Source organism: Candidatus Filomicrobium marinum (assembly GCF_000981545.1).
Taxonomy (GTDB): Bacteria; Pseudomonadota; Alphaproteobacteria; order Rhizobiales; family Hyphomicrobiaceae; genus Filomicrobium; species Filomicrobium insigne.
This window is the reverse complement of sequence record NZ_LN829119.1, coordinates 966412-1080486: the sequence shown is the minus strand read 5'-3', so window position 1 is coordinate 1080486 and position 114075 is coordinate 966412. Positions and strand designations below refer to the sequence as shown.

Genomic DNA, 114075 nt, shown 5'->3' with positions numbered 1-114075 from the left:
TGGGGCGATCAGGATCCATAAGACCACTCCGGCTGCCCAGCGTGCGGCCAATAAAATCCTTACGGTCCGACATCATGCGCCCCAGACCTAGATCGTATGCTGTGGTCGTGCCGTTCATTTCTGCCGCGCCGAGATGGCCTTTCTCAATGCGCATGACGCCCATGGCTTCGGTGCCATAGGCGGTTCCGTCGAACTCTTCGGTGGCCGTCATGAGCCGACGGATGAGGGCATCGCCGTATCGGCTTGGCACTGCGATCTCGTAAGCGCGCTCGCCGGAAAACGAGAGTCTAAACAAACGCGCCTTGAGGCCTCCGCAAATGGCCACCTCGCCCGCAGCCATGTAAGGGAACGCGGCATCGGAAATATCGAATTCGGAATCGACAATCTTACGCAGCAGGTCACGAGACTTTGGGCCCGCCATAGAGAACTGGGCCCACTGGTCAGTAACGGGTGCTAGCTGAACATCCAAGTCCGGCCACAGGCACTGACGGCAGAACTCAAGATGCTGAAGAACCTTGGCCGCGTTGCCTGTTGTCGTGGTCATAAGGAAGTGATGCTCGCCCAACCGCGCGGTGGTGCCATCATCCAGAACCATACCGTCTTCGCGCAGCATGACGCCGTAGCGCGCTCGGCCCACAGCGAGCGAGCCCCAGCTATTGATGTAGACGCTCTCCAAAAACTTTATGGCGTCGCGTCCCTGGACATCGATTTTGCCGAGCGTCGAGACATCACAGATGCCAACGGCGTTTCGCGTGGTGTCCACTTCACGAAAGACCGTTTCCTGCCAGTCTCTTTCTCCGGGTCTCGGAAAGTACTGGGGGCGCAGCCATAGGCCAGCCTGCGTGAAGACAGCACCTTGTTCGCGCGCCCATTGGTAGGACGGCGGCAGACGCTCCGGCTTAAAATCCCGACCTCGATGCGCGCCGCCCAAAGCTCCTATTGCGACAGGCGTATAGGGTGGACGCGCCGTCGTCGTGCCGACCGCCGGTATGGTGCTCTCAGTCAATGCCGCCATGATTGCCAGAGCGTTTACGTTGGACGTCTTACCCTGGTCCGTCCCCATGCCGAGGGTGGTGTATCGCTTGAGGTGTTCGACCGCCGCGAAGCCTTCCCGATGCGCCAACACGACATCGTCTGTTGTGACGTCATGCTGAAAATCAACGAAGGCTTTGCCCTTCGTTTCAGGCACGCGCCATAGCGGTGCAATGCTCGAGGCTTCGGGTGTCGTGGAATAGGATCGTGCTTCAACGGCGGGACGTCCGGCTTCATGGGCCGCTTCGATTCCGAGTTGCGCGCCAGAAGCGAGCGCTTCGGCCAAGGTGAGCAATCCGTTCGCCGCGCCTGCGACGGCCATTCCCGGCGGCAACGCGCTCGGTACGAACGCGGCTATCGTTTCGTTCCAATGCGGACGCGCGTTGAGATGTGTTGCCAGTTGGAGATTGGGATTCCACCCCCCTGACATGGCGATCAGATCGCAAGGCAGGTTGCGAATTTCGCCGTCGGCCGTTCTCACCGTTGCGCCGGTGATGTGGCGCGTGCCGGTGGTGGTCTCAACATGTCCACCGAGTATCGCGTCAACGCCGGCTTCGGAGAGTACCGCCAGAACGGCGGGAGACAGCTCTTTGCGCGAGTCGACATAGGCGACGACCTCCGCACCTGCGCGCTGAATGTCCGCAATCGTTGTGATCGCGTCATCGTTGTTGGCAAAAACAGCCGCACGGCGCCCTGGAACGACACCAAACCGGTTGATGTAGGTGCGCACGGCTCCTGCCAACATGACGCCGGGTCGGTCGTTTTCGCCGAACACCATTGGCCGCTCAGTAGCGCCGGATGCGAGGACGACACGCTTGGCAATGATCCGCCACAAACGTTGCCGAGGTTGGTGTTGCGGCGGGACCGGAAGATGATCGCTGACGCGCTCCAGCGCACCATAGGTTCGGCCATCGTAAACGCCGAAGACAGTGGTGCGGGTCAGCACCCGGACTTCGTTGGTCGAACGCAGCTTCTCTTGGGCGTGTTTCGCCCACACCGCTGACGGCATCTCGTCGATGGTGCGTTTTTCGGCCAGGCAGCGACCGCCGAGTTCGGGGTTTTCGTCTGCGATGATGACGCGCGCCCCCGCGCTCGCCGCAGACAAAGCTGCGGCCAGTCCAGCAGGGCCACCGCCGATCACGAGCACATCGCAATGCGCCGTGACCTTGTCGTAGCTGTCAGGGTCAGCCTCGCTCGCGGCGCGGCCCAAGCCTGCAGCACGCCGGATCACCGGCTCATATAGTTTCTCCCAAAACGCGGCCGGCCACATAAAGGTCTTGTAATAGAACCCAGCGGACAGGACCGAACCGGCGAGCTGGTTGATGGACAAGACGTCGAAAGCGAGCGACGGCCAACGGTTCTGGCTCGATGCCTCCAGGCCATCGTACAGCTCCACCGTCGTTGCCTTGGTGTTGGGTTCGCGTCGGTTGCCAGTCCGTAGCTCAACCAGTGCGTTCGGCTCCTCCGAACCGGCTGACAGAATTCCCCGCGGGCGATGATACTTGAACGAGCGGCCAACAAGCCGAACACCGTTCGCAAGCAATGCCGAGGCTAGCGTATCGCCAGGATGGCCTTCGTAGATGCGCCCGTCGAATGTGAAGGTAATTGTACGCGTGGTATCGATCGATCCCATGCCCGGGACGCGAAACGATTGCGACGCCTCCTTGCTTGCACCACGCTCCGACATCAGGACCGCTCCCCATCAGCGGCTGCCCCCTCGGGCGCACCGCCGTCAACCGCGCGGCACGTTGCATATATCTCGTGGGTTCGGGTATCGCGCTCAGCGACAATCCACGTGCGGCACCCCAGGCTGTGATACCAGAGTTCGCGGTGGAAACCGCTCGGGTTCGTGCGCTCGTAAACGTAGGCGATGAACTTCGCGGCAGCCTCCTCGTCCTGCGGGTCAGGCCGGCGAAGGTCAGCGTCACCGTAGTAAACAAACTCATCAAGGCTACGCTCCCCGCAGCAGGGGCAATTGATCCGCATGGCTGCGCCTTCCTCGTGAATTTCGCCTAGTGAAGATTTGGATAGGGGCCCATGCCCTTCTCATCGATGGCATGACCAGTGGCAAAGCGATCGAGCCGATAGCCGCGCGCAACGTCATGGGGTTCGTCACACGACAGGAGGTGGGCAAAACATAAACCGGCAGCAGGGGTTGCTTTGAACCCGCCATAGCACCAGCCGGCATTGAGATAGAGCCCCTCAACAGGCGTACGGTCGATGATCGGACTGCCATCCATCGACATGTCCACCAGACCGCCCCATTGCCGGAGCATGCGTACGCGACCGAGCCTGGGCATCAATGCCATGCCTCCTTCACACACGTCCTCCATGACAGGGAGATTTCCGCGTTGGGCGTAGCTATTGTAGCCATCGATATCGCCCCCGAAGACGAGGCCACCCTTGTCAGATTGGCTGATATAGAAGTGCCCAGCGCCGAACGTTACGACGCCACCTACGAACGGCTTGACCGCCTCGCTAACAAACGCCTGCAGCACATGACTTTCGATTGGCAGACGTAAACCTGCCATCGCTGCGACACGCGAAGAGCTTCCCGCAACGGAAACACCGATTTGGCGCGCGCCGATATAGCCGCGGCTGGTGTCGAGCCCCATCGCCCGGCCGCCGTCCACGCGAATACCGATGACTTCGCAGTTCTGAATGATGTCGACACCTAATCGATCGGCGGCACGTGCATAGCCCCATGCCACGGCGTCGTGGCGGACAGTTCCACCTCGGCGCTGCAGAAGCCCTCCGCGTATCGGGAAACGCGCGTTCTCAAAATCCAAGAAGGGCACGAGCCGACGTACTTTAGCGGCGTCCAGCAGTTCGGCGTCCACACCATGCAGCCGCATAGCGTTGCCCCGCCGCGCATACGCATCGCGTTGTGCATCAGAATGATAAAGGTTGAGCACACCGCGCTGGCTCACCATCGCGTTGTAGTTGATATCCTGCTCGAGCCCTTCCCAGAGCTTCATGGAGAGTTCGTAGAAGGGGACGTTACCGGGCAGCAAATAGTTCGAGCGGATGATCGTCGTATTACGGCCGACGTTCCCAGAGCCAATCCAGCCCTTTTCGACGACGGCAATGCGGCGTCTGCCGTACTGGCTCGCCAGATAGTACGCCGTTGCGAGACCATGTCCGCCACCGCCGACAATTACGACATCGTATGCAGGCTTGGGGGCAACGTCGCGCCAAACGGGCTTCCAACCGGTGTTTCCGCGCCAGGCCTGTCGTAGGATCGAAAAAATCGAATAGCGATCGTTCGTCGTCATCGGACGTCTCTTTATGACTGCGCGGTTGTGTGGAGCTTTCTTGAACTTCATATCCCCGCAAGCATTTGCGCGCGATATAAGCGTTACTTATAGTATGCGCATGGCTCCAAGACTTGGCACGCTACCGTTTGACTTGCGTTCACTCGAAATTTTCCTGGCTGTCTGTGAAACAGGCACGATGGCGGCGGCAGCGCGCGCGCTATCGCTCACACAGCCTGCGGTTTCTTTGGCTGTCGGCGATCTTGAAGAGCGTATGGGGCTGAAATTATTCGATCGCAGCGTCCGCCCCCTGGCGCTCACCTCTGCCGGTTCCGTGCTGCGCGACCGCGCAGTTATGCTCCTGACTGATGCCCGCGAGATCGCCCCGCTGTTAAACGAAGCGGTGAAAAAGCGATTGCCGCGGCTGAGGATCGGGCTGGTCGATTCGATATCGCGGGAACTCACTGGCGTTATTGCGGATACGCTGAGCAGCCGGGCCGATGATGTCTCAATCCTTTCAGGGCTCACAGCCGATCACAGCATCGCCCTTCTGACACGCCACCTCGATATTTTCTGCGGCGTCGATGATATGGAGGAGGTCGATGGTCTTGAGCGCTGGCCTTTGTTTACCGAGCCCTACATTCTCCTGATGCCACGAGGGGATCCTATCCCGAACACTCTCGCTGGCCTCGTTGAACTCGCGCAAACGCGTCCGCTCATTCGCTACAGCGGACGCTCGAAAACCGGCATTGAAATAGAACGGCATCTGCGGCGCCTCGGAATTCATCCGGCGCGCCATATCGAATTCGACGCTCCGTATGGCGTTTCCGCGCGTGTCGGCGCGGACGCAGGGTTTGCGATCACGACGCCTTTATGTCTGGCTGAGTCGGGCCTTGCGGCTTCAGTGCAGGCCGCGTCACTGCCCGGCCCCAAGTTCCAGAGGACGATCACCCTGATTGCGCGGCGCCGTGAGTTGGGACGAATCCCTCAGGACCTTGCCCTCAAGGCCAGAGCCACGCTTGCGACGAAGACCATTCCGCGTCTGAGCGCGCAGATGACGTGGCTCGCTGATCAGTTCCATACTTACGCTGAATAGCTTGCCAACTATCCCGCGGGATGCTGGTCAAACCGATCGGGTCGCGACATGTTCCAGGCCTCGCGGAATCTTGGATCGTCTGTTCCGTCCAATAGCTCGCCGTTCTTTAAGGTCGGGTACAGCTGGGAAAAGGTGATGTATTCCCGCTGTGAGACGCGCCGATAGAAATGATGGGCAGAGAGCTGCTGCGAGTGCGTCAACCCGGCTGCACCAACCAGCTCTGCCAAAGCCTTCACAGTTGCGTCCTGGAATCTGCGTACGCGTTCCGCTTTGTCCGGAACGACAACCGCGCGCCAACGTGCAGGATCCTGGCTCGTCACTCCGACCGGACACTTATCGGTATGGCACGCCTGAGCCTGGATACAGCCGACGGCAAACATGAATCCGCGCGCGGAATTGCACCAGTCGGCACCAAGCGACATCGCCCGCGCCATATCGAAGCCACTGATGATTTTACCGCTGGCCCCCAGTTTCACACGCTGGCGGAATCCGACACCGACAAGCGCGTTATGCGCAAAAGACAATCCATCGCGCAGCGGCATGCCGATGTGATCGACGAACTCCAATGGTGCGGCCCCGGTACCCCCTTCCTTTCCGTCGATAACAATGAAGTCGGGCGGCGCACCGGTTTCCAACATTGCTTTTACGAGCGCCAGAAACTCCCAGGGATGACCCAAGCATAGTTTTATCCCGACGGGCTTTCCACCTGAGAGGCGGCGAAGCTCAGCTAGGAAAAGCATCAGTTCGATCGGCGTTGAAAAGGCACTGTGGTACGCTGGCGAAATGCAATCAAACCCCATCGGGATTCCGCGAGCTTCGGAAATCTCTTCGCTGACTTTCGCTGCCGGGAGAACGCCGCCGTGGCCTGGCTTCGCGCCTTGGCTTAGCTTCACTTCAATCATTTTGATCTGATCAAGAGCGGCTGTATCGGCGAAACGCTCGGGGCAAAAATTACCGTGTTCGTCCCGGCATCCGAAGTATCCTGAGCCGATCTGCCAAACGAGATCGCCCTTATTCTCACAATGGTATCTGCTGACGGAGCCCTCGCCGGTGGTGTGCGCGAAATTTCCGAGTTCCGCACCTCGGTTCAGAGCGCGGATGGCATTGGGGCTGAGAGCGCCAAAGCTCATGCCCGAGATGTTCAGCACAGACGCCGAGTAAGGTTGAGCGCAATCAGGGCCGCCAACGAGCACGCGCAACGATTCCGCGCTAACGTCCTTGGGCACCATCGAATGCGTCAGCCATTCGTAACTGTCCTCGTACACGTTGTACTGGGTTCCGAAGGGGCGTTTGTCGAGCGCGCTCTTGGCGCGCTGGTAGACGATGGCGCGCTGATCGCGGCTGAAGGGTCGGCCGTCTTTCTCACCCTCGAAGAAGTACTGGCGCATCTCCGGCCGTATCTCTTCGAAAATGAAGCGCAGGTGCGCGAGAAGAGGATAGTTTCGCAAAATCGCGTGGCGCGTCTGGGTGATATCACGCAGTCCGATGAGCGAAAGAGCCGCAAAGCCCGCCAGAGGTACAATCAAAATTGCACGCCAATCCGCTGCGAAATACGCAAGAATGGCGAACAGGACGGACAAGAAGAGCGTTAAAGTGAGCGCGAGATATCGAGGAGCAAATGGTTGCAGAAGTAATTGCATGTGTTCAGCTCATAAAAATTTCAGGTCCTGAGTCCATGATCAGCGAGCACGTGCTCACGAGCGGATGTCCAACCCCTGTCTATCTCAACAACGACACCTATACCCGATGCCGCTTGTCAGGTTCGTGAAGCACTCCTCGATAACACCAGACGCGGGTGCGGACCTGACGTCCGTTAGCCACAACAGCTAGGCAATTTGAATGAGATTACCTGGGATTGTTGATGTCAGACTGGCGCATCGTGCGCGTGTTTCCCTTGAGGCTGTCGCGGCGGTGCGCGGCCTCACCCCGGCCGTCGTCATTACCGGCGGGTCGAAAGGTATAGGCCTCGCTCTGGCAAAGCGGTTTGCGAAAACCGGCAAGCCCGTGGCCATTGTGGCACGGGGCGCTGAAGCTCTGTCGTTGGCTGTCGACGAAATCGCAGCAGCAACCGGCCAACGGCCCCTTGCGATACCACTCGATATCACCGTTGAGGATTCAGGCGCTCAGATCGATAAAGCGCTCTTAGCGGCAGACCTATACCTCGACATTCTCGTCAACTGCGCTGGCATGGGCTTGTCGGGCCGGTTCGCAGAGCAAGAGACGGCGGATATCGAACGCCTCATTGCATTGAACATTTCAACCCTAACGCGCCTGACGCATCATGCGGTGGGTAGCATGTCACCTCGCGGGCGGGGTGGCATTATCAACGTCGCGTCTTTTGCAGGGTTCGTTCCGGGTCCTTATCAGGCGATGTACTACGCCAGCAAAGCGTTCGTCATTTCGCTCAGCCAATCGCTGGCGCAAGAGGAAGCCGGGACCGGTGTCCGCATCACGGCTGTAGCCCCCGGCCCGGTCGATACGGATTTTCATGCCGACATGGGAGCTGAGAACGCGCTCTACCGGCGGCTGCCCATGTCGATGTCGGCTGACGCCGTAGCAGCCAGTATCTATCGCGGTTACAGCATGGGGCATCGGCTTATCGTGCCAGGGCTACTCAACCGGGCGCTCGCGGCAGTGATCGGGGTGTTTCCTTATCCTGTCATTGCACCGGTCATGAGTTGGCTTTTGTGGCCCGGAGAAAGAGACGTCGAAAGCCCAACGGACAAACCGGATTCCAAGTGATTCACTTAACAAACGGGCTTTTCAGGCAATTTTTTTGGCCTTTTTCGCAAAACCGCAACGATTATTGGCGTAAACTGCCTCAGCACCATGAGTTAGGTATTGCGTATCGGGTGCCAACGTTGAGGTGCGTATGCTGCCGGGCTTCGTGGCCAGGGTGTCAATGCCGCTTCCCGTAAAGGGCCGCTCTTAAGCGGCCTTTTTTGGTTTTGGCATGGAGCCGCGCGAGTCGGATTGCCCTTATCAACGCGCATCTTGCCGAGGGTCCATGTCTCGGATTGCATCAGCAGCAGCGATCATTAGGGAATATTTCCCATATATGGTTGGGAATATTTCCCAACCCGCGCAGCGGCGATCAAGTTGAATTGCTTCATATATTCGATGTGCGTTACGACTGCTCTGGAGATGTTAAGCTTCGTTGAGCTCGTAGCTTCTCGTCCCCTCCGTCGGGATCAATTGGTTTGCAGAATCGGGCTCTTAAGCCGACAAGCGGTTGTTCGCTGACGCAATTCAGCGCTCGGTTAATTGCTCCAACTATGCCCAACTTCATAGGCATGAGGATGGGACACGGCACCCGCAAAGGATGTTTACGGTTATTGATGTGCTCTGAAATAGGCGGCATCTATGTTGCGCTCTACAGAACACTCGGGCTATCGATTAGTTGCGCTCGTTCCGGTCAGTCGGTTCGAATTACTTGCAAAAATCTATGTTCACCGGCGCCCGCGCCCAAGCGAGCCCACGAAGGGAGGATCAGAGTGAGCCACAAGCAGTTTCAATGTGACGTTCGTTCATTCCTGCGCAACGTCGCGGATTCGGGATCTTGGCGTCTTGCGTTCTTGAGCGCACTGGCCGCGTGCCTGACGGCCTTCGCACCACTTTCAACGATGGCACAGGACCAACAAGAGCCTGCGAAGGCCGCGCCCTCTACGGAAAACGGTCAAATTGAAGTTGAGCTCAACAAGCTCGAAACGATTGACACCGGCTGCCGTATCTACGTTGTGGTCAACAACAAATCGGATACCGAGTTCAAGACCTTGAAACTCGATCTCGTGTTGTTCCGCACGGACGGAATTGTCGACCAGAGGTTCTTTGTCGACCTTGCGCCACTGCGCAAAGAAAAGCGGATCGTAAAGCTGTTCGAACTCAGCAAAGTTGCATGCAACGACATTGGCAGCTTCCTCGTCAACGACGTCGTGGAATGCCGCAACACGACGGAAAGCGTCGACAACTGCCTATCGCGCATGTCGGTGTCCTCGCTCGCTAAAGCCAAACTCTCCAAGTAACGCGTCAAAGAGGATAAAGCAGGTGGGTGAAACTTCCGCGGCTGCTCACGATCTCTCAATAATCGGTTTGGTCCTGAACGCGGATATCGTCGTTCAGTCGGTCATGGCCGGTCTCGTCCTGGCCTCCATCGCTTGCTGGGCAATCATTTTCGAGAAAATCATCCGCATGTCGTCTGTGCGCCGCGCACGCCGGGAGCTCGAAGCCGCTGCGAAGGGCGAAGGCTTCACCGGACATGAGCGTAGCCGGATCGCACGGGCGATCCATGCTGCCGCTTATGCGGAAGCAACTGAGGGTGCTGCGCCGGATGAGAGCCAGAACGACCGTCGCGCACGCCTTGAGCGCGCGATGCGAACCGCGATGAGAAGTGAATTGAAGCGCATCGAAGGCGGTTTGCCGTTCCTCGCTACGATCGGCTCGGCTGCACCCTTCATCGGTCTGTTCGGCACGGTATGGGGCATCATGAACAGCTTCACCGCTATCGCCCAGCAAAAGGACACCAGCCTTGCTGTGGTGGCACCTGGCATTGCGGAGGCGCTATTTGCAACGGCGCTCGGTCTCGCTGCCGCTATTCCCGCCGTCATGGCCTATAACCAGTTCGCGGTGGGGCTTGGAGGCGCGTCGGAAAAACTAAGCATTTCGATCGCGGTTCTCGCCAAGAAAATGGCACGGCGTGGACAGAGACCCGGAGCGCGGGAGGAGGCTGCCTAATGGGAGCTTCAATCAACCCGATTTCTAACGACGATGATGAGGCTGCCTATCGGCCCCTCGCCGAGATCAACATAACGCCGATGGTCGACGTTATGCTCGTGTTGCTGATCATCTTCATGGTTGCTGCGCCACTGATGGTTGCCGGTGTTCCGGTTGAGCTGCCAAACACCTCGGCGGCTCGCTTGAGCCAGCCCAAAACTCCAATGATCGTCACCCTGGACGCGGAGGGAGCGCTCTATATCCGAGAGGATCCCGTCGCACCGGAACGACTTGTGAGCCAGCTCGAACAGCTCCGCGCGCAGGAAGGCGACACTGTCGTTTACGTTCGGGCGGACAAATCGCGCGCCTATGGGGATGTGATGCAGTTGCTCGGCCGCGTCGGAGAAAGCGGCTACCAACGCGTTTCATTGCTGTCTCAGCCATCGCCATCGACCGGTAGCCGCGTGCTGGATGCACCGGCGAGTGCACCCGGGAACGATGCCGCTACGCAGAATTGAGATTGATGTATGGGCGGATTGAGACTTGCAACGTGGGCAATTTCGTTGGCGCTGCATGCCGCCCTAGCATTGCCGTTCCTTACCTGGGCCGGCGGAGATCAATCTGCTTTTGAAGAAGGTGTCGGCGCCGATCTTTTAAAGATCGAGCAGGGGCTTGCCTTGGAAGGGGTTGCCCAAACCGGAATGGACGCTCAGAACGTCGAAGCGATCGAGGGGCAAACTGCGGTTGCATCGCAAGCGGTTCCCGAGACCATCGAAGAACTGAAGCCGGAAGAACCGCCACCAGATCAGCCCGAAGTCAAAGACGTTCCTGAGCTGACCGACGTCATCACCGCGAAGGCCGAACAGGTTGAGGAATCGGTCGTGACCGAAGAGGTGCGGCCAGAGCCCATTAAAGAAATCAAGCCTCAACAAATCGCGGCCGCGGCAAGTGTCGAAGAGATATCGGTCAAGGAGCTAAAGGCCGCCGCGCAGGCACAAGAAGGTGGGGATGCGAGCGCTCGCACTGCTTACCTCGGTAAGCTTCAAAGACACATCAGTGCGCACAAGGTCAATCCGCGTACAAATCGGCGCGGCACGGTGATCGTACGCTTTACAGTCTCTCCGACAGGGCAATTGCTGTCGCGCGAAATTACAAAAAGCTCTGGCTCCGAGCAGCTCGACAAAGCGGCCCTTGCAGCCCTCGATAAAGCTGCGCCGTTCCCGCCGTTTCCAAAGGGCGTCGTGAATCGGGAACTGGCCGTTTCCGTTCCCTTTCGATTCCTGACCCGATAATTTCTTCGTCTCTTGCGCGGAAATGTCGCTCGTGTACTGTCCACCGTGAATTAAAATTCATGATCCTCACGGAGGTCGTACGATGAATGAACTGCCCAAGGGTAAGGTCTTTTTCGGCGGTTGCCCCCACGATTGTCCCGATACCTGCGCGATGATCTACGAGGTCGTGAATGACCGTCTCGTCGATGTCCGCGGCAACAAGAGCCACCCGATGACGCGCGGCGGCCTCTGCGTCAAGCTTAAGGACTATCACGACCACCACTACAATCCCGATCGCGTGCTTCATCCCTTGCGCCGTACAGGACCAAAGGGCAGTGGCGCTTATGAGCAGATCTCATGGGACGAAGCGCTCAGTGAAATTAAATCTCGCTGGGACGATATCATTGCCAAGTACGGATCTCAGGCAATCCTGCCGTACAGCTATCTCGGCAACGAAGGGCTCGTCCAGGGACTTACATCAGGCGATGCGTTCTTCAATCGGCTGGGTAGCAGCGTTTGCGAGAAGACGTTTTGCGCCTCGGGATCATCCACGGCTTGGCTGCTCACCGTCGGGCCCACGGGCGGCGTAGATCCAGAAAGCTTTGTGCACGCCAAGTACATCGTCATCTGGGCGTGCAATTCGATCTCCACCAATCTGCATCACTGGCCCTTCGTTTTAGAAGCACAGAAGAAGGGTGCGAAGGTTGTCGTGATCGACGCCTATCGTTCGCGAACCGCCAAGGCCGCCGATTGGCATATCTGTCCCAAGCCAGGCACAGACGGCGCATTGGCCATGGGCATCATCAACGCGATGATTGAACAAGACCTCGTCGATCAAGACTGGGTGGACAAGTATACCGTCGGCTTTCCCGAGCTGAAGGATCGTGCGCGTGATTTCACGCCGGAGTATGTCGAGCGGATTACCGGTGTCAGCGCAGCCGACATCTCAACATTCGCGCGGGAATTCGCAACGGCGCAGCCTTCCGTCATTCGCATGGGGGTCGCTCTGGAACGTCATCACGGCGGGGGCCAAACCATCCGCGCCGTATGTGCTATTCCGGCGCTGGCCGGTTCATGGCGGCATCTCGGAGGCGGCCTGTTACAAATGCCGCTTTGGGAGTTCCCAATTCATTGGGATCGCGTATGCCGCCCGGACTGGATCAAGCCCGACACCCAGGTCATCAACAATCTACGGCTGGGGCGCGCACTGACCGGCGAGATGGATCTCGACACGCCGATCATGAGCTTCTTCTGCTACAACACCAATCCTGTGAGCCAAGCTCCTGAGACGAACAAGATCGTGCAAGGTCTTCAACGGGAAGATCTGTTCACGGTGGTCTCCGAACATTTCGTCACCGACACCGCAAAGTATGCCGACATTATTCTCCCTGCGACCATGGCGGGCGAACACGATGACATGATGTTTTCGTGGGGGCACTTCTATTTCACCCTCAATCAGAAAGCGATCGAACCGCGCGGCGAAGCCATTTCCAATTCGGAGTTGTTCCGTCGTTTAGCCAGGACCATGGGGTTCGATGGCGATGATCGTCTGCTGATGTCGGATGCCGAGCAGATCGAACATTTCATCGATTGGTCATCACCAGCGATGGCCGGCAAGGGCATGGATTACTTCCGCGAGCATGGCTACTTCCATCTCGCGGTCGGAACACCGGACGATCGCTTGCCACATGCCGAAGGCAATTTCCCCACGGAGTCTGGCAAGGTTCAATTTCTCGTCGAGGGCGCAAAAAACTTCGTCGCGCCGCCGTTCCGGCACATGTACACGGGCAGGCAAAGCGGGGAGGATGTCGATCCTTTGCCAGGTTTTGTCCCACCACGCGAGAGTGCGGACACAGCGCCCGATCTCGCGAAGCTTTATCCCCTCAACATCATCTCACCGAAGAGCCACGGGTTCCTCAATTCCTGCTACGCGAACGAAGAACACAAGATCAAAGGGCAGGGTGAGCAGTTCGTCATGATCAGCCCTTTGGATGCCGCCGCACGGCAGATCCGCGAAGGCGATCCTGTTCGCGTGTTCAACAAGCGCGGCGATTTCGAAGGATATGCTCGCGTGACCGATGACGTGCGCTCAGGCGTCGTCGTCGCGACGTTGGGTTATTGGCGCTCGCTGAACCGGTCCGACGGATCCGTGAACTCAATCTCTTCCGATGAGCACTGTGGGCTCGGAAACGCCCCGACATTCTCCGACAACCTCGTCGAGGTGGTTCGCGTCAACTGATTCGCATCGACGACAGCACCGGCAGACTTTGCTGCTTTTCCGGTGCTGTCGGCCGCTGCGGAAACGCGCCTTCTTGGCCGCAAGCCTCGCGCAAGCAAGTATAGGTGAAGCTATTCCTCAACGTGACTTTGCCTAACGACAGAAGGCCCGAAGCCAATGCCTACGGAAGGGTTAGTGGGTCCCTATCAGCTTGATCATGAAACCATCGACAGGTTCGTGGCGGAGTCGTCCTGTGGTGTGTTTGTCATCGGCAATAAGGGCCAGGACGGAAAATTCTATATCGACCGCGTTGGCCGATCCGATACGAATTTACGGCAGGGTCTCTACGATTGCATCGGGACCGACGGCGCATTCAAGTTCCGCACATTCAACGTCCCCAAAGATGCTTTCACGGTTGAATGCGACATCTTCCATGCGATCCATCCGCCGATGACGATCATGCATCCGGAACCGCCCACCGGCCAAAAGCTGCGCTGCCCCCATTGCCACGCATTGGACAACGCATAGCTCCGGAAACGAGTGCGCTCGTTGGGTGTGTGCTTCGGGTGGTGCTCAGCCGCGGCCTTCGTAAGGCATCGTCGTTGCCTTAATCGTCATAGAGAGGACGTTGGCGTCGAGCGGCAGATTCGCCATGAACAGGACGGCGTCGGCAACATGCTGGACGTCCATTCGGGCTTCAGGGCGTTTTTGGCCATCAGCTTGAAGTACGCCTTTGGCAAACGCTTCCGTCATCTCTGTCGCAGCATTTCCGATATCGATCTGCGAACACGCGATGTTGTGCTCGCGACCGTCCAGAGCAATCGATTTGGTGAGACCGCTAATGGCGTGTTTGGTTGCCGTATAAGGTGCGGTAAACGGCCGAGGCGTATGCGCTGAAATCGAGCCATTGTTGATGATGCGGCCGCCCTTCGGATCCTGTGACTTCATCAGCTGGATCGCTTCCTGGCAGCAGTAAAAGACGCCGGACAAATTGATATCGACGACTTTCCGCCATTGCTCGACCGTAAGTTCTTCCATTGGCACGGCGGGCGCGCCAACGCCTGCGTTGTTGAAGAGTACGTCCAACCTGCCAAAGGATTGATTCACACTCTTGAAGAGAGCCCGAACATCAAGCGGATCGGCTACATCCGTGGGGGCGATGAGCATCGTGTCTTCGGTTGCCTTCGCCATGGCCAACGTTTCTTCAAGAGGATCCTTTCGGCGTCCGGCGACTGCAACACGATAGCCCGCGTTATGAAGCGTGAGGGCGACGGCGCGCCCGATACCCGTACCAGCGCCCGTTACAACCGCAACCTTGCCCGCGTCAGCCATTGTCGTCTTCTCCCTCAATATCCAGTGTATGTTTTTGCGCCTGGATTATTTTGCACGAGACACGTACGCCTGAAGCGCGTGCTTCAGGCGTTGAAAGCCCAATGCAGAATATAGATATTTGCGAAATTCAGCGACGCTCTATCGCGTCGGAACCGGTGTTTCACCGCGGTAGTCGTAGAAGCCTCGCTTGGCCTTGCGGCCCACCCAACCAGCTTCGACGTATTTCACGAGCAGCGGACAGGGGCGATATTTCGAGTCCGCAAGACCTTCATAGAGCACCTGCATAACCGACAGACAGGTATCAAGACCGATGAAGTCAGCCAGTTCCAATGGACCCATCGGATGATTAGCGCCGAGCCGCATCGCCGTATCGATCGAGTCAACAGTACCGACACCTTCGTAGAGCGTGTAGATGGCCTCGTTGATCATCGGCAGGAGGATACGGTTGACAATGAAGGCCGGGAAATCTTCAGAAACCGCGATCGTCTTGCCAAGCGAATGAACGAACTTGCGGGACGTATCGAACGTGTCATCCTCGGTTGCGATACCCCGGATCAGTTCGACCAGCTCCATCAACGGAACCGGGTTCATAAAGTGCATGCCGATAAATCGTTCCGGCCGGTCCGTGATTGCGGCAAGACGCGTTATCGAAATTGAGGACGTATTGCTGGCGATGATGGCCGTGGGATTTATGGCGGGGCAAAGCGCGGCGAAAATCTTACGCTTTACGCTCTCATCCTCAGTTGCCGCCTCGATGACAAGTTCGCAGTCGTAGAGATCCGAAAGGCTCTCCGCAAACTCAATACGGCTCAGCGCCTGCTCTTTATCTTCCTCAGTAATTAGCCCTTTGCTGATTTGGCGATCCAGATTGTGCCCAATAATCGCATGGGCGTTATCAAAAGCGTCGCGTTTAATGTCGTTGATAAGAACGCCGTAACCGGCCAGCGCCGAGACGTGGGCAATGCCATTGCCCATCTGTCCGGCGCCGATGATCCCGACTCTGTTAATCAAAGAGTCTTTGGGTTTTTCTCCAGTTGTCACGGCCTGTGGTTTCATTCTCGATGTCACAGCGGCGTCCATGCTTACTAGTTCCTCGGCTCAAGACAGTCCGTGGCCAAACCCGCTCATCCAGCTACTTTTTTGAGCTCGGATTCGAGCTCGGGTAATGCTGTGAACAGATCTGCGACGAGACCGTAATCTGCGACCTGGAAGATCGGGGCCTCTTCGTCTTTGTTAATGGCGACGATAATCTTCGAGTCTTTCATACCCGCCAGATGCTGAATTGCTCCCGAAATACCGACGGCAATGTAAAGATCCGGCGCAACGACCTTGCCGGTTTGACCAACCTGCATGTCGTTGGGCACGAAACCAGCGTCGACAGCAGCGCGGCTGGCACCAACAGCAGCCCCCAGTTGATCAGCAACCGGCTCAATCAGCTTGCTGAAATTGTCGCCCGATTGCATGCCGCGCCCGCCGGAGATAACGATGCGTGCTGAGGCCAGCTCGGGACGATCTGATTTCGTTAGCTCCGCGCTCTCGAATGTTGAAAGCCCTACGGCAGCCGGCGCGTCGATCTTTTCGACGGCCGCCGAACCACCATCTCCGGCTGCGGCAAACGTCGATGTGCGAACGGTGATGACCTTCTTGGGGTCAGACGACTTCACGGTCTGGATCGCATTGCCAGCGTAAATCGGACGCTCAAACGTATCCGGCGCAAGGACCGCAGAAATTTCAGAAATCTGCATAACGTCAAGGCGAGCGGCCACGCGTGGCAACACATTTTTGCCTACGGCCGAGGCGGAAGACAGGAGCGCATTGTAGCCCGACATGAGGGGGACGATGAGCGCCGCCATTTCCTCGGCGAGTTGCGCCTTCAGATGCGGAGCTTCGGCAACCACCACCTTGCTGACGCCATCCAATTTCGCTGCCTGGTCGGCAACCGCTGCGCACCCCTCGCCGGCGACCAGCACGTGAACATCACTGCCCAGCGCCTTCGCAGCCGTAACCGTCTTGGCGGTCGCAGCATTCAGAGATGCATTGTCATGATCGGCAAGAACCAGAACCGCCATTACAGCACCCCCGCTTCGTTCTTAAGTTTTTCAACCAGTTCAGAGACGCTCGAAACCTTGACGCCAGCTGCGCGTGTCGCCGGTTCAGCGGTCTTCAGCACTTCCAAGCGAGGTGAGATATCTACGCCGAAATCTTCCGGCTTTTTTGTATCGAGCGGTTTCTTCTTCGCCTTCATGATGTTCGGCAGCGAAGGATAGCGGGGCTCATTGAGACGCAAGTCCGTGGTGATGACTGCCGGCGTCTTGAGACGCAGGGTTTCCAGCCCCCCATCAACTTCGCGGGTGACGGTGACTGCGCCGTCCGACAGCTCGACCTTGGAGGCGAACGTGGCCTGTCCCCAATCCAAGAGTGCTGCGAGCATCTGTCCAGTCTGATTGGAGTCATCATCGATGGCCTGCTTGCCCATGATCACCAGATCCGGGCTTTCGGCGTCCACGACTGATTTCAGGAGTTTGGCGACAGCCAATGGCTCCACAGCTTGGTCGGTTTCGATGAGAATCGCGCGGTCGGCGCCGATGGCGAGTGCCGTGCGTAGCACATCCTGGGACTTGGAAGGGCCGATGGACACAGCGATGACCTCGTTGGCCGAGCCGCGTTCCTTGAGACGCACGGCCTCTTCAACCGCGATCTCGTCGAAAGGATTCATCGACATCTTGACGTTGGCAAGTTCCACCCCGGAACCATCCGACTTAACACGGATCCGCACGTTGTAATCGACCACGCGCTTGACCGGCACAAGTATCTTCATGCGCCCGAACTGCTCCCCAATTTATTGCTATCCTTTGCAAATCTTCTTGCCCACTCACAGGGCGGCCTTTGAGTAAGCCGTAACCAGTGGGTCTCAATGCATATGACTCACGCCGATATTATCGACGACACTGCCCCCCATGCGTCCTTGACAAAGTGGCACGTTTCGCACATGCGAAAGCCAACCTAAAGGCTGCCCTGAAACTAGTCAATCGACACGATTCGCAAAGGTCTACCCCTCTTAAAATGGTGTCCCACGGACTGTCGTCCTCTTGGCACATTACTGCCGCGCAACGTCAAGCTGACGATCAAACAGCGGAACCCCTCGGCGTCGCAAAAAAAGGATGAGGACCGCCCCGCTCACGAGCCCCCCGATGTGGGCCCACCACGCCACCGGGCCGACGGCGGGCATCAGCACCATGACGATTTGGGTCACGATCCAGGCGCCAAGCACGAACTCAGCCGAGATCTGCAGCGGAATAACCTTGAAAGCCAGAACCCAAACGCGAACGCGCGGATGGAGCATCAAATAGGCTGCGATCACGCCGGCTACCGCGCCACTCGCGCCAATCAGCGGCACGCCGGCGCCATCCGTTCCTGAGACCATGGCCGCGTGGACCAACGCAGCGGCGACGCCGCAAGCGAGATAGAAAAACAAAAACTTCACATGACCGACCGCGTCTTCGACGTTGTCGCCGAAGACCCACAGAAACAACATGTTCCCCATGAGATGCCATATATCGGCGTGGAAGAACATGTAGGTGATAAGGGTTAGCGCTTCGGGCAGGTTGCTCGCGCGGACGCCATCTGGAGCCGGCGCGGACGTACCGGCCAGGAACAGCTCGTTCGGCACCACCGCGAATTCCGCGACGGCATAAGCATCAATGTTCACCGACGATAAAGCGAACACAATGACGTTTATGGCGATCAAACCAACCGTGACGACCTGAAAATGAATTGCCTTCAATGGGTTATCATCGGAAATAGGCACGAACACGTGGCTTGCTCCTTCCCAGGAATTACGAAGGCTTCCAGAGCCTAATCAGCGGTTCAGACCTGGAACCCACAAAATGTCGTCGCGCCCCTTATCGTTCACGTAGCGACCAGCCACGAAAAGAAAGTCCGACAGTCTATTGATATACTTTAGAGCTGCGTCACTCACGGGTTCGTCCGGAGAGGCCGCCAGGGTCACCATCAGACGCTCGGCGCGCCTGCAGACCGTTCGCGCAACGTGCAAGTAGGCCGATGCCGGCGAACCGCCAGGCAAAATGAAGGATTTGAGCGGGCTCAGCTCACCATTGAGCTGGTCAATTTCGCGTTCCAGACGCTCGACCTGAGCCGGTACGATGCGTAGCGGTTCGAATTTCAGATCCTTTCCGCGATCAGGTACGCAGAGGTCCGCTCCGAGATCGAACATGTCATTCTGGATACGTACCAGCATCGAGTCGATGTCAGATCCAGGTTCTAAATGCTGCCTGACAAGGCCGATAATCGCGTTCGTCTCGTCGACGGTCCCGTAAGCGGCGATGCGGGGATCGTCTTTGGCGACCCTGTCACCCGTACCAAGCCCCGTCGTTCCGGCGTCCCCGGTACGCGTATAGATCTTATTGAGTTTTACCATTGCCTACGCACCGCGCTTTCCACCCCTCTCGTAAAATTTGAAAGCTAACGTATTGGCGTCAGCGCGGCGGTCAAGCGACATACACGGAGATCAACGTCCCAGGAACAAAAATCCCGCAACCAGCATCAGTGCAATAAATTGCAAAATTACGCGCCAACGCATCAAATTCTGGCTCAGACGCGGGCTCTTTTGACGCAAAAGCGTATACAGGCCCGCGATCAACACAGCCAGAACAGCAAAGGTTGCCACGGTAATCAGGTGATAGAGGACCGGTTGCATAAATGAATTTCCTGGTCAGTAAGTCAGGCGCGGTGGTTGATGTTCGCGCTTGATTGGACAAGATAGGGGCGGCGGGGCCGGCTTTCTACGCGCCCGGTTCTTAAGCACCTTTGGCGTTTCGGCAACCCAATGTGCGCTTCTTTCTCCTGCGGCCTGCCAGCTGGGCGCCGCGCAATGTTGTAGCTGTCGGGCACAAACTGACTCCGCAGCAAGAGTTTGGCAATCGCCTCGCGCCACAATCGCCGCATTGTCGGTGCCTAAGGAAGCAGGCCGATTTCGTCGACGGTCTTTTGGGGACCGTTCGGATATATACAGAGGGCTCCCAGCTTGCGCGTCCCGCGCCAAAGATTACGCGTCAAGTTTGCTGCCGTGCCTGTGCTCTGCATTCTGGCTGGCTGTATTCCTGCGGTGTTGCCCGCAGCAGCGCAGTCGCGTGACGATGCGAAATCCAAACTTGATGCTCAAACCAAAGAGCTACAAAACAAGCTCGGGCGGCAGCAGGCCCTCGAGACTGATGTCGCTGCGATTGCCAAAGAGCGCGAACGCATTAATGCCCGGCTCCTCGAAACCGCCGATCTGATCAAGAAGAGCGAAGCTCGGATGACCGAGATTGAGGCGCGTTTGGACGAGCTCGGTGAACAGGAACGTGTGGTTCGCGGTTCGCTCAATCAACGCCGGGACAAGATTGCAAAACTATTGGCTGTCCTGCAGAGGATGGGGCGGAACCCTCCGCCGGTTATGATCACCAAGCGCGAGGATGCGCTGGCCATGGTGCGCAGCGCGATGCTGCTTGCATCTGCGTTCCCGGGGCTTCGCAGCCAAGCCCTCGAGCTCACGAACAAGCTTGACGAACTCGTGCGCGTCATGGCTGAGACGCGAAGTGAAGGCGAACACCTTAAGCTCGAAACGACGCGTCTTAACGATGCGCGAACGCGGCTTTCGGGGCTAATGGTCGAAAAGAAGTCGTCCCTGACGGAGCGACAAGCCGAACTAACTAAGGTCCGCCAAGCGACAGACGAAATTTCGAAGAATGTCGATAATCTGAGAGCGTTGATCGCACGGGCGGACCAAGCTGCCGTCCAATCGAATTCCCGCATAACTGCGCATAACGCCAAGGCGGAAGCCGCCGAGCGCTTGGCTGAAACGGGCAATTCAGGCGTAACGACCCTCACGCCAGATCAGCCCGAAAGTAGCGCATCATCCAGTAATGACGGGGTTAAAGTCGCTGTTTTGGCCCCATCGGCGGCCGGATTTGGCAGCGTGGATGCTGGCCGGATCGAACCGGCTATCCCCTTCCACCTTGCCAAGGGCCGCCTCCCGCGCCCAACCTCTGGTAAGCATGTTCTCTCTTTTGGCCAGCAGACCGAATATGGTGGAACATCCAAGGGATTAGTGTTTCAGACGCGTTTTTCGTCGCAGATCACATCTCCTTGTGATGGCTGGATTGTTTACGCTGGCGAGTTCAGAAGCTATGGCCAACTCTTGATAATCAACGCCGGCGGCGGATATCATGTGTTACTTGCTGGTCTATCACGGATTGATGTAGAGCCAGGACAATTTGTCCTGGCGGCAGAGCCGGTGGGAACGATGGGTGACGCCCCGCCTTCGGTACAGCGCGGCTCGGAAGACGCCAAACCCGTTCTATATGTCGAATTTCGCAAGGACGGACGGCCGATTGATCCGGACCCATGGTGGGTCAAGGATCCTGAAAAGGTGCAAGGATGATGCGCAAGACGGATTTCGCGTTCTGGACATTTCTTTTGATGACGGTGCTGGCCGGCGCAACAACCGTCTTGAACGTATCTCGAACTTACTCCGCAACTTCTCCAAATACCGAGCTTTACAAGCAGCTTGATCTGTTTGGCGATGTCTTGGAGCGAGTTCGTTCGGACTACGTCGAAAAGCCCGACGACACGAAGCTCATTGAATCTGCCATCAACGGCATGCTGAGCGCACTCGACCCGCACTCGGCCTATCTTTCGCGCAAGAACTTCCGTGATATGCAGGTGCAGACACGCGGAGAGTTTGGCGGCCTCGGGATCGAGGTGACGATGGAAAATCAGGTCGTCAAGGTGGTCGCCCCTATCGACGACACACCAGCCGCCAAAGCCGGTGTACAGGCCAATGACCTGATTACGCATCTCGATGATGAGCAGATCGTCGGGCTATCGCTTGAAGAAGCGGTGGAAAAGATGCGTGGTCCAGTGAACACGCCAATCAAGCTCACAGTGGTCCGCAAAGGCGTCGATGAGCCGATCGAGATCAAGATCGTGCGCGACGTCATCCGCATCAACGCTGTGAAGCCGCGCATCGAAGGCGATATCGCCTATGTGAAGGTCACCACCTTCAACGAACAGACGCACGTCAATCTGGTCAAATCGATCGAAGAGATGAAGAGCAAAATCGGCTCGAAGCTCAAGGGCTACATCATCGATCTTCGCAACAATCCCGGTGGTCTTCTGGATCAGGCGATTGCCGTTTCCGATGACTTCCTTGAGCGTGGCGCCATCGTTATTACGAAAGGCCGCAATAACGAGGAAACCCAGCGAAGCCAGGCCCGCCCCGGCGACGTGGCTGATGGCATGAAGATTATCGTGCTGATCAACGGCGGGTCCGCTTCCGCTTCGGAGATCGTGGCAGGTGCTCTTCAGGACCACGAGCGCGCGACCATTATCGGAACACGGTCATTCGGCAAGGGCTCCGTTCAGACGATTATTCCGCTTGGTGCCAATGGGGCGATCCGGTTGACGACGGCGCGGTACTACACGCCACGTAACCGCTCGATCCAGGCGAAGGGTATCGATCCGGATATCATCATCGAACAAGAGCTGCCGGAGGACCTGAAAGGCAAACTCGGGGTCAAACCGCGTGGCGAAGCGAGCCTTAGAGGGCATCTACGCAACGGCGATACAGAGGAAGAAATCTCAGGTTCATCGGCCTACGTTCCGCAAGAACCGGAGAAAGACACACAGCTCCAGTTCGCGCTCAACTATCTGCGTGGCAAAGTGACCGCACCACCGCCGAAGGCCGAACAGGCTGAGCAGAAAAAAGCCGAGACTCAGACGGACAGTAGCAAGTGATGCATCTTTGATCTCGCCTTGGGGTCATGTTCATGGGCGTCTGATAGATCAGGCGCCCATGAACTTTTTTGGGGTCGTTGGAATTTTAGAAATAGTCACAATCGAGACGTCCGACCGGTCGTTATCCAGATAGAGAGGGCACACACCGCCCATGGGCACCCACGAAAATCTCGCCTACCGGCCATGTGTCGGTCTCATGGTCATCAATCCCCAAAAGCTAGTGTGGATCGGCCGTCGCGCTACCACAAAAAAGGCGAACACGCCTGAGGGCAGCGGCTATTGGTGGCAGATGCCACAGGGTGGCATTGAAGCCGGGGAAGCTCCTGTTGAGGCCGCCCTTCGAGAACTGCAGGAAGAGACCGGCATCACCGGCTCAAATATCAATATTCTCGCTGAAACCACGGAGTGGCATTTCTACGATCTGCCAGAGGATCGGATTGGGAGAGCCTGGGGGGGCGGCTATCGCGGCCAGAAACAGAAGTGGTTTCTGATGCAATTTTCAGGCTTAGACACGCAAATCAATATAACGCCCGAGGATCCGCGCGCGATCGAGTTCGACGCGTGGCGTTGGGCGAACTCGAGTGAGCTGCTTGATCTGATCGTCCCATTCAAACGCGACGTTTACCGGGCCGTTCTTTCCGAGTTCGGCCCGATCATTGCGAACTAATCAGGTATTTGCCGGCTCACGCCTCGGCGTGCAGAGCTTTTAGCTCTTCGATGGCACGCCCAATGTGATTACGGGCTTCGTCATCATCAGCGCTTTCCAACGCCTTCTGTGCAGCGTCGAGTTCTTCCTGAATCTGGCGCGGATCGACTTCGTCGACGATGAACGCACGCTCGGCAAGGATGGTCAGGCTGTCGCCGGTAACATCGGCGAAGCCTGATTGCACGAAGATGCCCTTCTTGGCGTCGGGCGTTGTGACCTGGATCACGCCCGGCGCCAGAGTCGAAATGACTGGGGCATGATCTGGCAGCACCGTAAATTGTCCTTCAACGCCCGGCACGACCACCTGCTCGGCATCGCTCGACATGAGGACACGCTCGGGGCTTACCAGCTCAAACTTGAACGTTGCTGCCATTGATCTGCTTCCTAATCCGCCCTCTACGTTTCGGCGGTTATCGCGTTACAGGACTGGGTGTAGTTCTACTCTTCGTCACCCAATTCGTCGCTCTTAGCCTGTACTTCCTCGGCCGTTTGCAGCTGCGTACCGCAGAAGGGGCAGAAGAACACCGGATGGTCGACCATACCGGGGTCGTCGCTGTCTCCGTCGATCAAACCAACCGACATATAGAGAATGCCATCTTCAGCCAGCGTAATGAGCGGGTCGAAATCTTCGCCGCTCATTACTTCCTGAAGTTCTTCGCAGCAGGAGCCAAAGCCCGAATCGTCATTGCCTTCTTCACTCGTATCGATCGACATTCCGGATGCTTCCTCCAGCAAAAAAGGGCAATGCCCTGGTCGCCCTGTGCGACCTGCGATTCGATATTCTAAGCTGCTTCGGCGAGTTTTTCAGCCTTGGCGATGGCTTCTTCGATCGTTCCCACCATGTAGAAAGCCTGTTCAGGCAGATGGTCATAGTCGCCGTTGCAGAGACCCTTGAAAGCCTTGATCGTATCAGCCAAGTCAACGAGGACGCCCGGCGAACCGGTGAAGACTTCGGCGACGAAGAATGGCTGCGACAGGAACCGCTCGATCTTACGGGCACGCGCCACCGTGAGTTTGTCCTCTTCGGAGAGCTCGTCCATGCCGAGAATAGCAATGATGTCCTGGAGGGACTTGTAGCGCTGCAGAATTTCCTGCACGCGACGCGCCACCTCGTAGTGCTCCTCACCGATAATGCGCGGATCAAGCATACGCGACGTGGAGTCCAGCGGGTCCACGGCCGGATAGATGCCCTTTTCAGCGATGGCACGGGAAAGAACCGTCGTCGCGTCAAGGTGGGCAAACGAGGTTGCCGGCGCAGGGTCGGTCAAGTCGTCCGCAGGGACGTAAATGGCCTGAACCGACGTAATTGAGCCCTTCTGCGTCGTCGTGATGCGTTCCTGAAGAGTGCCCATGTCGGTTGCCAGCGTCGGCTGATAGCCCACGGCTGAAGGAATACGGCCGAGCAGAGCGGACACTTCCGAACCGGCCTGCGTGAAGCGGAAAATGTTGTCGACGAAGAAGAGAACGTCCTGTCCCTGGTCGCGGAAGTGTTCGGCAACCGTCAGACCAGACAGAGCGACGCGAGCGCGGGCACCTGGCGGCTCATTCATCTGGCCGTAAACGAGAGCGCACTTGGACCCAGCGGCAGAGCCGTTGTTTTCCTTCGGGTCGACGTTCACCTTGGATTCGATCATTTCGTGGTAGAGGTCGTTACCTTCACGGGTGCGCTCGCCAACGCCGGCGAACACGGAGTAACCGCCGTGTGCCTTAGCGACGTTGTTGATCAGTTCCATGATGAGAACGGTCTTGCCAACGCCGGCGCCGCCGAACAGGCCGATCTTGCCGCCCTTGGAGTACGGCGCCAGCAGGTCAACGACCTTGATGCCGGTGACCAAGATTTCCGATTCCGTTGACTGTTCAACGTAGGAGGGCGCCTGCGCGTGAATCGGGCGCAATTCGTCGCCTTTAATCTCGCCGGCTTCGTCCACGGGTTCACCGATCACATTCATAATGCGCCCTAGGGTCGCGTCGCCGACGGGCACTGCGATCGGGCGCCCCGTATCCTTCACGGGCTGACCGCGAACAAGTCCTTCCGTCGCGTCCATAGCAATGGTGCGCACGGTGTTTTCGCCGAGGTGCTGGGCGACTTCGAGAACCAGGCGGTTACCCTGGTTGTCGGTCTCAAGCGCGTTCAGAATTGCAGGGAGATCTCCGTCGAACTGCACGTCGACGACGGCGCCCGTTACCTGCCTGATGCGACCAACAGAAATTTCAGCCATGAACCGTTCCTCGTGTGCGTTTGTTCGATTAGAGCGCTTCGGCGCCCGAAATGATTTCGATCAGTTCTTTGGTGATCTGTGCCTGACGCTGGCGGTTGTACGTAATCGTCAGAGCGTCGATCATCTCTGTAGCGTTGCGTGTGGCGCTATCCATCGCCGACATACGTGCGCCTTGCTCAGAAGCCGCGTTCTCAAGAAGTCCACGGAAGATCTGCGTCGAGATATTGCGTTTCAGAAGATAATCCAGGATCGCGTCTTCTTCTGGCTCGTACTCGTAAACCGCGTCGCCCAAAGAAGATTTCTCGGATCCGTCGGTTTCGGGGATATGCGCGGGGATCAACTGCAGAGCCGTCGGCTGTTGTGAAATAACCGACTTGAACTCAGAGAAGAACATCGTTGCAACGTCGAACTCGCCGGCCTCAAACATCGCCATGACTTTGTCACCGATTTCGGCGGCCTTTTCGAAACCGACGAACTTCATGCCGCTCATGTCAATGCGTTCAATGATGTGCTGGCCGAAGTCGCGGCGCAGGTTTTCTGCGCCCTTGCGGCCTACCGCAATGATTTTGACCTGCTTGCCTTCACTCAGAAGCTTACGTGCATGCACGCGGACGAGCTTAGCAATGTTGGTGTTGAAACCGCCGCAAAGACCGCGACTCGCCGTCATCATAATGAGCAGATGTACGTCGCTCTTGCCTGTGCCTACGAGCAACGGTGATGCGCTGTTCGTATCTGTCACAGCGCGTGCAAGATTTGCCAGCACCGTGTCCATACGCACAGCGTAAGGCCGTGCGGCTTCGGCCGCCTCCTGCGCACGACGCAGCTTTGCGGCAGCGACCATCTGCATCGCTTTGGTGATTTTGCGCGTGGCCTTCACCGAATTGATGCGATTTCTGAGGTCTTTTAAGCTCGCCATTTCAGACGTTGTTCCCGTATCCGCTCCCGGCATACCGAACCGGGATTTTGCTTTTCGATGAGCCCCTTTCTAAGGGGCCCATCGGCTGGACTTCGCTTTAGACCGAGAAGTTCTTCGTGAAGCTGTCGAGAACGCCGATCAGCTCTTTCTCCGTGCTCTCCGATAGAGCTTTCTCCGACCGAATGGTCTCAAGAATGTTCTTATGATCGGTGCGCAGCGTCGTCAGAAGTTGCTGCTCATATTTGCCGATGGCGTTTACAGGCAAACCGTCCAGATAACCGCGGGTACCCGCGAAAATCACGCAGACCTGTTCTTCCATCTTCAACGGCGAGAACTGCGGCTGCTTGAGGAGCTCGGTGAGGCGGGCGCCGCGTGCAAGAAGTTTTTGCGTAGCGGCGTCGAGGTCGGAACCGAACTGAGCGAAGGCCGCCATTTCGCGGTACTGCGCCAGCTCACCCTTAATCTTACCGGCGACCTGCTTCATGGCCTTGGTCTGGGCCGCCGAACCAACGCGTGACACGGAGAGGCCGACGTTCACGGCGGGACGGATGCCCTGATAGAACAGGTCCGTTTCAAGGAAGATCTGGCCGTCGGTGATGGAGATCACGTTCGTTGGAATGTAGGCCGACACGTCGTTGGCCTGCGTTTCGATCACGGGGAGCGCAGTGAGAGACCCGGCACCATGATCATCACCCATCTTCGCGGCGCGCTCAAGCAGGCGCGAGTGGAGATAGAAGACGTCACCCGGATAAGCTTCACGTCCCGGAGGACGACGCAGCAGCAGGGACATCTGGCGATAAGCAACGGCCTGCTTGGAGAGGTCGTCGTACGCGATAACAGCGTGCATCGCGTTATCGCGGAAATATTCGCCCATCGCGCAGCCGGTGAACGGTGCGAGGTACTGCATCGGCGCCGGATCGGAAGCCGTTGCGGCCACGACGATGGAGTATTCGAGAGCGCCGCGCTCCTCGAGAATCTTGACGAACTGCGCAACGGTCGAACGCTTCTGTCCGACAGCAACGTATACGCAATAGAGCTTCGCGAACTCGTCATCGCCCTCGTTGAGGGGCTTCTGGTTCAGGAAGGTGTCAAGGATGATCGCGGTCTTGCCAGTCTGACGGTCACCAATGATGAGCTCGCGCTGACCACGGCCGACGGGGATCAGAGCGTCGACGGCCTTCAAGCCAGTCGCCATCGGCTCATGCACCGACTTACGCGGCAGAATACCCGGCGCCTTGACGTCCACACGACGACGCTCGGTCGCAACGATCGGGCCTTTGCCGTCGATCGGATTACCCAGAGCGTCAACGACGCGGCCGAGAAGACCCTTACCAACAGGAACCTCTACGATCGCCTGCGTGCGCTTAACGGTCTGGCCTTCTTTAATACTACGGTCGTCACCGAAGATCACGATACCGACGTTGTCGGCTTCGAGGTTCAGCGCCATGCCCTTCGTTCCGTCCTGGAACTCGACCATTTCGCCTGCCTGAACCTGATCGAGGCCGTAGACGCGGGCGATGCCGTCGCCGACGGAGAGAACCTGGCCGATCTCGGAGACCTCAGCCTCCTTGCCGAAGTTCTTGATCTGCTCTTTCAGGATCGAGGAGATCTCTGCGGCCCGGATTTCCATCGATAGACCTCTTGTCTTAGCGTTTCGGTTGCGCACCAAATCTGGTGCAGAGTTCTTTGTATAACTTGGGTCGCACAACGTCCCTTGCGGTCCAGCGTGCGGATTGTTCTGGTGTTTTAGCTCACTGCCTTGAGGCTCACCTTCATTGCGGTGAGCTTCGTGCGCAGTGAGGAGTCTATCATTTTGCTGCCGATCTTTACGATCAGTCCGCCGAGAATCGCCGGTTCAACTCGGGCGTCCAGTTTAACGTCCTTGCCGACCGCGTTCTTGAGCGTTTGCTTCAGCTCAGCCGTCAGTTCATCTGTCAATGCCTGGGCTGTCGTCACCTCAGCTGTGACCTCGCCGCGGCTCTCAGCAGCCAGCGCAGCGAAGATCTTAATCATCTGAGGCACCGCGAACAGCCGTCGATTGTGCGTAATGACCTGAAGGAAATTCTCTGTCAGACCCGAAATGCCCGCTTTTTCAAGTAGCGCAGATAAAGCGCGACTCTGATCTTCGGCGGCAAAGACCGGGCTCGCTACCAAGCGGCGCAGATCTTCACTTTCGGTGAGCAGAGACTCGAACGCCTTTAGATCGGCTTCGATCTGCTCTACGGAACCCTGTTCTTTTGCCAGTTCGAATAATGCACTGGCGTAACGGCCGGGCATACTGGCCGAATTAGTCTGATCTGTTGCCACGTCGATTGCTCTCGTTCGCACTGGGAGGACGAGTTTAAGGCGCGATCGGCGAAGTCCCGGGATACCGGTTCGCTACCCTTATGGTGGGATTATTTGGCCACAACAACGGTCACAGCCGACATTAGCCGGCGTCCCCGTCCGGGCGTCGAGGGGCTGTCTAACACGCAGTTCGCGCATCATCAACGGGGAGATGCGGTCACGAATGACGCAGTTGTGCTTTGCGTTGGTGCATACCCGCTTCCACCTTGGGGAGTTTTGGGTGCGTTGTGGCGAGCTGCGGCGCACTCGCGTGGAGAGCATTGTCGCCTTAAAAACATCCCATCATACGGTCCTACAAAACAGGCGTAGGCTATATTTAAATAGTGTTTTCATAAGGTTCTGCGGAGTTTTATGCGCATTTCATAGCGCGCTGCGTGCGTCTCACGGACGCTCATAAGAAGCTGTAAGGATCGATATCGACGCTCAGGCGGACGTCTCCTTTGATCGGCGGCATCCGCGACAACCAAGCGCGCAGATAATTTTGAATGTCGATGTCGCGACGGGCTTTCGCCAACAAACGCCACCGGTGCCGACCTCTGATTATGGCGATCGGCGCTTCGGTCGGGCCCAAAATGCGAATCTGCTCTGCCGGCGGAGCGCGATGTGCAATGTCTCGGGCAATCATTTCGGCTGCCTGCTTGTCGCGGCTGGAGACAATGAGCGCAGCCAATCGGCCGTAGGGGGGTAAAAGTCCCGCCTGCCGTTGCGCAATTTCCCTTTCAAGGAAGGCTTCACGATCGCCATGGATAATCGCGGCCATCACAGGATGGTCAGGCAGATGAGTTTGGATGAGGCCACGCCCGCGCGCAAAGGCGCGCCCAGCGCGACCAGTCACCTGATGGAGAAGCTGGAAGGTGCGCTCGCCGGCGCGGGGATCAGCGCCTTGTGCGAGGCCGAGATCGCCATCGACAATCCCTACAAGATTGAGGTCTGGGAAATGGTGGCCCTTCGCGACGAGCTGCGTACCGATGATGATATCGGCCTCGTGCCGCTCGATCCGTTCGATAACCCGGCGCATTTCGGTTAAGCCTGGGATGAGATCGGAGGAAAGTAATTCGATCCGGGCCTCCGGGAAGCGCTCTGCGACTTCTTCGGCCACGCGCTCCACACCCGGACCGCAAGCCGTGAGCTTGTCGGCTTCTCCGCAGCTTGGGCATTTCTCCGGTATCGGAAGAGAAAATCCGCAATGGTGGCAGTTCAGCTTCTTGCGAAAGCGATGCTCGACCAGCCACGCGGTGCACTGCGGGCATTCGAAGCGATGGCCGCATTTCTGGCACAACGTCAGGGGGGCGTAGCCGCGGCGATTTAGAAACAAAAGAGACTGCTGACCCCGCGCCAAGGTCTCAGTTATGCCCTCAACGAGCGGCGGAGCGAGCCAGCGGCCTTTTTCAGGGGGTTCCCGGCGCAGATCGATCGCCTCGATCTCAGGTAATTCAGTACCGGAAAATCGCCCTGGCAACACAACGTGATTATACCGCCCCGTCCGAGCGTTGACGTGGCTCTCAATGGAAGGCGTTGCAGATGCCAGCACAACGGAGAAGCGCCCAAGACTGGCGCGCACCACCGCCATGTCGCGGGCTTGGTAGTGAACGCGATCGTCCTGTTTGAAGCCTCCGTCGTGCTCTTCGTCGACGACAATGAGCCCAAGATCCGTGTAAGGCAGGAACAACGCCGATCGGGCGCCCACGACGACACGGGCTTCTCCCGTCGCCACCCCACGCCAGATGCGGCCCCGCTCGGGGCCTGATAACGCCGAGTGCCATTCCACCGGAGGGCAGCCGAAGCGATCCTGAAAACGGCCCATGAACTGGCTGGTCAGTGCGATTTCCGGAAGCATGATCAGCACTTGGCGCCCACGTTCCAGCGCGCGCGCCACCGCCTCGTAATAAACCTCTGTCTTACCCGAACCCGTGACACCATCGAGGAGGGTCACCGCGAACGTGCCACCGTCGACGGCCGCGCGTAGCGCCATGACGGCGCGTTCCTGATCTTCGCTCAACTCAATGGTGCGGTGATGGGGTTCTGGGATTGGACACCGCTTCTGTGGAATTGCCGCCTCGACAAGACAGCCGGCAGTGATCAGACCATCGACGACACCTGTTGTGCACGCCGCTTCCTGTGCCAACGAGGATTTAGCCCGGATCAGTCCGTCTGAAGCGATGTCGAGTACACGTTGGCGGGCAGGCGTCATCCGCGGAGGCATCGCTGCCCCTTCGACGATTGTGACGCCAAATCGCGGTTTCTGCGGTTCGAAGACCTCCCGCGCGCTCATCATCATGCGGACGACCATGCCGAGCGGCGCCAGCGTGTATCCGGCGATCCATTCGGCGAATCGGAGAGACAAAACAGGCAAAGGCGGCGCATCGAGCGTGCCCGTCACTGCCTTGAGTTTCGCAGGATCAATCGGTTTCGCCGGCGTACCACGTGGTTCGTCCCAGACGATCCCGATGCGCGATTGCGGCCCGAACGGCACAAGGACAAAACTGCCCGGCGGCGGAACGCCCTCGGGCGGCGCCAGGTAGTCGTATGTTTGATCCAATGCGACCGGGAGCAGCACAGGCACGCATTCGCCTTGCCGCGCCTTCACGTCGGGCTGTAGATCAAGAAGATTGGTCAATGCGGCGGCCTTCACCCGGGTTGATCTTGAGCGTTATAGCTCTCGATTTTTTGCCAGTAAGGCCCAACATGGGGCTTTAGCGGCAGCGCTGGCAGGTTAAGCGCGATCGTTAGCTTTGCGCGCGACTCGACTTTGGCGCTCAGCGCATATTTGAGCTACAGAGAAATCCAAGAACTCAAACTAGCCTAGGCTTCGCCATTGGGCGAACCGATGGCAGGGGGAAGATCATGAAATTCTTCGTGGATACTGCCGATCTCAATGAAATCAAAGAACTCGCTGCGACGGGCCTGCTTGATGGCGTGACGACTAATCCGTCGCTCATCGCCAAAGCGGGCGGCGACTTCAAGACAACAATCCGCGAGATCTGCGCCATTGTCCCAGGCCCCGTTTCCGCCGAGGTCGCCGCGACGGATTACGATGGGATGCTGGCAGAAGGCCGAGAACTGGCAAAGATCGCCAAGAACGTTACCATTAAGGTTCCCCTGACACTGGACGGTCTCAAAGCCTGTCGGGCTTTGACCTCTGAAGGTACCCTCGTCAACGTTACTCTGTGCTTTTCAGCCAACCAGGCGCTACTGGCAGCCAAGGCCGGGGCGACATTCGTCTCTCCGTTCATTGGACGGCTCGATGACATTGGCCTCGATGGCATGGCGCTGATCCGTGAGATCCGGCAGATCTATGACAATTACCAGAACTTCTCGACGGATATTCTGGCGGCGTCCATCCGCACGGTGAACCACGTGAAAGAAGCCGCGCTCATCGGCGCCGATGTGGCTACGGTTCCACCGGCCACCCTCAAGGCTCTGGTCAAACATCCCCTGACCGACAAGGGATTGGAACAGTTTCTTGCGGACTGGGCGAAGACAGGACAAACGATCGTTTAGCCCTCCGATCTCGGCCCCACGCTTTAAACGACTAGCCACTCGGTGCACATCATCGCCCAATCGCCCGGAAGGAAACTCTGGGCGTTGGCGATGTAGGCTGGGCCCATTTCCGCCAACAACTCGGGCTTGTCGGCGAGCCTTTCAACGACGACCCAACGGTTCCACTCCAGCGTGAGGCTCCACATCGGTTCTCCGATGTTGGCGTTGGGAAGGCGGCAATGAAACGTGGGCCGCGGCCTGACGAGACCCGGGGCCAACCGCGCACGTACACGCTTTTCGTCAAGCCACATGAAGAGCGGGAGCAAATCGAGCTCTCGGTTCCGGGTCGGATTATAGTCAATGTAGTCGTCGATGAGATTCGCAGTGTCAGGCCAATAATCGGGATCGAGCACCTTGTAGGCATAGGCCGCGGGAAACGGATCGACGAACGAAAGGAGCCGGCGGGCAAATGCAATCGACATAATGCTCCGCAGCCAGTTGGAGAGCAGGATGTCCGCCTTCAACACACTTAGGATCCAGTGCGGATCGCGGGTCGCGATCTCCGGATTGAACTGGGCGCCGAACGCGTGCAGCAGATTATCGTTCGTTCCCTGCGCGCCTTCCTCCCGCAGCGCCTTGAGGAGGTTTTCAAGTTCCACTAGCTCGTCGAACGCGACCGGCGGACAAACCACCTCGTAAGGAACCACAAGAGAACTGAGATCCCCATACAGTGTCCGCATGGAATCGCGGAAGCCGTCCACGATGGCGGCAAATCCGGTTCCTTGATAGACGCTATCTCCCGGTTGGCGGTGCGCGTATTGGCTGTCGAGTTCGACAACGAAGCGACCAAACTTAGAATTCTCAATGCGATAGCGATGGGCGTCGTCACGCTCGACTTTGCCGCCGTAGAGGCCTGAAACACGCGTGGCAACCTTAGCGGCGGCTACGGCTGCAAATTCGAGCTCTACGCCGACGCGGCGTCCTTTTCCTTCGTAATTCAGTTTGCGGGGTGGCAATCTTAACTTTGTAGCGGCAGGTTTCATTGCTCCGACTTGGTTAACGTCGCGATATGGGGCTTCAAAGACGCGGGCGAATCTGATCGTTCTGGCAGAGTCCGCAGTGAGCCGCGCGATTTTACGCTAGGGAGTCTAACGCAGACGGAGGGCTTTTGGTTGTGTCTGGCGACGATGAGTTGTCGCGGCTAGCCGAAGACTGGCTCGAAAGCCTCAGCAATGAGCGCGGGGCTTCAGCGCATACGCTTGCCGCTTACCGTCGTGATCTCGAACAATTCGAACGCTACTTGGCTGGCCGCCTAGGGCGATCACCTGAGCTTGTCGATATCAATCAGCTGACCGCACAAATCGTGCGGGGTTTCATGGCTGCGCGGCGGCGCCAAGGTCTTGGTTCGCGGTCGTTGTCACGGACGATGTCGGCGTTGCGCACTTTCTTCAAATGGCTGGAAGGACGGGAGATCGCGAAGAATCGCGCCGTTCTGCAAGTAGCCATGCCCAAGGTCGGTCATGGCGTGCCCAAACCGCTGACCGTGGAAAAGGCAGGTGCCGTTGTCGACCTCGGAGCCGGTGCTGAAGTCGATTGGGTTCTGGCGCGCGACGCGGCTGTATTGTTACTGTTGTACGGTGCCGGATTACGCATAGGAGAAGCGTTATCGCTGACACGACAGGACGCGCCGGTCAAAGGTCGAGACAGTTTGCGGATCGTCGGGAAGGGCGGCAAGGAACGGCTTGTGCCGATCCTCGAAGTTATTCAAAGTGCTGTCGAACGCTATTTGGAACTGGTGCCTTACAAACTGCCGCCTGATAGTGCCCTATTTGTCGGCGCGAAGGGTGGGCCGCTTTCGCCCCGCATCATCCAGCTTACTGTCAAACGTCTGCGGGAAAGTTTGGGCTTACCTGACACGGCGACACCGCATGCTTTGCGCCATTCCTTCGCGACGCACCTCCTATCTGCAGGCGCCGATCTCCGCCAAATCCAGGAACTGCTCGGGCATGCCTCGCTTTCGACGACGCAAATTTATACCGAAGTCGACCGTGACCGCCTGCTCGCAGTTTATGACGCCGCGCATCCTCGCGCCTGATTTTCCGTTGAATCCCTTAGTCTTCCCAGGCCCCCTTCCGTTGTCCGTCCAGCTTATTCTGTCGTACGGGTGCGATATCTCGTTGCATAGGTAACTTCTGGCGGTTGATCTGCGTTAAAACCCACGCCATAGGGGGGCTGGTTCTCATTTGGGCCCACCTGAAAACCAATTTTTGCTTGTCGTTGCCAGTTAGGGAGTTCCATTGCCATGCCGGCTGTCCGGTTGTTTGCTTTATTGCGCGCGCGCAGCGCTCTTACGCGTGCTGCTGCCGGAGCGCTCGCCGCCATAGGGCTCGTGTTCAACCTCTCCGCATTCGATGCCTCCGCCGCTCTCGCTAACGACAAAGATGCTGGAACCTGTTCAGGGCGGGATATCTTGGCTGACGTACAGGCGCAAGATCCTGCGAGCTTTACGAAGATTATGACTGAGGCGCAGGCTACCGCGAATGATGGTGCCGCGTTGTGGCGTGTTGAACGCGACGGAAAGCCGGATTCCTACCTGTTCGGCACAATCCATCTAACCGACGAACGGATCACCGAGCTTTCCGATGCCGTGAAGAGCGCCATTGGCAAATCTCGTGTGGTCGCGTTGGAAGTCGCTGATATCTCACCGGTCGCGACAATGCAGGCTATCGGGGCAGCTTCCGATTTGGTGCTTTTCGACAATGGCCACCGCCTCGACCAGGTGATCTCTTCCGAAGCTTTCTCGCTGGTCGAGAAAAAGCTGGAAGAAGCTAAGCTGCCGACCGCGATGGCTCACATGTACAAGCCCTGGGTCGTGAGCATGATACTGGCGGTTGGCCCTTGCGAGCGCGAACGGGTCGCAGGGGGCAAGCTCGTCCTCGATATGGTCGTCTCCGCCTATGCGCAGGAAAAGAAGATCCCTGTCGTTGGACTTGAGACGTTACAGTCGCAGCTCGAAGCCGCCGCGGCCGTGCCGATGGACGAGCAGGTCCAGATCTTGCGCGCCAGTCTGGTTCACGCAAGCCGTGCCGATGATCTCCGTGAAACGGTGTTGCGCCTTTATCTCCAGAGAAAGCTAGGAGCGGTGATTCCGCTGCAGCTGTACGTGGCGGCCAAATCCGGTGAAGTGACAGACAATCTTGATGGTTTCCGCGAAGCGTTGATTACCAATCGGAACCGAACGATGCGCACGCGCGCATTGCCTCTCCTGGCAGAGGGCGGCGCGTTTATCGCTGTTGGCGGATTGCATCTCGTCGGCGAAGAGGGGCTTGTGAAGCTCCTGCGTGACGCTGGCTATCGCGTTGTCCCGGTTGAGTGAGGCGCGCCTCGCACCTCAGAGAAACACGATGCGCAGAATGCCGATGGACGCGAGCGCCATCAGGAGGAACAACGCAAACCTACGGAACGCTTCCGGCGTAGTCGACAGATATTGCCGCTGCCCCAGAACAATGCCTGAAATCATGGGGATGAGCAGGATGAGCGCAATCCAGAACGTTGTCGCGCTTATCAGGCCGTTGAGCGACGACAAGCCAACGCCATAAACATACATTGCAAAGAACATCGCAACGAAGACGGCCCGCACTTGGGCCGGCGGGTAGCGCGTCCCCAAAAAGATGACCATTGCGAACAAGCCCCCGATGGAGGCGAGGCCGGATCCAAAGCCCGTCACGAATCCGGTGAATGCGGCAAGAGGCCATGTCATGCTGCGATGGAAGCTGACGCCACGCCAAATCAGAAATGCTGAGACCAGCACGCTCCAAGCCAAATAGAAGCGGACCGTATCGGGCTCAAGATGGACGAGCAGATACTGACCTAGGGGCAGGCCGACGGCGCATCCCGCCAGCATGGGCCAGAAATTCGGATAGTCGATATCTTTCCGGACCGAAGGCAGCATGTGAATGCTCGCGACGATCTCGAGCATGAAGAGCGCAGGGACCAGCGTCGCTGGAGGGATCACCAGGGTCCCGCCAGCGATGACGATGGCCGAAAAGCCGAAGCCGGAGTAGCCACGCACGATGCCCGCAACGATGGCTACGGCGACGAGCAGGCCGAGTTGGAGCCCGCTTAGCCCAATGGCGTCCAATAAGGTCGAAATGGCGTTGCCCCGATATCCGTCAAGTGTTTCGCGAGGCGCTGTAGGCCTTTAGGCAACAAAATGCCATTTCTATTTGCGCATCCGCTGATAGACACTGTGAACTATGCGTGAGACCATATCCTGTCTTGCGCAAGTTTGGCCGTTGGCTCACATGTGAATGGCGCGTTTTTGGACAGCCATGGCGGCCTCCTTGACGGCTTCCGTAAGCGTGGGGTGTGCATGGCACGTGCGCGCCAGATCTTCTGACGAGCCGCCAAATTCCATGATCACAGCCGCTTCGGCGATAAGCTCGCCAACGTGCGGCCCAACCATATGGACGCCGAGTATCCTGTCCGTGTGCGCATCGGCTAGCACTTTGATGAAGCCGTCCGTCGTCCGGTTCACTTTCGCGCGGCCGTTGGCCATGAAGGGGAATTTTCCGACATTGTAGGAGATACCGGCTTCCTTCAGCTCTTCCTCGGTTTTCCCGACAGAAGCGACCTCTGGGTACGTATAGATCACATTGGGAATGACGTCATAGTTGACGTGACCCGCCTGGCCCGCCAGCAGCTCGGCAAGCGCCACGCCTTCGTCTTCCGCTTTGTGGGCCAGCATCGGCCCTGCGATCACGTCGCCGATAGCGTAGACGCCATCGACATTGGTTGCGAAGTGATCGTCGACGATAATGCGGCGGCGATTGTCGAGTGCGACGCCCAATTCTTCGAGCCCCAATCCCTCGGTGTATGGCACCCGGCCGATTGCAACGAGAACAACGTCTGCTGCAAGTTCCGTTGCATCTCCACCGGCAACCGGCTCAACGCGCACTTTGCAGCCCGACTTGTCCTTCTTGAGGGACGTTACCTTGGCGCCAAGCTGGAAGGTGATGCCCTGTTTGGACAGGATCCTTTGGAACTGCTTCGCTACTTCATTGTCCATTCCCGGCAGGATGCGATCAAGGAATTCAACGACGTGGACCTTAGCGCCCAGACGACGCCAGACCGAGCCGAGTTCGAGGCCGATCACACCGGCGCCAACGATGATCATCGTCGACGGGACCTTGCTCAGTTCAAGCGCGCCAGTGGAAGAAACAACGCGCTTTTCATCAATCTCTACGCCAGGCAGCTTTGCGACGTCGGAACCGGTAGCGATTACGATTGCCTTCGTTTCCAACTCGACAACTTCACCCTTTTCCGGCGTTACGCTCACCTTTCCAGGTGCGAGAATACGTCCGGTGCCTGTGTAGGAATCGATTTTGTTCTTCTTCAGAAGGAAGGCAACGCCATCAACGTTGCCCTTGATGCCGTCAGCCTTGAAGGCCAGCATTTTTGCCAGATCCAATTTAGGGCTGACCTCAATCCCCATACCGGCGAAGCCGTGGCCCGCCTCTTCATAGAGTTCGGAGGCATGCAGCAATGCCTTTGACGGAATGCAGCCAACATTGAGGCAGGTGCCGCCATGCGTGGCGCGCTTTTCGACGACCGCCACCTTGAGCCCAAGCTGGGCGGCCCGGATGGCACACACATAGCCTCCCGGACCAGTGCCGATGACGATCAGATCGTAAGGTCCTGCCATTTCGTTTCGCTCCTTCGTCTCAATCTCTTGCGATCACGTGCGGGGCTCCGCGGACTTACAGGTCGAGAACGAAGCGATGCGGGTCTTCAAGGCATTCCTTGACGCGAACCAGGAAGGTCACGGCTTCCTTGCCATCGACGATGCGGTGGTCGTAGGAGAGCGCCAGATACATCATGGGGCGCGCGACGATAGAGCCATCTTTCAGAACGACGGGGCGCTGCTCGACGCGGTGCATACCGAGAATACCGGACTGCGGCGCATTAAGAATCGGCGTCGACATCAACGAACCAAAGACGCCGCCGTTGGTGATCGTAAAGGTGCCCCCCTGCATCTCTTCGATGCCGAGCTGTCCATTACGGGCCTTATGGCCAAATTCGGCAATCTTGCCTTCGATCTGGGCGATCGACATTTTGTCGGCCTCACGGACGACGGGCACGACGAGCCCTCTGTCCGTCCCGACGGCGACACCAATGTGGTAGTAGTCTTTGTAGACCAGATCTTGGCCATCGATCTCCGCGTTGATCGAAGGAATCTCCTTCAAGGCCTGGATACAAGCTTTCGCGAAGAAGCCCATGAAGCCCAGCTTGACACCGTGACGCTTCTCGAAAAGATCCTTGTACTGACTGCGCATCTCCATGACCGCCGACATGTCGACGTCGTTGAAGGTGGTCAGCATCGCAGCGGTGTTCTGTGCATCTTTCAAACGACGGGCGATCGTCTGGCGCAACCTGGTCATCTTAACGCGCTGCTCGCGCTGGTCGTCAACGGGCGCGGATGGCACGCGCAGACCTTGCGACGGAGCGGGTGCGGCTACAGGCACATAAGATGCCGTCGCTGATGAACTTGGCTGCGCGCGCTGAGCAGAAACAGCCGGGACGTCGTGTTTGAGCACTTGGCCGCGACGACCAGAGCCTTCCACGTCTGTTTTCGACAGGCCTGCTTCTGCCAGCGCCTTTCGAGCTGCTGGAGATGGCGGCATGTCCTCCTTGGAGGAACTCGAGCTTTCGGCAGGGGCTGGTGCTGCAGCGGACTTTGACGGCTTGGCGGCCGGGGCTGGGCTCGCCTCAGTTCCTTGTCCCAAAGTCGCGAGCAAGGCTCCAACTTCGACAGTCTCTCCCTGCTGGATAATGATGTCCGCCAGAACGCCGGTCGAGGGGGCCGGCACCTCTACCGTGACCTTGTCCGTCTCCAGTTCGACAAGAGGCTCGTCGACCTTCACCGGATCGCCCGGCTTCTTAAACCACTGGCCGACCGTGGCTTCGGTAACAGACTCACCCAATGAGGGCACGCGAATCTCGATAGACATCTTCGCCGGACCTTTCGCTTTTCCTAGCAGAAGCGCCTGACAGGCGCCCCCCAAAATGGCTTGCTGCAATATGAGGAGAGCGCTTAAGCGTTCAAAGCCTCTGAGACAAGCGTCTGTTGCTCTGTCTGGTGACGTTTTGCCAATCCGGTGGCCGTCGACGCCGATGCGGGACGCCCGGCATAGATGGCCCGAGAAGCGTTCGCGCCGATATGATCGAGAACCCATTCAAGGTTCGGTTCAATCCAGGTCCATGCTCCCATGTTCTTCGGTTCTTCCTGGCACCAGATGTATTCGGTGGCGTTGGTGAAGCGGCCGAGCTCCTGGATAAGCGTGCGTGCTGGGAACGGATAAAGCTGTTCGACGCGCAGAAGATAGACGTCCTCAAGTCCGGCGGCTTGTCGCTTCTCGTAAAGATCGTAGTAGACCTTGCCCGAGCAGAGAACGACGCGGCGGATCTGGTCGTCCGGCTTAAGCTTGAGACCCGAAGCGTTTCGCATCTGGCGGTCGCAATCGTCCCAAAGAACGCGGTGGAACGTTGTTCCGGTCGCTATCTCCTCCAAGCGGGATTCCACGCGCTTGTGACGGAGGAGCGATTTCGGCGTCATCAGGATCAGCGGCTTGCGGAACTTGCGGTGCAACTGGCGACGCAGGATGTGGAAGTAGTTCGCTGGCGTGGTGCAGTTGGCCACCTGCCAGTTGTCTTCCGCCGAGAGTTGTAGGTATCGCTCGAGTCTGGCCGAAGAGTGCTCAGGGCCCTGACCTTCGTATCCGTGCGGAAGCAGGCAGACGAGGCCTGACATGCGCAACCACTTGCGTTCACCTGACGACAGGAACTGATCGAAGATCACCTGCGCGCCGTTGGCGAAGTCGCCAAACTGCGCTTCCCACAAAACAAGCGCGTTGGGCTCAGCCAGCGAAAACCCATATTCAAAACCTAGTACGGCTTCTTCCGAAAGCATCGAGTTAATAACTTCGAACCGCGCCTGGTCGGCAGAGATGTGCCGTAGGGGCGTGAAACGCTTTTCTGTTTCTTGATGGGTAAGGACGGAGTGACGTTGGGAGAAGGTGCCGCGTTCGCAATCCTGTCCGGACAGACGCACCGGGAAACCTTCAAGAACCAGCGAGCCGAAAGCCAAGTGTTCGGCCATGGCCCAATCGATGCCGACGCCTGAGTCAATCATCTCGCGGCGGCGATCCAACAACCTCTGCACGGTTTTGTGCACGATGAAGTCCGAGGGGATCGTCGTAATACGCCGGCCGATATCACGAAGCGTGTCGATGTCTACGCCCGTCACACCGCGACGAGCTTCGTCCTCGGCGAACCCGATGGATGACCACCGGCCGTCGAGCCAATCCGCCTTGTTTGGCTTATAGGCGTCTGCAGCCGCGAATTCTTCCTCCAGATGCGAGCGGAAGCCCGCGTACATCTGGTCAACATCCGAATCCGCCAGGACGCCTTCCTCGATCAGTTTGTCGGCGTACAGACGCGCGACCGGCGTGTGCGCCTTGATTCGGCGGTACATGCGCGGCTGCGTGAACATCGGCTCATCGGCTTCGTTGTGACCGAACCGCCGGTAGCAGACCATGTCGATGACGACCGGCTTTTGGAATTTCTGCCGGAACTCAGTTGCGATTTTCGCGACGTGAACGACGGCTTCCGGATCATCACCGTTGACGTGGAAGATCGGCGCCTCAACCATCTTGGCCACGTCCGTGCAATAGGGCGAGGACCGCGAGTGCCGCGGGTTGGTCGTGAAGCCGATCTGATTGTTGATGATGAAGTGAACCGAGCCGCCGGTACGGTGCCCCTTCAAACCGGAGAGGCCAAAGCATTCGGCAACGACGCCCTGCCCTGCGAACGCCGCATCACCGTGCAGCAGCAAGGGCATGATCGACGTGCGTTCGTTCGGTGCACAGCCGTGTTGATCCTGCTTCGCGCGTACCTTGCCCAGCACTACAGGATCAACGATCTCCAAGTGAGAGGGGTTCGCCGTCAGCGAGAGGTGAACGTTGTTGCCGTCAAAGGTGCGATCCGATGAGGCGCCGAGGTGATATTTGACGTCGCCCGATCCTTCCACGTCGTCCGGCTTGAACGACCCGCCTTTGAATTCATTGAAAATGGCACGATGGGGTTTCGCCATGACATTGGCGAGAACGTTGAGGCGGCCGCGGTGAGCCATGCCGATAACGATTTCACGAACACCCAACTGGCCGCCGCGCTTGATGATCTGCTCAAGGGCTGGGACCATTGCTTCGCCGCCGTCAAGGCCGAACCGCTTCGTACCGGTGTATTTGACGTCTGCGAACTTTTCGAAGGTCTCAGCTTCGATCAGCTTGTTGAGGATCGCTTTCTTGCCTTCGACGGTGAATCTGATGTCTTTGCGTTCACCCTCAATGCGCCGCTGAATCCACGCCTTCTGCAGGGGATTAGTGATGTGCATGAACTCGTAGCCGATGTGACGGCAATAGGTCCGGCGCAGAATATCGAGAATCTGGCGAATGCTCGCCGTCTCAAGCCCAAGAACGCGATCGATAAAAATCGGACGGTCATAGTCGGCTTCCGTGAAGCCATAGGTTTCAGGCTTCAGTTCGGCGTGCACTCTGCGGTCGGCGAGGTCCAGAGGGTCCAACTCGGCAGCCAAATGGCCCATCACGCGATACGCGCGAATGAGCATGAGAGCGCGAATGGAATCTTGGGTCGCGCGCAGCGAGGCGACCGGTGATAGATCGACGCCCATATGATTTGCGTGGGCGGAGATTTTCCCGTGAAGGGTCCGTTCAACCTGGGCGTAGTCACCGGTCAGTGCAGCAACCAGATCGCCGTTGGACTCGAGTTTGGTGAGGGGCGTCGCCCACGGCGGGTTGCCCGGATCGGATTCTACGACTGACTTGTCTTCCTGGAGGCTTTCAAAAAAGTGCCGCCAAGCGTCAGGCACTGAGCCGGGATTGGCGGCATATTGCGCCTGCAAATCCTCAATATACGCGGCGTTGGCCCCATCCAAGAATGAAGTCAAGAGAAACGACTGGTTAAGTGCCTCGCGCGTCATAGCCGCCCGCCTGTTTGTTAGGCCCACAGTTCGCGGATCGCGTCAGAGCGCGCGATCTCGCAGTTGCATACTCCGACATTACGCCAGATCGAGGACACGCAATCACGCCCGCATCCTCACCCTCCGAGATAGCGCCCAAAAAATTTGGGACACTATGTCTTGATATTAGGCGTCGTGTCCGGACATTAAAAGACCTCCGCCGCCACGCAAGACGGCGAAGGTCTAACTGTACTTAGTAGGTTTTGACTAACGGTTTAAGACCGCCGAAAGTGTAGTACCGAGCGAGGCTGGGCTATCGGCCATGGCAATGCCGGCTTCGGTCATCGCTGCGATCTTGTCTTCAGCCTTGCCTTTGCCGCCGGAGATGATCGCGCCGGCGTGGCCCATGCGCCGGCCTGGAGGCGCCGACGCACCGGCAATGAAACCAGCCATGGGTTTGCGCTTGCCTGCCGCTGCTGCCTGCTTGATGAACTCGGCCGCTTCTTCTTCAGCCGAACCGCCGATTTCGCCGATCATAATGATCGAATGGGTGTCGGGGTCGTTGAGGAACATGTCGAGCACGTCGATGAACTCGGTCCCCTTCACTGGGTCGCCGCCGATGCCGACAGCCGTCGATTGGCCGATGCCGGCATCCGTGGTCTGCTTGACCGCTTCGTAGGTCAGGGTTCCTGAACGGGAGACGATCCCGCACGTACCCGCCTTGAAGATGTTGCCAGGCATGATGCCAATCTTGCAGGCATTCGGAGTCAAAACTCCGGGGCAGTTCGGACCAACAAGGCGCGACGCGGAGCCAGATAAGGCGCGTTTCACCTTGACCATGTCCATAACCGGGATGCCCTCGGTGATGCACACGATGAGCGGGATTTCGGCATCAATCGCTTCGAGGATGGCGTCTGCCGCAAACGGCGGCGGCACATAGATGGCAGAGGCCGTTGCGCCGGTCGCCTTTTTGGCATCGATCACGGTGTCATAAAGCGGGATGTCTGCCAGTTCGGCGTCCGGGTGCTTTGTGCCGCCTTTGCCCGGCGTGACGCCACCAACGATCTGGGTGCCGTAGGCGCGCGCTTGCTTAGTATGGAAGGTGCCCTGCGCGCCGGTGAGCCCCTGGCAGATTACCTTGGTTGTCTTATCGATAAGAATGGCCATTGGTGAGCCTTTTATAGAAATCTGATCTCAACTTGGATGCGTGGCGAGAGGCTCACGCGACGGCTTTCACTTCGTCCGTAATCTTTTTGGCAGCATCGGCCAGATCGTCAGCCGGAATGATCTTCAGCCCGGATTCGCTGAGGATCTTCTTGCCGAGATCAACGTTTGTGCCTTCCAAACGGACAACGAGTGGAACTTTGATTTCCATCTCGCGCGCGGCCGCGACGACGCCTTCAGCGATGATGTCACACCGCATGATGCCGCCGAAAATGTTGACCAGAATGCCCTTCACCGCCGGATCGTTGAGAATGATCTTGAACGCGGCTTGCACCTTTTCTTTGGACGCGCCACCGCCAACGTCGAGGAAGTTGGCTGGCTCGGCGCCGTACAGCTTGATGATATCCATCGTGGCCATGGCGAGACCTGCACCGTTGACCATGCAGCCGATGTTGCCATCGAGTTTGACATAAGAGAGATCGTACTTGGAGGCTTCGAGCTCCATCGGATCTTCTTCTGCCAGGTCGCGCATTTCGACAATTTCGGCATGCCGGAAGAGCGCATTGGAATCGAAATCCATCTTGCCATCGAGCGCGATCAAGCTGCCGTCCTTGGTCACGACCAGCGGATTGATTTCGAGCAGGCTCATATCCTTCTCGATGACCATGTTATAAAGTGCATTGACCATCTTAACGCATTGCTTGACCTGATCGCCTTTGAGGCCCAGCGCAAATGCGACTTTACGGCCGTGGAATTGCTGGAAGCCCGAAGCCGGATCTATCGACAGCGTGGTGATGCGTTCAGGCGTATCGTGAGCCACCTTCTCGATGTCCATGCCGCCGTCCTGGCTCACGATGAAGGCGACGCGCGAGGTCGCACGATCGACCAACGCGGAGAGATAAAGTTCGCGCTCAATGGCGGAGCCGTCTTCAATATATAGCCGATTGACTTGGCGCCCGGCTGCGCCCGTCTGTACGGTAACAAGCGTCTTGCCGAGCATCTGATTGGCGAATTCCTTCACCTCATCAATTGACTTGGCGAGACGAACCCCGCCTTTGTCGCCTGCTTCGGCCTCTTTGAACGAACCTTTGCCACGGCCGCCAGCGTGGATCTGGGCTTTTACCACCCAAACCGGGCCGGGCAATTTCTGCGCGGCCGCAACAGCTTCGTCGACTGTAAAGGCAGGATAGCCTGTCGGAGTGGGAACACCGTATTGGCGATATAGTTCTTTGGCCTGATATTCATGAATGTTCATGTTGAGCTTTTCCGCTTGCTGGACGCCTCAAATGCGACGGCCAGTTCCATTGCCATTCCTTGGGGCTGCCCGTTTTTTGGATCAGCTTGGCATACCATATACCAGTGCGCTTCCTGAGCAAGGCGCGATCAACTTAGGTTGTCTATCGCAGCAAAATTCGCTCAGCAGGCGACACATTCCGTTGCCACGGGGGGCTAAAACCAAAACGGCGCACCATTTGGGTGCGCCGTTTGCGATCATCTAGGCGCCGAGCTGCGGTGCAATTTGGTTACAGGCATCGACAAGGCCTTTCACTGATTCGACCGACTTCATGAACATCGCGCGTTCGCCGGAGTTCAGGTCGATTTCAACGATCCGTTCGGCGCCACCTGCGCCGATCACCACCGGAACACCAACGTAAAGTCCTTTGACTCCATATTCGCCGTTCAAGTATGCGGCGCAAGGCAGAACCCGCTTCTTGTCCTTGAGATAGCTGTCAGCCATTTCGATGGCGGATGCGGCTGGAGCGTAAAAAGCCGAGCCGGTCTTCAAGAGTGCAACGATTTCACCACCGCCCTTACGGGTACGGTCCACGATTTCATCGAGGCGTTCCTGCTTGATCCAGCCCATCTTTACAAGGTCAGGGAGGGGAATACCGGAAACGGTGGAGTAGCGGATCAGCGGCACCATGTCGTCGCCGTGACCGCCCAGAACGAAGGCCGACACGTCTTCAACCGATACGTTCAGCTCAGTCGCGAGAAAGTGACGGAAGCGGGAGGCATCCAAAACGCCGGCCATTCCGATGACCATGTTACGTGGCAGACCCGACGCCTTCTGAAGCGCCCAGACCATCGCATCGAGGGGATTGGTGATCGCGATGACCAGAGAGTTCGGTGCATATTTTTTGATGCCTGCGCCAACCTGCTCCATCACCTTGAGATTGATGCCCAGCAGATCGTCGCGGCTCATACCCGGCTTGCGCGGAACACCGGCGGTCACGATGCAAACATCGGCGCCTTCGATATCAGCGTAGGAACTCGTGCCCTTCAATGCGCAATCAAAACCCTCCACGGCTCCGGATTGCGCGATATCGAGCGCCTTGCCGTTGGGAAGTCCCTCGGCGATGTCGAACATCACGACGTCGCCTAGCTCCTTCAAACCGACAAGGTGCGCAAGCGTACCGCCGATCATGCCAGAGCCGATGAGTGCGATTTTGGTGCGCGCCATTGAGCGTTATCTCCTTCAATTTGGAATAAATCTTGGTCTTGTGGATGAATGACGGTGAGCGCGTCCAATTCAGCACACTTTGAGACTGCACTAAAGCTGGGATCCAAAGTGCGACAGATGGCCATCGCCAACACAGACCTGAATAACGGCTCAGGTTTGCTGACGGAAGATCGCCCAAAGTATCTGATGGATGCGTTGGCCGGCGGTTTCCTACCCATAATGTGGACACCGACAGTCCCACTTCGGAGAATCTGAATTCCCGAACGGTAGCCAGAGTTGCGCACAACCCTTTGTAACGCCCGGGGGTTGACGAAGGTTCCCTCGATAGGCGATGCATGTGCACTGCAAGATAAATTTGCCGGCGCGCCTTGCGTGGTAAGGCGGTCAAGCGCGGCTCAAGGGGATCATGAGGTTTAAGGCAAGTAGGGGCAGGAGGGACACGTTGATACGGGGAATCTATTGCGCGCTGGCAAGCTTTATTGCCGCGCATATCTTCTTGGCGCCAGCCGTGCTGGCCGAGGAAGACAACTACAAACTTCTCAAGCTTCAGGGGCATTTCGCAAGATGGTCTCCAATTCAGTCCAGCGAAACAACGGTCGTCACCTACGCCTTTGCCAATAAGATCGTGCATAGCAAAGATGCCCGCAATTGCGGAGCTATGCAGCCTATGGGCAAGGCGCTCGACCATTCGCGTATTTCCATGAGGCAATTCCGCGAGGAATTCACCAAAGCAACGCGCATGTGGGAAGAAGCGGCAAACATTCGCTTTGTTGAGGCGGCTACGCCGCAAGTGGCGAATATTTTGATCGGCGCTCAGGTTAGAGGCATCGGTCGCGCCTTCACAAATGTCGAACTGGCGGCTGACCGCGTATCCCCCGGCACGCGCCAAATAAAACGTTCACTGATCTGCCTCAATCCTGACATGCCGTGGAAAGTTGGGTTCGATGGCGACCTAGCTGCTTATGATCTACGGTACACGCTGGCGCACGAACTCGGTCATGCGATCGGCCTTGATCATCCCAGCGAGCGCGGATCTCTGATGTTCTATAAATATGATGAGACGCAACACGATCTCGCCGTCGGCGACATGGCCGGAGCCGCTCTCATTTATGGTGCGGGGCCGAAATTCGCTAAAGCCAAAGCGAAGACTTTGACACCTCCTACCGAACTGGCCGACACCAATTCCGACGGGACCGAGAAAGCGGACGAGCCGTCGTCACGTCGATCCAGTTTTGGACTCGGTGGGAAACCATAACGCGCGATTGCTAACGTTCGTACGGAACTCAGCGAAACAATCAATTGACGTCACTATAAATGCTCCCAGCGGATATTCCGTTGGGAGCATCTTGCGTATCGTAGCGTCAGATTGACATGGAACCCTACTTCGGGATGGGCCGTTCTTTGGAGCAGTTGCCTTTGCAGGCAGCGCTCAGCCGCAGTAAGGCGGTTGAACAGCTCCCAAGGATGTAAAAGAGGTTTATCGCTATGAAAAAGCTCATCACCACGGCCTCGCTACTGGCACTTATGGCTGCAGGCCCTGCTTTCGCGCAGAGCGCGGCTCCAGGCGCTGATCCGGCCAAGCCGTCAATGGGCGACACGCAGAACAAGCCGGCCACTCCTGATAGCGCCATGCCGGGTTCAAGCAACGGTGCTGCTGGCATGGAAGACAAAGCGCCGGGCGCTTCAGCTCAGTCCCCAAGCGCGGAGACCATGAGCAAGTCCACCGCTGATGCAGGCGCCACGACAATCGGTCAGGGCGAGCTTCGTGTCAGCAAGCTGATCGGTTCGTCGGTCCGTAATGGTGCCAATGAATCTATCGGCAACGTGAATGACGTATTGCTGACGAAGGATGGTCAGGTTGAATCCATCATCGTGGGCGTCGGTGGTTTCCTTGGACTGGGTGAAAAGAACGTCGCCCTTCAGTTGTCCGAGTTGAAGATCGACAACACCGACCCCAATAAGCCGATGATCACTGCGGCCGCGACAAGCGACGCGCTGGCTGCAGCACCAGAATGGAAGCCGCCCCAGAAGCCGGGTGCCAGCTCCGGAACGAGCCGATAATAAAAGGCAAAATACTCGTTGCTTCGATCGGCCCGGAACTTCTTGTTCCGGGCCGTATTATTTAGTGGGCAGATCCTGCAGCGCCATAGTTCTATAGCGCGCGGACATTTTCAGCCCGCCGGTTTCGCGTTTCGAGGTATTGTTCGGTACGCATTTCCATGAGCCGGGAGACCGTTCGCTCAAATAGGTCTGCGCCATCTCCATGCGGATACAGTGCATCAGGCTCGGCCGCCGCTGATGAAATCAACCCCACCTTGTTGTCATAAAGCGCGTCAATCAGATTTATGAAGCGGCGCGCTTCATTGCGCTTGTCTGGAGTCAGAATGGGGATGTCTTCTATTATTAAGGTATGGAAAGCGTGCGCGATCTGAAGATAGTCAAGTGCACCGAGTGGGCGTGCGCACAAGTCGGCAAAACTAAATCGAGCTACGCCCATCGCTGCTGCGGGGACCTCGATTGTTCGCCCCTTGACTTCGATACCCTGAGAAGACGGGTTCGCTACTCCGGTCAGGCGCATCCAAAGAGCATCCAGTTCGGCGCGCGCGACTTCGTCAGCCGGAGAGAAATAAAGCTGACGACCGGCAAGCTTAGCGAGCCGAAAGTCTTTTTGCGCATCGAGGACATGCACCGACATATGATCTTCGATCAAGTCAATGAAAGGTAGGAAAAGCGCGCGATTAAGTCCGTCTTTATATAAGTTCGCTGGCGCTGCGTTGGACGTTGCAACGACGACAACGTTGCGCGCGAAGAGGACGCGAAACAGCCGGCCCAGGATCATCGCGTCGGTAATGTCCGTGACGTGAAGCTCATCGAAACACAAAAGGCCGGCCCTATCGGCAATACGAGATGCAGCAAGCGGGATGGGGTCTCCAGGCTCATCCTTGCGGGCGGCCTGGATCTGCTCATGGGTCTCGGCCATAAATTCGTGAAAGTGAAGACGCGTCTTGGGCGCAAACTCAACATTCTCGAAGAATAGGTCCATTAGCATCGTCTTCCCACGGCCGACGCCGCCATGGATATAGAGCCCCTTTGGCACTTGAGGGGCTGACGACCTCCCAAGGTTCAGCCAGGAGAGAACGCCACGGCGGCGCGCACGATAGAGGCTCAATGCGCGCGCCAGTTCGTCGAGCCGCACGACCGCTTCCTGCTGGGCCGGGTCAGCTTCAATTTCATTGTTCGTAATGCGTTGCAGGTATGCGCGCAAAACAGGACCGGAATGCTTAGGTAGTGCTGTCATTCCCTTCCCAGTTCGTGTGCAATACCGCATGCTTCATTTCGGGTATAGCGCTCATATATAAAGAATACAGGCAGTAAAATCGTCCTATTTCTATTCGAATAAGCCCAAAGAATCGTCCTTGACGCCAGATGAGGCATTATCCCGCCTGTGACTTACAGTCCCGCTATACCTTTGGCGAGGCGACATATGGCAACCGGCCCCCCATCTGCCTTTCACCTGTCGTAATGTTGGGTGCAATACAAGGTGCGCAAAACAGCGTGCCAATTGGACTGCAGATAATCACTCGTCTGCACCAGGCGATTATAGGTCAACCAGAACTGAGGTGATGTCATGAGCGATGACCGGTTCTGGGGAGGAACAATAAGAAAACTGTGGCCGACGGAAGTAGAAAAGTTCCGCGACCATCTACTGCGGCTAGATAAGAGTAGCCGGAGAATGCGTTTCGCCCACGGCGTATCGGACAGTTTCATCGGAGACTACGCGCTCCGCATGAACGATATGGGGGGGATCGTCTACGGCTACATTGTAGACGGGGAAGTCCGCGCAGCAGCCGAACTACGCAAACTCGGGGATGCTTGGGGTACCCAGGCTGAAGCCGCGATATCCGTCGAACCTACCTTTCAAAATAAGGGCCTCGGTTCGGAATTGATGGGTCGTGTCATCCGAGCTGCAAGAAACCGCGGCGTACACCAGCTTGTCTTGAGCTGTCTTTCTGAGAATTCGAAGATGCAGGCAATCGCAAGACACTTCGAAGCCGATCTTAGGTTTGAGTACGGCGAAGTGATTGGAGAGATCATTCCGGAGCAACCCAACTACTTTTCGATCTGGGCGGAAGCCATGGAAGATCGGGTGGGCTACGTCCTTGCCGTGTTGGACTTACAGGCACGCACGCTCGCGGCGGCATAGTTGTTTATCCGTCGACACGTGCAACCGTTTCAAACTAACGTTGCACGAACTGTCTTCGCCGTTATGCATCAGGATAAAGAAATGGGGCGTCGGTGGCGCCCCATTTTCTTTTTGACCGTGATTAGATTTTTCGAGACCGCTTTTCTAAAGTCTTCTCCCTCCACATCACACCGTATCGATTACCCTCATTTGCAAATGCGAAGTGATACGCATCGCTCCTCACATTGATCATCCTTGCGCAACGCGATTTTCAAATCTGACGAGAGTCAAAAACCGATTCAAAAAACGTCTCGACGTTCCATGATGTTGTCTCGTGCACCTAACTTTTGATCTCGTCGAAACGCGTTACCTATCTAAAAGCCATCAAATTTGAGTCCTTCACGCAACACTTTGAGGGGAAAGAGAGATTATTTCACCCGACAATTCATTTTGCATGTCAACAAATTCCTCGAACTTGCACATGATTTTTTTAGTCCGAAATTGATTCGGGCGGACACCTTAGAGAAACAGAGAAAGAGAGACTACGATGACTGAAAAGATAAAGGCTCCGGCCAAGAGCAAAGCAAAGAAGGCTCCCGCGAAGAAGGCTGCTGCTAAGAGCACGGCTCGCAAGTCAACGAAGACCACGGCGTCTGCTTCGGCTCGCTCCGCAGCTCCGGCTCGCAAGAAAGCTGTTACGGCAAAGGCTCCGGCGAAGAAGGCTGCTGCGAAGAAGCCTGCCGCTAAGAAGCCCGCCGCCAAGAAGACCGCTGCTAAGAAGCCGGCTGCTCGTAAGCCCGCTGCTCGCAAGGCAGCCGTCAAGCCGGCTGCTAAGAAGACCGCTGCTAAGAAGCCTGCAGCTCGCAAGGTTGCGAAGAAGGCAGCCTAACGAAGCGATATTCCGTTGGCTCCGGATGGGCACCGGAGCGTCAACGGTTCGACTTCCCACCAAGAATACCAATGAACGACTTAGAAGGCCGGTTGCAGCGCTAAGGTTGCACCGGTCTAATTTTTTGCGAAACGTGTCGAGAAGAGATATGCGGGCCCACTGTGATATGTAGGCTACGAGGCCTATTAAGCCTCGAATCATAGGTAATTTCTAAACAGCGGGCTTTCGAATTGTATTCGAAAGCCAAACGCCGCACTCGTCATCGCTAAACGCGACGCTCAACCATCAATTTCTTCAGTTCAGCGATGGCTTTGGCTGGATTCAAGCCTTTTGGGCACGCCTGGGTGCAGTTCAAAATGGTGTGGCATCGGTAGAGCCGGAATGGGTCCTCGATATTGTCCAAACGCTCTCCGGTTGCTTCATCGCGGCTATCGTTGATCCAACGGTAGGCTTGCAGGAGTATCGCTGGGCCGAGATAGCGATCCGAGTTCCACCAATAGCTTGGGCATGACGCCGAGCAGCACGCACACAGAATACACTCATACAGACCGTCCAGTTTCTCGCGATCGTCCCGCGATTGCTTCCACTCTGTCGGCGGAGTTGGGGTTTCTGTTTTCAACCAGGGCTCAATCGAGCGATGCTGCGCATAGAAGTGGGTCATATCCGGCACCAAGTCCTTGATGACTTGCATGTGCGGCAATGGATAGATCTTGATCGCGCCCTTTACATCGTCGATCGCTTTGAGACAGGCCAGCGTGTTGGTGCCATCAATGTTCATAGAGCAGGAGCCGCAGATGCCTTCGCGGCACGACCTGCGGAACGTCAAGGTCTGATCAATCTCATTCTTGATCTTGATGAGCCCGTCGAGAACCATCGGCCCGCACTGATCCTGGTCAAGCCAGTAGATGTCGATGCGGGGATTTTCCCCGTCATCCGGACTCCACCTATAAATGCGGAACTCTTTCCAGCGCCCCGAGCTTTGGGGTGAGTTCCAAACCTTGCCAGATTTTACCGTCGAATTGCGAGGGAGCGTGAGCTGGACCATTGAGCCGTCAGTTTCTGTTGCACTGCATCTAAAATGGATAAGCAATGACATGCGGCTTCCAGGCAGCCCTGTCAACGCCACTAATGGTCAAGAGCAAGGTGTGTCGTGACGAGAACATGACGCTTGCTGCTTATTCCAAGCGATAGGTCTTCATGTCGCGTACGAGCGACGTCAGGCGCTCCGACACTTCCAACCCGACTTCAACGGTTGTTTTGAGCGTAGCGCGCGACTGGATAAGCTCGTTGAGCTTTTGCTGGCACTCGCCGAACCCGAAAAAGAGCTCTTCCGGCGCGTTGATTTCTCCGTCTTCGACAGCCGACATCACATCAAAGGCATTCTGAGATGCCAGAACCAGCATCGACGCCACGTCATTCACGATTTGTTGGAACACGCGCGCTGAGTCAGGAGATACACGGGCACTGTGCACTCCGAACTTTAGCGGGGAATTCGGTGAAGCGCCTTCACCACAGAAGAGCTTGGGGTGCTTCTGAAACCGCCGGAATATCTCAGTCAGGCCCAGACAACAGGTCTCCAGATCGCGCAGTGCGGTGCCGGCTTTGCGTTTCGGCTTACTGCGATCCGGTGTTTTGTCCTGTGCGGCCCAGTTAATGCTCGCAATAGACGAGACGGCGCCCAAAGCTGCAATTGCAGGCAGTACAATGGAAAAGGGATCTGGTGCGCTGCGCGTGTCGGACGGCGACACTGGAACGCGCGGTGGCTGCCGCGGAGGGATGGCGGCAGGCTTCTTTTTCACGGTATCTCCCCCTGGGCGCACAATTCCCGACAACAAGCGTGCAAGCATAGCGGTAACGCTCCCGTGCCGACTCGGTTTATCGCGCGGATGCTCCTACAGAGCTTCTGTGTCAAGCAAGAGCCACGTTGCCAGCAGCACACATAATCAGGGGATGTCTCGTCCCTGAGGCACGGAGAGGGCAACTCCACAGTTTTCTCACGGGCGGCTCTGACGAATTGGTGAGGCTATCTGAGATCACTGAGTCAGCTGTTTACGCGATCTCTGTCAGTAACCTCGCCGGAAAGTTCCCGCTGCCTTGTTTACCGATCCGGTGGCCATCAGCAATTGCGCTGAGCAGACGGCAAAAGCGGCCATCGCTATGGCATAGGCCAGTATCGAGTGTGACAAGTGGGACTGTGCAACGGCGACAAACGTAGGTGTTGATACGAAAGTCGTGGCGTACATTCCGATGAAGTGCATGGCACTAATCGCCATACCCATTATGACGCCACCTATCATGGTTTCAGCAAGCCCGCGTTTGCCCATCGCAAACCAGAGCGCCGCGCAAGCCGCAAGGACCGCAATCGCTACAGATCCAAGCGTCCCCAACAAATGAAAGGTCAGCCCGCATCCGCGTATGGCAGATACGCCGAGATAGTGCATGCCGGCGATCCCGAGACCAATGAGTGCGCCCCCGTTAGCGTGCCAGGAAGACCCTTTGGGTTCTGCGACGCGACGAACAACCCTAAACCGCATACTGTGATCGCGAGTAGAAGAGAGGCCACCGTCTCTGTCATATTGTAGGAGATCGCGGTGGGAAACTTAACGGCGAGCATTGCTATGAAGTGCATGGCCCAGATGCTGCCGCCCATGACTGCGGCGCAGTTTATACACTGAGCGATGATTTGGCTCATGGGCTTCCGTTCGTCGAGAAGCCCAAATGTCAGAACGAGCGATGTCCAGGATCCCCAGATGGCAACCGCGATCGATACGCCCACGAGCAACGGGTCATATTCAATTTCCAGCATACGCGTGCCCCAAAAAAATTCGTAGCAGACCCGTTCGTGCAGTTGCTCAGATTAAAGATAATCCGACCTCTTCGTACCATGATTAACATGGTGGGGGCCGTCAAATTTGAGGAAATATCCTGCTCTAATCGCGGAAACGTTGCTGTCTAACCCAGCTGATATACGGGTGCAATTCAAGTTCTACGTAATGCAATTCACAATTGAAGGTTAGTTAGCGAAGAACCGCTAAAATCTTAAGTTATTTCCCATTAAAATTTTCTGCAAATTCAATTATCTACTGCTCACATCCTCACTCCAGATGTGAGCAATTCAGGGCCAGTACTCAGTCCCGTTTTGTTTCTGTAAACACTGGAGGATACCGGCCGAACGAGATCGGCCGGTACATTTGCCCCGCGGCGACGTCAGTAGACGCGCGCTTTCGGCTCGATATACGAGACTTCATTGGTCATGGTGTAGGTGTGGACCGGACGGAAGTCGAGTTTGACCTTACGGGCGTCGAGGTCAGCCCAAGCCAACGTGTGCTTCATCCAGTTGGCGTCATCGCGGTTGGGATAGTCCTCACGCGCGTGCGCACCGCGGCTTTCTTTGCGGTTGGCCGCGGCAGTTACGGTGACGGCCGCCTGGCTGATGAGGTTGTCGTACTCCATCGTCTCAACCAAGTCCGAGTTCCAGACTAGAGATCTGTCGGAGACGCGGATATCGCCTGACTGCTGCCAGATCTCGTCGATCAGATGCACGCCCTCTTCGAGTACCGGACCGTCGCGGAACACCGCGCAGTTAGACTGCATCACCCTCTGCATCTTCAGGCGCAGATCAGCCGTTGGCGTGTCGCCCTTGGCGTAGCGGAAGTGATCCAGACGGGAGAGTGCAAGATCCGCAGAGTCCGCAGGCAGGTCAGCATGGGCACCCGGCTCGACTACATCAGCGCAGCGAAGCCCCGCGGCACGTCCGAACACGACCAAATCGATGAGAGAGTTCGACCCAAGCCGATTTGCGCCATGGACGGAGACGCAAGCCGCCTCGCCGATGGCCATCAGACCTGGGACAATGTAGTCGGGATTGCCATCCTTCAGGGTCAGGACTTCACCGTGATAGTTCGTCGGGATGCCGCCCATGTTGTAGTGCACCGTCGGAATTACCGGGATCGGCTGACGACGCAGATCAACCCCTGCGAAAACCTTCGCGCTTTCGGTAATGCCGGGCAGACGCTCAGCCAAAATCTTCGGATCGAGATGGTCGAGATGCAGGAAGATGTGATCGCCATGCGCCCCGACACCGCGGCCTTCGCGGATTTCAACGGTCATCGAGCGCGAGACGACGTCGCGTGACGCCAGATCCTTCGCGGATGGCGCATAACGCTCCATGAAGCGTTCGCCTTCCGAGTTGGTTAGGTAACCACCCTCGCCGCGCGCGCCTTCGGTGATCAGCACGCCAGCTCCGTATATCCCCGTCGGGTGGAACTGCACGAACTCCATATCCTGCAGCGGCAGGCCAGCGCGCAACACCATAGCGTTGCCGTCACCCGTGCACGTGTGCGCAGAGGTACAGGAGAAGTAGGCGCGGCCATAACCGCCAGTCGCTAAGATTGTTTTCTTCGCGCGGAAACGATGGATCGTGCCGTCGTCTAGCTTTATCGCGATGACGCCGCGGCATGCCCCTTCTTGATCCATGATCAAGTCGATGGCGAAAAATTCGATGAAGAACTCCGCCGAGTGCCGGAGGCTCTGACCATAAAGCGTGTGAAGCATGGCGTGGCCGGTGCGGTCGGCAGCAGCGCAGGTGCGCTGGGCCGGCGGACCCTCACCGTATTGCGTCGTCATACCGCCAAAAGGCCGCTGATAAATCTTGCCGGACTCGGTGCGCGAGAACGGCACGCCGTAGTGCTCGAGTTCATAGACAGCATCCGGCGCATGCCGGCAGAGGTATTCAATGGAATCCTGGTCACCAAGCCAATCCGATCCCTTTACGGTATCGTACATGTGCCAGCGCCAATTATCCGGTCCCATGTTTCCGAGCGCGGCTGCAACGCCGCCTTGGGCAGCTACGGTATGCGAGCGCGTCGGAAAGACCTTGGTCACACAGGCCGTTTTCAAGCCGGCCTCGGCGCAACCCAGTGTCGCGCGAAGACCCGCGCCACCCGCGCCGACGACGACGACGTCGTAGGTGTGATCAACGATTTGGTATGCTTTGCCACCCTGGGCTGGTGCCGTCATTGAATCGCCTTTCGTTGAGCCTGTTGCCGATCCCGCCATTGCGTCATGCTCCAAAGCTCAACTTCAGAACTGCCCAGACGCTCGCGGCAGCGATCGTGAATGCAAAAAAGGTATTGAGCATCAACGCCACGACCTTGGCGCCCTCACCATGAACGTAGTCTTCGATGATGACTTGCATACCGATCCGCATGTGAACGACGCCCGAGAGGATCAGCAGCAGCAACAGGAGCGCCACGACAGGTGAAGCCAGTGTTGCCTTCACGGTCGCGTAGTCGGCGCCAATGAGGTGGATGATGAGGCCGACCAGGAACACGGCCAGGAAGAGGTTGGCCACGGCGGTCACACGCTGCAGCCAGAAGTGATCGGCGCCTTCCTTAGCAGAGCCCAGTCTGCGCGCGTTCTTTAGCGGGGTGCGCATGTTCATCGAGAGATCCGCCCTTATCCGAGTAAAAATACGCCGGCCCACACCGCAGCCGTTAGCACGACGGAACAAACGATGGTGGCCCAGGAGAGGAAGTTGACGGAGGGAATATCCAGGTAGCTTGCCGTGTCCCAGATGAAGTGGCGAATGCCGCCCATCATGTGATGCATGAGCGCCCATGTGTAGCCAAACAGAACGATCCGCCCGAGCCACGTATCGAAGAGCCCGTTGACGAAGTTGAAATAGTCCGGACCGATTGCGGCGGAGACGAGCCACCACGCAAGGAGCAGCGATCCGAAATACAGCGCCGCACCGGTGATGCGATGCAGGATCGACATCACCATGTTGATCAACGGTCGATAGATTTGCAAATGCGGCGATAGGGGACGCTCTATCGCGTTACCACGTATGGTTTTCGCTTCTGCCATAAAGCTCTCCCGCTGCCTTTTTGCTTGTCCGACACAAATTCGTTTAGCGCGACTGTTGCGCTGCGGCAATCAACGTAGCGCCTTGCTGCATCACTTGTCGCAATGGACCTTGGTATGCCAGTCCAGGCTTATTTCGGAATGGCTAGCCAGACGTCCAAATCCAAAATCACACCCTCTTCATAACCGCCTTCGGCTGTTTTGAACGGGAAGTCGGCACACGCACGATTCTTCACTGCCACAAGCCGAGTGCGCAACGCCCCTATGTCGGATCGTCCGGGAAGTTCCGCTTTGTCGAGAACCTCCGACCACGCATAGACCGTGTCGCCTGCGAAGAGTGGCGCAACATGACGGCCCGCGTTGATGGCCGCGAGATGGAATGCATTGTTGAGCCCGTTGAATGACAGCGCACGGGCTAACGAGATTACGACGCCGCCGTAGATCAGCCGGCGTCCGAAACGGCCCTGGCCTTCGGTGTGCTGATTGAAATGCACTTTAGCGGTGTTTTGGTAGAGGCGCGTTGCGATCTGATGTTCGGCTTCTTCGACCGTCATGCCGTCGACGTGATCGATCTTTTCGCCGACCTCATAGTCACCCCAGCGGAAGGGCGAACCTGAAAGGTTGGTGTCAAAACGACTGACATCGATAGCGGGAACCGCAGCAGCCAAGGCTTCCGGAGCGACGATTTCGGGTAGTGCCGGTACGACTGCTTCGGGTGCAGGTGAGGCCTCATCCTTTTTGCGGACCATAACCCAGCGCGTGTAGCTGAGCACGGTTTCACCCTTCTCGTCCGCGCCGGTCGAGCGCACGTAAACTGTTCCGGTCTTACCGTTTGAGTTTTCTTTGAGCCCGATCACTTCGGACACCGTCGACAACGTCGCGCCAGGATAGACCGGCTTCTCGAACCGACAGTCGGCATATCCGAGGTTGGCAATCGCGTTCAACGAGATATCGGGAACGGTTTTGCCGAACACGGTGTGGAACACGAGCAGATCATCGAGAGGCGCCGACGGATAACCAATTGTGCGGGCAAAAGCGTCGGATGACTGGACCGCAAACCTCGGTCCGTAAAGACCCATGTAGAGTGCGGCGTCACCGACAGTCAAAGTCCGCGGCGTGGCATGCCGGATGATCTGACCGACATGAAAATCCTCGAAGTAGTTGCCCGGGTTGGTCTTCGTCGTGCTCATGCGTTGTCTTTCATTCTTTTCGCGACGGGCGCTTTCGTCTCCGCATCGTATGCGCCTTCAGAGTCTTCAGTTATTGCCGGGAGATGCCGAAGTCGAGAACTCAGTTTGCCGCCATCTCTTCAATCGCCTCGGCAATAGAAACCGTGCGCTCCGCCATGACCATATGCAGCCGCTCGACCATTTTGCCATCGATGGTGATGACACCCTTCTTCTGGTTCTCCGGCAATGCGAACTCGGAAATGATCCGCCGCGACCACTCGACATCCTTCGGGCTCGGCGAAAAAATCTCATTCGCAATGGCAACCTGGTTGGGGTGGATTAGTGTCTTACCATCCATACCCAACGTGCGGCCATGTTCTGCTTCGGCGCGAAGTCCCACCTCGTCCCTGAAGTCGTTGTAGACGCCATCAAGCACGTCGAGCCCGTAGGCGCGGGCTGCCACGATGGTCATCGACAGCCACGGCACGACAGCGAAGCGGTCCTTGTAGTCACGGGCGTGCGACTCTTTCAGGAGATCATTCGTTCCCATGACAAGACAGGTGAGGCGATGCTCGCGCTCGATACCCGCCATCGCGATCTCCCGTACGTTGAGGATCGACATCGGCGTTTCCATCATCGCCCACAGCTTGGTTTTGTCCGGCGCATGTGCTGCCGTCACAACCTTCGCCGCGGAAATGATGTCGCCGGGACGGCCCACTTTCGGGACAAGAATGGCGTCTGGGGCCGCAGCGGCGGCAGCAAACAGATCGTCAGCACCCCATGGGGTTTCCAAGGCGTTGACGCGAATAATGATTTCGCGCTTACCATAGCCACCGGCCTTCACAGCCGCGCAAACCTTTTCGCGGGCTTCGAGCTTGGCATCCGGCGCGACGGCGTCTTCCAGATCCAGGATCAGCGCGTCGGCAGGTATTGTTTTGGCTTTTTCCAGGGCACGAGCGTTGGAGCCTGGCATATAGAGGACACTGCGGCGAGGACGGACAGCCATGCGTGGGCCTTTCGAGCGTTCCAGAAGTGTTTTGTATGTGTCGATTTTTGTTGCGCCGCACATTAATCAAGCAACGCCCAAACGCAAATGGACAATACGTAGTAGGACGACCTGCGGCAGTCTGCGTCCTCTGACTAGGCCGACAAAGTTGTAAAAACGTACGAAACGAATATCCCGGATAGTGAGCGCGCAATGGCTCAAGTTCTCGCTTTTTCCTCCTACGTCGCTTCCGGCCACGTCGGCCTCGCGGCCGTCGTTCCGGCGCTCCAACGCCTGGGGCACGAGGTGATCGCGCTTCCGAGCGTTGTGCTCTCCAATCATCTGGGGCATGTGCATTGGGCAGGCCGGCCCGTCGCTTTGGAAGATCTGACGGCGATGCTGGAGGCGTTGGAACAAAACGGCCAATTCGCTGATATCGACGCCATTCTGACCGGCTTTCTGCCGACGCCCGAGCACGTCGCGCTCGCTGCGAAGACCGTTCGCCACGTTCGGGACCGCCATGGCGACGTCGCTTATCTCTGCGATCCGGTCTTCGGCGATGAGCCCGAGGGGCACTATATCGGCGTGCCGGCCGCACAGGCCGTTGCGTCCGAACTGGTTCCGCTTGCCACGTACGTGACGCCCAACCGGTTTGAGGCAAAGTTCATTTTCGGTGAGGGTTTCGACGACCCGCAAAAAGCGCTTCCGAAAGACTGCCGCTTGCTGGCCGTCACGTCCGCAGAGCTTGCTGGCGATCAACTGCGGACCCGCTGTGTGACCTCGGACCCCGAAGCAGCGTTCGCGTGCGCCGTCCCTTATCGCCCTGTGGTCCCGCATGGAACAGGCGATCTGTTCGCGGCGCTGTTGCTCGGGCATATCCTCAATGGATCATCGGAAAGCGACGCGTTCTCGCGCGCTGTCGCTGGCGTGGAAACCGTCATCGCTGCAAGCAACGGGCGTGATGAACTGGCCATCGTCGCGGCGATCGATATGGCGGCGAAAGCTAAGCCATGGCCGTTTGCGTAAAGCCTTTCGGAGGGGCTAATCAGGTGGGCGGGGGTGGTGGTGTTGATTTCATTCCTGCTTACGGCACGTCACGACTTTTGCCAGAAACGCGAGCTCCTGCGCGGCCGGTTTGAGGCCTGCGTCAGTGAACAGCTTGTTCAGATCCTCGATCGCGTAACTGCGGTAGTAGGGCTCGTGGAAGCGGACGGGAAAGGCTTCCAGCAGTCCGTCCCACCCGGGCTTGTCTCCCATCTGCAGACTGTCGAGGAACACGAAAAGGCCCCCGGGCTTAAGAACGCGCGCGATTTCACACGTCACGGTGCGACGAACCTCCGGCGGCAACTCGTGGAACAGAAATGTGCACGTGACGATGTCCTGGCTGGCGTCCGCGCAGGGGATTTGCTCCGCGTTCGTTTCGATCAGAGTCGCCGGGCGTAACCGCCCCATATGCTGGCGGGCTTCTTCCAGATAGGGCCCGCTGAGATCGAGGCCGGTCAATGCCATAGCGGGATAGGCGCGGCGGATTTCTCGAAGCAGTCGTCCCGTTCCGCACGCGACATCGAGGCACGACACACGGCGCTGATCGCGGCCATACATGAATTCCGCGATGGGTCTGAGACTCGCGCGGCGCATGGCGGCGGCGGCACCATAAAACAGGATCTCGACCTGCAAATCATAGAGCTTCGCGGACTCGTCCGTCAGATAGCCGCCCGTCTGATAGTGGAAGTCCTGGGTGAAGTAGTCCGGTAGATCCGCAGTTTTTGCCGCTGCGCTTGCCGTGGATGCATCGCGGGCCTGCCGGCGTTCGGTGGTGCCGGGCAGGTCTGCATACATGGCGCGCAGACGCCGAAAGTGATCCCAAATGCGGGGTTCATCCGTGATTTCGGGGGGGTAGAGCCCAGCGCCCGCCGCCTCCGCGTCCCGGCGCATCAACCCGCGGAGATCTTCAAACAGTTCGTTGCGATCGGGAACGGGCTTGGTCGGCGTGAATTTCGGCGCGGGTGAGAGCTTCCGTGCCTGCCGGCTCATCAGCCAATTGATGCCGCTATACCAAGACACCCGCAAGCTGTTGCCGGCGGTTTGCAAAGCCATAGCGATGGGATCGGCCATCTCTTGGTCTCCGTGTTAGCGCCCGTGTCCAACCGTTTGCCACGGGCACGGCCTGCCGTTATGCCAAGCTTGAACTTTGGCGGACGGCAAACTTGAGAAGCGGATGACAGTTTATCAGCGGATCGTAATTCTGACAGGTGCAGGACTTTCAGCCGAGTCCGGGCTTTCTACCTTTCGCGACAAGGACGGCATCTGGGCCCGGTACGACTATCGCGATGTGGCAACGCCGGAGGGGTTCGCTCGTAATCCGAGCCTTGTCTACGACTTCTATAATCAGCGCCGCCGCGACGGAATGGGCGTCCAACCCAACGCTGCCCACCGAGCCTTGGCGAAGCTTGAGGACGCGTTTCCGGGCGACGTCGTGATCGTCACGCAGAATATCGACGGTTTGCACGAAGCCGCCGGCAGCCGGAACTTGATCCATATGCACGGGCAAATGGCTCAGGCTCTTTGCGCCTTATGTAACGCGCGTTCTCCGTGGGTCGAGGATTTGTCGGCGGATCTTGCATGCTCCGCATGCGCGACGCCGGGCGGCATGCGGCCCGACGTCGTCTGGTTCGGTGAGATGCCTTACGATTTGGACCGGATCGCTGCAGCGCTTTCCAGTTGCGACTTGTTCATTTCGATCGGCACCAGCGGGAATGTCTATCCCGCCGCAGGTTTCGTCGCGGCGGCGCGTGACATCGGTGCGCACACGGTCGAACTCAACCTCGAACCGTCCGAGGGCGCGAGTTTGTTCGCAGAACATGTCCATGGACCGGCGACGGAGGTCGTTCCGGCTTACGTCGACAAATTGCTGTCGGTTTCAGCGTAGCGCGCTAGCGCGTGAACACCGCGACGACCTCAACGTGCGGAGAGTAGAGAAACTGATCGACCGGAATGATGCGGGTCGCGCGGTATCCGCCATCTATGAGGATGCGTGCATCACGAGCCAAGGTTGCCGGATTACACGACACTGCGACAACCGCGGGCACCTTGGACTTCGCAAGCATCTCGGCCTGCGCCTGGGCACCGGCGCGCGGCGGATCGAAAACGGCGAGGTCGAAACCTTCCAGCTCCTTGCGTGAAAGCGGCTCACGCATGAGATCACGGACCTTGGTCTCGATGGGCTTAATGCCTTGGGCGTGACGGCGGGCCTCGTCCAGCGCCTCGATGGCACGCTTGTCGCTGTCGACCGCAAGGACTTTGACCCGGGCAGCGAGCGCAAATGAAAACGCGCCCATACCGCTGAAAAGATCGACCGCGCGTTTCGCTCGCTTAGGAAGGGCTTCGACGATCAGGCTCGCCATGGCAGCTTCGGCGTCAGCAGAAGCCTGCAGGAAAACACCCGGCGGTGGAACAACGTGCGCTGCGCCCATTGTGACGAACGGTACGGCAGACTGATAAACCGGATCGCCATTCAAGCTAAAGCGCAGAAGCTTCAGTTCAGCCGCGCCTGCCGCCAGACGTGCTCTTTGGCCTGGTGGGAGTTCGGTGCCAAGGCCATCGACGTCAACAGAAACATCGAAGCCGTTAGAGGCCGCGATGACCGTGACACGCGCCTCGCCCTTACTGGCCACTAACGGCGCGAGAAACGCCTTTAGCTCCGGCAACACCTGGACGATACCCGGATCCACCACGAGGCATTCCGTGAGATCGATCACATCGTGAGAGTTTGCCGCGTGGAACCCCAGCGCAACCTCGCGTCCATCGCGACTCGCCGAGAAAACGGCGCGGCGGCGGGCTCCGTGTCCAACTGCTACCGGATCGGCAACTTCCAGATCGAGGCCCCGCGCGGCGAATGCTCCTGCTACGGTCTCACGTTTCCAGGCGGTGTATTTCTCATAGGCGAGGTGCTGGATGGCGCAACCTCCACAAGCCGTGAAATGCCGGCAGGGGGGAACCACGCGGTCGGGAGAGGCTCGCAACACCTCGACGAGGCGTGCACGTGTGCCCTGTATTTCGGCGCGGATGAGTTCTCCGGGAAGGGCATAGGGGACGAACACCGAGCCAGACGCGCGCTCAGAGACGCCGTCGGCCTGTGCACCCAGTTTCGCGATTTCCAGTTCTTCGATATCACCCATGCCGCGTTGCCCCGAGCAGGAATTCCTTGTTGCCATCGCCTCCGGAAATCGGTGACTCGACGATCCCCGACAAGCGCCACCCCTGTCGCGCTCCGATCCAGGCCGCTATGTCGTCGGCAGCTGTCTGACGTTGAACTGAATCGCGCACAATGCCGCCTTTTCCTACAGCTTCGCGCCCAACCTCGAACTGGGGTTTTACGAGCGCGACGAGCCATGCACCGGGCGCTGTCAGATCCAGAACGGCAGGCAACGCTTTCTTCAAAGATATAAAGCTGACATCCGCGACGAGCGCAGTGACAGGTTCCTGCACCGTATCGGCTGTGAGATCGCGTATGTCCGTCGACTCGAGTTTCGTGACGCGCGGATCTTCGCCAAGTTCCTCGTGAAGCTGGTCGCGACCGACGTCAACTGCATAGACCTTCGCCGCTCCGCGTTCCAACAGAACCTGCGTGAAACCGCCGGTCGAAGCGCCAACATCGATCGCGACACATCCCGCCGGATCGAAACCGAACGCGTCGAGGCCCGCGATCAGCTTGAGAGCTCCACGAGATACGTAATGCGCACTGTCGCCCGTTATCGTGATTTCAGTATCTGCGGCGACAGGTTGGCTGGGTTTGGCAGCAGCCTGTCCCGCCACAAAAACCTCCCCGCGCAAAATGAGATCGCGTGCCTGAGCACGGGTCCGCGCCAGTCCGCGCGCGACCAATTCCTGGTCCAATCGGTGACGCATCAGAAAAGGCAGCCTGCGGCGAATAATCCAAGGCCGAGTTGCGTTCCGTGTCGCACGGGACTCCTCATTTCACGTTGAGAGGGCTGGCATGCCAATCGCGGGCCCAAAAATGGCTACTTTTCGCCTGTGGCACTTTGCCCGATGGGCCAGATAGCGCTGTCGCTTCACGAGTTAGCATCATTTTTTACTGTTCTCGACAGATGTTCAGGTTTCAGATAACCGGAATTTCCAAATTCACCACAGACCACACAGGAATTGCTAAATGAAGAGCTTTCCGACCTCGCTTGCAGAGAGATTCCAACAATTTAAGACGGGGCAGTTCGAACCCGGCCGTGAGCACTACGAGGACTTGGCTGCACATGGTCAGAATCCGGAAGTCATGGTGGTTTCGTGCAGCGACAGCCGCGTTGCACCCGAAACGCTGTTCAAAGCCGGTCCCGGTGAGATGTTCGTGGTCCGCAACGTTGCCGCGTTGGTTCCGCCGTATGAGACAGGCGGTCATTTCCACGGCGTCAGCGCTGCCCTTGAATTTGGTGTGCTCAACATTCGGGTGAAACACCTTCTCGTCATGGGGCACTCGGGCTGTGGCGGCGTCAAAGCGGCACTTAATCAAAAAGCCGCCCTGGAAACTGAAGCGCGCTTCATCTCCAACTGGATGTCCATGCTCGACGACGCGAAACTCAGGGTGCTAGCCGCCAATCAGGGGCCAGACCGGTCAGCACTGCAGCCGCAGCTCGAAAAGGCGGGTATCCGGACGTCCATCGCTAATCTGCGGACCTTTCCGTTCATCAAGGAACTGGAAGATCGGGGCGAACTGACATTGCATGGCGCCCACTTCGACATTCCAACCGGCACGTTATCAATTCTTGACAACGACACGGTGGAGTTCGTCGAGCTCTAAGGTCCAAACGGGCGCAAGAAGTTCTTCAGCTACCCGGTGCCGTTTTGCGTGCGGCCTCGATCGCGGGAATGACCTCATTCTGCAAACTCGTCTCCGTAATCGGGCCGACGTGCTTGTAGGCAATGGTTCCATCAGGCGCGATGACGAACGTTTCGGGCATGCCATAAACGCCCCACTCAATCGCGCCGCGCCCCTGTGGATCAACACCGACTGCCGTATAGGGATCGCCATAACGGCCTAGAAAACGGCGCGCTGCGTCGGCTTGGTCCTTGTAGTTGACCCCATAAAGCGGCACGCCCGTGCGCGCTGCCAAAGCGACAAGATTTGGGTGCTCAGCTACGCAGGGGACACACCACGACGCCCAGAAGTTGACGATGCGCACTTTGCCCCCGCCGAGATCGCTGCTGGAGAAGCCTGGAACTGGCTTGCCGTCCTTGTTCAAGCCTTCAAGAGGTTCAAATGAGGCTTGTGGAACTGGCTTGCCGATCAGAGCAGAGGGCAATCGGGACGGATCCCCTGAAGTCAGCGCTAAAGCAAACATCACCGTCAAACCCGCGAAGATAATGACCGGCGCCAGAAGCCATCCGAAACGGCGCCGGGGTGTGGGGTTTGGCCTGGTTGATGTACCGGCTTCACTCATGATCGAGCCTTCCACGGGATACGCGCTGAGCCGAACGCCGCCGAACGCCGCGTGCTTCCAGTTCATTTAGCAATCGGCGCTGATGGAAACCGTCGAAGATCAGCCAGAAGATCAAGCCGCCGAGCACAATGATTACGGCCGCGTAGGCGGCGATGATGAATGTGGCGTGCGGACCAAAATCCATTTTCTACTCCGCTGCGACTGTTGTTTCGCTGGCGCGTGCCCGATCGACTTCAGCCAGTCGGAGCGATTTGACGCGACGGCGCAGAATTTCATTACGCATCGCTTTCAGGTGCATCGTGAAGAAGAGAAGCGTGAAGCCGATTGCCGAAATCAGCAGGGGTACGAGCTGCGAGATGTGAATTTTGGGTCCATCGGAGCGGAATACGCTGGAAGGCTGGTGCAGCGTGTTCCAGGCCGGAATAGAGATGCCGAGGCTCGGAATATCGAGCCCTTCGACTGAAATCTTGATGAACGGGAGAATAATCACGCCAACCAACGCAAGCACAGCCGTCAACTTGGCAGCGAGCGGTTCATCCTCAATCGAAGATCGTAGGGCAATCAGGCCAAGATAAAGGAAGAAGAGTATCAGCACCGAGGTCAGTCGCGCGTCCCATACCCAATAGGTGCCCCACATGGGTTTGCCCCAAAGAGAGCCCGTGATGAGCGCCAACAGTGTGAAAGCCGCACCGATGGGTGCAGCGGTCTTCGCTGACACATCCGCCAACGGATGCCGAAATACGAGTAGGCCGAAGCTTGAAGCGGCAATAAGTGCATATCCCATCATGCCGAGCCACGCTGCCGGTACGTGGATGTACATAATGTAGATCGTTTTGCCCTGCTGGTAGTCCGGGGGCGCGGTAAAACCCCGATAAAGGGCGTACGCGATCACCAACACCGAAAGCCCGGCCAGCCACGGCATCAGCGCGCCCGAAAAAGCCATGAACCGCGTCGGATTTGCGAAACGTTGGGTGAACGATTGAGTCTGCATGGGCTCAGATCTAAGGGCTCAACGATTAAAGAGCAAATTGTGCCGGAACAGTCGACAGATCGACGATTTTCGTTAGCAGGCTCTGTGTAGATTGCACAGCCAGTTGCTGATTCACATGAAACAATCGGACACTACTGCATCTGAATGCGCAACGCCGCCGCCGCGGCAATCGGTCCAAGCACCAGGGAGCCCAGTGATAGCGCCGTTAGGATCAACAGGGACGGTACGAACGCATCTGGTGCGACCAGCGCCGAAGAGATGGCCGTGATGCCGTAGATCAGTGTTGGCACATAAAGCGGCAGTACAAGCAGCGCCAGCAACAGACCTCCGCGGCGGGCCCGCAAGGTCAGCGCGGCACCGATTGATCCCAAGAAGCTGATGGCGGGCGTTCCGACCAGCATGGTCAATACGAGTACGCCATAAGCCCCGATATCGAGATTGAGCAGTATCCCGAGAAGCGGCGCGAGCAAGGCGAGCGGAATCCCAGTCGTCAGCCAGTGGGCAAGGGCTTTGATTGCCGCGACCAATTCGAGCGGCAGTTCGCCCAGCGCCATGAGTTCGAGCGAACCATCCTCAAAATCAGTTTCGAAAATTCGACTCAGGGACAGCAGTGCGGCCAACAACAAGGCGATCCACAAAATGCCTGGCGCGATGCGTGAGAGCAGATTGAGATCCGGCCCCAGTCCGAGGGGCAGCATGGCGACCACCAATAAGTAGAAGCCCAACGCCGTCCCGATCGCACCGCCTTCGCGGACCGCCAACTGCAAATCTCGCTTCAACAGGGTCCAGGCCGCCCTCATGACGCTGCCACCCGGCCAAGCCGCAGTTCGCGAGCCGGCTCAAAGCCAAGCGGCAGGTGTGTGGCGGCGATGGCCAAACCACCAGCGGCAACATGCGCATTCACGACATTGGCAAGGTTGGTGGCAGACGCATCGTCGAGGGATGACGTTGGCTCATCGAGTAACCATAGCGGGCGGTGGGCTAAAACCAGGCGCGCGAGGCCCAGCCGTCGTTTCTGCCCGGCAGAGAGATAGCCGGCTGGAATATCCGCCAACGAAAGAAGGTTGAAATCTTCCAGAGCTTTATCAATACGCTCGATATGGCTCATCCGATTGGATTTAGGTGCCAGAAATGCAGCCCAGAACTCTAGATTTTCCGTCACGGTCAGGTTGGATTTGACGCCATTGGCGTGCCCAACAAAGTGCGCCTGTTCGCCTACGGTTTGCTCCGTATCGCCGCCCTTGAGTTCAATCGCTCCCGCCGCAGGGGCTAAAAATCCGGCAATCGCGCGAAGTAGCGTTGTTTTTCCAGCACCATTGGGGCCCGTGAGCAGCAAGACCTCTCCCGCCGTTACTGCGAACGACAGATGCTCACAAAGTGTGCGCTGGCCGCGCTGAAGAACGAGATTTTCGCCGGTTAGCTGCACAAGGTTCGTGGAGGTTTGCTGGATTGTGATGACGGCACCTAGGGTGAACGTATGGCGTCGTCGGAGAATTGAGTCGACTAAATGCTGACGCTAGAGCTCACTTAACGGCCCGCTAGCCGCTGGCTGCCGACCGGAGGAACCTTTATATAGAGGTCCGAACCATCATCCGGCCAGCTTTTTTGCGGCTCGTCGGGATGCACCATGATGTGTGGCGATGCGGTCTGTATGTGCCCACAACGTCGGAGTCTGGAATCGATAGCAGGGGAAAATAGATCTTGAGCGCTGAGATTAAACAATCCATCGACAGTTTCAATTGCCGAAAAAGCCTGAACGTCGGGGGTAAGACTTATACCTATTTCTCCCTGACTGAGGCAGAAAAGAACGGGCTGACGGGAATTTCGCGTCTGCCATTTTCAATGAAGGTTTTGCTTGAAAATCTGCTGCGTCACGAGGACGGGCAGACCGTTAAGAAAAAAGATATCGAGGCGGTCGCTGCTTGGCTTGAGGATAAGGGCAGTGCAGGCGCGGAAATCGGGTATCGCCCGGCGCGCGTTCTCATGCAGGACTTCACTGGCGTTCCCGCGGTTGTCGATCTGGCCGCGATGCGTGATGGGATGACCGCCCTGGGTGGCGATCCAAAGAAGATCAATCCTCTCGTCCCTGTCGACCTGGTGATCGACCACTCAGTGATCGTCGACTCTTACGGCACCGCTCTCGCATTCGAACAAAACGTCGAACTGGAATATGCCCGTAACGGCGAGCGTTATAATTTCCTCAAGTGGGGACAGGGCGCGTTCGACAATTTCCGCGTGGTTCCGCCGGGCACTGGTATCTGTCACCAGGTGAACCTCGAATACCTCGCGCAGACTGTTTGGACCCGCGAACTGCCCAACGGCGAAATCGTCGCTTACCCTGATACGCTCGTTGGCACGGACAGCCATACGACCATGGTCAACGGCCTCGCCGTGCTTGGTTGGGGTGTAGGAGGTATCGAAGCCGAAGCTGCCATGCTCGGTCAGGCCCAATCGATGCTTCTGCCTGAAGTGATCGGTTTCAGGCTTACCGGCAAACTGCCGGAAGGCGTAACCGCCACGGACCTCGTGCTCACGGTCACGCAGATGCTGCGCAAGAAGGGTGTCGTCTCCAAGTTCGTCGAGTTCTATGGCCCGGGCCTCAACAACATGACGCTGGCGGATCGCGCGACGATCGCCAACATGGCGCCGGAGTATGGCGCCACCTGTGGATTCTTCCCTGTCGATGGCGAGACGCTCAACTATCTTCGCATGTCGGGACGCACTGAAGAGCGCATCGCGCTCGTCGAGGCCTACACGAGGGAGCAAGGCCTGTTCCGGGAACGTGATGCGGCAGATCCTGTCTTCACCGACACGCTGTCTCTTGATCTCGGCGATATCGTACCTTCTCTTGCCGGTCCGAAGCGTCCCGAAGGCCGCATTGCGCTCTCCGACGTCAAGAACGGTTTCGCGGATGCTCTGGCAAGCGAATACAAGCGTCCAGGCGAGCTAGACCGTCGCGTCACCGTTGCAGGTGAGGATTACACTGTCGGCCACGGCGACGTGGTGATCGCAGCTATCACGAGCTGCACCAATACGTCGAACCCAAGCGTTCTCATCGCAGCCGGTCTCGTGGCTCGCAACGCCGTTGAAAAAGGGCTGAGCGTTGCTCCGTGGGTCAAAACCTCGCTGGCACCGGGAAGCCAAGTCGTTGCGGCTTATCTCGATAAGTCTGGACTCCAGCCCTACCTCGACAAACTCGGCTTCAACCTTGTTGGCTTCGGGTGCACCACGTGCATCGGTAACTCCGGACCGCTCGCTGCACCCATTTCGAACGCGATCAATGAGAACGGGGTCGTCGCGGCGGCCGTCTTGTCCGGGAACCGCAACTTCGAAGGTCGCGTCAGCCCCGACGTCCAAGCGAACTACCTCGCCTCGCCACCGCTGGTCGTGGCCTATGCTCTCGCCGGCAGCGTTCAAAAGAACCTCGCCGAGGAGCCGCTAGGTACTGGGTCAGACGGTGAACCCGTTTATCTGCGAGACATCTGGCCGACGAGCCATGAAATCCAGGACGTCATCAGCAAGAACGTCACGCGTGAGATGTTCGAGAGCAAATATGCCGACGTCTTCAAGGGCGATGAACATTGGCAGGGCATCGCCACCAGCACCGGTACGACCTACGATTGGGACGGGGACAGCACTTACGTGCGCAATCCCCCTTACTTCCAAGGCATCACGCCGCAACCCGAACCGGTTCAGGACATCAAAGGCGCGCGAATTCTCGGCTTGTTCGGCGACAAGATCACCACAGACCATATTTCGCCAGCCGGCTCGATTAAGAAAGACAGCCCGGCGGGCGCTTATCTTCTCGAGTACCAGGTGCGGCCAGCCGACTTTAACCAGTACGGTACGCGTCGCGGCAACCACGAAGTGATGATGCGCGGTACGTTTGCGAACATCCGCATCAAGAACTTCATGTTGGAAGCTACCGAAGGAGGTGTCCGCGAAGGCGGCTTCAGCGTTCACTATCCGTCCGGCGACGTTATGTCGATCTATGACGTGGCGATGCGTTATGCGCAGGAGTCGGTACCCTTGGTGGTCATGGCTGGTGTGGAATACGGCAACGGCTCGTCCCGTGACTGGGCTGCCAAGGGCACAAAGCTGCTCGGTGTTCGGGCGGTCATCGCGCAGTCTTACGAACGAATCCACCGCTCCAACCTCGTCGGAATGGGTGTATTGCCGTTTACGTTCGCTGCTGGGCAATCGTGGCGCTCACTCGGTCTTAAGGGTGACGAAACCGTTACCATTGAGGGCCTCACGGACGTCAGACCGCGCCAGGAAATGAATGCGCGCGTGACCGCAAGCGACGGTAGCACGCAGGACGTACCCATCCTTTGCCGCATCGATACACTCGACGAACTCGAATATGTGCGGCACGGCGGCATTCTTAACTACGTACTACGCAATCTTGCCAAAGCTGCTTAAGCTTTAGGAATCTTCGGCACCGCATCGATAAGAAGCGGTGCCGATTTGTTTAACTCTAAGGATTTATAACGACCCGCTTGTATTCCGATCTGTACTGACCCGTGAGCGTCACCCATTCGTTACTTTTCATTGAAGGGCGCACTGCCAATAGTGGCCTCAGATCCTTAGAGCAAGTTTAGAGAGGGGTTCTGATTTTGATGCGTTCGCGACAGACATCGTTCGCGTATGTCGGTCTCAGTGTTCTGATGACAGCCTCGTTGGGCGGTCCGGTACGTGCTGAACCAAAGACGGCAGCGGTTGTCGGCGTCGTGGAGTTGTTCACGAGCCAGGGTTGTTCGTCCTGCCCGCCCGCAGACAAACTCCTCAAAACCTACGTTGACCGGCCGGAGGTCATCGCACTGACCTTACCTGTCGACTATTGGGACTATCTTGGCTGGAAGGACACGTTCTCAAATCCGCGTAACACTCAGCGACAACGCGATTATGCGGTCGCGCGAGGCGACGGCGCCGTTTATACGCCTCAGGTTGTCGTTAATGGCCGGATGCATGTGGTCGGATCAAAGCAGCATGAGATCGACCGAGCGCTTAACAAGCTTAAAGATCAGTCGCCATTTACCGTCCCGGTGCGAATGGTGAGCGATGGCGATGCCCTAGTCATAAGCATTGGGTCCGCGAAAGATGGCAATCCGGTGAGCGACGCGACGGTATGGCTCGCTGTCGTTCAAAAGAAGGGCAAGGTCGAGGTCGGCCGAGGCGAGAATTCTGGACGCAATCTGACGTATTTCAATGTTGTACGTGAAATGTCGGCGGTGGGCATGTGGAATGGCGAGCCCGATGAAATTCGGCTTTCACGCAAGTCCGTTCTTTGGCGACAGACAGAGCGCTGCGTGGCGCTTGTTCAAAAGGGCCCAGGTGGTCCTATCCTCGGGGCGGCTCAGTGGCCTGAAAAATAGTCCGGCTGGTAGGGTTCCGTCCGTGAGCAACCGCTCGGCAAACCAGATCCGATAATCATCGCGTGTTCCGGCTGTAACAGCTCAGGCCAAGCGCTCCGTATAGGGTTGATCCTCAAGCCAGAGGTGTTGGGCTGCATCCCGGTGGAACCCTAAGAGGAAATTTTCGATCTCCTTTGAACCTTTTGTGCGCACGGCGCGACACATCAGTGTCCCTAGCGCACGTGAGGCCCGTTATGTCGTTTACAGCTCCCGTCTCTTCATCCGCTGAGCGCCTCATGCGCGTCGAACAAGCGCTGGCCGAAACCCAGGCCGTCCTCGCAAAGATCCTGCCCGATTTCGTTATTGAACGTCTTAAAGCAGCCCCCGGCCAGCCGATCATCGATACTTACGATAATGCGTCTGTACTGTTTGCTGATATCACGGGGTTTGTCGGTATCTCGAAGCGACTTGGTGGGGAACGGACGGTTAAACTCCTCAATCAGTTGATCCGGGAATTTGATGAGCTCGCGACGCTGCATGGCGTCGAAAAAATAAAAACGATGGGTGATGGCTATATGGCGGTCTCGGGCGTACCCCGGACATCAGCAGACCACTGCCAACGGCTCGCACGCCTAGCCCTCGACATGCAGACCGCCGCAGAACGCGCTAGCAAACGGACGGGCGTGACTATCAAACTGCGCATCGGTATTGCGGCGGGGCCCGTGATGGCCGGTGTCATCGGTTTCAATAAGTTCGCCTACGATATCTGGGGCGATACTGTGAACCACGCATCGCGGCTCGAAAAAATGGCTCCGTCCGGTCAAATCCTTTTGTCCGAAGAAGCCAACAAGCAGCTCGGTTCATCGTTCTTCACACGTGCGCGAGGAAGCACCCAGATACGCGGCCTGGGCAAACGACAGACTTGGGTTCTGGATGGCGAAGGCGCGCTGCACTGAGATGCCTATGAACAGCGCGCCCTGCCCTTTAAGATCCTGACGATCTCCGCCTTCATAAGATCAGCCGACAGATTCGGTGTTCACCAAACCGCGCTTTTCAAGCAGACCATCGATCTCAGGCGGGCGGCCCCGGAAATCGATGTAGGCTTGATGCGGATCCTGGGAGTTGCCTGCGGCGTAGATCGCCGATTTCAGGCGGGCGGCAACATCAGGGTTGTAGATGTCGCCGGTTTCCTTGAACGCTGCGAAAGCGTCCGCATCCATGACCTCAGACCACAGGTAGCTGTAGTAGCCTGCGGCATAGCCCCCGGTGATGTGTGTGAAGTGCGGAAGGCGATGGCGCATGACGATCTCGCCCGGCATACCGATGCGGTCCAATGCATCACGCTCGAATTCGGCGGGCTGGAATAAGCCCTGTTCCTCTAGCGCGTGCATTTCGAGATCCAGCAATGCGCAGGCCGTGTATTCGACTGTCGCGAAGCCCTGATTGAACTGCTGTGCTGCTTTCAATTTGTCGATCAGAGACTGCGGCATGGGCTCGCCGGTTTGATAGTGCAAAGCGAACCGGCCCAGAACCTCAGGCTCGCCAAACCAATGCTCATAGAGCTGCGAGGGCAGTTCAACAAAGTCACGCGCGACTTTGGTGCCTGCCACCGATGGATACGTGACGTCAGACAGCATCCCGTGCAGGCCGTGGCCAAACTCATGGAAGAGCGTGCGGGCATCGTCCATGGAGATCAGCGTTGGTTCGTCATCGGAGCCGCGCGAGAAATTCATTACATTGACAATGATCGGCCGAACCGGCTCGCCGTCCAACTTGTGGCTCGCCCGTAGATCCGTCATCCAGGCGCCCGAACGCTTGCCCGATCGCGCAAAATAATCCGCCATGAAGATAGCAACATGGAGACCGTCTTTATCGGTGACCTCGAAGACGCGCACGTCGGGGTGAAAACGCGGAGCATCCGGCAGCTCTGTGAACTTCAAACCAAACAGACGGCCAGCCGTGTCGAAGGCGGCGGCGATAACGTTGTCGAGCTTGAGGTATGCGCGTAGTTCGCCCTCATCCAAGTCATAGCGGACTTTGCGTTCACGCTCGGCATAGTAGCGCCAGTCCCATGGCTGAATGGCAAAATTACCGCCTTCGGATCGTGCGCGTTCGGCGAGTGCGTCGCGCTCTTCCATCGCGCGCTTCTTGGCTGCAGGCCACACGCGGTCCAGCAGACCGCGCACCGCTTCTGGCGATTTCGCCATGGTATCGGCGAGCACGTAGTCAGCGAAACTTGGATAACCCTTAAGCCGAGCTATTTCGGTGCGCAGACGAACGATCTCCGCCAACGTCTCGCTATTGTCCGTCGCTCCACCGCCGGCACCACGATCGATCCACGCGCGAAATGCGGCTTCGCGCAAATCGCGGCGATCCGAAAACGTCAAGAAGCCTTCGACGCTGGATCTGCCAAGGGTAATGGCGTGGGCATTGTCTCCAGCGAGGCCCAAATCCTTTGCGGCACGGCGCGCGTTCGCTCTTGCCATGGGGGGCAGACCAGCCAGATCTTCATCACTCATCAGAGGCAGATGCCAAGACTGCTCATCGGCGAGGACATTTTGGTTGAACTGGGTGGCGAGCTCAGCGAGGCGGCGATCGATTTGCGCAACGCGTTCTCGCTCTTTCGATCCGAGAGCTGCGCCCGCGCGTATGAACCACGTATTGTAACGATCTAGCACACGCGCTTCTTCGGGCGTCAGATCGAGTTCGGCCCTCGCGTCATAGAGCGCCTTAATCCGCTCATACAGCTTGCTGTTCAGGAATATCGTGCTGCTATGGGCCGCAAGCGCAGGGGCAATGTCGCGTTCGATCGCCTGCAGATCCGGCGTGGCGCAAGTACTGACCTGATTGAAAAAGACGTCGGCGACGCGTTCGAGCGGCAGGAAGCTGCGATCCATGGCAGCAATAGTATTGGCAAACGTTGGTGCCTCTGGATTTTCTGCAATCGTCCGGACGTCTTCTGCGTGCGCGTGCATGGCCGCTTCAAATGCCGGAGCAAAATGGCGTGGCTCGATTTCCGAGAATGGCGGCAGGCCGAAGGGTGTGGTCCAGGTTTTCAGAAGAGGATTGTCGTTCTGATCGCGGTTGATTGTGGACGCAGCCAAGCTGCCCGTGCCGTTCGTGGCTGAACTCATTCGCCGAATTCCCTGTGTCGGATCACTACGTCGGCTCCGCTCAAGAGCCGATTGCCGGATACTCATATAGGAGTGCGCCACGCGGATGGCCACTTCGGAAAAATAAGGAGGGGCGACCAGAAAGTAGAAAGGGCCGGTTGGGGGAACCGGCCTTTCTTTTTGGGAATGGGCAACTAGGAGAGACGTTGCCATCAGGTCCGATCCGGCGAGTAAACTCCGGGGGCTGGGGGGCTGAGAGTTCCGAAGCCGTATCCCGCGGATCGAACCCAGAGGCAACGGTTGATAATGTGCCCTTGATTTGCGGCCTCAGATTGGCCGGTCCGCGACGTGAATCTGACCAATAAAAGGTCATTCCGTGTGCGAATCCTCCGAGATGCGGCTAGCCAGAACGTCCCTTTGAGAGGCTGCTTCAATACTTGCAATAGGCTCGTAATACGGCGATCATGACTACTCTGTGACAAGGGAGGCGCGTTTTGAGCGATTCAGAACCGATAACAATCCTCCGCCCGCGTGCGAACGATGCAGCCGCTGGTGCCATCGCCGCCGGGCCCGACAAGGTTCCCCCGACGACCTGTTTCAATCGACACGAATTGAGAGAAATACTCGCGGTTTACGGCCGTAAGGTCGCTGCCGGTGAGTGGCGAGACTATGCGATCGACATGAATCGCGAGAAGGCGGTCTTCTCTATCTTCCGCAAAGCTAGCGAGTGGCCACTCCTCCGCATCGAAAAGGTTCCGAAGCTGGCACGCAAGCAGGGTGCGTATAGCGTTATCGCGGCCACCGGTGTGATTTTGAAGCGCGGACACGATCTGCGACGCGTTCTCGATGTTCTGGAAACGAACCGCATGCGCGTCGTGCGCTGAGCTGATTCTCGAACACGTTTCGAGAGGTACAACACAGAAAGGGCCCCGACTAATGTCGGAGCCCTTCTTTTGTTTCGGTGTAATTGGTAGCTTATGCCGCTTATTCGCGATTGCCGAAGAGCTGGAGCAGCATCATGAACATGTTGATGAAGTCCAGGTAAAGGCTGAGCGCGCCCATGATGGCAGCCTTCGCGACCATCGTAGAGTCGTGACGGATAGCGAGGTACTCGTCCTTGATGCGCTGCGTGTCATAGGCCGTCAGACCTGCGAAGACGAGAACGCCGATAACAGAGATGGCGAAAGCCAAGGCGCTCGACTGCAGGAACCAGTTGACGATCGCGGCAATGATGATGCCGACAACGCCCATGATCAGGAATGAGCCCCAACCACTCAAGTCACGCTTGGTCATGTAACCCCAAGCGCTGAGGCTGGCAAAAGCTGCTGCTGTGACGAAGAACACCTGCGTGATCGACTGGCCGGTGAAGACCAGGAAGATCGAGGAGAGCGACACGCCCATAATGGCTGCGAACGCCCAGAACGTCATCTGCGCGGCGCCGATGCTCATCTTTTGAATGCGAAAGCCAAGGAAGAAGACAAAAGCCAGCGGCGCCAGCATTACGACCCACTTCAACGGCGAGGCATAAAGAGCCGTACCGAACTCTGTGAGGCCTGCGACTTTGCCATCAGCCCCCGTGACAACGGCTAGGGTGTAGACCAGGTAAGCAACTACGCCGGTCAGGCCAACGCCAGCCGCCATGTAGTTGTACACACCCAGCATGTAAGAGCGCAGCCCTTCGTCTACGGCCGCGCCTGTTCGCGTCGTAGCGGTCGCTGCCTGTGCATACCTGTTTTCGTATTCGGTCATCTGTTAATTCCCTATGGCCGGTGCGAGTATTATTTTTCGGCTTGCGATTGGAATATGTCGTGTTCCGCTCGCCGTTTCAAGGAGCCGAAAGAGTATTTTTGCAGTTTGACTTAGTGATCGAATTACGGATCGGCAAGGTATATTTCACGACCTCAGTGCTATTGAGACCTTAAATAGGGCACAGGTCGTGCCCGCAAGACTTGCCAAGTCCCCAGACCGCCGAAAATCAGAATTAAGCCCAATGCGAGCCCAATAGCTTCCAAAACTGCCTGGAACGAGAAGAAAAACGGCACATCGATCACTTGGCTGAGTGCCAATTCCGCCGACATCGTGCCAAGCACAATAGCAAATCCTGCTGTCAATAGACCGAGCAGCATATACTCTATCGCATGAGCGAGCAGGATCCGACGGCGCGTGGCGCCCAACGCCTTAAGAATCACCGCCTCTAGAATGCGGCGACGTTGCGCTGTAGCCAGAGAGCCTGCGAGTACGAGAGCGCCTGCCAATAGAGTAACACCACTCGCGATACGGATCGCGGTGATGATCTTTTCGAAGACGTCGTTAAATGCCGTGATGGCATCACGAACTCGGATGACGGTGGTTGTCGGGAACGACTGCGCTACCGATTTGGCCAACGCGGCTTCCTGCTTGATGTCGACATTGTCGGGCAACGCAATCGTCGCAAGCATGTTGTTTGGCGCGCCAGCCAGCGTGTTTGGGGAAAACACCATCACAAAATTGATTGAGAGACTGTCCCAATCCAGTTCGCGCAGGTTTGCAATACGGGCTGTGATGTTGCGGCCCAAGACGTTGACCGTAACTGTATCGCCGATGCTCAAGTTCAAGAGCTTCGCAAGGTCGGCTTCAAAGGAGACAAGCGGCTCTCCGCTATAATCAGCTGGCCACCATTCACCCGCCGTTACACGCGAACCGTCCGGGACTTCTGTGGAATAGGTGATGCCGCGATCACCGCGCAAAACCCACTCCGCATCCGGTGGCGCCTTGATGCTTTCTACAGGACGGTCGCCGAGTTTGATCAGCCGGCCGCGCAGCATCGGTGCTTCCTTGACCCTGGCGCTGGGTACTTTAGCTAGAATGTTGTCGCGAAAAGTAGAGATTTCGGTCTTGGGAATATCCAGCACAAAATAGTCGGGTGCATTTTCAGGAAGCTTTCCGTTCAATTCCTCGACCAATGAGGCATCAGTCAGTGCCACTGCTACGAGTAATGAAAGTCCCGCTCCAAGAGAAAGAATAATCGATCGGGTCAATCCGCCAGGACTTCCGATATTCCCAATCGCAATTGCCAATTCCGGCAATTTTGATCGGGGAATTTTCCCTGCCGCCCATGTTACGGCTAAGCCGAGCGCATAAAAAACCAACAAAACAACAACCAACGCAGCGCAAAAATAAATTGCGATTTTGGACGTGTCCGCGCTCAAGATCGCAATAACGGCGAGTGCCAGCGCCAGTCCGCCCGTCGCGATCATGATGGCGAGGCTCGGCAGTCCACCCGTGTTGCCCACCTCATCGCGGAACAGGACAGCCGGAGAAATCTGTTCGGCACGACCCAACGGCCAGATTGAAAATAGAAGGGAGACCAGCAAGCCATAGCCCGCAGCAGCCGCAAGGCTCATGGGTGAGACCGTGAGTTCCGTGGGTAACGGTAGCAAGTGCCCGTATTGTGCCTGGAGCACAGCGGGAATCAGGGTGCCGGCAACCAGCCCAATGGCGATGCCGATTGCGGCGATAGCCAGGATTTGCGCCAGAAAGGCCGCAAAGATTTGACGGCTCGTGGCACCTATCGCCCGCATCGTCGCGATGGTGCGGCGTCTGCGGTCCACAAATTGAGCGACCGCATTGGCAATACCGACGCCGCCCACAATTAAAGCGGCCAAGCCGAGGAGCGTCAGGAATTGCCTCAGCCGATCCAATGTCTTGCGGATCTCTGGCGACGGATCACGTCGATCCCCTATCGTAAAGCCGCCATTCGATAGTCCTGCCTTGAGTGCTTCGTGCGCGTCCATTAGGTCTTTCGGTGTTTCACGATCCGGGCCCAGCGCCAGGGCGTAGCGCCATCGCACCAGGGCACCGGGTTGTATGAGGCCGGTATTCTGCAATGTCGCGATGGACACAAGGACGCGCGGCCCGTACGTGAGGCGATCGACTAGTCCTTCGGGCTCTTTCTCAATGAAAGCGCGAATCTCAAGTTGCGCTTGGCCCACCGTAATCTTGTCGCCGACTTTCAGCCCAAGTCGTTCGAGCAGGATGGGTTCCACGGCGGCGCCATTGTCGCGCAATACATCTGGAAGAGATGCACCTCCGCTAAGCTCAAGACGTCCCGCTAGCGGATAGGCTCCATCGACGCTCTTGAGCTCCGCAAGCATCTGATCGCTGCCATCGGGCAATTTCGCCATGATCCGCATTGTCGCGGTTTCGCTGATCTTACCCACCCCATCAAGGATCGCACGTTCCTCGGCATTCGCACGCGTGTGCATCCTGGAGATGGCGATGTCGCCGCCCAAGATCGTGCGGCCATGGCGCTCAAGACCCAGATTGAGCGAGTCCGCCAGCGTTCCAACGCCCGTGATCACCATGACACCCAGCGCGACGCACAGCATGAAGATAATGAAGCCATCGAACCCAGCGCGCATCTGCCGGCCAGCCAAGCGCAGCGGCAGCGGAAGAACCGAACGCCGTTCACGATTGGTGGATTGCGCCACTTCGACTGCCGTCATGCTGTTTCCTTCGCCGCAGAGGCAACACTTGAGCCGGCCATGCTCAGGCCGCGTCCTTCAGATCATCCGCGGAAATGATGCCATCGGTCATGCGGAGAGTACGCTGGCAGCGTTCGGCCAATCGTTCGTCATGAGTCACCAGGATGAGGGTGGCGTCGGAACGACCGTGCAGTCCAAAGAGAAGCTCGATGATGTGCCGTCCGGTTTCGCCATCCAGATTTCCGGTCGGCTCGTCAGCGAGAATCAAGCGGGGCTTGGTGGATAAAGCGCGGGCCAACGCGACGCGTTGTTGCTCACCACCGGACAACTCGGCTGGAAAATGCTGCAGGCGAGACCCAAGTCCAACTTCACCCAATAACTCGCGGGCACGGGAGGCCGCATCAGGCGATCCCTGGAATTCGAGCGGGAGTGCAACATTCTCAAGCGCCGTCATCGTCGGAACGAGGTGGAAGGATTGGAAAACGATGCCGATTTCAGTGCCGCGCAGACGCGCGCGCTCGTCTTCGTCGAGTTTGGAAAGATCCTGCCCCGACACGACGACGCGACCACTGGTCGCGCGTTCGAGGCCGGCTAGTACCATCAGCAGCGATGTCTTGCCAGATCCGGACGGCCCCAGGATCGCCACAGATTGGCCCGGTGTCAGATCCAGCGTGATGCCGCGGAGGATTTCGACAGCACCGGCGCGACTGGTCAGACTGAGACGAACGTTGTCCAATGAGACAATGGGAGCAGGCACGTGTACGGAACCTCCAGAAAAGTCCGGCCGATGGTAATGCGGCAATGCTGTGGATGTCAGCAAGCCAACCACGTCGTAACGCTGGTTTGAATGCCAATGGATGAGGGTTGAGGCGCTATCGTGATGAAGTCGAGATTTCGCGCACACTTTGGTGAGATGTCCGGGGTCGCTCCCATAAGAGCTTGGCTTGCGATTATCTCCATAGGACTGACGGTGTTCATGGCGTTGGATGTGGGACTTGCCCGGGCAGGCGACAAGCCTTTGAAGATTGTGGCTTTCGGCGACAGCCTGACCGCAGGTTACATGCTTGAGCCGTCCGCGGCTTTACCTATTCAGCTTGAAGCTGCCTTGAAAAAACGTGGGTACTCGGTCGTTGTGGAGAATGCCGGCGTCTCAGGTGACACGACGGCCGCGGGGCTTGCACGTTTTGACTGGGCAATCCCGACGGACACCGACGCCGTTATCCTTGAACTCGGGGCCAACGATGCCCTCCGAGGCATAGACCCCGAATTAACGCGAAAGAACCTTGAGCAGATCCTTGAGAAGCTTCGCGAACGCGACATCAAGGTTCTGATTGCCGGCATGATCGCGCCAAAGAACTGGGGCGAAGCGTATTCGAATGCGTTTGACCCCATATTCTCAGAATTGGCGAAGACGTATGGTGCACTCTACTATCCTTTCATCCTCGAAGGCGTAGCGACTGACGCTACGCTTAGTCTTGACGATGGAATGCACCCCAATCGCAAAGGTGTGGCGGAAATCGTCCGGCGCATGCTGCCAAAGGTTGAAGAACTGATTGCGGAAGCGAAGTCTGGGTGAGACGCTGCGTTTCCCATTTTTTTCAAGAGGTGGAGTCAGAGGCCGTTCAGGTAAAAACCACTACATAAAAGTTGTCATATGACAGCGGAGGGTTACACCCATGCCTCGTCTTTTTACCGGTATCGAACTCCCTGAAGATCTTCGCGACGATCTCGCCGATATGGAGCAACCTCTTCCCGGCGCTCGCTGGATCGATACCGACGACATGCACATCACGCTGCGGTTCGTCGGCGACATCGACAATCGGACCGCGAGCGAGTTCGCCGATATGCTTGCGGGCATCGACGTGAACGCTTTTCATGCCCGCATTTCCGGGCTCGGTACGTTCGGTGGAAAAGAGCCGCGATCGATTTGGGCCGGCATCGAAGCTGGTCCGGAACTGGAACAACTCGCGCGTGCTCATGAACGCGCTGCGAGGTCTGCCGGTCTCCCGCCCGAAGGTCGTCAGTTCAAACCCCACGTTACGATCGCGCGGTTGAAGTCCACCCGTCCCGAAGTCGTTGCTCGGTATCTCGAACACTTCGGCGGCTATCGCTCGGAACCCTTCCTCGTGACGCATTTCACGCTGTTTTCCTCGAAGCCAAAGGTCGGGGGTGGTCCATATGTTGTCGAGGAGACCTTTCCCCTATTTGGCGGTGGCAACGCCCAGGGGTTGATGGCCTATGGGCCCGGCTAGGCAATAGGCGCTCAGCGATAGCTCCGAGGTGCGTCGCCGGGCCACGTATAAGCCGATGTTCCACTTCCCCAGCCGTTGAACTGGCTGGACGCAGGCTTTGACGGGTTGCGCTTGTGATCTCTGTTTGAGGGTCGGCGCCGTGAGTGTTTTGGCTGGCCACGTGAGACGATTGGGTTTGCGGCGGTGCGGGTGTTTTGAAGCGGTGACGCTTCAGCTTCCATTTCAGAGCCAGCGTCCGCGGTGATCGTCTCTTCAGACTTCTCGCTCTCCGTGATGCTAGGTTCCGACGGCTCCAATTGAACCTTCGCTAAAGTTAGTGGCCGTGTTTCTTGTATCTTGGCCATCTCAGCCTCGTAGCGATAGCGCAGATGACGTAACCGCTCGCTCGACGACCACGGCATAGGCCGGCAGGAACACCCATCAATAAGGCGTTTACGATAGACATATGCGGTTGGCAGAGTGGCATAGGAGCGGCCGGTTAGGTCAACCATGCGCTCTGGGTCGGGGTCACTCGCCGGCATATAAAAGAGGCGGGAGTCGTCTCCGCAGCTCGATTTACATTTCGCCGCGTCACGGTGGAAGGCGCCCCGCATGGTGGACGAGCTTATGGGGAAGTAGTACCCGTCGCACATGCGCACGCACATCGTGCGGTACCGCGCTGGGCTAATCTGAGATTCCCGGATGTCATAATCGGATTGCCACGTCGGGTGGCTGTTGCGAGGAGATGAACGGTAAACGGTTGGCTTTTGCGGACCAGAGGCAAATCCAAAGAGGTTTTGCAGTAGTGATTGGGCGTGCGCGTCCGGCCCAACCAAGGTTACTGTACAAACGGCAACCCAACCCGCGCCGCGCAAAGTCCAACGCATACCCAACCCCGAACACTCCAAGGATGCCCGTCTCCTAGGCTAGGGACGAGATCGTCCGCGTATCATCGTGCGCGATCCCAAATAATTTGTGAACTGAAGGATGGGGTGGCCGAGAGGAACGCTAACTATCCGCTGGCGGAGTCTTTTATTTTGAGGCGGGTTGGCGAGATGGTGGCTGCGCAAACGCCTGTTCAACGGGCACCGTGAACGGTTTCGATGTGCGCTGTCTAAACCAGAACTGGTAACCATCGGCCGAGTTTTCAGAAGGCTTAGTTGCTGTGGCTTGAACCGTCACGATCGATGCTTTGGCCGCCATTGTGGTGGGATTGGTTGTATCGCGGAACAATGCATAGGTAACAGCAAACGTAACCCATAAGGTCCCGACGAGCAGGGTGACAAAAGACACCTTGAGAAAATTGCTTTGCAAAAACTGGAAGAGGTTAAACATCGTCAACGCTGGAGCGAAAATAGAATCACGGCCTGAATCTGATCGCAACCGGAAACACGTCGGCAGCCCGCATGCGATCTTTCCTTGAGTTAAGCAACGATCGAGTTGCCAATGGGTTGCGTATCGCAGCTAACAATTTTTTGCGGCGAGTGCCGCAACGGCTCTTCACCTTGCTTAAGGGTAAACCTTATTTGATGAACTATATTTCAAGTATAATCTTTCCTGCCGCTTTACGCTGATCGATGAGCTGCAAGGCCTCAACTCCACGTTCCAGGGGAAAAACGGCGCCAATTCGAGGTTCTAGATTTCCATCAGCCACCCATCTCAGGAGTTGGCTGAGATTTTCGCGATGGCGTGTAACATCACGCTTAACTGCTTCACCCCAAAAAACACCTAACGCCGCGCATCCCTTCAGAAGCAAAAGATTGAGTGGGAGTCGAGGGATCTCGCCCGCGGCAAAACCTACGACGAGAAAGCGGCCCTCCCAAGCCATGGCGCGGATCGCTGGTTCTGCATACGGGCCGCCAACGCAGTCGTAAACGACATCGACACCGATGCCATTCGTGAGTTCGCGCAGGCCAGTTTTCAAATCCGTGTCGGCGTAGCACAGCGTCTCGTCGGCGCCGTGTTGACGGCAAATCTCGAGTTTTTCGGGCGACGATGCGACCGCGATGACCCGAGCTCCGAGAAGTTTGGCAATTTCGACGGCCGCTAGGCCGGCGCCACCGGATGCTCCCAGTACAGCGACCGTTTCGCCGGAACGCACCTTAGCGCGGTCTCGCAGCCCGTGCAGCGCAGTGCCATATGTGATTGCGACACCAGAGGCCGTCTGGAAATTCACACCGTCTGGAATGTGGACAAGGTGTTCGGCTGCAACGGAAATTTTCTCTCGCGCGCCGCCCCATCCGAGATATGCGGCCACTCGATCTCCCGGTACCAATCCGCTGACGCCCTCGCCTACAGCCTCCACCACACCCGCAATCTCCCCTGACGGTGAGAACGGCAGATCAGGTTTGTGCTGATATTTTCCCCTCGTGATGAGCGTGTCGAAAAAGTTGAGGGCCGCTGCGCGTACCGCAACGATAACTTGCCCCTTGGCCGCGATTGGATCAGGTAGGTCAGCCAATTCCAGGGCTGCCGGACCGTCAAGGGACTTGCACAACAGTGCCCTCATGTGAAACCTCTTAGTTGAAACCCGGACAGCCAATGCATTCCGCCGTCAGATCGGCGACGCGCGATTGGATGCCCACCCCGTTCTTATCGCAAGAGAAAACCATGACATCAAACTGGCCGCCGACGCCACGCGGCTATTTCGCGATCGGTGCTGAGCGTATGTCGAAAGCTCTCAATCTCGGCAACTTGATGCGTTCCGCGCACGGATTTGGAGCGAGCTTCACCTTTACGGTGGGCGCCACCTATCAGGCTCTCGAGGCGCGCGCAGACACCTCGAAGGGCCAAGCGCACCTGCCACACTACAATTGGCGCAGTCTCGATGAAATGGCATTGCCCTCGGGCTGCAAACTTGTCGGAGTCGAATTGCTCGATGACGCCATCGACCTGCCCAGCTTTCGACATCCAATGCAGGCTGCCTACGTTCTTGGCCCGGAAATGGGTTCACTCTCTCCCCAACTCCTGGAAAGATGCGACTACGTCGTCAAGATCCCGACGCGGTTCTGTGTCAATGTCGCAATGGCCGGTGCGATTGTGATGTATGATCGCGTTAGGTGTTTGGCGCGGTTCGCAGATCGGCCGCTGAGTGAGGGAGGGCCAGACAGCGCGAGCGTTGCAAATTTGCAAGGGCGCTGCTCCAATCCGGTACGAGGGTGACAAGACCCGCCTATTTTTTCTATATGGGTTGGGTGGGGAATTAAATGCAGAGGACGCTGATCAGACTCATGTTTTTACCAGACAGCAGATGGACTGTTTCGCCCGCCATTGCCGTGGCGATTTTAGTTGCCGCCACTAGTGCCGCGTCCGCCGCCAATCTGGTGAAGACTTTTAGAGATTGGAGCCTATTCTCTCACGAAGAGGCCCAGAAGAAAATTTGTTTCGCCGCGTCACAACCCAAGGAAAGCTCACCGGTCGATTCCAAGCGGGACGCTGTGTTCTTTTACATATCCGCCTGGCCCAAGGACGGTGTGAAGTCAGAAGTCAGTATCCGACTCGGTTATCCGATCAAGAAGGGTAGCACTGTCACGGTCGATATCGGTGGTGCCAAGTTCGATCTATTTGCAAAGGATGACAAAGCGTTTGTCGCTGATCCGACGCAAGAATTGAAACTGATCGACGCGATGAAGCGCGGCACCATCATGAAAGTTGAGGCGACGTCCGAGAAGGGAACAGCGACTGCCGACAACTATTCCCTTATGGGCATTTCGAACGCGCTTCAGGGCCTTTCTTCTGAATGTCCGTGATGGGCTAAGGTCGCAGTCGATTGCCCGGCCACAGTGAGTTGGCCCAGGTTACAAAAAGCCACGGAGTTCGGCTCATTCCGCTCCGTGGCTTTTTAAATTCGCTCTTAGAAATCGAAAATCTCACTTAATATGGACGACTTCTTCTTCTTGCCGTAGTGCCGGTCACCGGAGTCATAGTGCCGATCGTCCCGGCGTTCCTCGCGATACCTATCGCCGTCCCTGTGCCGTGGCTCCGTGACCTGCTTCACAAGCTGTTCCCCTTCGCCCGAACGTTCGATAATTTTGTCGAGCTCTCCACGGTCCAGCCACACGCCCCGGCATTTTGGGCAGTAGTCCACCTCGATGCCTTGGCGCTCTGTCATTTTGAGTTCGGTGTCATCGATCGGGCACTTCATAGGGCAACTTCTCCTTTTGATGCGTTGGTCCTATGTGGGCAGCGTTCCTCACACATCAAGTTTGTAAGAGGCGATTGAATCCAAACACCCACTCATCGCCTTTTCGCGCGCAACTGGACGTACAGTGCGCCTTCGCCTCCGTGAGAAAGCGACGCGGTCGTATAACTGACAACCAGGGATCGCATGTCGGGCTCAGACAGCCATCGAGGCACGTTTCTTTTGAGCACGCCGCGTTCTGGCGTATTCCAGTGGGTAATGTCCCGATCATCACGTTCAGAACTGCCCCCCTTACCTGTAATGACGAGTACCCAGCGCAAACCGCGTGCATGCGACCCGAGCAAGAACGCGCGCAAAGCCGAGTGGGCTTCGTGCTGCCTCATACCGTGCAAATCAATGCGTGCTTCGATCTCTGTTCGCCCTGAGCGAATACGACGCGCGGCACGCTGATCAAATTGAGCGAGGTGTGGGGTTTTAGATGGGGGCGTTGGCGAGGGACGATGTGATTTGTTGGGGTGAGGGGCTTTAATCTGCGTGCGATCTAACTTGACATCTGCCGGGCTGTTCTCCGCTTGAGCAGATGCCGTGCTTGAGCGAAGTTCGACGCTCGTCCCGAAGATCACCCTCGACTTCTTCCCGCTGCGTAAGGGATCAAGACGCTCGGTCGTGTGACGCCAAAGCGCTATATCCTCTTCAGAAAGAAGCTTGTTCTTGTCGGATCGTAACCGGCGCTTTGTCATTCAAGGTGTCGCGTTCGTTTCAGACGTGCTCCTTGCGGCTCTCGGCCCGTTGGGCAGCAGTACGATAAATCGGCCCTCGTGCTTGGTCTGACCCGCCCGTTGGCCTGCTTGCAATCCCGTTCCGAAGAACAGGTCGCCGCGTTCAGGACCTTTGATGGCCGAGCCGACGTCCTGAGCGATCATGAGACGGTTAAAGCCGGTTGAAGAGTCGTCCGCATGTGTTAGCCGAGGTGCTCGGACAAAAATCGGCGTACCGATCTCATGAAACGCCGTGTCGACTGCAATGCTGCGGCCCGGACTAAGCGCAATATCGTCAACGCCGAGAGCGGCGGATTCCGAGACTGGCCCCAGCTCCTTGAAGAACACATAAGATTCGTTCTTCCACATAACATCCCGGGCGCGGATCCGATCGGCCTTCAACCAATCAATCAACGCCTGAAGTGTCATGTCCTCACTTGGGAAGAGGCCGTTGTCGATGAGAAAGCGGCCAATCGATGTGTAGTCGAAACCGTTTTTACCGGCATAGGTAAGGCGGACAGTGCTGCCATCCTCGAATCGGATCAGTCCGGATCCCTGCACCTGCATGAAAAACAGGTCGATGGGATCTTCGACATACAGCAACTCGAGACCCTGCGCCTCCAACGCGCCTTGATCGATTTCCGCGCGCGTAAAGTAGGGCTTGAGACCTTCAGCAGTCCGACGTGCGTGAGTTCGTTCACCGGCGCGGGCTCCGCGCTCTGCCTCATCAATGAGATTTACAAGGTCATCAGGACGGGCGTAGACCGGAACGAAAAATTTATCGGATCGTCGACGGGCGCCGGAGAGCTCAGGCTCATAGTAGCCCGTCAGGATTCCTGGCGCACCTTCGTAACTCAGACGGTAGGGTGTGAAGTTTTCTTCGAAGAATTGACGCGCAACATCCCCTGATACGCTCCCCTGATTTACCCGACTTAGCTCACAGGCCCGGCGGCAAGCTTTGAGCAAAGCTTCTGAAGGCTGCGGACGGCTGTTCGTTGAAGTGGCGGTGGCGCGTTCGATTACGCGGGGGGCTGATTTACAGAATGCAACGAAGGCCGCAGCATGGTCGTCGCCTGCCCAGCCTTCAAGTTCTGCAAAAGTCTCAGGTTCGAACGAAATACGCGGAGCACCCATCTGCCATTACCCTTTTTTGAAAGGGTTCTGAAGAGCGCATTCTACGATCCGTATCGCGGTCGTCTCTTGATTCACGTGAAAATTATGCCGCGTCACAAGCTTTAATTTGAAGCCTGAGTTGCGACCAATTTCCAGTTCGGGTTCGCACGTGCACGTGCTGAAGAAATGTCCCGACTGAACGTCCAGATATCGGTGACGTCCTTAACGCGCCGATCATCACCGCTGATGATCGCCCCGGCGCGATCACGAGTCGCAGAAATAAGCTGGCTCACAAACCGTACCGTAATGTTGGCCGCGCCATTACGCACTTCTGCCTCAACGATATCGGCCTTCTCAATGCCAACGAAGCTTTGGTCGACCTGTTCACCACGGCTTTCGCGATCCGCAATAGCTGCGACAAAACCATCGTATACGTCCGGATCGAGAAGATCCTTCAGCATGCGGCGATTGCCTTCAGCAAACGCTACTACGATCATTTCGTAAGCTGATTTAGCGCCCTGCAAGAACTGCTGTGGGTCGAAATCGGAGTCCTGCTTCAGAATCTCTAGCAGCCCTTGCTGCAGGGACTGATCGCTATCGGGATAAGAGCTGCGGATCTTCGCCTCAACCTCGGCGACCGCGTTTCGGCCATCGCCTTCAGCAGGCTGATAGGTCTCAGCGTCTTCACGCCGCGGTAGTGTTACGACTTTATCGGAAGCGGCGGCAGCTTCGCGATGCTCAGCGCGGATTCTCTCGATGCGGTTTTCTTCATCGCCTGTGCGACGTCCGAGAACACTGCGCAACTTAAGAATCGCAACGACCGCGATAATCAGCGAAATAAGCGTGATAGGATCAATCTCGCCAAACATGTGTCTTTAGCTTTCCAGGCGGCGGTTGGGATCAAGTGACCTAGGGATATGTGGGGCTGCGCCAACGCTCTGGCTAGTCGTTCGCCGCAACCTAGCCGGCGACCCGCTTAACGCGCCGTTCAATCTGGGTTGGTATCCCTGTCAACTTAGGGCACAAAGATGGCGAAGCCAACTGCATTGACGTCAGAATTATCTGGTTTGCGGTAAAGGCTCACAAACAACATCGACCAAAACTGTTGGCCGCGGTACATGTTTTCACCTTCACGCTTCATTCTTTTGCTCATTTTCATTGCGATTCCGCTAATCGAGATCGCGGTGTTAATCAAGGTTGGGCAGCTTATCGGTGTCTTGCCGACCGTTATGATCGTGATCGGTACGGCTATTCTAGGCTTCGCTGTTTTGCGTCAACAGAGTCTCGGCGTGCTCATGCGCGCCAACGACGCACTTGCGGCAGGACGCACACCCATCGAGCCGGTTATCGACGGGGCTTTTTTGCTCATCGCGAGTTTCTTGCTGATCAGCCCTGGTCTTGTCGCAGATGCGATCGGCCTCGTGTTGCTTGTACCGTTTTTGCGGCGGCTTATCGCGCGGGCGATAATTGGAAAGATGGTGAAATCGGGCAATCTGCACGTCATGGTTTTTGGCGAGCGTCCGCCTCCGGACACAGCGGATGAGCCTGATAGCTCTCGCGCACGTTCGGGGGATGGCGTTGTCATAGAAGGCGAATTCAAGCGCCTCGACGATAACGATTCCGACCCGAAATCTAAAACGTGAGAGCGCTGCGTTTGTGCCTTAACACAAGATCGTGCATTAGGCGGTGTGTTGTGCGATTGCGGCATATGGGCAGCCTGTGTTAGCCACCTCTGCCAGCCGCTCGACGGTGCACTTCAATCTCATCGTGAATGAATCGAGACAATTATGACGGATTCCACAAACGGTAAGTCCCAGGATGCTGCACCTGCGGAACAGAAGGGGACTGCGGGCGTCCAAATTCAAGTCGCTGCCCAATACATCAAGGATCTCTCCTTCGAGAACCCAAATATTGAAAAGCTCATTGATGGGCCCGGTGAGAGCCCGAATATGCAGCTTGAGGTGAACGTCAACGCCAAGCGTGTCAGCGACGAGCTCTATGAGAGCGCCATCGACTTCAAAGCACTCGCCACCAACAAGATGGGTACCATCTACCAGTTGGAAATTGTTTACGCGGGGCTGTTCCGCCTAAAGAACATTCCGAACGAGGCCCTCGAGCCATTCTTGCTTATCAATTGCCCGACGCTGATCTTCCCGTTCCTTCGTCGAACCGTAGCTGATCTGACGCGGGAAGGTGGCTTTCCGCCGCTGTTGCTCGACCCGATCGATTTCGCAAGCCTCTTTATGCGGCGCAAGCAGGAAGCCGGTGCCAAAGAAGAAGGCGGCGCTGTGAAGGGTCATGCTTGATCTGGGGCTGACAGACCCCTCAAGTCTCGGTCTGGCCATTGAGATAGCGGCGCCATAGCGCCGTTTCTCCCAGGCTTTCTATGAACGAGCGATGCGCCGCCACGTCGTCGGCAGTCAGCCGCGATGGTAAAGGGGCTGGACGCTTGGCGGCTACAACGGCTCCGCCGCTCGCGGCTGAAGCCGACGCGCGATTGGCATTGCTGCGGCCAAGTTGCAGATTAGCCTGCCGTTCACCAAGTAACTCGACATAGACCTCTGCCAGCAGGAGCGAGTCCATAAGCGCGCCGTGTTTCGTGCGCTTGGAGTTGTCGATGCCATAACGCTTACAGAGCGCGTCAAGATTGTGAACGCCACCTGGGTGTTTGCGACGCGACAGGGCCAACGTGTCAACTACACGGTCGTGGCTGATCCGCGGCTTCGCCAATCGCTCGAGCTCCATATTCAGGAAGCCGATGTCGAAGGTGGCGTTGTGGATGACAAGCACATCGTTGCCAATGAAGTCGATGAACTCATCGGCAACAGCAGCAAATAGGGGCTTGTCGGCCAGGAACGCCGTCGATAGACCGTGCACAGCCTCTGCTTCTGCTGGAACGTCCCGCTCAGGGTTTATGAAGCAATGGAATTCGCGCCCTGTAGGTATGCGATTGAGAAGTTCGATACAGCCAATTTCGATTATGCGATCACCACGCGCGTGGTCGAGACCCGTCGTTTCGGTATCGAGAACGATTTCGCGTTGCATTGGTTGAAGTCCCCCGCAGTCCGACCATTACAGACCAGACTAACCTTCACGACCAATGGCGGTGATAAGCCTGGTGCGCGTAGGTTCGCCCCTTATCCTCACGCAACTTCTGGACGATAGCATCGACGGCCGACTGAGCGCTCTCTATTGGACCGTTCGTATCCACAACGAAATCGGCGCGTTTTCGTTTTTCCGCGTCAGGCACCTGACGGCTTAAAATCTGTTCCAGCTTTTCGATGGACATACCGGACCGATCCAATACGCGCTTTCGTTGTGTGTCGGGCTCCGCGCTTACAACAACGACAACATCGACCATGTTGTCAGCACCGGTTTCGATCAGGAGCGGAATCTCGAGGACGGCAAGTTCGGCACCAGCCTGCACCTGATCGCGTAGAAATTGTCGTTCCACCTCGCGAACCATCGGGTGGACAATATCTTCGAGCTGGCGGAACTTTTCTGGGGCCTCAAGCAAAGCGGCAGCGAGTTTCTGACGATCCACAACGCCGTTTTCCGTTGTTCCAGGGAAAGCTCTTTCTATCGATGGTGAAGCAGGACCCCGATAGAGTTCGTGCACAGCGGCATCCGCGTCGAACACGGCGACGCCGTTGTGTCGAAAACGTTCGGCGGCTGTGGACTTTCCCATTCCGATAGAGCCTGTCAGTCCGATGATCAGCATCAGGGCCCTACCAAATCCGCGATGATCCGGGCGCGCAAATCATCGGTGACTTCAGGGCGAACGCCAAACCAGCGCTCAAACCCTGGCACGGCTTGATGCAAGAGCATTCCCAACCCATCAACGGCCGTCAGCCCGTGTTCGCGCGCAGTTTTCAAAAGTCCGGTTTCCAACGGTACGTAGACGATATCGGCGACGACGCAGCTCTTTGCGGCCGACTTGAAATCGAGGCCCAGATCTCCCTCACCCTTCATACCGATTGTGGTCGTGTTGACGATCAAGCGCGCCCACGCAGGAGCATCAACGCGTGCATCCCATTCCCGGGCTTCGACGGATGATCCGAAATCGCGTGCTAGCGCCTTCGCCCGTTCCGCTGTGCGGTTAAAGACGACGATGTGGTCAACGCCCGCCTCCTGCAAGCCGTGGACGATGGCGCGCGCGGCACCACCGGCGCCGAGGATTACTGCCGGTCCAGAGCCCTTCTGCCAATCGGGCGCCGACTGCGCGAGATGAGTCATGAAGCCGTAGGTGTCGGTGTTCTCAACACACACCTGCCCATTCTCCAGCCAGACCGTATTGGCGGCCCCGACCGCATCAGCGGATGGCAGGCGCCGGTCGGCTGCCTTGTAGGCAATCTCTTTCAGTGGAACAGTGACGTTGCAGCCGGCAAAACCGTTGTCTGCCAGTCCCGACAGAAATGCTGCAGCCTCATCGGGGTGAACAGCGACCTTCGTGTACTCTCCCGAGACGCCATACTTATTTAGCCAGTAACCGTGGATTAGCGGAGACCGAGAGTGTTCTATTGGCCAACCGATGACACAGGCTCGCTTCATACGTCTGCAGCCGCGATCATCGCTGCCCTCCCCAACTGTCTTGTTGTTCCGTTTCAGCTCGTCAGGACGTCACGCTGACGGAGCTCCGCAAGAAGCGGAAGAAGTGGCAACCCGAGGATGGTGAAGTAATCGCCATCAATCTTTTCGAATAACTGGATGCCCTGGCCTTCGAGCTGATAACCGCCGACGGAGTGGCACACAGCTTCTCCCGCCTTCACGAGGTACTCCGAGAGAAACGTGGTCGAGAAGTTGCGCATCGTCATATCCGCTGTTTCGACGTGCGCCCAGGTTACTTCGCCATTCTCAGCAAGGACGACGGCCGAGTGAAGCTGGTGTGTTCGACCACGCAATTTCTTTAAACACTCGCGCGCGTCCTCCAAATCGGCTGGCTTGCTGAAGATTTCCGGTCCTAAGGCCAGGACTTGGTCTGCAGCGATAACCAAGCTGTCGGGGTTGGCAGCGGAGACAGCCTCGCCTTTGACACGCGCGAGGACATCCGCGATGTCGACGGGGTCGATTTCCGGATTGTCGCTCGTCAGGGTTTCCCTGACGGCCGTTTCATCGATATCCGCCGGGATAACCGTGAAAGCTACGCCTGCTGATTTGAGCAACGAGTAACGCGCGCGACTTCCGGACGCGAGTATGAGTTGCGATGTTTCAAGCATCGCCGGTCTCCTTCTTTGCCCAGCCGGTACGGCGGTCGTGCAATAGCTTGATGATGGTCGCGGCCGTTTCTTCAATAGAGCGGCGGGTGACATCAATCACGGGCCAGCCATGCTTGGCACAAATTCGGCGTGAATGCGCAATCTCAGCCAAGATCATATCGCGATCGACATAGTCGCCCAGGTCACGATCAGCTAGCAGCATTGCCCGGTTCCGTCTCACCTCTGAGATCCTATCAGCTTGCGCGACAAGGCAAACGACGAGAGCGGTATGCGGTTCACTTAATACCGCGGGCAGAGGAATCGAGGGCACAATCGGCACGTTTGCAGTCTTGTAGCCACGTTGGGCCAGATAAATGCTCGTCGGTGTTTTTGAGGTCCGTGAGATGCCAAGGACAATGACGTCGGCCTGATTGATATCCGCGGGCAATTGGCCGTCATCATGCGCCATCGTGAAGTTAAGGGCGTCGATCCGCCGAAAATAATCGGCATCAAGCACATGCTGACCGGCAACGGTTGGAGTTGTCGGCGCGCCAAGGTAGGATTCGAAGACCTGCATGATGGGCTGCAATACCGCCAAGCAGGGTAGTTTCAGCTTCTTGCAGTGTTCCTCAAGGATGACCCCGAGGTCCTGATTGACCACGGTGTAGAGCACGATGCCCGGGGCCTGCTCGATCTCTTGCAACGTACGCTGAAGCTGGCGCTGGGTACGAACGAGCGGATGCACGTGCTCGATCGGCCGGACCTGGGCGTACTGGACCGCAGCAGCTTTAGCGATGGTCGTCAGTGTTTCACCAGTTGCATCTGATACGAGATGCAGGTGGTAGTAGCTCGGAGTCACGTTTGCCATATGTGGAAAAGCGTTGAACAGAAATAGCGGTCCTGGCGGGCCTATCGTGGACTCCAGAATAACCGGCGTATTGTCCACGACGATACCCACAATCGATGTGGAGCTCAGCGACTTTTCGACAACGCGCCGAAATACCCACCGTCTCCCATGCCTTTCATGGATATCCCAACCCTATTCACAGGCTTTGCCTAGTGGGCGGTCAAGGATGAGTATTCTTAAATAATTGACAATCAATGAGGTTTCTTCCTCTAGTGCCCATTGGCACGTGACGTGACCAGATGTTGCGGTCAACATCGTACATGGTCGAGCTATCTTGCGCTTCTTGTGGGAAACCTGGGATATCCCCGATATCCGCATTCCTAAGAGTCAAAATAGAAACCTTCAAAAATTGATTTAGAATCTGAAGGGAGAAGCATGTCTGTTCAAACCCTGGCAGCTCGCGCCAGTTTACGACGGTTTTTGAAACCGTTCGTTGGCGAGGCGGTGTCCCCCCCTCCCATCTGGTTGATGCGTCAGGCAGGACGGTACTTGCCAGAATATCGGGCGACGCGTTCTCAAGCAGGAGGCTTTCTGGATCTTTGTTACTCGCCAAAGCTCGCTTGCGAAGTGACATTGCAGCCCATTCGCCGATATGGTTTCGATGCAGCGATTTTGTTTTCGGACATTCTCGTCGTTCCCGATGCACTCGGGCAGCAGGTTTCGTTTGTTGAAGGCGAAGGTCCGCGGCTTGATCCGATCACAGATGCGGCTGGACTGACTAAGCTTGATCCTGCGAAAACGGCTGGGAAGTTCGCGATCGTTTGGGAAACCGTTCAGAGGTTGCGTCAGGATTTGCCCTCCGAAACGGCATTGATTGGTTTTTGCGGTGCGCCGTGGACGGTGGCGACCTACATGGTCGGAGGGCGAGGCTCGGTTGACCAAGCCGCGACCCGGTCACTGGCCTATCAACAGCCAGCGTTATTCGGTGAATTGATCAATATTCTCATTGATTCATCAGTTACTTATCTGTCCGGCCAGGTGAAATCCGGGGCAGATGTTCTACAGATTTTCGACAGTTGGGCGGGGAGTCTTCCCGATGACGAGTTCCAGCGTTGGGTCGTTGTGCCGACTCAGGCTATCGTCGCCAAACTTCGTCAGTTGCACCCGGATGTTCCGATCATCGGATTTCCGCGCGGTGCTGATGTGGCCAGCGCGAACTTCGTGGAGAAAACCCAGGTGAACGGCCTTAGCTGCAACACGTCGATGCCGTTGGCGCATATGGCCCGACTTGCAGCGGAAACTAATGCGGTCGTACAGGGCAATCTGGATCCGTTGCTGCTGGTAGCCGGCGGATCGGCGCTTGAGGCACGCGTTGCGGAGACACTCTCGGTTATGCGGGGTAAACGGTTCATCTTCAACCTTGGGCATGGAATCGTGCCGCAAACGCCGCCGGAGCATGTGGCGCGTCTTGTCGAACTGGTGCGACAGGCTGCGTGATGACGGACAATTCAGCGTCAAAAGGGAACGGGGATCCCGGTATCCGAGCAGGGATTGCGTTAGGCGTAACCGTTCTGGCCACGGCTGCAGCAATGCTTCTTCTTGGTGACGCAGCTTACGATTGGGTCAAGGCCGTCCACGTGATGGCTGTGATTTCCTGGATGGCCGGGATGCTCTATTTGCCGCGTCTCTTTGTTTATCATGCAGAAACAGAGATCGGGACACAGCAATCCGAGACCTTCAAGGTTATGGAGCGCCGATTACTAACGCTGATCATTAATCCCGCGATGATTATTACGTGGATTCTGGGGTTATGGTTGGCGTGGCAGGGTGGCTGGTATATGGCGCCTTGGTTTCACGTCAAATTTGCGCTCGTTTTTATTCTCTCAGGGGTGCACGGCTATTTGTCATCGGCTTTACGCGCGTTTGCGGAAGATCGTAACGAGCGCAGTGCCCGCCACTGGCGGATCATGAATGAGGTGCCGGCGCTGTTGATGGTCGGCATTGTCATCATGGTTATTGTCAAGCCATTTTGAGAGTGGAGATGCAGTTTGGCCCTATGCGGGGCCGTTCAAGTCTGTTATAAAAACGTGCATCCCATATTTTCAGGGCCTTCAAGGCCCGGGTATGAGTTGATCCCGTTATTCTCCATGACCCGATCAACACGCGGCGCGAACGTGGTTTGCGCGCTCCAATGACCCATCCCACCTGCCAATATAGCTCGGCTTTATTTCCTTCTCCTACCTCTCCGTTATGCCGATGCTAGTCTCGGAGTCTTTTCCCCCAATGGAACAAATGAAACTTGAGGATCTGAAGCTCAAGTCACCACCGGAACTGTTAAGTTTCGCCGAAGAAATGGGCGTTGAAAACGCCAGCACCATGCGCAAGCAGGAGCTGATGTTCGCGACGCTGAAGCAGCTTGCGGCCCAAGACATCGAGATCATGGGGACGGGGGTTGTGGAGGTTCTTCCGGATGGCTTTGGCTTCCTCCGCTCACCAGACGCGAACTATCTGCCTGGTCCCGATGACATCTATATATCTCCGTCTCAGATCCGGCGCTTTGCGCTGCGAACCGGCGATACAGTCGAAGGCCAGATCCGCAGTCCGAAGGAAGGGGAGCGCTACTTTGCTCTTCTGAAAGTTGCGAAGATCAATTTTGAAGAGCCTGAAGCGACCAAACATAAGATCCACTTCGATAACCTGACGCCTCTTTATCCAACGTCCTGGTTGAAGATGGAAATCGAAGATCCGACGATTAAGGATCTTTCGGCACGTGTGATCGATATCGTCTCGCCCCTCGGTAAGGGCCAGCGCGCTCTTATTGTAGCGCCGCCTCGTACCGGTAAGACGGTTCTGCTGCAGAACATCGCGCATTCGATCACCACCAATCATCCCGAATGCTATCTGATCGTTTTGTTGATCGACGAGCGTCCGGAAGAAGTCACGGACATGCAGCGCTCTGTGAAAGGTGAGGTTATTTCCTCGACCTTCGATGAGCCGCCGTCACGGCACGTCCAAGTCTCTGAAATGGTTATTGAAAAGGCTAAACGTCTCGTTGAGCATAAGCGGGACGTGGTGATTCTTCTGGACTCCATCACCCGCCTGGGCCGCGCCTATAACACGGTCGTTCCTTCATCGGGCAAGGTGCTGACCGGCGGCGTCGATTCTAACGCGCTGCAACGTCCGAAGCGGTTCTTCGGTGCCGCCCGTAATATCGAAGAGGGCGGATCGCTTACGATTATTGCGACAGCGCTGATCGATACCGGTTCGCGCATGGACGAAGTTATCTTCGAAGAATTCAAGGGCACAGGTAACTCGGAAATCATTCTCGACCGCAAGGTTTCCGACAAACGTGTCTTCCCTGCGATCGACGTTGCTCGCTCCGGTACGCGTAAGGAAGATCTCCTCATCGCGAAGGATCAGCTCAAAAAGGTCTACGTCCTGCGTCGTATCCTCAACCCCATGGGTACCATGGATGCGATCGAGTTCCTTATCGATAAACTCAAGCAGACGAAGACCAATGGTGACTTCTTCAATTCTATGAACACTTGAAGTCTTCCAAGATTCACGCGACTCAGGAGTCAAGTTGTAAGGACTCCGGTTTCACGTGAAACGACTTGGTTTAGACTCGGTGTCCACAGAATTTCATCTTTCGATACTCTCCAGCGCGCCCCGTCATCCGACGGCGGCGCGCTGTTGTTTCAGAAGCCCGAGAAATTCTTCCGGATCGGTCAGGGGTGCGGAGCACTGAGGACCGATGCACGCGTAGGCCGTTGGCTGTCTGTCACGTGCGGCTTTGCCCATGACTGATGGTGACCTGGATGTTGGTTCCACATCGTTGATGATGTGCTCAAGGGCGCCAGGAAGGGAGACGCTGTGGAGGGCTTTCGCCATTGGCCCGTCCGGTGTCTCTGCCGCGATTACGACCTGCTGCGGGTTGATGACATCCAGCGCGGCAGCCAGCAGGCCGGTGTGTCCGACCAAGTTCTGATGCATGTCGGTGGAGAAGCTCTCAAGGATCATCGCGGCCTGTTCACGATAGCGATCATCACCGGTGAGCATGCTGAGGTGCATAAGGTTTGAGACCTGAATGCCGTTGGCGTTCGGCATCGCGTCGTCGGTGCCGCCGGACAGGCGTACAAGAACGTCATCAGTGTCATCCGCTGTGGTCGCATATCGGGATTCAGCGGGCAGCCAGTAGTGCTGGTGCAGTGTGTCGGTCCAGGTTTGTGCGGCCTCGAGGTATTTCGGCGCATTGGTGGCCTGGAACAGACGGAGAGCGCCCCAGACCATGTTGGCGTAGTCGCTTGCGGTCGCCGTCGCACCAAGCTTTCCGTCGCGATAAGAGTGGCGCAGCCGGCCATCCGGAGCCATCTTCGTCGAGATGAATTCGAAGGCTGTTTCAGCGGTCGTGAGCCAATCGGGACGTGCGAATACCTGCGCCGCGCGGGCGAGTGCCGCGATCATTAAGCCGTTCCAGTCCGCAAGTACCTTGTCGTCCCAACCTGGCCGGATGCGGCCGACGCGATGCGCTAATAGTTTCTCGCGCATGGCGGCAAGACGTGCCTCTTCGTCGTCGCTGAGATCGTCGAGGCGCTTGAGACGGTTGAGGATGTTGTGGCCTTCCCAGTTGCCGTCGCACGAAACGTCGTAGGTCGCGCAGAAGACAGCGGCGTCCTCGGGGCCGAGCACGGACTGAATCTCATCAGCAGACCAGACGTAAAATTTGCCTTCCTCGCCTTCGGAATCGGCGTCGAGAGAAGCAGCGAAACCGCCACCTTCCGCGATCATCTCGCGCTGGAGCCATGTGATGGTTTCTTCAATGCGCCGCTTAAACAGCGGGCGTCCCGTTTCGCGGAAGCACTCCGTCAGTTCGTCTACAAGCAACGCATTGTCGTAGAGCATCTTCTCGAAATGCGGAGCGAGCCAGCGCTCGTCTACTGAGTAGCGGGAGAACCCGCCGCCGAGATGATCGTAGATGCCGCCTTGGCAAATATGGACGAGCGTGTTTTCGACGGCCTTTGCGGCTGTTTCGTTGCCGTAGCGGATTGCGCCACGCCAGAGCAGCCAAAAGATGCTCCATTGCGGGAATTTGGGGGCACCTGTGAGACCGCCGTTCAAAGGATCAACAGCTCCCACAAGACGAGATGTCAGTTCGTTGATGAGCTGGTCTCCAACGATCATTGCCTGGCCTTGGGCTGGCGGCGCGCGTAGTGCGTTGGTTATGATGTCGGCGTTGTGCGTAACCTTCTCCGGTTCCTGGTGATAGATGCGGGAGATGTTGTGCAGCACGTCTACGAATGCAGGTCGGCCGTAGCCACGTGTTTTTGGAAAGTATGTTCCGCCGAAGAAGGGCCGTGCATTGGTGTCCAAGAACATCGTCAGTGGCCAACCGCCCTGTTCGCCGAGATGATGGAGCGCGGACATGTAGATGGCGTCGATGTCGGGACGTTCCTCACGGTCGAGCTTGATATTCACAAACAGCTCGTTCATGACCGCAGCGGTTTCGTCATCTTCGAAGCTCTCGTGGGCCATCACATGGCACCAGTGACATGCGGCATATCCGACGGAGAGCAGGATTGGTTTTCCCGTTGCTTTGGCTTCCGCCAACGCTTCAGGTCCCCACGCCCACCAATGCACAGGGTTATCCTTGTGCTGGAGGAGGTATGGGCTGGTTTCGTCTGCCAGGCGGTTGCGGCTCATGATGGGACCTCGGAATTCTTTGGCAAATGGCGTTGTGGTCAGGCACGTTTCTTTGAGTAATCAAGCTTCATGAGCATTCACGCAACCTCAGGGCAAACGATTTACGCTCTTTCGAGTGCACCGGGTCGTGCCGGTGTCGCGGTCATTCGGGTATCCGGAGCACTTGCGGGTCATGTTGTGGAGGTGCTTACGGGAGGGCTTCCGCGGCCTCGGTACGCCGCCTTGCGACAGTTTTTTCGACCGGGAGCCGATGAGGCGATCGATGAGGGCCTCGTCTTATGGATGCCGGCGCCTGGGACGTTTACCGGTGAAGATGTCGCGGAACTTCAAGTGCATGGTGGCCGTGCTGTCGTCCAGGCAATGCTTGCGGCGATCGGGACAATCGATGGCTGCCGTTTGGCTGATCCAGGAGAATTCGCGCGCCGGGCGTTTGCGGCTGGAAAGATCGACCTCACCGAAGCAGAGGGCATCGCGGACCTGATCGATGCTGAGACGGAAGCGCAGCGTGTTCAGGCGCTCCGCCAAGCAGCCGGAGGACTGTCTGAGCTTTACGAGGGGTGGCGGGCCGATCTCATCGGGGCTTTGGCACTCGTCGAAGCTGCTATCGACTTTTCAGATGAGGCAGACGTGAGTTCCTCGTCGATGGTGCGGGCGGGCGTCGTCGTCGAGACATTGCATGCAGCCCTTGCTCAGCATCTTGATGATGGACATCGCGGAGAGATCCTTCGAGAAGGATTTAGGGTGGTGTTGGCCGGTGCACCAAACGTCGGGAAATCCAGTCTGCTTAACCGTCTTGCACGGCGCGATGCAGCTATTGTGTCCGAAGAAGCGGGAACGACCCGTGACGTGATCGAAGTCCGACTTGATCTCGATGGCTTGCCCATCATTGTCACGGATACAGCAGGTCTTCGTGACACCGCTCATGCCGTTGAGCGCGAAGGGATCCGGAGAACGCTGCTTCGGGCCGAAGAAGCCGATCTCATCGTTTGGATCGAGGATGCAAGCTTGCCTGCCGGCGAGCGGCCACCGATCTTGGCCCAGCGCGCGGCCGACACCATCATCGTCTGGAACAAGGCAGATCTCTTTGAGGGTGCAGGCGGGACGGTTGGGACAGAGGAGGCTCTCCCGATCTCGGTCAAAACGGGATGGAACGTTGATCAGCTTATTAAGAGAATTGCCGATGCTGCGCGTGTGCGTATCGCGCCAAGAGAGGAGCCGGTCGTTACGCAGGCCCGACACCGACAGCATCTCGAAGCGTGCTTACGGCATTTGGAGATGTTCAATCGGGATGAGGCGGACGACCTGGCCGAGCTCCGGGCAGAGGAACTTCGCCTCGCTGCAAATGCGCTGGGGCGCATTACTGGTCGTGTTGACGTTGAGGATGTCTTGGACGCGGTCTTTGCGCGATTTTGTATCGGTAAGTGACGAGACTACTTGCGTGTGCGAGGTTTTGTTTCACGTGAATCATCCGAATTGTTCACGCAGCGATGTATCGAACGGATCTCGTTAGTATTTGCAGTAACAGAAGCCTGCTCTCGCTGTGTCTGATGGATGGGGGTAAGGTGCGGGAGCACTAACAGAACAACCGGCATTGCCGAGGAGAGTTGATGTCCACCAAGGACGACGAGACTGAATCTCCCTTTGAACTCCAATCTGCCTCACCATTTACCGTGGAAGAGCGCGATGCCGTCTATCGGGCGATCTTTACGCGTCGTGATGTGCGGGGGGAGTTCCTGCCCGATGTCGTGCCGGACGATGTTCTCAAGCGCATTCTGACTGCGGCCCACCATGCCCCTTCCGTTGGCTTTATGCAGCCGTGGAACTTCCTCGTGATCCGCGACAAGGCTGTGAAGGACCGTATCGGCGACATTTTTGCTGAGGCGAATGAAGAAGCCGCTGCCATGTTTCCATCCGAGCGGCAGAAGCATTATCGGTCGTTGAAGCTCGAAGGCATCCGGACCGCGCCGCTCAACATCTGCGTGACGTGCGACCGGCAGCGTGGCGGGCCTGTCGTACTGGGCACGACGCATATGTCAGACATGGATCTGTTCAGTACGGTGTGTGCGGTCCAGAACCTATGGTTGGCGGCGCGTGCAGAGGGGATCGGTGTCGGCTGGGTGAGCATCCTGAAAGAGGATGAGGTCAAAGCGGTTCTGAATATCCCGCAGAACATCCGTATCGTGGCTTATCTGTGCGTCGGGAAAGTTGAGGGTCTCTTTTCCGAGCCGGAACTCCAGGTTCGCGGATGGCAGAACCGTATGGATCTCGATAGTCTTGTCTATGAAGACAGATGGGGTGCTTCTTCATGCGCTAAGTCCGATGATCAAGCTGAGTGAGAGAAACGGATAGCTGCTTCAAACTCGTCGCTGGAAGCCGTCGGTTGTTCGATGGTTGCGTCCAAGAAAGATAATCAATGCCACCGCCGTTCAAGGTCGAGTTGATATCCCACGATCCTCGGTGGGCGCGGGATGCGGATAGAGAGTCTCAGACCTTTACGGCCGCTGCGGGTCACTGCGTTCAGATCGTCCACCATATCGGTTCGACTGCTATCCCCGGGATTCATGCCAAACACGTTCTTGATCTGATGCCGGTCGTGACAAGCTTGAGAGAGTTGGATGATCGCCAGCGAGAAATTGAAGCGTTAGGCTACGAATGGTGGGGGAGCTCGGTCTTCCCGGCCGGCGTTACTGTACCAAATCCGACCTGGTGACCGGGCGACGGCTTGTGCAGCTCCATTGCTATGGTCAGGGATCTGCGGAGATCCCGCGGCATCTAGCTTTTCGAGATTATCTTCTAGAGCATCCTGAAATTGCGCGTGCGTATAATCAGGAGAAGTTGCGTTGCCAAGCGCTCAATCCAAATGACTCTCACGCATATGGGGACTGTAAGGCCGGGTGGGTGCGCAGGGTCGAGGCTGAGGCTCTTGCGCATGTTCGACTGGACGTGAACACCCGGCCCTGATCTTGACGCTCTCACGGATTTATCAGTGAGAGCGTTCTGCTTCTCGACCTTCAAGCCATACGGTCGAGCTTCGGAATTGTGAATGGGTCAACGTTCGGCAGGCTTAAGTGCTCTGAGTGTCTAGTCTTGCGCGCCACTCAAACTGTTTCACGTGAATCATGTAAGTCTTGTATCGGGTCATGTATTGGCCAATGTTTCACGTGAATCCATACTTAGGCAGACCCGAATATACGTAAAATTTTGACGTGCCGCCTCGCTGTTCTTATAGACTGCGGGCGCAACACCAGCTGGATTAAAACTGAATATGACACGCGTTGCAGACTTCGACGTTATTGTCGTGGGCGGCGGCCACGCCGGCTGTGAAGCCGCGGCTGCGGCTGCACGGATGGGCGCGAAGACGGCCCTGGTTACCCATAAGCGTGCGACGATCGGCGAGATGTCCTGCAATCCTGCGATTGGTGGCCTCGGCAAGGGTCATCTGGTACGGGAAATCGATGCGCTTGATGGTTTGATGGGTCGCGTGGCGGATGCTTCCGGTATTCAGTTCCGCTTGCTCAACCGCTCAAAAGGACCCGCTGTTCAGGGACCGCGGACCCAGTCGGATCGGGCGCTTTATCGCCGGGCTATGCAGTTTGCGATCGACGAAACAGAGAACCTATCGGTTGTTGAAGGTGGCGTTGAGGACCTGCTGGTCGAGAACGGCGCGGTGGCTGGTGTCGTGTTGGGCACGGGCGAGACGCTGCGCTGCGGAGCAGTGGTGTTGACGACGGGCACGTTCCTCAATGGGCTCATTCACATGGGGGCTACTAAGATTCCGGCAGGCCGCGTCGGGGATGCGCCCGCACTCAAGCTTTCGGAGCGCCTTTACGGGCTTGGGTTGCAACTTGGGCGGCTAAAGACAGGAACGCCGGCGCGTTTGGCGTCCTCTTCGATCGATTGGAGCGGGCTCGAGATGCAGGCGGCGGATGATCCGCCCGTACCGTTCTCGTTCCTGACACATGAGATCACCACACCGCAAATCCGCTGCGGGATTACGTACACCACAGCCAAAACACATGAGATTATCCGGGCGAACCTATCGCGCGCGCCGATGTATTCCGGCGATATCAAGAGTGTCGGGCCGCGTTATTGCCCGTCCATCGAAGACAAAGTCGTTCGGTTTGCCGATCGCTCGACCCACCAGGTGTTTCTGGAGCCAGAGGGTCTCGACGACGATACGGTTTATCCCAATGGAGTTTCGACGTCTCTGCCGGTTGAGGTGCAGGACGCCTTCCTGAAGACCATGCCGGGATTGGAGAAGGTCCAGATCAAACGGCCGGGATACGCGATTGAGTATGACTACGTTGACCCTCGTAGTTTGCAGGCGACCCTTGAAGTGAAGCTGCTGCCGGGATTGTTCCTGGCAGGGCAAATCAACGGGACCACGGGCTACGAAGAGGCTGGGGCGCAGGGACTTATCGCGGGCATCAATGCTGCGCGAAGGGCTGGCGGTGGCGATGGGATTACTGTCTCACGGGCGGATGGCTACCTGGGTGTGATGATTGATGATTTGGTGACACGCGGTGTGAGCGAACCCTATCGGATGTTCACGTCACGTGCGGAATTCCGCTTAAAGCTCAGGGCTGATAACGCTGACCAGCGTCTGACTCCGTTAGGTGTTGCTGTAGGATGCGTTTCCGCGTCACGTGCGGCGGTGTTCCTAGACAAGGTGGAAGCCCTTTCTGATGGGCGTGCGCTCTTGGAGCGTCTGTCGTTGACGCCCAGCGCAGCGAAGCATCATGGGTTGGAAATCAATCAGGATGGCCGCCGGCGCTCAGCGTTCGAGCTGTTATCGATGCCGGGAATTGACGTCGCGCGGTTAGGTGCGATCTGGTCCGAGATTGCCAGCTTGGATGCTGCGATTGCCGGACAGTTGGCTGTGGACGCCAAGTATCACACCTATGTGCAGCGTCAGGAGGAGGATGTTGCCAGTCTCCGGCGGGATGAGGCGGTTCGTATTCCAGACGGGTTTGATTATGACGCCGTCCCAGGGCTCTCTAATGAAGCCCGACAGAAACTGATCAAGTATAAGCCGCTGAATCTTGCTCAAGCAGGACGGATAGACGGTATGACTCCAGCTGCTTTGATGTTGTTAGCAGCTAATCTTAAAAAATATTCATCACGGAAGTCGGCATGACGCCGAATGATATGAGTTCAATAAACATCTCTGGTCCAGAAGAATTTATAGAATACTTTGATATTTCACGTGAAACACTAGAGTTACTTGATTTATACGCCAATACGCTTCAACATTGGCAAAAAACGATCAACCTCGTCGCGCCGAGTACTCTGGATTCAGTTTGGCAGCGCCATTTTGCGGATTCTGCGCAATTGCTGAAGCTGGCTCCTGAGAATGTCACGTCGTGGGTTGATTTGGGGTCGGGTGCAGGTTTCCCGGGGTTGGTTATTGCCATCCTGATCCACGGTAAACGAGGAGCAGAGGCGGGTTCTGTTGTGCGACTCATAGAAAGTGATGCCCGCAAGGCCGCTTTCCTTGGGGAAATCGCCCGGAGGACCTCTGTAGCTGTGGACATCGTTCCCAGGCGAATCGAGTTATCATCGACTCAGGCTAATTTCGAGCCAGTTGAAGTCGTTACGGCTCGCGCGTTGGCGCCACTCGAGCGATTGCTCGGATTGGCGTACCGCTTTTTCAACGACGGCACGATTGGGCTGTTCCCGAAAGGCCGCGACGTGGAGCGAGAGATCGAGGCGGCTCGCAAGGACTGGCAGTTCGACGTTCGGCTGGAGCAAAGCCTCACGGATCCAGAGGGGCGCATTGCTGTGATCGAACATTTGAAGGCCAAATCGAAAGGGTAAATCCAGTGACTGGCGCTATCCCTGGAGGAACGGGTCCTCGGATTCTCGCTATCGCCAACCAAAAAGGTGGGGTGGGTAAGACCACCACGGCGATCAACCTTTCCACAGCGCTTGCCGCAATCGGCGAACGCGTTCTCGTTATCGATCTCGATTCGCAGGGGAATGCCTCGACGGGGTTAGGTATCGACGTTCAGGCGAGGATCAACACATCTTACAATGTTCTCGTTGGTGAAGCGCGCCTCACAGATGCTGCGCTGCCGACGGCTATCCCCGGTTTACGTATTGTGCCGGCGAATGCCGATCTCGTAGGGCTGGAGGCAGAGCTCATCTCAGAGTCGGATCGGCCATTCCGGCTTAAGAACGCTGTAGCGCAGATGCTGGCAAGCTTCCCGTCGCTGCCGGAAGATGAGCGTTATTCTTACGTGCTTATCGACTGTCCGCCTTCTCTTAGCGTTCTTACTTTGAACGCGATGGCAGCGGCTCATGCGGTGTTGGTGCCCGTTCAGTGCGAATTCTTCGCTCTCGAAGGCATCTCTCAGTTCAAAGCGACCATTGATCAGATCCGAGCGACACTCAATCCGGTGTTGGAGATCCAGGGCGTTGTCCTGACGATGCACGACGCCCGGACCTCCCTGTCGAAAGAGGTCGTGGAGAACGTGCGGGGCTTCTTCGGATCAAAAGTCTACGATACGCTAATCCCGCGAAATACTAGGGTTGCTGAGGCACCGTCTCATGGCAAGCCTTTGATATTATACGATTATGATTGCGCTGGCAGTCAGGCGTATATTCGCTTGGCAAGCGAAATCATCGAACGTGAGAGACACTACCGGGCCGCATGACGCGGGCCGTTGACTGTTAGATCCGAGAGGACACTGAAGGCGATGAACGCACCCGTGCACAAAAGCAGACTGGGCCGAGGCCTTGCTTCGCTGATCGGAGAGGCCGCCGCTGCGTCTTCTCCTTCGCCTGTGCCGGAGGTGACGCCGCTGAAGGCCCCTGCCGAGGGTGAGCAACGGACGCTGGGCCTTGACCAAATTCGGGCCGGGAAACTCAATCCTCGGCGTGAATTCCGTGAAGAAGAGCTCGCCGAACTTGCGAACTCTATCCGGGCAAAGGGTCTCGTGCAGCCGATCCTGGTGCGTCCTGATCCTATGGCTCCGGGCCGTTATGAGATCGTGGCAGGCGAGCGCCGCTGGCGCGCGTCACAGCTGGCCGGTCTGCATCGTGTGCCGGTCATCATTCGGGAGCTGAGCGATAAAGAAGTCCTGGAGCTCGCGCTTATTGAGAACGTACAGCGCGCGGATCTCAATGCGATCGAAGAAGCGATGGGCTATCGGGAGCTGACGGAGCGGTACAATTACTCGCAGGAGCAACTCTCAGACATCATCGGCAAGAGCCGCAGTCATGTTGCAAATACCTTGCGGTTGCTTCGTTTGCCGGAAAGCGTACAGGCGCTGGTGCAACTCGGAAAGCTTACAGCTGGCCATGCCCGTGCGCTCATCGGACGGAACGATGCGGAGCGTCTTGCGGAGCGGATCATCGCGGATGATTTGAACGTCCGCGCAGTCGAAGCGCTTGTGCAGGGCACTCCTGACAACGCACAGCAGTCTTCACAGCGAAAGGTCCGCGAAAAGGATCCGGATACGCGTGCTTTTGAGAAGGAACTTACGGACTCATTAGGTCTTAAGGTGGAAATCAAGCGCGGGTCCGGTGAGAGCGGTAACCTTGTGATCAAGTACGGAAATTTTGATCAACTCGAGTATATCCGTATGCGACTTGCGAGTATGAACGGCTAAAGCTGGTCTTGGCAGCACGCCATAACAAGATTAAACGTCTTCGTTGCAACTGCCGACAGGGTTCAGAAGGGCCTGATGGCGGCTGTTCGATGCAGTCGGCGTCGACAGCTTAAACGTGGCTCTGTCAGCTGGTCCAAGCTGAGTGAAACCGGAATTGGCAATGAATGACGATGTTCTGTTGCGGCTTGCCGCTACGATTCGACAACGGCGGACGGCAAGCGCGGATAAATCATATACTCGGCAGTTGCTGGACGAGGGGTCGCCGCGCTGTGCTAAGAAATTCGGCGAGGAAGCGGTCGAAACCGTGATCGCTGCCTTGGGCGAAAGTGATGCCGCGCTAAGATCCGAAGCAGCAGACGTAATCTATCATCTCCTGGTGCTCCTCGAGAGCCGATCGGTGGCGATTGCGGACGTCTTGGCGGTCCTTGAGGGCCGTATGGGAATGTCTGGCGTCGAAGAAAAGGCGCGCCGTAAAGGCAATTGATTTCAGGCCGCCAAACGTCTCCGAGTAGCAAGCCGATGCCGTATACAGATGTGCAGTTTTCGCCTTACCTGACTTTTACCAGGGATGATTGGGCAAGACTGCGCGCGGATACGCCGATGACTTTGGCGCCGCATGAGGTTACGCAGCTTTCGGGTCTTATCGAAGAACTGTCGATGGACGAGGTGGAAGAGATTTATCTTCCGTTGTCGCGCCTGCTGAATCTGTATGTCGCCGCCCAGCAGGAACTGGATTCCGTCACGACCACGTTCTTGGGCCGGCAGGCCTCACGGGTTCCCTTTATTATCGGGGTCGGCGGTTCTGTTGCTATCGGCAAAAGCACTACGGCGCGTGTGTTGAAGGCGTTGCTTGCGCGCTGGCCTCACCATCCGCGCGTCGATCTTGTCACGACGGACGGCTTTCTGAAAACCAATGCCGAGCTGGAGCGGCTAGGTCTGATGGACCGAAAGGGTTTTCCAGAAAGCTTCGATCTGCCGCTGCTCCTTAACTTTTTGGCTGAAGTGAAGTCTGGCGTGGCCCATGTGGAGGCGCCGGTTTATTCGCATTTTCATTATGATATTTTGCCCGGGCAGAACATCATCGTCGATCGCCCGGATATCCTGATCGTTGAAGGATTGAATGTTCTGCAGCCCGCTGTGTTACCTAAGAACGGATCTGCAATTCCGTTCGTTTCGGACTTCTTTGACTTCTCGATTTATCTCGATGCTGACGTTGATGTGATTCAGCATTGGTATGTGAAACGTTTTATGCGGCTTCGTGCGACCGCGTTTCGCGATCCTGGTGCTTATTTTCACCGTTACGCGCAGTTGAGTCAGGAAGAGGCTAAAGAACGGGCCCTTATGATCTGGCGAAACATCAACCTGAAAAACCTGGAAGAGAACATTTTGCCAACGCGCCCGCGGGCGCGATTAATTTTGCGAAAGGCTGCAGACCATCGGATTGAAACGGTGGCTCTCAGGAAGCTCTGACCCATAAAAGAAAATAGGCCGCCTTGGGGGACGGCCTAAGTTTCGAGAGAAGGGACTGAGGATCGAATATCATCACGGCGATGATTATTCGATACTGGTTACAGATGGCTTAGCTTTCGCCTCCACCATCAAAGACCGTCGTACGCCTGTGAACTGAAACGCATCGCGGCGGTCTGACTTGGATGAGCATGGGAGTATGTCCGTAATTAAATGCTCAGCCGGAAATAAGCGCATTCCGTTGCCGTAGGGACTGTCCTTCAACAAGGGGTGCAAGAGTATTCGCTAGTGCTTCCATATATGCTGCCTGATAGCGCAACGCGGCACGTGCATACGGGCTATGCAGGATGAAAGTTGTGACAGCGGCTTGGGCCGCCAAGGTTTTTGATAGCATCTGAAGATAACCAGCAAACCCATTGAATGGGGATGTAGATTTCACCGGAACCCAGAAATCTACGTTCTGTGTCAGGCTCTGATTTCCAATCCCATTTGTGGTTTTGTTTTCGATGTGAATCGAATGGATTTCCGGAGAGCTGGCTTTTTTTTAGAGCCGGTCGCTGAAAGCGACTGCTTTTCACTATCCTGTTTCTGTGTGGGCTTATCGTGTGCCAATCGTGCGTCGGTTCTTTCCGCTACTGCAGGTGCGGCCGCCGTTTGGCTATTCGCGATATTTAACTCAGCGTTCTGTTGAGCCAGAAACACTTTAAACTTATCGCGAAGACGCCGAATTACGGATGGCTCCGTAACCCCAATTCGGCGAATTGCAGTTGTCGGTTTCAGTTCAGGATCCGCAGCAATTAGTGCGGCGATCTGGATTAGAGGCACGCGATCGTCGATACCAGTCCCCTTCGGTCGACCGCGTCGGGTCTTTGTCGTGGACATAGATAGACCTTTTTGAGTGCAGTGTTTCGATTCGGTTTATCGGATCGTCACGTAAAATCTAATTCGGACCAAGGAAAATAAATCGTTAAATAGAAAAAACGCATTTAACGCATCTACAATTGTGACCAAATAGCATCCGAAATTGATAGACCTCTGAAACTCTGGCGAAAATCTATATGCAACTTCGGTTCGTGATTGTTGAGCAGATCCCGCCCGGGGGACGGAAGACACATAGCGAGCACGCCAAGCTAGGTCCATTTATCCTTATACGTTTTATTTTTGCCGATATATTGTGCAGTTCGTTGTCGGTGTTCGTTATTCGACCGAAACGATCTCGCTATGACCCGAATTGCGAGGGCCTGGAGCCACAATCTTATTAGAGGTTTTCTCTATAATTGATATTTAATCTATCGGTGGTCGCGCGATTGCGTAGTTGGCAAACCCAACGATCTGACTTATGTTTAAGTCAGATTCGAGAGGGATTTTTGTCATGTCTATTTTGAGCCAGCCGCATTTCCATGATGAAGCCGCGGCATTTGCAAAGCTCGAAAGCATCCTTTGGCCAGAAGGCCCAGTCTGCCCACACTGCGGCGGCAAGGAGCGCATCTACGCGCTTGAGGGTGTCCGGAGTAAGCCGAGCAAGAAGAACCCTGAGGGGGTCGTTCGTCACGGTTTGAAGAAGTGCGGCCATTGCCGCAAACAGTTTACTGCCCGCGTTGGAACGGTCTTTGAGTCCAGCCACGCACCTTTACACAAGTGGTTCCAGGCTGTGCATTTGCTCTGCTCTTCTAAGAAGGGCATCAGCAGCCACCAGCTGCACCGCGTTCTTGAGGTCCAGTACAACACGGCATGGTTCATGAGCCATCGTATTCGCGAGGCTATGCGCAGCGGGGATCTGGCTCCACCGATGGGCGGCAACGGCAAGATCGTAGAGGTAGACGAAACCTACATCGGCAAGAAGAAGTCCGCGAAGAACTACCGCAAGAAGGCTGGCCAAGCGGACAAGATGGCGGTTCTAACCCTTGTGGACCGTGGCGGCTCGGCTCGCAGCTTCCACGTCGAAGGCACCAACCGCAACGTGATCCTGCCGATCGTCAAAGAGAACATTGACCGCGAAACCAAGATCGCAACCGATCAGGCGCCCTACTATCTTCGCCTCAAGGATCACTTTGCAGAGCATGGCAGCGTCAACCACTCCGAAAACGAGTGGCGTCGCGGTGACATCTGCACCAACACCGTTGAAGGCTACTTCTCGATCTTCAAACGCGGCATGAAGGGTGTGTATCAGCACTGCTCTGAAAAGCATCTACATCGATATCTTGCTGAGTTTGACTTCCGCTACAACAACCGCTCCGCGGTAGGTATCGAGGACGAAGAGCGTGCGGAGAAAGCCCTAGACGGTATCAAAGGGAAGCGTCTGACGTACCGAAGAATTGACTAAGAAGTAGAATATGTTCACTTTATGTTCTCTCTTGACTCTTGACGATTCTTATCGACTCAACGTATTTTACGAAGGGCAGTCATGCACCGGGTTGAACCAGAGCATCCGAAAGGATGCAGGCGAGAGATCGCAATCATGGTCCGGGGGGCTGCCTATTCTATTTGAAGGGCTTGAGAGACGCGCCCTGCTGAGCAGTTAGCTCCATCCGATCTACGCCCGGCAGCAGTTTTAGACCGTAGCTCAAATAGTTTCCGCTTCGGCAGTAGATCATCTCACGGATGGTGTGGAGATATTGGGCTTCCACATTTCCGTATAGGTCAGGTTCAAAGGCGGCGGCAATTGCCGCCGCTCCGCAATCTGCCAGTTGTAGGCCAGCATCGCGGCTATGATCTTGCGCATCAATACTAGCTATATCAATTACTGGCCAATGCACGCGGTTATTGTTCTCGTCATCCTTGAGGCGCGACATATACATCTTAAAATCGTCGTATGACAGTCCGCCGCGACGTGAGAAAACGATTTTGACTTGGCCGTTGCCCTCCGGAACTAAGGCCCGATTGTCTCGACAGAACCAGGATATTCGTTCGATCGCGTACCGTGTTACGTAAAAGTAAAGTTGATTCTTTTGACTGAATGTACCGGGTTCAATCGTAGTTTTATTGGATATCGCCGCAATAAATCTAAGAGGTTTTCGATATATGAGCTGGCAAGCAGCACGTTTTTGGGAATGATTGAAATCGGCGAAATGAATGGCGCGACCCTTCGTCTTCTTCCTAGTTTTCTCTCTTATCTCATCGCGCCAGCGGACCGCTTCTAGCCTGTGTGTCGCCCGAACGATGCAGGCGCAGATGCATAGCCAATGGGAAGCACCACCTTTGCCACCGGGTTGGCGAAATTTGCACAAACCGTCATCACCAGACTCATCAATGTATGCTATAAAACTATGGCTCATGTTTTAGCGGAAGCAGCGTTAGATATAAGGTCGAAGATGGCTCAAAGCGAAAAATTCAAGCAGGCGGCCAGAGATCTTGGTTGCGCTGAAGATGCTGAGGCGTTTGACAAAGCAATTAGGAAGATCGCCAAAGCACCACCGCCTCAAACAGTTGCAAAGCGGAAGGCTAAGACGAAAAAGCCCGCCAAATAGGTGGGCTTTTTGCTTTTCTGAGATCTTCATCCAGGGGGCGGATATGGGTCGTTTCCGTAGGTCCACTCCGTGCGGAACCTATTGTCCCTGCCCTGAACTAGAACTTGGGCATCTTTCCCATTTCGGCCTGCCGAGTGCGCCGCATCGACGGCGGCGCGGATCGCATCAGCCTGCGTATTAAACGGTCCGAAATGCTTCTGATTAAAACTGATCTTCCATTGGCCGTCGTGCAAAACGACGAAGTACTGATTTCGTGCCATTGGCACCTCCATAAATGTGGATACGGATGCACATGACAGACGAGACACTCCCACCGGAAATGCTGCCCATCGCCGACACGGACGAAATCTCCGTAGTCGTATGTCGAGGAACCCCCGATTGCGATGGCACCAACACCCCGTGTCAGTGGTGCATCGAAGTCGATCTCAATGACCCGGACGCCGTCGAAAATGCCGTTAGGGCGGTTGGATCGAAAAACTAGAAAGTACGTGTACGTAAGAAAAGCAAACTACGACCTTGTACTTCATTTGTTCTTAAGAGTCGAGTCTGCGATTGGAATAGAGAAAACCCGCCTATTTGGCGGGTTTTCTATTGGGAGAAAATGCATGAAGCTATACGTGCTTCACTGGGCAGCTTGGGGGCTTGGTCTTCTCGTTCACGTAGAAGGAAGGCCCCTTGGCTACGCTCCGCGAAGGCCTGCCGATGGTGGAATTTGCGGCGGTCTCAATATCCGCGATCGTTGAGCCACTTCCCGCATACCTGCATGCCTTTGCCCGCCCAAGACCCAGAAACTTCGCTAACAAACAATCGGTCGTTCGTGTCGAGGCAAGCCGCTAGGTATATCGCCAGATTTTCTTCTGAACCTTCATATTCCACAAACCAAACGGACTGTTGGGTATGGCAGTGGCGAAGCTGCTTAAGCTTATCAATGATACAGTCATAATTCTGACCGATCGTATTCAGGTCGTATGCCACTACGAAACAAGCCATCTAAAAATCCTCGCATGCTAAAAAGGCAGCATACTGCAGGATTCGTGTGGGTTTGTAAAATACGGAATAGCCGGTGGTCGTATGTCTGAGTCTGGCCTGAAGGCGATCCTGGAACGTCTTGGTCTGCGCCAAAGCGAGTTGGCTCGTTTGATTGATGTCAGCGCGCGCACCGTTAGTCAGTGGGCGACGGGGGATGTTTCGCTGCCAGGGCCGGTGGCTGCGTATCTTAGGGTCCTACTAGCATTGCCGCCGGAACTCCTCGCGGAAGAGTTTGCCCGTCTGGAAGGGAGGAAGCGCATGTTGGATGAAGGAATTTATAGCCTTACCTGCCGGGTAAACGATTGCCAGATCGCGGAAAGTGACGCGGCGCTTGCTGTTTTAAGGAACGGGAAAATTCTAGGGTCCGACCGGCAAGGGGGATTATTTACGGGCTCGTACGAATATGATGCGGCTACGCAGCGGAATAAAATGCACGTTCGGTTACAGGTGCCGCCCAACGGAGTTTTGTTTACGGGAGGCGGTGCTGGTCCAGGAGGTGCCGTGGTCGATATTGTCGGGGCGTTTGATCGCGCGGCCCCAGCCTCACATGCCATCGTGGATGTCAGGGGCGAACAAGTCGAATTGCAATTGACGTACCTGGGGCCTCTGCCCAATTAGCGTGCGGGGCAGAACAAGGTTCAGAATGCAGATTGAGATATGACGAAAAGTGCTGGCCGAGTGTTGCTCGGGCGAATACGCGGAGCACATGGAATTCGCGGTGACGTGCTGGTTCACTCTTTTACGGAGCTACCGGAAGCCATCGGGGACTATGGCGAACTCACAGATTGCGACGGTGGTCGTGCATTACGCCTCAAGGTGCAGCGGGTGACGCCGAAAGGAGTTATCGCGCGTGTGACAGGCGTGAGCGATCGGACGGCCGCCGATGCCCTCAAAGGCGCCGAGCTGTGGGTTGATCGCGGGCAATTACCCGATGCTGAGCCAGGCGAGTTTTATTATGAGGATCTCGCGGGACTGAAGGCGTTCGACCGCGACGGTGCTCAGTTTGGCGAGGTCG

The 114075-nt window shown here is 57.0% G+C and carries 111 protein-coding genes and 1 pseudogene (2 of these 112 cut by a window edge); 48 read left to right on the top strand and 64 right to left on the bottom strand.

All coding sequences use genetic code 11. The features are described from left to right. The 3 genes in view from YBN1229_RS05290 to YBN1229_RS05280 are tightly spaced (at most 26 nt apart) and all read right to left on the bottom strand, a layout consistent with a single transcriptional unit that may run on beyond the window. Nucleotides 1–2719 carry the 5' portion of a sarcosine oxidase subunit alpha family protein gene (locus YBN1229_RS05290; RefSeq protein WP_046477278.1) on the bottom strand. 287 nt of this gene lie to the left of the window's left edge, so the window shows 2719 of its 3006 coding nt (coding positions 1–2719); it begins with the start codon at nucleotides 2717–2719; the stop codon falls past the left edge of the window. After that, entirely contained in the window at nucleotides 2719–3018 is a 300-nt protein-coding gene (locus YBN1229_RS05285) for a sarcosine oxidase subunit delta (RefSeq protein WP_046477277.1), read from the bottom strand. The genes YBN1229_RS05290 and YBN1229_RS05285 overlap by 1 nt, the downstream gene beginning before the upstream one ends. Before the next feature lie 26 nt (nucleotides 3019–3044). After that, nucleotides 3045–4307, bottom strand: coding sequence for a sarcosine oxidase subunit beta family protein (locus tag YBN1229_RS05280; RefSeq protein ID WP_046480004.1), 1263 nt, complete (start codon nucleotides 4305–4307; stop codon nucleotides 3045–3047). A gap of 40 nt (nucleotides 4308–4347) precedes the next feature. Here YBN1229_RS05280 and YBN1229_RS05275 point away from each other — a divergent pair, with 40 nt between their 5' ends. Next, nucleotides 4348–5382, top strand: a complete 1035-nt coding sequence (locus YBN1229_RS05275; protein WP_348519229.1) for a LysR family transcriptional regulator — start codon at nucleotides 4348–4350, stop codon at nucleotides 5380–5382. Nucleotides 5383–5390: 8 nt separating this feature from the next. Here YBN1229_RS05275 and YBN1229_RS05270 read toward each other — a convergent pair whose 3' ends face one another. Beyond that, the gene (locus tag YBN1229_RS05270) at nucleotides 5391–7022 is read right to left on the bottom strand and encodes an FMN-binding glutamate synthase family protein (RefSeq protein ID WP_046477273.1); all 1632 of its coding nucleotides are present in this window, start codon (nucleotides 7020–7022) and stop codon (nucleotides 5391–5393) included. Nucleotides 7023–7221: 199 nt separating this feature from the next. Between YBN1229_RS05270 and YBN1229_RS05265 the strand changes: the two genes are divergently transcribed. From YBN1229_RS05265 to YBN1229_RS05235, 7 genes are all read left to right on the top strand, one after another. Continuing rightward, the gene (locus tag YBN1229_RS05265; protein WP_052743721.1) at nucleotides 7222–8124 is read left to right on the top strand and encodes an SDR family NAD(P)-dependent oxidoreductase; all 903 of its coding nucleotides are present in this window, start codon (nucleotides 7222–7224) and stop codon (nucleotides 8122–8124) included. A 752-nt stretch (nucleotides 8125–8876) separates the two neighbouring features. After that, nucleotides 8877–9404, top strand: coding sequence for a hypothetical protein (locus tag YBN1229_RS05260; protein WP_052743720.1), 528 nt, complete (start codon nucleotides 8877–8879; stop codon nucleotides 9402–9404). A gap of 13 nt (nucleotides 9405–9417) precedes the next feature. Next, complete coding sequence (locus tag YBN1229_RS05255) at nucleotides 9418–10113, top strand: MotA/TolQ/ExbB proton channel family protein (RefSeq protein ID WP_046480001.1); 696 nt, start codon at nucleotides 9418–9420, stop codon at nucleotides 10111–10113. Beyond that, entirely contained in the window at nucleotides 10113–10610 is a 498-nt protein-coding gene (locus YBN1229_RS05250) for an ExbD/TolR family protein (protein WP_046477272.1), read from the top strand. The genes YBN1229_RS05255 and YBN1229_RS05250 overlap by 1 nt, the downstream gene beginning before the upstream one ends. 9 nt (nucleotides 10611–10619) lie before the next feature. Next, nucleotides 10620–11384, top strand: a complete 765-nt coding sequence (locus tag YBN1229_RS05245; RefSeq protein ID WP_046477270.1) for a TonB family protein — start codon at nucleotides 10620–10622, stop codon at nucleotides 11382–11384. A gap of 82 nt (nucleotides 11385–11466) precedes the next feature. Then, entirely contained in the window at nucleotides 11467–13602 is a 2136-nt protein-coding gene (locus YBN1229_RS05240) for a molybdopterin-containing oxidoreductase family protein (RefSeq protein ID WP_046477269.1), read from the top strand. A 156-nt stretch (nucleotides 13603–13758) separates the two neighbouring features. Beyond that, nucleotides 13759–14109, top strand: coding sequence for a hypothetical protein (locus YBN1229_RS05235; RefSeq protein WP_139165290.1), 351 nt, complete (start codon nucleotides 13759–13761; stop codon nucleotides 14107–14109). A 45-nt stretch (nucleotides 14110–14154) separates the two neighbouring features. Here the strand turns inward: YBN1229_RS05235 and YBN1229_RS05230 are convergent, their stop codons facing one another. The 7 genes from YBN1229_RS05230 to YBN1229_RS05200 form a co-directional block, all read right to left on the bottom strand. Next, on the bottom strand, nucleotides 14155–14913 hold the full coding sequence (locus tag YBN1229_RS05230; RefSeq protein ID WP_046477263.1) for an SDR family oxidoreductase: 759 nt from the start codon (nucleotides 14911–14913) through the stop codon (nucleotides 14155–14157). Nucleotides 14914–15051: 138 nt separating this feature from the next. Next, complete coding sequence (locus YBN1229_RS05225) at nucleotides 15052–15969, bottom strand: 3-hydroxybutyryl-CoA dehydrogenase (protein WP_046480000.1); 918 nt, start codon at nucleotides 15967–15969, stop codon at nucleotides 15052–15054. Nucleotides 15970–16037: 68 nt separating this feature from the next. Continuing rightward, nucleotides 16038–16982, bottom strand: coding sequence for an electron transfer flavoprotein subunit alpha/FixB family protein (locus YBN1229_RS05220; protein WP_046477260.1), 945 nt, complete (start codon nucleotides 16980–16982; stop codon nucleotides 16038–16040). After that, entirely contained in the window at nucleotides 16982–17731 is a 750-nt protein-coding gene (locus tag YBN1229_RS05215) for an electron transfer flavoprotein subunit beta/FixA family protein (RefSeq protein ID WP_046477257.1), read from the bottom strand. Before YBN1229_RS05215 ends, YBN1229_RS05220 begins: the two co-directional genes overlap by 1 nt. A 279-nt stretch (nucleotides 17732–18010) precedes the next feature. After that, the gene (locus tag YBN1229_RS05210; RefSeq protein WP_046477255.1) at nucleotides 18011–18727 is read right to left on the bottom strand and encodes a rhomboid family intramembrane serine protease; all 717 of its coding nucleotides are present in this window, start codon (nucleotides 18725–18727) and stop codon (nucleotides 18011–18013) included. Between the two features lie 45 nt (nucleotides 18728–18772). After that, complete coding sequence (locus tag YBN1229_RS05205) at nucleotides 18773–19351, bottom strand: cob(I)yrinic acid a,c-diamide adenosyltransferase (protein WP_046477253.1); 579 nt, start codon at nucleotides 19349–19351, stop codon at nucleotides 18773–18775. Between the two features lie 90 nt (nucleotides 19352–19441). Then, the gene (locus tag YBN1229_RS05200; protein WP_046477251.1) at nucleotides 19442–19630 is read right to left on the bottom strand and encodes a twin transmembrane helix small protein; all 189 of its coding nucleotides are present in this window, start codon (nucleotides 19628–19630) and stop codon (nucleotides 19442–19444) included. A 327-nt stretch (nucleotides 19631–19957) separates the two neighbouring features. Here YBN1229_RS05200 and YBN1229_RS05190 point away from each other — a divergent pair, with 327 nt between their 5' ends. The 3 genes from YBN1229_RS05190 (at nucleotide 19958) to YBN1229_RS05180 (ending at nucleotide 23377) form a co-directional block, all read left to right on the top strand. Continuing rightward, the gene (locus YBN1229_RS05190) at nucleotides 19958–21355 is read left to right on the top strand and encodes a murein hydrolase activator EnvC family protein (RefSeq protein ID WP_090227009.1); all 1398 of its coding nucleotides are present in this window, start codon (nucleotides 19958–19960) and stop codon (nucleotides 21353–21355) included. After that, a complete protein-coding gene (locus YBN1229_RS05185; RefSeq protein WP_082101235.1) occupies nucleotides 21355–22710 on the top strand; it encodes a S41 family peptidase in 1356 nt (451 codons plus the stop codon). The genes YBN1229_RS05190 and YBN1229_RS05185 overlap by 1 nt, the downstream gene beginning before the upstream one ends. Before the next feature lie 151 nt (nucleotides 22711–22861). Continuing rightward, nucleotides 22862–23377 (top strand): RNA pyrophosphohydrolase, encoded by a 516-nt coding sequence (locus YBN1229_RS05180; protein WP_046477245.1) that lies wholly within the window; start codon nucleotides 22862–22864, stop codon nucleotides 23375–23377. A 16-nt stretch (nucleotides 23378–23393) separates the two neighbouring features. Here the strand turns inward: YBN1229_RS05180 and YBN1229_RS05175 are convergent, their stop codons facing one another. The 7 genes from YBN1229_RS05175 to YBN1229_RS05145 form a co-directional block, all read right to left on the bottom strand. Then, nucleotides 23394–23789, bottom strand: a complete 396-nt coding sequence (locus YBN1229_RS05175) for a F0F1 ATP synthase subunit epsilon (protein ID WP_046477244.1) — start codon at nucleotides 23787–23789, stop codon at nucleotides 23394–23396. 65 nt (nucleotides 23790–23854) lie between these two features. Beyond that, nucleotides 23855–24130, bottom strand: a complete 276-nt coding sequence (locus YBN1229_RS05170) for a hypothetical protein (protein ID WP_244465014.1) — start codon at nucleotides 24128–24130, stop codon at nucleotides 23855–23857. Between the two features lie 68 nt (nucleotides 24131–24198). Then, a complete protein-coding gene (gene atpD / locus YBN1229_RS05165; protein WP_046477243.1) occupies nucleotides 24199–25635 on the bottom strand; it encodes a F0F1 ATP synthase subunit beta in 1437 nt (478 codons plus the stop codon). 28 nt (nucleotides 25636–25663) lie between these two features. Then, nucleotides 25664–26551 (bottom strand): F0F1 ATP synthase subunit gamma, encoded by an 888-nt coding sequence (locus YBN1229_RS05160; protein WP_046479998.1) that lies wholly within the window; start codon nucleotides 26549–26551, stop codon nucleotides 25664–25666. A gap of 97 nt (nucleotides 26552–26648) precedes the next feature. After that, complete coding sequence (atpA, locus tag YBN1229_RS05155) at nucleotides 26649–28181, bottom strand: F0F1 ATP synthase subunit alpha (protein ID WP_046477242.1); 1533 nt, start codon at nucleotides 28179–28181, stop codon at nucleotides 26649–26651. 116 nt (nucleotides 28182–28297) lie between these two features. After that, nucleotides 28298–28858 carry a F0F1 ATP synthase subunit delta gene (locus YBN1229_RS05150; RefSeq protein WP_076605285.1) on the bottom strand — a complete coding sequence of 187 codons (561 nt, stop codon included), beginning with the start codon at nucleotides 28856–28858 and terminating at the stop codon, nucleotides 28298–28300. 430 nt (nucleotides 28859–29288) lie between these two features. Continuing rightward, the gene (locus YBN1229_RS05145) at nucleotides 29289–31514 is read right to left on the bottom strand and encodes a primosomal protein N' (protein WP_052744098.1); all 2226 of its coding nucleotides are present in this window, start codon (nucleotides 31512–31514) and stop codon (nucleotides 29289–29291) included. A 227-nt stretch (nucleotides 31515–31741) separates the two neighbouring features. On the opposite strand from YBN1229_RS05145, the gene fsa reads away from it, so the two are divergent. Next, nucleotides 31742–32398, top strand: coding sequence for a fructose-6-phosphate aldolase (fsa, locus tag YBN1229_RS05140; protein WP_046477240.1), 657 nt, complete (start codon nucleotides 31742–31744; stop codon nucleotides 32396–32398). Between the two features lie 23 nt (nucleotides 32399–32421). On the opposite strand, the gene YBN1229_RS05135 is transcribed toward fsa, so the two are convergent. Further along, complete coding sequence (locus tag YBN1229_RS05135; protein ID WP_046477239.1) at nucleotides 32422–33420, bottom strand: amidoligase family protein; 999 nt, start codon at nucleotides 33418–33420, stop codon at nucleotides 32422–32424. Between the two features lie 131 nt (nucleotides 33421–33551). Here YBN1229_RS05135 and YBN1229_RS05130 point away from each other — a divergent pair, with 131 nt between their 5' ends. Further along, nucleotides 33552–34472: a tyrosine recombinase XerC gene (locus YBN1229_RS05130; RefSeq protein ID WP_280136723.1), complete on the top strand. Its 921-nt coding sequence runs from the start codon at nucleotides 33552–33554 to the stop codon at nucleotides 34470–34472. 207 nt (nucleotides 34473–34679) lie between these two features. Continuing rightward, nucleotides 34680–35753, top strand: coding sequence for a TraB/GumN family protein (locus YBN1229_RS05125; RefSeq protein ID WP_052743719.1), 1074 nt, complete (start codon nucleotides 34680–34682; stop codon nucleotides 35751–35753). Between the two features lie 15 nt (nucleotides 35754–35768). On the opposite strand, the gene YBN1229_RS05120 is transcribed toward YBN1229_RS05125, so the two are convergent. From YBN1229_RS05120 to mdh, 7 genes are all read right to left on the bottom strand, one after another. Further along, nucleotides 35769–36518, bottom strand: coding sequence for a sulfite exporter TauE/SafE family protein (locus tag YBN1229_RS05120; protein ID WP_046477237.1), 750 nt, complete (start codon nucleotides 36516–36518; stop codon nucleotides 35769–35771). 159 nt (nucleotides 36519–36677) lie between these two features. After that, a complete protein-coding gene (gene lpdA, locus YBN1229_RS05115) occupies nucleotides 36678–38081 on the bottom strand; it encodes a dihydrolipoyl dehydrogenase (RefSeq protein WP_046477236.1) in 1404 nt (467 codons plus the stop codon). Nucleotides 38082–38136: 55 nt separating this feature from the next. Continuing rightward, nucleotides 38137–39387 carry a 2-oxoglutarate dehydrogenase complex dihydrolipoyllysine-residue succinyltransferase gene (gene odhB / locus YBN1229_RS05110; protein WP_046477234.1) on the bottom strand — a complete coding sequence of 417 codons (1251 nt, stop codon included), beginning with the start codon at nucleotides 39385–39387 and terminating at the stop codon, nucleotides 38137–38139. A gap of 83 nt (nucleotides 39388–39470) precedes the next feature. Beyond that, nucleotides 39471–42434, bottom strand: coding sequence for a 2-oxoglutarate dehydrogenase E1 component (locus tag YBN1229_RS05105; RefSeq protein ID WP_046477232.1), 2964 nt, complete (start codon nucleotides 42432–42434; stop codon nucleotides 39471–39473). A 246-nt stretch (nucleotides 42435–42680) separates the two neighbouring features. After that, a complete protein-coding gene (sucD, locus tag YBN1229_RS05100) occupies nucleotides 42681–43580 on the bottom strand; it encodes a succinate--CoA ligase subunit alpha (RefSeq protein WP_046477230.1) in 900 nt (299 codons plus the stop codon). Between the two features lie 52 nt (nucleotides 43581–43632). Then, nucleotides 43633–44832, bottom strand: a complete 1200-nt coding sequence (gene sucC, locus YBN1229_RS05095) for an ADP-forming succinate--CoA ligase subunit beta (protein ID WP_046477228.1) — start codon at nucleotides 44830–44832, stop codon at nucleotides 43633–43635. A 240-nt stretch (nucleotides 44833–45072) separates the two neighbouring features. Beyond that, nucleotides 45073–46038 carry a malate dehydrogenase gene (mdh, locus tag YBN1229_RS05090; RefSeq protein WP_046477226.1) on the bottom strand — a complete coding sequence of 322 codons (966 nt, stop codon included), beginning with the start codon at nucleotides 46036–46038 and terminating at the stop codon, nucleotides 45073–45075. 442 nt (nucleotides 46039–46480) lie between these two features. On the opposite strand from mdh, the gene YBN1229_RS05085 reads away from it, so the two are divergent. Next, nucleotides 46481–47293 (top strand): matrixin family metalloprotease, encoded by an 813-nt coding sequence (locus YBN1229_RS05085; protein ID WP_052743718.1) that lies wholly within the window; start codon nucleotides 46481–46483, stop codon nucleotides 47291–47293. A gap of 230 nt (nucleotides 47294–47523) precedes the next feature. Then, nucleotides 47524–48099: a PRC-barrel domain-containing protein gene (locus YBN1229_RS05080; RefSeq protein ID WP_046477223.1), complete on the top strand. Its 576-nt coding sequence runs from the start codon at nucleotides 47524–47526 to the stop codon at nucleotides 48097–48099. Nucleotides 48100–48190: 91 nt separating this feature from the next. Here the strand turns inward: YBN1229_RS05080 and zapE are convergent, their stop codons facing one another. Continuing rightward, complete coding sequence (zapE, locus tag YBN1229_RS05075; RefSeq protein ID WP_052743717.1) at nucleotides 48191–49336, bottom strand: cell division protein ZapE; 1146 nt, start codon at nucleotides 49334–49336, stop codon at nucleotides 48191–48193. 435 nt (nucleotides 49337–49771) lie between these two features. Between zapE and YBN1229_RS05070 the strand changes: the two genes are divergently transcribed. Next, nucleotides 49772–50242 carry a GNAT family N-acetyltransferase gene (locus YBN1229_RS05070; protein ID WP_244465013.1) on the top strand — a complete coding sequence of 157 codons (471 nt, stop codon included), beginning with the start codon at nucleotides 49772–49774 and terminating at the stop codon, nucleotides 50240–50242. A 526-nt stretch (nucleotides 50243–50768) separates the two neighbouring features. After that, the gene (locus tag YBN1229_RS18870; RefSeq protein ID WP_046477218.1) at nucleotides 50769–51110 is read left to right on the top strand and encodes a hypothetical protein; all 342 of its coding nucleotides are present in this window, start codon (nucleotides 50769–50771) and stop codon (nucleotides 51108–51110) included. 265 nt (nucleotides 51111–51375) lie between these two features. On the opposite strand, the gene YBN1229_RS05060 is transcribed toward YBN1229_RS18870, so the two are convergent. The 9 genes from YBN1229_RS05060 to YBN1229_RS05020 all read right to left on the bottom strand — a co-directional run bounded on the left by YBN1229_RS05060 (nucleotide 51376) and on the right by YBN1229_RS05020 (nucleotide 59150). Further along, entirely contained in the window at nucleotides 51376–52155 is a 780-nt protein-coding gene (locus tag YBN1229_RS05060; protein WP_046477215.1) for a succinate dehydrogenase iron-sulfur subunit, read from the bottom strand. A gap of 130 nt (nucleotides 52156–52285) precedes the next feature. Next, nucleotides 52286–52957, bottom strand: a complete 672-nt coding sequence (locus tag YBN1229_RS05055; RefSeq protein ID WP_244465012.1) for a hypothetical protein — start codon at nucleotides 52955–52957, stop codon at nucleotides 52286–52288. Between the two features lie 216 nt (nucleotides 52958–53173). Next, nucleotides 53174–53551, bottom strand: a complete 378-nt coding sequence (locus tag YBN1229_RS05050) for an MHYT domain-containing protein (RefSeq protein ID WP_076605284.1) — start codon at nucleotides 53549–53551, stop codon at nucleotides 53174–53176. Continuing rightward, nucleotides 53509–53916: an MHYT domain-containing protein gene (locus YBN1229_RS05045; protein WP_052743715.1), complete on the bottom strand. Its 408-nt coding sequence runs from the start codon at nucleotides 53914–53916 to the stop codon at nucleotides 53509–53511. Before YBN1229_RS05045 ends, YBN1229_RS05050 begins: the two co-directional genes overlap by 43 nt. 401 nt (nucleotides 53917–54317) lie before the next feature. After that, on the bottom strand, nucleotides 54318–56168 hold the full coding sequence (gene sdhA, locus YBN1229_RS05040; RefSeq protein WP_046477207.1) for a succinate dehydrogenase flavoprotein subunit: 1851 nt from the start codon (nucleotides 56166–56168) through the stop codon (nucleotides 54318–54320). A gap of 4 nt (nucleotides 56169–56172) precedes the next feature. Beyond that, nucleotides 56173–56553: a succinate dehydrogenase, hydrophobic membrane anchor protein gene (gene sdhD / locus YBN1229_RS05035; protein ID WP_046477205.1), complete on the bottom strand. Its 381-nt coding sequence runs from the start codon at nucleotides 56551–56553 to the stop codon at nucleotides 56173–56175. 14 nt (nucleotides 56554–56567) lie between these two features. Continuing rightward, complete coding sequence (sdhC, locus tag YBN1229_RS05030; RefSeq protein ID WP_046477203.1) at nucleotides 56568–56978, bottom strand: succinate dehydrogenase, cytochrome b556 subunit; 411 nt, start codon at nucleotides 56976–56978, stop codon at nucleotides 56568–56570. A 128-nt stretch (nucleotides 56979–57106) separates the two neighbouring features. Continuing rightward, nucleotides 57107–58165 (bottom strand): MaoC family dehydratase, encoded by a 1059-nt coding sequence (locus YBN1229_RS05025; protein WP_046477201.1) that lies wholly within the window; start codon nucleotides 58163–58165, stop codon nucleotides 57107–57109. Between the two features lie 100 nt (nucleotides 58166–58265). After that, the gene (locus tag YBN1229_RS05020) at nucleotides 58266–59150 is read right to left on the bottom strand and encodes an HpcH/HpaI aldolase/citrate lyase family protein (RefSeq protein ID WP_170832412.1); all 885 of its coding nucleotides are present in this window, start codon (nucleotides 59148–59150) and stop codon (nucleotides 58266–58268) included. A 192-nt stretch (nucleotides 59151–59342) separates the two neighbouring features. On the opposite strand from YBN1229_RS05020, the gene YBN1229_RS05015 reads away from it, so the two are divergent. After that, nucleotides 59343–60155 (top strand): PfkB family carbohydrate kinase, encoded by an 813-nt coding sequence (locus YBN1229_RS05015; protein ID WP_046477197.1) that lies wholly within the window; start codon nucleotides 59343–59345, stop codon nucleotides 60153–60155. Between the two features lie 48 nt (nucleotides 60156–60203). Here the strand turns inward: YBN1229_RS05015 and YBN1229_RS05010 are convergent, their stop codons facing one another. After that, nucleotides 60204–61244, bottom strand: a complete 1041-nt coding sequence (locus YBN1229_RS05010) for a class I SAM-dependent methyltransferase (protein WP_046477195.1) — start codon at nucleotides 61242–61244, stop codon at nucleotides 60204–60206. 103 nt (nucleotides 61245–61347) lie between these two features. On the opposite strand from YBN1229_RS05010, the gene YBN1229_RS05005 reads away from it, so the two are divergent. Beyond that, nucleotides 61348–62058, top strand: a complete 711-nt coding sequence (locus tag YBN1229_RS05005; RefSeq protein ID WP_046477193.1) for an NAD-dependent deacylase — start codon at nucleotides 61348–61350, stop codon at nucleotides 62056–62058. A gap of 4 nt (nucleotides 62059–62062) precedes the next feature. Here the strand turns inward: YBN1229_RS05005 and YBN1229_RS05000 are convergent, their stop codons facing one another. Together YBN1229_RS05000 and YBN1229_RS04995 are read right to left on the bottom strand one after the other, a co-directional pair. Beyond that, a complete protein-coding gene (locus YBN1229_RS05000) occupies nucleotides 62063–63307 on the bottom strand; it encodes a class I SAM-dependent RNA methyltransferase (RefSeq protein WP_046477191.1) in 1245 nt (414 codons plus the stop codon). Then, a complete protein-coding gene (locus YBN1229_RS04995; protein ID WP_046477189.1) occupies nucleotides 63300–64037 on the bottom strand; it encodes a TlyA family RNA methyltransferase in 738 nt (245 codons plus the stop codon). Before YBN1229_RS04995 ends, YBN1229_RS05000 begins: the two co-directional genes overlap by 8 nt. Nucleotides 64038–64299: 262 nt before the next feature. Here YBN1229_RS04995 and YBN1229_RS04990 point away from each other — a divergent pair, with 262 nt between their 5' ends. Next, on the top strand, nucleotides 64300–64938 hold the full coding sequence (locus tag YBN1229_RS04990) for a carbonic anhydrase (RefSeq protein WP_046477187.1): 639 nt from the start codon (nucleotides 64300–64302) through the stop codon (nucleotides 64936–64938). Between the two features lie 25 nt (nucleotides 64939–64963). Here YBN1229_RS04990 and YBN1229_RS04985 read toward each other — a convergent pair whose 3' ends face one another. The 5 genes from YBN1229_RS04985 to ccmA form a co-directional block, all read right to left on the bottom strand. Beyond that, complete coding sequence (locus tag YBN1229_RS04985) at nucleotides 64964–65578, bottom strand: DsbE family thiol:disulfide interchange protein (RefSeq protein ID WP_046477184.1); 615 nt, start codon at nucleotides 65576–65578, stop codon at nucleotides 64964–64966. Next, nucleotides 65571–65762: a heme exporter protein CcmD gene (gene ccmD / locus YBN1229_RS04980; RefSeq protein ID WP_046477183.1), complete on the bottom strand. Its 192-nt coding sequence runs from the start codon at nucleotides 65760–65762 to the stop codon at nucleotides 65571–65573. The genes YBN1229_RS04985 and ccmD overlap by 8 nt, the downstream gene beginning before the upstream one ends. A gap of 3 nt (nucleotides 65763–65765) precedes the next feature. Next, on the bottom strand, nucleotides 65766–66569 hold the full coding sequence (locus tag YBN1229_RS04975; protein WP_046477181.1) for a heme ABC transporter permease: 804 nt from the start codon (nucleotides 66567–66569) through the stop codon (nucleotides 65766–65768). Nucleotides 66570–66700: 131 nt separating this feature from the next. Next, the gene (ccmB, locus tag YBN1229_RS04970) at nucleotides 66701–67369 is read right to left on the bottom strand and encodes a heme exporter protein CcmB (protein WP_046477179.1); all 669 of its coding nucleotides are present in this window, start codon (nucleotides 67367–67369) and stop codon (nucleotides 66701–66703) included. Beyond that, complete coding sequence (gene ccmA, locus YBN1229_RS04965; protein WP_046477177.1) at nucleotides 67366–67995, bottom strand: heme ABC exporter ATP-binding protein CcmA; 630 nt, start codon at nucleotides 67993–67995, stop codon at nucleotides 67366–67368. Before ccmA ends, ccmB begins: the two co-directional genes overlap by 4 nt. A gap of 287 nt (nucleotides 67996–68282) precedes the next feature. Here ccmA and acnA point away from each other — a divergent pair, with 287 nt between their 5' ends. The 3 genes from acnA to YBN1229_RS04950 all read left to right on the top strand — a co-directional run bounded on the left by acnA (nucleotide 68283) and on the right by YBN1229_RS04950 (nucleotide 72879). Further along, complete coding sequence (acnA, locus tag YBN1229_RS04960) at nucleotides 68283–70991, top strand: aconitate hydratase AcnA (RefSeq protein ID WP_090227439.1); 2709 nt, start codon at nucleotides 68283–68285, stop codon at nucleotides 70989–70991. Between the two features lie 197 nt (nucleotides 70992–71188). Next, nucleotides 71189–71944, top strand: a complete 756-nt coding sequence (locus YBN1229_RS04955; protein WP_052743714.1) for a DUF1223 domain-containing protein — start codon at nucleotides 71189–71191, stop codon at nucleotides 71942–71944. A gap of 233 nt (nucleotides 71945–72177) precedes the next feature. Beyond that, on the top strand, nucleotides 72178–72879 hold the full coding sequence (locus YBN1229_RS04950) for an adenylate/guanylate cyclase domain-containing protein (RefSeq protein ID WP_052743713.1): 702 nt from the start codon (nucleotides 72178–72180) through the stop codon (nucleotides 72877–72879). A gap of 60 nt (nucleotides 72880–72939) precedes the next feature. On the opposite strand, the gene YBN1229_RS04945 is transcribed toward YBN1229_RS04950, so the two are convergent. Continuing rightward, entirely contained in the window at nucleotides 72940–75057 is a 2118-nt protein-coding gene (locus tag YBN1229_RS04945; protein ID WP_082101021.1) for a M3 family metallopeptidase, read from the bottom strand. Between the two features lie 473 nt (nucleotides 75058–75530). On the opposite strand from YBN1229_RS04945, the gene YBN1229_RS04940 reads away from it, so the two are divergent. Continuing rightward, entirely contained in the window at nucleotides 75531–75920 is a 390-nt protein-coding gene (locus YBN1229_RS04940; protein ID WP_052743712.1) for a DUF2794 domain-containing protein, read from the top strand. A 100-nt stretch (nucleotides 75921–76020) separates the two neighbouring features. Here the strand turns inward: YBN1229_RS04940 and YBN1229_RS04935 are convergent, their stop codons facing one another. The 3 genes from YBN1229_RS04935 to YBN1229_RS04925 all read right to left on the bottom strand — a co-directional run bounded on the left by YBN1229_RS04935 (nucleotide 76021) and on the right by YBN1229_RS04925 (nucleotide 80256). Continuing rightward, complete coding sequence (locus YBN1229_RS04935; RefSeq protein ID WP_046477173.1) at nucleotides 76021–76785, bottom strand: Bax inhibitor-1/YccA family protein; 765 nt, start codon at nucleotides 76783–76785, stop codon at nucleotides 76021–76023. A 158-nt stretch (nucleotides 76786–76943) separates the two neighbouring features. Continuing rightward, nucleotides 76944–79520, bottom strand: a complete 2577-nt coding sequence (locus YBN1229_RS04930) for an ABC transporter permease (protein ID WP_046477170.1) — start codon at nucleotides 79518–79520, stop codon at nucleotides 76944–76946. A gap of 43 nt (nucleotides 79521–79563) precedes the next feature. Beyond that, complete coding sequence (locus YBN1229_RS04925) at nucleotides 79564–80256, bottom strand: ABC transporter ATP-binding protein (protein ID WP_082101020.1); 693 nt, start codon at nucleotides 80254–80256, stop codon at nucleotides 79564–79566. A gap of 156 nt (nucleotides 80257–80412) precedes the next feature. Between YBN1229_RS04925 and YBN1229_RS04920 the strand changes: the two genes are divergently transcribed. Together YBN1229_RS04920 and thpR are read left to right on the top strand one after the other, a co-directional pair. Continuing rightward, entirely contained in the window at nucleotides 80413–81075 is a 663-nt protein-coding gene (locus YBN1229_RS04920; RefSeq protein ID WP_046479987.1) for an arylesterase, read from the top strand. A gap of 100 nt (nucleotides 81076–81175) precedes the next feature. After that, nucleotides 81176–81751, top strand: coding sequence for an RNA 2',3'-cyclic phosphodiesterase (gene thpR, locus YBN1229_RS04915; RefSeq protein WP_046477168.1), 576 nt, complete (start codon nucleotides 81176–81178; stop codon nucleotides 81749–81751). Nucleotides 81752–81762: 11 nt separating this feature from the next. On the opposite strand, the gene YBN1229_RS04910 is transcribed toward thpR, so the two are convergent. The 3 genes from YBN1229_RS04910 to YBN1229_RS04900 form a co-directional block, all read right to left on the bottom strand. Then, nucleotides 81763–82617 carry a DUF2865 domain-containing protein gene (locus YBN1229_RS04910; protein WP_076605283.1) on the bottom strand — a complete coding sequence of 285 codons (855 nt, stop codon included), beginning with the start codon at nucleotides 82615–82617 and terminating at the stop codon, nucleotides 81763–81765. A 145-nt stretch (nucleotides 82618–82762) separates the two neighbouring features. Next, nucleotides 82763–83065, bottom strand: coding sequence for a hypothetical protein (locus tag YBN1229_RS04905; protein ID WP_139165291.1), 303 nt, complete (start codon nucleotides 83063–83065; stop codon nucleotides 82763–82765). Nucleotides 83066–83264: 199 nt separating this feature from the next. Continuing rightward, complete coding sequence (locus YBN1229_RS04900) at nucleotides 83265–84239, bottom strand: NADPH:quinone oxidoreductase family protein (RefSeq protein ID WP_046477161.1); 975 nt, start codon at nucleotides 84237–84239, stop codon at nucleotides 83265–83267. Between the two features lie 101 nt (nucleotides 84240–84340). On the opposite strand from YBN1229_RS04900, the gene YBN1229_RS04895 reads away from it, so the two are divergent. Both YBN1229_RS04895 and YBN1229_RS04890 read left to right on the top strand, forming a co-directional pair. Further along, nucleotides 84341–84892 carry an RNA methyltransferase gene (locus YBN1229_RS04895; protein WP_244465010.1) on the top strand — a complete coding sequence of 184 codons (552 nt, stop codon included), beginning with the start codon at nucleotides 84341–84343 and terminating at the stop codon, nucleotides 84890–84892. A 44-nt stretch (nucleotides 84893–84936) separates the two neighbouring features. Continuing rightward, on the top strand, nucleotides 84937–85479 hold the full coding sequence (locus tag YBN1229_RS04890; RefSeq protein ID WP_052743711.1) for an invasion associated locus B family protein: 543 nt from the start codon (nucleotides 84937–84939) through the stop codon (nucleotides 85477–85479). Between the two features lie 104 nt (nucleotides 85480–85583). Here YBN1229_RS04890 and YBN1229_RS04885 read toward each other — a convergent pair whose 3' ends face one another. The 4 genes from YBN1229_RS04885 to YBN1229_RS04870 all read right to left on the bottom strand — a co-directional run bounded on the left by YBN1229_RS04885 (nucleotide 85584) and on the right by YBN1229_RS04870 (nucleotide 88611). Continuing rightward, nucleotides 85584–85874 (bottom strand): zf-TFIIB domain-containing protein, encoded by a 291-nt coding sequence (locus YBN1229_RS04885; protein ID WP_046477159.1) that lies wholly within the window; start codon nucleotides 85872–85874, stop codon nucleotides 85584–85586. Between the two features lie 92 nt (nucleotides 85875–85966). Continuing rightward, complete coding sequence (locus YBN1229_RS04880; protein ID WP_046477156.1) at nucleotides 85967–86611, bottom strand: Smr/MutS family protein; 645 nt, start codon at nucleotides 86609–86611, stop codon at nucleotides 85967–85969. Further along, on the bottom strand, nucleotides 86612–87763 hold the full coding sequence (gene mltA, locus YBN1229_RS04875) for a murein transglycosylase A (protein ID WP_046477153.1): 1152 nt from the start codon (nucleotides 87761–87763) through the stop codon (nucleotides 86612–86614). A gap of 101 nt (nucleotides 87764–87864) precedes the next feature. Continuing rightward, on the bottom strand, nucleotides 87865–88611 hold the full coding sequence (locus YBN1229_RS04870) for a Tim44/TimA family putative adaptor protein (RefSeq protein WP_046477150.1): 747 nt from the start codon (nucleotides 88609–88611) through the stop codon (nucleotides 87865–87867). A 249-nt stretch (nucleotides 88612–88860) separates the two neighbouring features. On the opposite strand from YBN1229_RS04870, the gene YBN1229_RS04865 reads away from it, so the two are divergent. Together YBN1229_RS04865 and secB are read left to right on the top strand one after the other, a co-directional pair. After that, nucleotides 88861–89385: an FxsA family protein gene (locus YBN1229_RS04865; protein ID WP_046477148.1), complete on the top strand. Its 525-nt coding sequence runs from the start codon at nucleotides 88861–88863 to the stop codon at nucleotides 89383–89385. 144 nt (nucleotides 89386–89529) lie between these two features. Further along, a complete protein-coding gene (secB, locus tag YBN1229_RS04860; protein WP_052743710.1) occupies nucleotides 89530–90048 on the top strand; it encodes a protein-export chaperone SecB in 519 nt (172 codons plus the stop codon). Nucleotides 90049–90067: 19 nt separating this feature from the next. On the opposite strand, the gene dnaQ is transcribed toward secB, so the two are convergent. From dnaQ to YBN1229_RS04835, 5 genes are read right to left on the bottom strand one after another with little or no spacing between them, the layout of a single operon-like run. Beyond that, the gene (gene dnaQ, locus YBN1229_RS04855) at nucleotides 90068–90787 is read right to left on the bottom strand and encodes a DNA polymerase III subunit epsilon (protein ID WP_046477145.1); all 720 of its coding nucleotides are present in this window, start codon (nucleotides 90785–90787) and stop codon (nucleotides 90068–90070) included. A 46-nt stretch (nucleotides 90788–90833) separates the two neighbouring features. Beyond that, nucleotides 90834–91463 (bottom strand): dephospho-CoA kinase, encoded by a 630-nt coding sequence (gene coaE / locus YBN1229_RS04850; protein ID WP_046477142.1) that lies wholly within the window; start codon nucleotides 91461–91463, stop codon nucleotides 90834–90836. Beyond that, a complete protein-coding gene (locus YBN1229_RS04845; protein ID WP_046477140.1) occupies nucleotides 91463–92293 on the bottom strand; it encodes a shikimate dehydrogenase in 831 nt (276 codons plus the stop codon). Before YBN1229_RS04845 ends, coaE begins: the two co-directional genes overlap by 1 nt. A 53-nt stretch (nucleotides 92294–92346) precedes the next feature. Then, on the bottom strand, nucleotides 92347–92958 hold the full coding sequence (locus YBN1229_RS04840; protein WP_046477138.1) for a Maf family nucleotide pyrophosphatase: 612 nt from the start codon (nucleotides 92956–92958) through the stop codon (nucleotides 92347–92349). Beyond that, nucleotides 92951–93805 carry a pyruvate, water dikinase regulatory protein gene (locus YBN1229_RS04835; RefSeq protein WP_046479983.1) on the bottom strand — a complete coding sequence of 285 codons (855 nt, stop codon included), beginning with the start codon at nucleotides 93803–93805 and terminating at the stop codon, nucleotides 92951–92953. Before YBN1229_RS04835 ends, YBN1229_RS04840 begins: the two co-directional genes overlap by 8 nt. Before the next feature lie 414 nt (nucleotides 93806–94219). Between YBN1229_RS04835 and hemE the strand changes: the two genes are divergently transcribed. The 3 genes from hemE (at nucleotide 94220) to rho (ending at nucleotide 97333) form a co-directional block, all read left to right on the top strand. After that, entirely contained in the window at nucleotides 94220–95281 is a 1062-nt protein-coding gene (gene hemE, locus YBN1229_RS04830) for a uroporphyrinogen decarboxylase (protein WP_046477135.1), read from the top strand. Beyond that, nucleotides 95281–95817, top strand: a complete 537-nt coding sequence (hemJ, locus tag YBN1229_RS04825; RefSeq protein ID WP_082101019.1) for a protoporphyrinogen oxidase HemJ — start codon at nucleotides 95281–95283, stop codon at nucleotides 95815–95817. The genes hemE and hemJ overlap by 1 nt, the downstream gene beginning before the upstream one ends. A gap of 250 nt (nucleotides 95818–96067) precedes the next feature. Beyond that, a complete protein-coding gene (gene rho / locus YBN1229_RS04820) occupies nucleotides 96068–97333 on the top strand; it encodes a transcription termination factor Rho (RefSeq protein ID WP_046477132.1) in 1266 nt (421 codons plus the stop codon). A gap of 123 nt (nucleotides 97334–97456) precedes the next feature. Here the strand turns inward: rho and YBN1229_RS04815 are convergent, their stop codons facing one another. After that, complete coding sequence (locus YBN1229_RS04815; RefSeq protein WP_046477130.1) at nucleotides 97457–99484, bottom strand: thioredoxin domain-containing protein; 2028 nt, start codon at nucleotides 99482–99484, stop codon at nucleotides 97457–97459. A gap of 69 nt (nucleotides 99485–99553) precedes the next feature. Between YBN1229_RS04815 and mnmE the strand changes: the two genes are divergently transcribed. From mnmE to YBN1229_RS04760, 10 genes and pseudogenes are all read left to right on the top strand, one after another. Then, the gene (mnmE, locus tag YBN1229_RS04810) at nucleotides 99554–100909 is read left to right on the top strand and encodes a tRNA uridine-5-carboxymethylaminomethyl(34) synthesis GTPase MnmE (RefSeq protein ID WP_046477127.1); all 1356 of its coding nucleotides are present in this window, start codon (nucleotides 99554–99556) and stop codon (nucleotides 100907–100909) included. A gap of 182 nt (nucleotides 100910–101091) precedes the next feature. Next, the gene (bluB, locus tag YBN1229_RS04805) at nucleotides 101092–101820 is read left to right on the top strand and encodes a 5,6-dimethylbenzimidazole synthase (RefSeq protein ID WP_046477125.1); all 729 of its coding nucleotides are present in this window, start codon (nucleotides 101092–101094) and stop codon (nucleotides 101818–101820) included. Nucleotides 101821–101897: 77 nt separating this feature from the next. Beyond that, a pseudogene (locus YBN1229_RS19335) lies at nucleotides 101898–102445 on the top strand (GrpB family protein). A gap of 304 nt (nucleotides 102446–102749) precedes the next feature. Then, nucleotides 102750–104621 carry a tRNA uridine-5-carboxymethylaminomethyl(34) synthesis enzyme MnmG gene (gene mnmG / locus YBN1229_RS04795; protein WP_046477123.1) on the top strand — a complete coding sequence of 624 codons (1872 nt, stop codon included), beginning with the start codon at nucleotides 102750–102752 and terminating at the stop codon, nucleotides 104619–104621. After that, nucleotides 104618–105301 (top strand): 16S rRNA (guanine(527)-N(7))-methyltransferase RsmG, encoded by a 684-nt coding sequence (gene rsmG, locus YBN1229_RS04790; RefSeq protein WP_244465009.1) that lies wholly within the window; start codon nucleotides 104618–104620, stop codon nucleotides 105299–105301. The genes mnmG and rsmG overlap by 4 nt, the downstream gene beginning before the upstream one ends. A 5-nt stretch (nucleotides 105302–105306) precedes the next feature. Further along, the gene (locus YBN1229_RS04785; protein WP_046477121.1) at nucleotides 105307–106140 is read left to right on the top strand and encodes a ParA family protein; all 834 of its coding nucleotides are present in this window, start codon (nucleotides 105307–105309) and stop codon (nucleotides 106138–106140) included. Nucleotides 106141–106182: 42 nt separating this feature from the next. Continuing rightward, on the top strand, nucleotides 106183–107097 hold the full coding sequence (locus tag YBN1229_RS04780) for a ParB/RepB/Spo0J family partition protein (protein ID WP_046477118.1): 915 nt from the start codon (nucleotides 106183–106185) through the stop codon (nucleotides 107095–107097). A 160-nt stretch (nucleotides 107098–107257) separates the two neighbouring features. Next, a complete protein-coding gene (locus YBN1229_RS04775) occupies nucleotides 107258–107581 on the top strand; it encodes a phosphoribosyl-ATP diphosphatase (protein WP_046477115.1) in 324 nt (107 codons plus the stop codon). A 35-nt stretch (nucleotides 107582–107616) separates the two neighbouring features. After that, nucleotides 107617–108567 (top strand): type I pantothenate kinase, encoded by a 951-nt coding sequence (gene coaA, locus YBN1229_RS04770; RefSeq protein ID WP_046477112.1) that lies wholly within the window; start codon nucleotides 107617–107619, stop codon nucleotides 108565–108567. A 1369-nt stretch (nucleotides 108568–109936) separates the two neighbouring features. Next, nucleotides 109937–110887 (top strand): IS1595 family transposase, encoded by a 951-nt coding sequence (locus tag YBN1229_RS04760; protein ID WP_046477109.1) that lies wholly within the window; start codon nucleotides 109937–109939, stop codon nucleotides 110885–110887. A 157-nt stretch (nucleotides 110888–111044) separates the two neighbouring features. On the opposite strand, the gene YBN1229_RS04755 is transcribed toward YBN1229_RS04760, so the two are convergent. Further along, a complete protein-coding gene (locus YBN1229_RS04755) occupies nucleotides 111045–111839 on the bottom strand; it encodes a DUF3800 domain-containing protein (RefSeq protein ID WP_046477107.1) in 795 nt (264 codons plus the stop codon). Between YBN1229_RS04755 and YBN1229_RS18955 the strand changes: the two genes are divergently transcribed. After that, entirely contained in the window at nucleotides 111747–112031 is a 285-nt protein-coding gene (locus YBN1229_RS18955; protein ID WP_162488586.1) for a hypothetical protein, read from the top strand. The genes YBN1229_RS04755 and YBN1229_RS18955 overlap by 93 nt on opposite strands. Before the next feature lie 26 nt (nucleotides 112032–112057). On the opposite strand, the gene YBN1229_RS04750 is transcribed toward YBN1229_RS18955, so the two are convergent. Further along, nucleotides 112058–112291: a DUF2188 domain-containing protein gene (locus tag YBN1229_RS04750; protein WP_052743709.1), complete on the bottom strand. Its 234-nt coding sequence runs from the start codon at nucleotides 112289–112291 to the stop codon at nucleotides 112058–112060. 32 nt (nucleotides 112292–112323) lie between these two features. Between YBN1229_RS04750 and YBN1229_RS04745 the strand changes: the two genes are divergently transcribed. Continuing rightward, the gene (locus YBN1229_RS04745) at nucleotides 112324–112512 is read left to right on the top strand and encodes a hypothetical protein (protein WP_152024958.1); all 189 of its coding nucleotides are present in this window, start codon (nucleotides 112324–112326) and stop codon (nucleotides 112510–112512) included. Nucleotides 112513–112754: 242 nt separating this feature from the next. On the opposite strand, the gene YBN1229_RS04740 is transcribed toward YBN1229_RS04745, so the two are convergent. Continuing rightward, nucleotides 112755–113021 (bottom strand): hypothetical protein, encoded by a 267-nt coding sequence (locus YBN1229_RS04740; protein ID WP_046477100.1) that lies wholly within the window; start codon nucleotides 113019–113021, stop codon nucleotides 112755–112757. A gap of 81 nt (nucleotides 113022–113102) precedes the next feature. On the opposite strand from YBN1229_RS04740, the gene YBN1229_RS04735 reads away from it, so the two are divergent. Then, a complete protein-coding gene (locus YBN1229_RS04735; protein WP_046477098.1) occupies nucleotides 113103–113678 on the top strand; it encodes a helix-turn-helix domain-containing protein in 576 nt (191 codons plus the stop codon). Nucleotides 113679–113717: 39 nt separating this feature from the next. Then, a protein-coding gene (gene rimM, locus YBN1229_RS04730) for a ribosome maturation factor RimM (protein ID WP_046477096.1) crosses the window boundary here: on the top strand, nucleotides 113718–114075 show its 5' portion. It continues 191 nt past the right edge of the window; the window shows 358 of its 549 coding nt (coding positions 1–358); it begins with the start codon at nucleotides 113718–113720; the stop codon falls past the right edge of the window.

Coding starts and splice junctions, on each gene's coding strand:
- YBN1229_RS05020 (WP_170832412.1), bottom strand. CDS start 59,150: ATGGCTGTCCGTCCTCGCCGCAGTGTCCTCTATATGCCAGGCTCCAAC.
- YBN1229_RS04975 (WP_046477181.1), bottom strand. CDS start 66,569: ATGCAGACTCAATCGTTCACCCAACGTTTCGCAAATCCGACGCGGTTC.
- YBN1229_RS05070 (WP_244465013.1), top strand. CDS start 49,772: ATGCGTTTCGCCCACGGCGTATCGGACAGTTTCATCGGAGACTACGCG.
- YBN1229_RS05135 (WP_046477239.1), bottom strand. CDS start 33,420: ATGAAACCTGCCGCTACAAAGTTAAGATTGCCACCCCGCAAACTGAAT.
- YBN1229_RS05235 (WP_139165290.1), top strand. CDS start 13,759: ATGCCTACGGAAGGGTTAGTGGGTCCCTATCAGCTTGATCATGAAACC.
- YBN1229_RS04990 (WP_046477187.1), top strand. CDS start 64,300: ATGAAGAGCTTTCCGACCTCGCTTGCAGAGAGATTCCAACAATTTAAG.
- atpD (WP_046477243.1), bottom strand. CDS start 25,635: ATGGCTGAAATTTCTGTTGGTCGCATCAGGCAGGTAACGGGCGCCGTC.
- sdhA (WP_046477207.1), bottom strand. CDS start 56,168: ATGGCGGGATCGGCAACAGGCTCAACGAAAGGCGATTCAATGACGGCA.
- YBN1229_RS04740 (WP_046477100.1), bottom strand. CDS start 113,021: ATGGCTTGTTTCGTAGTGGCATACGACCTGAATACGATCGGTCAGAAT.
- thpR (WP_046477168.1), top strand. CDS start 81,176: ATGCCTCGTCTTTTTACCGGTATCGAACTCCCTGAAGATCTTCGCGAC.
- zapE (WP_052743717.1), bottom strand. CDS start 49,336: ATGACAGCACTACCTAAGCATTCCGGTCCTGTTTTGCGCGCATACCTG.
- YBN1229_RS04775 (WP_046477115.1), top strand. CDS start 107,258: ATGAATGACGATGTTCTGTTGCGGCTTGCCGCTACGATTCGACAACGG.
- YBN1229_RS05010 (WP_046477195.1), bottom strand. CDS start 61,244: ATGGCCGATCCCATCGCTATGGCTTTGCAAACCGCCGGCAACAGCTTG.
- rho (WP_046477132.1), top strand. CDS start 96,068: ATGGAACAAATGAAACTTGAGGATCTGAAGCTCAAGTCACCACCGGAA.
- bluB (WP_046477125.1), top strand. CDS start 101,092: ATGTCCACCAAGGACGACGAGACTGAATCTCCCTTTGAACTCCAATCT.
- YBN1229_RS04935 (WP_046477173.1), bottom strand. CDS start 76,785: ATGACCGAATACGAAAACAGGTATGCACAGGCAGCGACCGCTACGACG.
- YBN1229_RS05175 (WP_046477244.1), bottom strand. CDS start 23,789: ATGGCAGCAACGTTCAAGTTTGAGCTGGTAAGCCCCGAGCGTGTCCTC.
- mdh (WP_046477226.1), bottom strand. CDS start 46,038: ATGGCGCGCACCAAAATCGCACTCATCGGCTCTGGCATGATCGGCGGT.
- ccmD (WP_046477183.1), bottom strand. CDS start 65,762: ATGGATTTTGGTCCGCACGCCACATTCATCATCGCCGCCTACGCGGCC.
- YBN1229_RS05045 (WP_052743715.1), bottom strand. CDS start 53,916: ATGCTGGAAATTGAATATGACCCGTTGCTCGTGGGCGTATCGATCGCG.
- YBN1229_RS05250 (WP_046477272.1), top strand. CDS start 10,113: ATGGGAGCTTCAATCAACCCGATTTCTAACGACGATGATGAGGCTGCC.
- YBN1229_RS05055 (WP_244465012.1), bottom strand. CDS start 52,957: ATGCTTGCACGCTTGTTGTCGGGAATTGTGCGCCCAGGGGGAGATACC.
- sucC (WP_046477228.1), bottom strand. CDS start 44,832: ATGAACATTCATGAATATCAGGCCAAAGAACTATATCGCCAATACGGT.
- YBN1229_RS05050 (WP_076605284.1), bottom strand. CDS start 53,551: ATGCACTATCTCGGCGTATCTGCCATACGCGGATGCGGGCTGACCTTT.
- YBN1229_RS04955 (WP_052743714.1), top strand. CDS start 71,189: ATGCGTTCGCGACAGACATCGTTCGCGTATGTCGGTCTCAGTGTTCTG.
- YBN1229_RS04880 (WP_046477156.1), bottom strand. CDS start 86,611: ATGACAAAGCGCCGGTTACGATCCGACAAGAACAAGCTTCTTTCTGAA.
- sdhD (WP_046477205.1), bottom strand. CDS start 56,553: ATGAACATGCGCACCCCGCTAAAGAACGCGCGCAGACTGGGCTCTGCT.
- coaE (WP_046477142.1), bottom strand. CDS start 91,463: ATGCTGATCATCGGACTGACAGGCTCTATCGGAATGGGAAAGTCCACA.
- YBN1229_RS04845 (WP_046477140.1), bottom strand. CDS start 92,293: ATGAAGCGAGCCTGTGTCATCGGTTGGCCAATAGAACACTCTCGGTCT.
- YBN1229_RS04950 (WP_052743713.1), top strand. CDS start 72,178: ATGTCGTTTACAGCTCCCGTCTCTTCATCCGCTGAGCGCCTCATGCGC.
- YBN1229_RS18870 (WP_046477218.1), top strand. CDS start 50,769: ATGACTGAAAAGATAAAGGCTCCGGCCAAGAGCAAAGCAAAGAAGGCT.
- YBN1229_RS04995 (WP_046477189.1), bottom strand. CDS start 64,037: ATGCGTCACCGATTGGACCAGGAATTGGTCGCGCGCGGACTGGCGCGG.
- YBN1229_RS05185 (WP_082101235.1), top strand. CDS start 21,355: ATGCGCAAGACGGATTTCGCGTTCTGGACATTTCTTTTGATGACGGTG.
- YBN1229_RS04780 (WP_046477118.1), top strand. CDS start 106,183: ATGAACGCACCCGTGCACAAAAGCAGACTGGGCCGAGGCCTTGCTTCG.
- YBN1229_RS05060 (WP_046477215.1), bottom strand. CDS start 52,155: ATGGTCCAGCTCACGCTCCCTCGCAATTCGACGGTAAAATCTGGCAAG.
- YBN1229_RS05170 (WP_244465014.1), bottom strand. CDS start 24,130: ATGTCGATCGATACGAGTGAAGAAGGCAATGACGATTCGGGCTTTGGC.
- YBN1229_RS05005 (WP_046477193.1), top strand. CDS start 61,348: ATGACAGTTTATCAGCGGATCGTAATTCTGACAGGTGCAGGACTTTCA.
- YBN1229_RS05025 (WP_046477201.1), bottom strand. CDS start 58,165: ATGAGCACGACGAAGACCAACCCGGGCAACTACTTCGAGGATTTTCAT.
- lpdA (WP_046477236.1), bottom strand. CDS start 38,081: ATGGCAGGACCTTACGATCTGATCGTCATCGGCACTGGTCCGGGAGGC.
- YBN1229_RS05220 (WP_046477260.1), bottom strand. CDS start 16,982: ATGGCGGTTCTGGTTCTTGCCGATCATGACAATGCATCTCTGAATGCT.
- YBN1229_RS04920 (WP_046479987.1), top strand. CDS start 80,413: ATGTCCGGGGTCGCTCCCATAAGAGCTTGGCTTGCGATTATCTCCATA.
- YBN1229_RS05245 (WP_046477270.1), top strand. CDS start 10,620: ATGGGCGGATTGAGACTTGCAACGTGGGCAATTTCGTTGGCGCTGCAT.
- YBN1229_RS04945 (WP_082101021.1), bottom strand. CDS start 75,057: ATGAGTTCAGCCACGAACGGCACGGGCAGCTTGGCTGCGTCCACAATC.
- YBN1229_RS04755 (WP_046477107.1), bottom strand. CDS start 111,839: ATGAGCCATAGTTTTATAGCATACATTGATGAGTCTGGTGATGACGGT.
- YBN1229_RS05080 (WP_046477223.1), top strand. CDS start 47,524: ATGAAAAAGCTCATCACCACGGCCTCGCTACTGGCACTTATGGCTGCA.
- hemJ (WP_082101019.1), top strand. CDS start 95,281: ATGACGGACAATTCAGCGTCAAAAGGGAACGGGGATCCCGGTATCCGA.
- fsa (WP_046477240.1), top strand. CDS start 31,742: ATGAAATTCTTCGTGGATACTGCCGATCTCAATGAAATCAAAGAACTC.
- mnmE (WP_046477127.1), top strand. CDS start 99,554: ATGAGCATTCACGCAACCTCAGGGCAAACGATTTACGCTCTTTCGAGT.
- YBN1229_RS04760 (WP_046477109.1), top strand. CDS start 109,937: ATGTCTATTTTGAGCCAGCCGCATTTCCATGATGAAGCCGCGGCATTT.
- YBN1229_RS04985 (WP_046477184.1), bottom strand. CDS start 65,578: ATGAGTGAAGCCGGTACATCAACCAGGCCAAACCCCACACCCCGGCGC.
- YBN1229_RS04910 (WP_076605283.1), bottom strand. CDS start 82,617: ATGCGTTGGACTTTGCGCGGCGCGGGTTGGGTTGCCGTTTGTACAGTA.
- ccmB (WP_046477179.1), bottom strand. CDS start 67,369: ATGAGGGCGGCCTGGACCCTGTTGAAGCGAGATTTGCAGTTGGCGGTC.
- atpA (WP_046477242.1), bottom strand. CDS start 28,181: ATGGAAATCCGGGCCGCAGAGATCTCCTCGATCCTGAAAGAGCAGATC.
- YBN1229_RS04930 (WP_046477170.1), bottom strand. CDS start 79,520: ATGACGGCAGTCGAAGTGGCGCAATCCACCAATCGTGAACGGCGTTCG.
- YBN1229_RS05105 (WP_046477232.1), bottom strand. CDS start 42,434: ATGACGCGCGAGGCACTTAACCAGTCGTTTCTCTTGACTTCATTCTTG.
- YBN1229_RS04890 (WP_052743711.1), top strand. CDS start 84,937: ATGCAGAGGACGCTGATCAGACTCATGTTTTTACCAGACAGCAGATGG.
- rsmG (WP_244465009.1), top strand. CDS start 104,618: ATGACGCCGAATGATATGAGTTCAATAAACATCTCTGGTCCAGAAGAA.
- YBN1229_RS05225 (WP_046480000.1), bottom strand. CDS start 15,969: ATGAAACCACAGGCCGTGACAACTGGAGAAAAACCCAAAGACTCTTTG.
- YBN1229_RS04840 (WP_046477138.1), bottom strand. CDS start 92,958: ATGCTTGAAACATCGCAACTCATACTCGCGTCCGGAAGTCGCGCGCGT.
- YBN1229_RS04885 (WP_046477159.1), bottom strand. CDS start 85,874: ATGAAGTGCCCGATCGATGACACCGAACTCAAAATGACAGAGCGCCAA.
- YBN1229_RS05265 (WP_052743721.1), top strand. CDS start 7,222: ATGAGATTACCTGGGATTGTTGATGTCAGACTGGCGCATCGTGCGCGT.
- YBN1229_RS18955 (WP_162488586.1), top strand. CDS start 111,747: ATGGGAAGCACCACCTTTGCCACCGGGTTGGCGAAATTTGCACAAACC.
- YBN1229_RS05160 (WP_046479998.1), bottom strand. CDS start 26,551: ATGGCGAGCTTAAAAGACCTCAGAAATCGCATCAATTCGGTGAAGGCC.
- YBN1229_RS04815 (WP_046477130.1), bottom strand. CDS start 99,484: ATGAGCCGCAACCGCCTGGCAGACGAAACCAGCCCATACCTCCTCCAG.
- YBN1229_RS05270 (WP_046477273.1), bottom strand. CDS start 7,022: ATGCAATTACTTCTGCAACCATTTGCTCCTCGATATCTCGCGCTCACT.
- YBN1229_RS05285 (WP_046477277.1), bottom strand. CDS start 3,018: ATGCGGATCAATTGCCCCTGCTGCGGGGAGCGTAGCCTTGATGAGTTT.
- YBN1229_RS04735 (WP_046477098.1), top strand. CDS start 113,103: ATGTCTGAGTCTGGCCTGAAGGCGATCCTGGAACGTCTTGGTCTGCGC.
- coaA (WP_046477112.1), top strand. CDS start 107,617: ATGCCGTATACAGATGTGCAGTTTTCGCCTTACCTGACTTTTACCAGG.
- YBN1229_RS05205 (WP_046477253.1), bottom strand. CDS start 19,351: ATGGTAAAACTCAATAAGATCTATACGCGTACCGGGGACGCCGGAACG.
- hemE (WP_046477135.1), top strand. CDS start 94,220: ATGTCTGTTCAAACCCTGGCAGCTCGCGCCAGTTTACGACGGTTTTTG.
- YBN1229_RS05200 (WP_046477251.1), bottom strand. CDS start 19,630: ATGCAACCGGTCCTCTATCACCTGATTACCGTGGCAACCTTTGCTGTT.
- YBN1229_RS04905 (WP_139165291.1), bottom strand. CDS start 83,065: ATGTTTAACCTCTTCCAGTTTTTGCAAAGCAATTTTCTCAAGGTGTCT.
- YBN1229_RS05000 (WP_046477191.1), bottom strand. CDS start 63,307: ATGGGTGATATCGAAGAACTGGAAATCGCGAAACTGGGTGCACAGGCC.
- YBN1229_RS05180 (WP_046477245.1), top strand. CDS start 22,862: ATGGGCACCCACGAAAATCTCGCCTACCGGCCATGTGTCGGTCTCATG.
- mltA (WP_046477153.1), bottom strand. CDS start 87,763: ATGGGTGCTCCGCGTATTTCGTTCGAACCTGAGACTTTTGCAGAACTT.
- mnmG (WP_046477123.1), top strand. CDS start 102,750: ATGACACGCGTTGCAGACTTCGACGTTATTGTCGTGGGCGGCGGCCAC.
- YBN1229_RS05240 (WP_046477269.1), top strand. CDS start 11,467: ATGAATGAACTGCCCAAGGGTAAGGTCTTTTTCGGCGGTTGCCCCCAC.
- YBN1229_RS04750 (WP_052743709.1), bottom strand. CDS start 112,291: ATGGCACGAAATCAGTACTTCGTCGTTTTGCACGACGGCCAATGGAAG.
- YBN1229_RS05280 (WP_046480004.1), bottom strand. CDS start 4,307: ATGACGACGAACGATCGCTATTCGATTTTTTCGATCCTACGACAGGCC.
- YBN1229_RS04900 (WP_046477161.1), bottom strand. CDS start 84,239: ATGAGGGCACTGTTGTGCAAGTCCCTTGACGGTCCGGCAGCCCTGGAA.
- YBN1229_RS04745 (WP_152024958.1), top strand. CDS start 112,324: ATGACAGACGAGACACTCCCACCGGAAATGCTGCCCATCGCCGACACG.
- dnaQ (WP_046477145.1), bottom strand. CDS start 90,787: ATGCAACGCGAAATCGTTCTCGATACCGAAACGACGGGTCTCGACCAC.
- YBN1229_RS04835 (WP_046479983.1), bottom strand. CDS start 93,805: ATGGCAAACGTGACTCCGAGCTACTACCACCTGCATCTCGTATCAGAT.
- odhB (WP_046477234.1), bottom strand. CDS start 39,387: ATGTCTATCGAGATTCGCGTGCCCTCATTGGGTGAGTCTGTTACCGAA.
- YBN1229_RS04870 (WP_046477150.1), bottom strand. CDS start 88,611: ATGTTTGGCGAGATTGATCCTATCACGCTTATTTCGCTGATTATCGCG.
- sucD (WP_046477230.1), bottom strand. CDS start 43,580: ATGGCCATTCTTATCGATAAGACAACCAAGGTAATCTGCCAGGGGCTC.
- YBN1229_RS05015 (WP_046477197.1), top strand. CDS start 59,343: ATGGCTCAAGTTCTCGCTTTTTCCTCCTACGTCGCTTCCGGCCACGTC.
- YBN1229_RS04865 (WP_046477148.1), top strand. CDS start 88,861: ATGTTTTCACCTTCACGCTTCATTCTTTTGCTCATTTTCATTGCGATT.
- secB (WP_052743710.1), top strand. CDS start 89,530: ATGACGGATTCCACAAACGGTAAGTCCCAGGATGCTGCACCTGCGGAA.
- YBN1229_RS05215 (WP_046477257.1), bottom strand. CDS start 17,731: ATGAAGATACTTGTGCCGGTCAAGCGCGTGGTCGATTACAACGTGCGG.
- YBN1229_RS05230 (WP_046477263.1), bottom strand. CDS start 14,913: ATGGCTGACGCGGGCAAGGTTGCGGTTGTAACGGGCGCTGGTACGGGT.
- sdhC (WP_046477203.1), bottom strand. CDS start 56,978: ATGGCAGAAGCGAAAACCATACGTGGTAACGCGATAGAGCGTCCCCTA.
- YBN1229_RS04895 (WP_244465010.1), top strand. CDS start 84,341: ATGACATCAAACTGGCCGCCGACGCCACGCGGCTATTTCGCGATCGGT.
- YBN1229_RS05125 (WP_052743719.1), top strand. CDS start 34,680: ATGCCGGCTGTCCGGTTGTTTGCTTTATTGCGCGCGCGCAGCGCTCTT.